The following is a 110,174-nucleotide window of genomic DNA, read 5'->3' on the forward strand; positions in this document are numbered from 1 at the left end:
GCGCCGGCCCTTGGTCAGCTGTTCCTTCGTAACCAACCCCGCCCGGTTGAGCAGGAGCAAGAGCACCGGCAGCAGGAAGCTGATCCCGAACGCCAGGATGAAGTGCATCACCAGACTGAGGAAATCGCCCATCGCCGGCAAGGCTTCGATCGGCATGCCGTTGGCGGTCTCGCCCTGGAAACCGAGGAACCAGGTGAAGGCCGTCGGCATGACCACGAAGTAGGCCAGCGAAGCCCCCATCGCGAACAACACCGGTGTCGCGATCAGGAACGGCAGGAAGGCTTTCTTCTCGCGCGCATAGAGGCCGGGCGCCACGAACTGCCAGAGCTGGTTGGCGATGATCGGGAAGCTGAGGAAGAACCCGGAAAATAGCGCCACCTTGATATCGACGAAGAACGCTTCGTAGAGCTTGGTGTAGATCAGCTTGCCCTCGCCCGGTGGGAAAGCCTGCGACAGCGGCCGGACGAGAATCCCGAAGATTTCCTTGGCGAAATAAAGGCTCACACCGAACCCGACCGCCAGCGCGAGCACGCAGCGGACCAGCCGGTTACGCAGCTCGATCAGGTGATCAAGCAGCGGGGCCTGGCTTTCGTCTATGTCCTTGACCTTGAGCATTGTACGGGAACCTAGGCTAAAGGCGGCGGGGCAGGAGCTTCGGCGGGCTTTTCAGGCGTGGCTTCCGCCACGCGTGCCTCGGCCGATGCCACCTGGACCTGCGGAGAGGGATAAGCACCGGTCGGCTCCGCTTCAGGCGGAGCGTCGGCCGGATGCTCACGCATGATCTTGGCGTTCTGCTCTCGCCACTTCTCTTCCATTTCCTGCATCTCCGCCTCGCGGATCATGGCTTCGAGGCCGGTGCGGAAATGGCCGGAGACCTTGCGCATCTTGCCCATCCAGCGGCCAGCAGTGCGCAGCGCCAAAGGAAGATCCTTGGGGCCGATGACGATCACCGCAACAACGACGATCAGCAGTAATTCGTCTGGACCGATATCAAACATGGGCTGTGTGTAATCTTAAAAAAGTGCGTTGGTATCAGCCCGCGGTCTTGTCCGCAGGCTGGGGTTCGGCGGCGGCTTCGGCAGTAAGCCCTTCTTCGTTCGGTCCTTCGGCGGCCAGTTCAGAGGCCGCCGCAGGGGTCGCGTCATCTTCGCTTACTCCCTGGCGGAAGCTCTTCACGCCCTTGCCGAAGTCACCCATCATCTCGCTGATCCTGCCACGACCAAACAACACGAGTATGACAAGCGCGATTATCAGGATCTGAAACAGACCGATACTCACTGGAATTCTCCGAGCGGCTTCAGCTGCGAGTCTAGGCGCTTTCCTGAGGGTTTTCCAGCGCGGCCGCGTCTTCGGGCTGTTCGTCGCCGCTGGCTTCCGCCTCGCCACGAGCTTTTTCAGTCATTTCGTCGTAGGCTTCGTCGATCGGATCGAGCAGCCCCGCCGCCTTGAGTTCATCGATTCCGGGCAGATCGCGGCGGCTCTTGAGGCCGAAGTGGCTGAGGAATTCCGGGGTCGTCGCGTAGATCACCGGCCGCCCGGGCACCTCGCGCCGACCGGCCACACGCACCCAGCCCGCTTCCATCAGCACATCCAGCGTACCGGCGCTGGTCTGGACCCCGCGGATCGATTCGATCTCCGCGCGGCTGACCGGTTCATGATAGGCGACGATCGCGAGCACTTCAGTCGCCGCGCGGCTGAGCTTGCGGACTTGCTCGCGCTCGCGCCGCAGTAGATGGGCGAGGTCCGGCGCGGTCTGGAAGTGCCAGCGCTTGCCGCGTTCGACCAGTTGGATGCCGCGCGTGCGATAGTGGTTTTGCAACTCGTCCAGCGCGGCGCGCACGTCGGCGCCGCCGAGATGGGCCGATAGTGCCTCCACCGACATCGGCTCCTCAGCCGCGAACAGCGTCGCCTCGACTGCGCGGAGAAGCTCGTCAGCCGGTTCCATCAGACCGCCACCCGCCGCAAGTGGAGCGGACCGAAAGTGTCCTCCTGCCGGATCTCTGCCTTCCCCAGCCGCGCCAGTTCGAGCGCGGCGACGAAGCTGGAAGCCAATGCCGAGCGCTTAAGCCGCGGATCGGCATGGGCCGGCAGGAAGTCCCGCAACTCCATCCAGTCGAGCTTCACGCCCAGCATGGCCGAGACGCGGCTTAGCGCGGAATCGAGCGTCATCACTGGGCGCTCGCGCACCATGTGCACCACTGGCTCGGTCCGCGCCTTGACCTGGGCATAGGCGGAGACGAGCTGGTACCAGTCGCACTGCCAGGCGTTCTTGCGGTCGACCCGCAGCCCCTCGGGTGCGCCGCGTAGGAACACGTCGCGCCCGATCCGATCGCGCGCCAGCAACCGCGCCGCAGCCTCGCGCATGGCTCCGAGGCGCTGAAGGCGCAGCTGCAGTTTGAGCGCCAGTTCCTCGGGGCTTGGGTCCTCCTGCTCTTCCTTCGGCAGCAACAGCGCCGACTTGAGGTACGCAAGCCAGGCCGCCATCACGAGGTAGTCGGCGGCAATCTCAAGCTTCAGCGCCTCGGCCCGGCCGATATAGACGAGATACTGATCGACCAGCGCCAGGATCGAAATCGCCTTGAGATCGACCTTCTGTCGCCGCGCCAGGTCGAGCAGCAGGTCGAGCGGGCCGGCCCAGCCGTCGAGCTCGAGGTACAGCGCCTCCTCTCCACTCGGCGCGCCACCCGGTGCTTCCCAATCGTCTGCCGCATCAGGCGGCGCGTCGAAAAGGAGGCCGTCTTCGGTCATGCCAGGTTTCTCGTTAGGTCGAGCAGGCTGTCGCGCTTGGCGATAAGGTGCCCGCGATCGGGGCCGCTTCTCGAACTCTGCGCACTGCTCAGCGCCGCTGAAAGACGATCGGTTGCTTCACTCGAAAGCGCCGGAAGACGCTCGACGATGCCGGTCATGTCGTCCATCTTCGCCCAGCAGTTCAGCACCACGTCGCACCCGGCGGCGATGGCCCGTTCGGCCCGCTCGGGCACAGTGCCGTCAAGCGCTTCCATGTCGATGTCGTCGGTCAGCAGCAGTCCGGTGAAGCCGATCCGCTTCCTGATGATCTCATTGATCACGAACGGAGAGGTCGTGCCGGGATTGGCAGCGTCCCAGGCCAGGTAGCGGACATGCGCGGTCATGCCGATGGGGGCACTGGCGAGCGTGCGGAACGGTTCGATGTCCGTCTCCAGCTCTGCGTCGCTGGCGTCGACTGTGGGCAGTTCCTTGTGGCTGTCTGCCCCTGCACGACCGTGACCGGGCATGTGCTTCACGCAACCTGTCACGCCGCCTCGCGCGAGCCCGTCGAGCGTGGCCCGGCCAAGCGCAGCGACCTGCATCGGTTCATTGCCCAATGCCCGATCGCCGATCACGTCGTGCGCGCCAGGCTGACGGACGTCGAGCAACGGTAGGTAGTCGACCGTCACGCCTACTTCGGCCAGGTCCAATGCCAGTGCCTCGGCATTGGCCCGCGCCGCTTCGATGGCGCTGGCAGGAGCGACTTGCCACAGGCGTGCAAAAGCCTCTCCCGGCGGGAATGCTTCCCACTCCGGAGGCTTCATGCGCGCCACCCGGCCACCTTCCTGATCGATCGAGATGAGCAGCCTGTCGCGGCCGTGAAGGGCCCGGAGATCGTCAGTCAGGGCACGCAACTGCCCCCGGTCGGCGACATTGCGGCCGAACAGGATGTAGCCAACAGGATCCGCCTCGCGGAAGAAGGCGCGTTCGTCGTCGGTAAGCGTGGTACCTGACAAGCCGAAGATGGCGGGCGTCATGGGGCGAAAGTCGCAGGAAAGCGCTGCACGGGCAAGGTTACTTCAATCCGTCGATGTGGACAGTCAACGTGAAGTGAAGACGCTGATCCAGTCCCGCAAGGCCGCGAGATAGCCGGCGAGATACTCCCGTGTAGCTGCGTCGGTCAGGTTGCCATCGGCATCGAACTTCTCGTGCGCACGGAAGACCAGGATCTCCGGCTGGGGCATGCAATAGGAGTTGGTGAACTCGAACGCCTGCCTCAGCTGGCTCTGTCCTCTGGCCGAGCCGGTCTGCCCTGGCGAGGCGCCGATGATGCCGACGGGCTTGCGGCCAAGTGGCGCGCCCTGCGGTGGACGCGAGGCCCAGTCGATGGCGTTCTTCATGACCCCGGGAACGCCATGGTTGTACTCGGGCGTCGCAATCAGCAAGCCATCGGCCGCTGCAATCGCCTGCTTGAAAGCCGCCACAGCCGGTGGATCACCCGCCGCCTCGACGTCGCTATTGTAGAGCGGCACTTCGCCGATATCGAAGATCTCGATCCGCATTCCTTCCGGCGTGAGTTCCTGCGCCGCGCGCAACAAGGCACGGTTGTACGACCCTGCCCGCAAACTGCCTGCAAATGCCAGAACGCGAACTTCATCACCCATGCGCGGTTCCAATTTGTGAGAGGAAAGTGTGAATGTTGGAAACGACTTGCGCGCCGTCTCCTGCTGCCGCCGCTACGCGCTTGACCGACCCGGAACGCACGTCCCCCACGGCAAAGATACCGTGACGACTGCATTCGAGCGGCAGGCGCGAAGGCGCGGCCTCGAGCCCGGTCACGACAAAACCCCGCGGATCGAGGGCCACGCCCGTTCCGGAAAGCCAATCGGTATTGGGTTCGGCCCCGATGAACAGGAAAAGCTCGCGAACGCCCAGCGGCGTGCTCGCCTCGTCTCCGCGCCGCTTCCACTCGATCGCGTGAAGCGCCCTGCCCTCGCCGTTCAGCGCGGTGACTTCGGCGCCTTCGAGCACCTCGATATTCGGCTGCGCGGCGATGCGATCGATCAGGTAGCGCGACATGGTATCGGCCAGAGGACGGCGGGCAATGATCGTGACATGGCTGGCGTAGCCCGAGAGGAATACTGCCGCCTGCCCCGCCGAATTGCCGCCGCCGACCAGCGCGACGGGTTGCCGCGCGCACAGGCGCGCCTCCAGCGGCGAGGCCCAATAATGGACTGATACGCCCTCGAACCGCTCGAGGCCCTCGACCGGGAGCCTTCGGTATTTCGCACCCGTGGCGATCACCACCGCCCGGGCGCGGGTCCGTTCGTCATTGGCGAGGGTTAGCGTGTGCCAACCGCCGTCACCCTCCACTGGGCACTCAAGTCGCAAGGCCTCATCCGGTATGGCCATTTCGACACCGAACTTCTGCGCTTGGTTGTAGGCCCGAGCCATCAGCGCCATGCCCGAAATGCCCGTCGGGAAGCCGAGGAAATTCTCGATCCGCGCCGAGGCTCCGGCTTGGCCGCCGAATGCGCGGCAATCGAGCGCGAGCACTTCGAGGCCTTCGGAAGCCGCATAGACCGCCGCGGCCAACCCCGCGGGGCCGGCGCCGACAATGGCAACGTCATAGACCCGTTCCGGATCGATGACGCCAACCAGCCCCAGGCACCGAGCGAGCGCACTTTCGGTCGGGTTGCGCAGCAGGGAGCCACTCGGACAGAGCACGATCGGAAGTTCTTCAGGCGTGACTTCGAACTGCCCGATCAAGGTCCGCGCGCAAGTGTCGGTGTCTGAATCGAGATAAGTCATCGGGTGCCCGTTGCGTGACAGGAACCCTTGAAGTCGCAACACGTCGGCGTCCTGTGCGGGGCCGATGATGACGGGTCCGCCGCCGCCTGACTCGATCAGGCCCACGCGGCGCAAGATCAGGGCCCGCATGATCTCTTGCCCCAGATCGGCCTCGGCGATGAGCATGGCGCGCAAGGATTGCGGCGAGATCAGCAGGACCTCGACGTCGCTCAGCGCGACGGCATCGACCAATGAGGGCCTGCCGGAGAGTTGAGCCAGCTCGCCAAGGAAGCCGCCTTTTGCATGCACGACGATGGGTAGGTTGGGGCCGCCGTGTTGCCGCTGGCTGACCTCTACAGCGCCACTGAGGACCACTCGAAGACCGATGCCCGGGTCGCCTACCTGAGCGAGAAACTCACCGGACTGATAGCTGTGCAGTTCGCCGAACCGTCCGAGCCGCTCGACTTCCTGCGGTTCGAGAGTGGGAAACATCTGGTCACCCCGACTGTCCCTGGTCGGGGAAGTCAGTTGGCCGTGGTCCAGTACCTGCGAGTCACCCATGCTCGAACGCTCCTCGACCACCCCGGAAGCGGAGCATCATACGCAGGCGACCACCGATTGAAAGTGCGCCAGATTAATCGTCCGAACGCCCTCTCCCATTGGGAGAGGGTTCGGTGGTGACCTCAGCGCTTGACCTGGCAGTCCCCGCCCTGGGCCTTGAGCGCCCGGCACAGCGTGTCGGCTTCTTCGACACTGCCGGCGAGTGCCTGCAGGCGGAAGATCGTGCCGCTATCGGCAATGCCCTGGACGACCCGGTGGTTGCGGCCCTGGAGCGTGTCAAAGCGACCGGAGAGAGTGTTCCAACCCGCTTCGGCCTGCTCCTTCGTCGAATAGGCGCCAACCTGAATGCCAACGCCCCGGGCGGCGGGCGCAGAGGCTTCCTCGCCCTCGGCGCCTGCCTGCTGATCACGATCGATGCTGGGAGCCACGACTTCGCCGCTGCCGGCAATCCGGCCGTCGATCTCTTTGCCTTCAGCAACTTCGAAGCTGGTGTCGCCAGTCCCTTCGACTTGCAGTCCGCCGGGATTGTCGGGCCGGGTCTTGTAGGGCGCATCCGGCGCTTCGATCACGCTGCCGTCGGCCACCAGTTCCTGACCTGAATCGTCGCGCAGGGCCCACCACAGGACGCCAAGCAGCAGCACGATGACAAGCAGTCCGACCGCGGCGAACACCACGATGCGACCCGTGTCGACGCCGGCCGGCTCAATGTCGTCATCTGATTCGAGCCAGGGCAACCGCTCGTCGCTGTCGGCTAGCGCAAGCTCCGCCTCAACGTCCTCAGTCGAGTCAGCCTGGTTTCCGAACTCTTCCCCGCGCCCCAATCCCGCCATGGGCATGATCACAACTCCTCGACAGCTTGCACTCCGAGAAGAGCCAGGCCGTTGCGGACAACCTGCCCGATTTGTGCGGCGAGGAAAAGCCTTGCTGCCGTCAGCTCGCGGTCCTGCGCCACGATGATACGTTTTGCCGGGTCGTCATTGCCCAGGTTCCAGAAGGCATGGAACTCCGCCGCGAGGTCGTAGAGGTAGAAAGCGATCCGGTGCGGCTCGCGGGCCTTGGCAGCAGCTTCGACCTCACGCGGGAACTGCGAGGCGAACTTGACCAGCGCCAGGTCGTCTTCGCCCAGCCTGGCCAGAGCGTCGGCAGAGGGCACGATCCCTTCGGCCCCGGCCTTGCGCAAGGTCGAGTGAATGCGGGCGTGCGCGTACTGCACGTAGAAGACCGGGTTGTCCTTGCTCGCCTCGACCACCTTGGCGAAGTCGAAGTCCATTTGCGCTTCTGGCTTGCGCGTCAGCATGGTGAAGCGGACCACGTCCTTGCCCACTTCCTCGACCATGTCGGCGATGGTGATGAAAGTGCCCGAACGCTTCGACATCTTCACCGGCTCGCCGCCGCGCAGCAGCTGGACCATCTGCACCAGCTTCACGTCGAACGGGATCGGCTTGCCCTCTCCCTCGGACAAAGCCGCGACCGCCGCCTTGATGCGCTTGACGGTGCCAGAGTGGTCGGCGCCCCAGATGTCGATCAGTTCGTCGGCACCCTGGGCCTTCTGCATGTGGTAGGCGAGGTCGGCACCGAAATAGGTCCAGTTGCCGTCGCTCTTCCGGATCGGGCGATCCTGGTCGTCGCCGAAGCGGGTCGAGCGGAACAGCGGCAGTTCGACCGGCTCCCAATCCTCGAGCGTCTTGCCCTTGGGAGCTTCGAGCTGGCCATCGAACACCAGGTCGTGCTCGCGCAGCCAAGCCTCGGCCTGTTCAGGCTTCTTGGCCGCCTGGAGCTCGGCCTCCGACGAGAACACGTCGTGATGGATGCCAAGCAGCGCCAGATCCGCGCGGATCATCTCCATCATCGCGGCAACGGCGCGCTCGCGGAACATGTCCAGCCATTCGCTTTCCGGCGCGGCAACGTAGGCTGGGCCGAACTCCTGGGCGAGCCGTTCGCCGATCGGCTTGAGGTAGTCGCCGGGATAGTAGCCGGCGGGAATCTCGCCGATGTCCTCGCCCAGCGCCTCGCGGTAACGCAGGTGCGCCGAACGAGCCAGGGTCTGGACCTGCGCACCCGCGTCGTTGACGTAGTATTCGCGCACGACCCTGTGCCCGGCGAACTGGAGCAGTGCCGCCAAGGCATCGCCCACAACCGCGCCACGACAGTGGCCCATGTGCATTGGACCGGTGGGATTGGCCGAGACGTACTCGACATTGACCGTACGTCCGGCGCCCATGGTCGAGCGTCCGTAGTCGGCACCCAACTCGGCGATAGCGTGAATTTCGCTCACCCAGTTGGCGGGAGCCAGGCGCAAGTTGATGAAGCCCGGTCCGGCGATCTCGGCGCTCGTCACCAGCGGGTCGCCAGTGAGCTTTGCCACGATGTGCTCTGCCAAGGCGCGCGGGTTGGTCTTCGCTTCCTTGGCGAGCACCATGGCGGCGTTAGTTGCGAGATCGCCGTGCGACGGATCTCGAGGCGGCTCGACGCTCACCGATCCGCGCGAGACGTGCGGCGGTAGCACCGCCTCCTTCTCAAGCGCGGCGAGGGCTGCATCGATCTTGGCCGCAAAGGCGGCGTACAGGGTATGCGACTGGTCCATGGGCCGCGCCGTTAGCCTGTTTGGCCCGCGCGGGGAAGGAGCGGTCTTACCTTACCTGAACAGACTAGCGCGTGGCGTTGTACGCGAGCTGGTCTTCGGTCAGCTGAAAGCCCACCAGGACCTCGAAGCTCGCCTGCGCCAGAGCAGCGCGAACCGCCGGATCGGTCAGCGGGTCGACCGCAGCCTCTTCCTCGCCCGAACGGCGGCGGCGGACGATGCGCTCGCGAACGTCAGGCGCCAGTGTGGCAGCGGCGCGATTGACCACACCACCGGCAGTGGCGGTGGCCTGGGCGCGCTCTTGCCCATCGGCGAAGTTGAGAGTGACCGAACCGACGCGCTTGGCAACGACTGAGTCACCACCGCGCACGACCGTTGAGAAGTAAGGCAGAGTCACCGTGCGAGCGCCGCTCACGTCGCGGCGTTGGGCCAGCACGTCGAACGTCACATTGGCGTAGACGTCAGCCCCGGTGTCATCGCACTGGCTGCGCACGTTGGTGATCGAAGCGGTCATATCGAGCGCATCGAGCGTGCGGGCGGTTTCGGGCGAGAATAGCGTGATGTTGCCGGTGTAGTCAGGGACGCCAACCGCCGGACACACGGACCGGAGCGCGGTGATACCGACACCTTCTTGTACCACGAGATCACCGGTCTTGGCGCAACCGGCCAGGGCGGCTGACGCGACGGTCATGGTAATCAGAGCTGTCCGGAAGCGCATCCCAAATCCTTGTCCCAAAATCTCGGCGCAGGCCCTAGCCCTTTCGCCACGACGCGACAACAGCTAGAGGGGCCCCGATGAACGCGCCCTTTCAGAATGAGGCCACCGGGCCGACTAAAACCGCTGAGGCCAAAGTGCCGCTAACGGTGCTGATCGCCGCCCCGCGCGGCTTCTGCGCCGGTGTCGACCGTGCGATCGAGATAGTCGAGCGCGCGCTCGGTCGGTTTGGTGCCCCGGTCTATGTTCGGCACGAGATTGTGCACAACCGCTTCGTGGTTGAAAGCCTCAAGGCCAAAGGCGCGGTCTTCGTCGAAGAGCTCGACCAGGTGCCCGAAGGTGTTCCGGTGGTCTTCAGCGCGCATGGCGTTCCCAAGTCGGTCCCGGCCGAAGCCGAACGCCGCGAGATGACCTACCTCGACGCCACCTGTCCGCTGGTGAGCAAGGTCCACCGCCAGGCCGAACGCCATTTGGAGGCCAACCGGCACATCATCTTCATCGGCCATCGCGGCCATCCCGAAGCGGTCGGTACTTATGGACAGGTGCCAGAGGGCTCCATGACCGTGATCGAAACGGTCGAGGAAGTCGAAAGCCTCGATTTCCCCGCCGAGGCGCCTCTCGCCTTCCTGACGCAGACGACGCTTTCGGTCGACGACACCGCCCAAGTCGTGGCCGCATTGCGGGCCAAGTATCCGCATATCGTCGGGCCCAAGGCGGAAGACATCTGCTACGCCACTTCCAATCGCCAGGCCGCGGTCAAGGAGATCGCCGGCAAGTGCGAACTGGTGCTGGTGATCGGCTCCCCCAACTCCTCCAATTCGGTGCGGCTGGTCGAAGTCGCCGAGCGCTGCGGCGCCAAGGCACGGCTGATCCAGCGCGCCAGTGAGATCGACGCCTCCTGGCTCGACGGCGTATCGACCCTGGGCTTAACCGCCGGCGCCTCGGCGCCCGAGCCGCTGGTCCTCGAAGTGATCGAGCGGCTCGGCGAGTTGCGGGAAGTGGCGGTGAACGAAGTCGTCACCGCGCAGGAACAGATCGTCTTCAAGCTTCCGCGCCAGTTGATCGACTGACTTCGTGGCCGTCTACACAACGCTTTCGGCCGCCGAACTGGCCGCGCTCATCGCGCAATACGATGTCGGCGAACTCGTGTCGGCCAAGGGCATCGCCGAGGGTGTGTCCAATTCGAACTGGCTGATCGAGACGACCGGGAATAGCGGCCAGGGCGAACGCTTCATCCTGACGATGTACGAAGCCCGCGTCGACGCGGATGACCTGCCGTTCTTCCTCGGCCTGCTCGATCATCTCGCCGCCAAGGGCAGCCCGGTCCCGCGCACGATCCACGACCGCGATGGCGCGGCCTCGCGCTTGGTCCGTGGCAAGGCCGTCGCCCTGATCGAGTTCCTTCCCGGTGTCTCGGTTGACGACCCAAGCGCAGAGCAGGCTCGCGCCGTGGGCGAAGCCCTCGCCGGCATTCACATCGCTTCAGCGGACTTTTCGGGTCAGCGCGCTAACGGCATGTCTCTCCCGCAGTGGCACAAGCTGTTCGCCGATTGTGGCGAGGAAGGTTTGCGCTCGATCGATCCGGAGCTTCCCAACCTCGTCAGGCGCGAGCTGGATTTCCTTTCGGCGAACTGGCCCAAGGACCTGCCCCACTCGGTCATCCACGCCGATCTCTTTCCCGACAACGTGCTGTTGCTGGGCGAGCAGGTTTGCGGGTTGATCGACTTCTATTTCGCCTGCACCGATATCACTGCTTACGACCTGGCAGTGACCCATTCGGCCTGGTGCTTCTCGAAGGACGGCCGTTTCAGGCCGGACATCGCCGAGGCTCTCGTCGCGGGATACGCGGCCCGGCGCACCCTCTCTGCCGCCGAATGGAACGCCTTACCGCTGCTGGCACGCGGAGCTGCGCTGCGGTTCGTCGCCACGCGAGCCTACGATTGGCTCAACACCCCGGCTGACGCCCTGGTGACGCGCAAGGATCCGATGGATTTCGCCCGCAGGCTGTCATTCTACGCCGCGGAAGGCGAGCGAGCCTTCCCGCGCGTCACCGCCTGAGCGAAGACCAAAAGCATGAAACATGTCGACATTTTCACTGACGGTGCCTGCAAGGGCAATCCGGGTCCGGGCGGCTGGGGCGTATTGCTACGCATGGGCCAGCACGAGAAGGAACTGAGCGGCGGCGAGGCGCACACGACCAACAATCGCATGGAGATGACAGCGGTCGTCCGCGGCCTCAAGGCGCTTATCGAACCCTGCGAAGTCACGCTCCATTCGGACAGCCGCTACGTGATCGATGGCATGACCAAGTGGATTCACGGCTGGCAGAAAAAGGGCTGGATCAACGCCAGCAAGAAGCCCGTCCGCAACGAAGACCTATGGCACGAGTTGATCGCGGCAGCCGCGCCGCACCGGATCACCTGGCAGTGGGTCAAGGGACACGACGGCCACGTCGAGAACGAGCGCGTCGATCGTCTGGCGTGTGAGGCTGCGGAGGCGGCGCGGGCTTAAGCCTCCAGGCGCGAACGCGGGCGGACTTTGGATGAGCTGCCGACGAGCTGGAAGTCCGCAATGGGTGGAAAGCGGACCTAGGCTCAGCGCCTTATGATGCCCTTAGCCAGCGCCGCAGCTTCGCACTGATCTCCCGCAGCACACGGTCCATTGATCTGAAGATAATTCGGCCAATCGGGCCGCATTCGTGCGACCACACTCCCACGCTCGTTATCACGACGAAGCTTGGCTTCAGGATCTAAAGGTAGCGATAGGATAGACTCTGCACCTTCACCCTCATCTGGCGCATTGCCTTCGTAGATCACAAACCTCACGCCGTTCCATTCAACGTCGTAGAGATTGAAGTCATGGACTGGCGTTCGCTTGCTGAGCAGGCGTGCATCAGAAGGAAGGCAGAAGCTTTCGCCACAAGCGCCGCCATCGGTTTCTGGGGAGCAGCTCATTAGCGTCGTCGCGAATAGGAGAGCCAGGAGCCGCATCATCCGACCAGCATGCCTGAGAACCGGAAGCGTCCGCAATGGGTCGTTTGCAGTCGGTCCGCTCCGGAGCGGGTCTCGATCTGCAGTTTTGCCCCTCGGAATGACCGACATGGGTGGAAAGCGGACATTTGTTCCGATTGTTTCGAGCCTTCCTCATCCCCCTTTTGGGAGGCGAAATCGTTCCAAAGCTCGAATGGCATCCTCGCGTATTTCCGGAGCCTCAAATCGGCGGTTCCAATCGAAAAAGAGCTGCCACTCCACATCTCGATGGGTGAAAATCATCCCGCAATGATAACGTCTCTGCCAGCTTTGTGTGTTGCAATAAACGGTGCCTGCCGATGACGGAATTACGGCTAATTCATTGAGTTTTTTGAACTCCGTGTAGAGCTTATGTAGTTCTGGGTTTGCATGATACGGCCCTGATGGCTGGTAGTATCCTTCATATATCAACCAGTATGAGTTCCTCGATGTCGGCACTGATACGCGATTGCGTTCTACGACTTCAGACTCATAGCGTATGTAAGGAGTATCCTTCTGCGGGTTCTCGCGTACGACTCCCTGCTCGAGACGGTTAAGTGTCCGGCCCTCGAAAATGAACCCACTTAGATGGTCGCGCGGGAAGCGATACAACGTCCCACCTAACTGAACGTCTACAAACGTCCGACGCTCAGCGCCGCAGCCAGCTGAGAGGCTGAGGAGTATTAGAACCCATGTCGAATGGCGCAACACTCGGAACTTCTGACAAGATGGAATGCTCTGACTCCCCGCCCGTAGGTGGCTTCTGTGTAATTCTCGGGAGTTAAGATCGCCCTCACATCAAAGTCCGCAATGGGTCGTTTGCAGACGGTCCGCTTTCGAACGAGAGCCGGATCGCGCTTTGGCCGATCGGAATGGCCGAGATGGGTGGTTAGCGGACATTCGCACCCGTAAGAGCGTGCGCGCAACGGTCGCCACATGGGGACGAGGGTAATCCCTGATACCCCTCTACGGGCACCAACCATACGGTGAAGCCCGGTCGGGATAAGGAGAGAAGTCATGGTGCTGCGGTTCGCTCTTGGCGCATCAATTGCGCTCGTTCTCGCAGGCTGCCAGACCCCGCCCCCTGCACCGACTCCCAACCCATCAATCGGCGTCGGCAATCCCTATCCTGTCAGCAATTATCAGTGCGGGAACACCCGTCTCGCCGTGCGCCTGATGGGTGAGCGGGCGTCGGTGTCGGTTGACGGTGCCGACGCGATCGACCTCCCCGCCAGCGGGTCTTCCGGCACGACCTTTTCGAACGGGCGCCAGACCCTGATCATAGAGCAGGGCCGCGTGTCCTGGGGCCTCGGCCGTGCTGTCCCGGTCCCCTGCACGGGCGGCTGAACAGAGGCGAGTTCAGCCGTGGCGCGGACGTCCGCAATGGGTCGTTAGCGGTCTCTTGCGTAACGTGGCACCTACCCGCACTGCACGCGGTGCAGCAGCTTGGGGTTGGCCGGCACCAGCGCCGCCATCGCCGCGACCACCGAGGCCGTTCTACCGACCTTCGAAACCTGCTTGCGGTCGGTGAAGGCCGGCGTCATTCTGCGCGAACTGGGGGAGGGTTCATGACCGCATCCGTCGCCGCTGCGACTTTGACGACTGTTGGTAGCCGCTTCAGGCCGTCGTTCTATTTCTGGATGACGCTGGCGATGTGCCTGTTCGTCTTCGCGGGCTTCGGGCTCCACTCCTTCCTGCCCGCTCTCCAGGGCAATTTTCCGCCGGCGCCGCCGATAGTGCACCTGCACGGCGTGGTGTTCGTCACCTGGATGCTGCTGCTGTTGACGCAGTCGGCACTGGTGTGCTCCGGGAACGTGAAGCTGCACCGCGCGCTCGGTACCTGGGGCATCGCACAAGGCACCGCGACCATCCTCATCGGCCTGATGATGCAGCTAATCGCCTCGGGCCGCGGTTATGCCGCCGGGAGACCGGCCGGGACCGACGGGCTCTACCTCGGGCTGCTCGCCTTCCTGGGCTTTGCCCTGATGTTCGCCTTGGCGATCGGCAACCGGACGAGGCCAGACGTCCATCGCCGGATGATTCTCTTCGCCATGCTGCCCGTCATCCCGCCCGGCGTGAACCGCTTCTGGGCCAATGCGCTGGGGCTGGACGATCCGGTGCCGACGTTCTGGCTCTACCTGACGCTGTGGTCGATGGCAGCGGCGATCCTCCTGCAAGAACGCCGCACGACCGGCCGCATTGGCGCCTTGTCGCTGCTCGGCGCGGGCTGGATAGTCGCCGAAGGCGCGCTGCACGAAGCGGTGGTCGGCTCACCCGGTTTCGAGCGTGTCGCCGCCGCAGTTCTGGGGCTGGTCCACTACCGTTAGCTGCGTGGCCCGCCGGGTGGCACGGGGCGGTAGTTGACCGTCGCGATCGTGCCGTCCGGAGCGAGCAAGATCGTGTAGACCGCCGCGCCGTTGGCGAACTCGGCGCGATAGGAGTCGAAATCCCCAAGCGTGACTTCCGTGAAAGTCAGGGAGCGTAGCGGCCCGAGGTCCTTGTATATCTGCTGTAACGTCGGGAGCATGGCGCGCGTCATATCCGCACCCAGCGGCGACATCGTCGAGTAATCGGGAGTCCCCGCCGCGATGTCCGTGATCATCTTGCGCAACGCGGCCTCGGAGCCCGGCTGTGGCGTGGTCCGCAGCTCAGGCGGCTCGTCGGACGTCAGCGCGGCGATGATCCGCCGTTGGATGATCGGAGTCGGCATCGCCTCGCTGTTGGAGATCAAAGCGACGCGCAAGCCGCTGTCGGGCAGCCAGCTCAGCACGCCGCCGAAGCCGTTTATGCCGCCGCCGTGCGTGATCACGCGTTGACCGTCCAGGCGGTCGATCATCACCCCAAACCCGTAGAGCGCGTCGCCCGGCCCCGTCTTGACCGGCGAGCCGATCATCTGCTCGAATGAGGCGGGGCTGATCGCACGCCCGTTGGTCAAGGCGATCTGCCAACGCACCAGGTCACCGGCGCTCGAGACCAGTGCTCCGCCGGCGCCCGGCGTGTTCATGCTGATCGCCGCGTCGTTGGAGTGCGAGAGTGTGTCCGGGTCGAAGGAATAGCCCTGCGCCCGGTGTGGAATAATCGCGGTCTCCGAGCCGTAGCGCGTGTGCGTCAGGCCGAGCGGCGTAAAGAACTCGTCCTGCATGAACGTGGCGTAGGGCCGGCCGCTCGCCTTGGCGACGACCATCCCCAGCAGGTAGTAGTTGGTGTTCGAATAGCGCCAGTTCGTTCCCGGCTCGAAGTCGAACGGCTTGCCGGACACGAGCTGCATCAGCTCGGCGTCGCTCAGGTTGAGCGGCGACAGCTTCGGGAAGAAGCCGGGTTGCATCGTGTATTCGGGGATGCCCGAGGTGTGGTTGAGCAACTCGCGGATCGTCACCACGCGGCCGCCGGTGTCGAAATCGGGCACGTATCGGCTCATCGGATCATCGAGGGCGAGCTTGCCCTGCTCCGCAAGCTTCAGGATGGCCGCGGCGGTGAACTGCTTGGTCATCGAGCCGATGCGGAAAGACGTGCTCGCATCGACCGGCGCGTTCCATTCGAGGTCTGCGATGCCGTAGCCGCGATCCACGATCAGCTGGTCGCCGCGCGCCACCGCCACCGACAGGCCGACGAACTCTGGGCGGGTCCTGATTTCGTCGATCACTGCGCCGACACGGCGCTCCACCTCGGCATCGCTGAGCCTGGCGAAGACCTGCGCTTCAGGGGAAGGCGCGGCTTGCTGCGCCTGCAACGACACCTGAGCTTGCGCGGGCAGACTCGCGACCAGAGCGCCGGCCGCCAGCGCCATCGAGAAACCGCTCACCCTCATCCCAGTCGTCCCCTTCATCAATCTCGAGCACCACCAGCCGGCCGGGCCAGCGCGATGGCGCGCATTGCGAGCGCCGTGAGCGCCCCTCTGTCGACGTCCGCAGCGGTGTTATTCCAGCTCAGTGTCACCGCATGCCATTGGCCGGCCTGCTCCTGCAGCAGCCAGCTCAAGTTGAGCACACCGGGCTCCGATCCGCCCTTGAAGCCGATATACTGCCAGCCCCCGCTCAGGTTATCCGGGACAGAGGTGCTGACCGCCATGATCTCGCGCGCCGTGGGATCGTCGAGTTCGCGGATGCGGCGCATGAGATTGGCCATGTCCTCGCCCGACACCAGCCATTCGATATCGATGGCTTTGGGTGGGCCGGTGAAGGTCGTCATGAATTCGAACATGTCGATTTTGCTATCGGCGGTGGCCTTGAGCACGGCTAGGCGACCGGCCGCGTCGGCGGCTCGATAGGCTTCGACATCGCCATTGACCTTCAGAGCAATCATCTCGCGCGTCGACATGAAGGGAACCAGCAGGGCGGGATCGGAATGTCCCGACGCGGCGACCTCCGCCTCCACTGCGCCGCGCCCGACGGCCGACAGCAAATTGTCGGTGGCGGTGTTGTCGCTGACCGAGATCATTAGCGTGGCGAGGGTGTGCAGCGTGACCGGCGCCCCCTCCGGCCAGTCCCTCGAAGCGCCGGAAGGATGGGTTATGGTGGTGATCGGGACGACATCGCCCCAGCTTCGCTTTCCTGCAGCAACTTGGCGGGCGAGCGTGGAAAGGACGTAGAGCTTGAAGGCAGATCCGATGCCGAGATGCTGGTCGGCATTGTACGACAGCAAAGGCTCGCCACCGTCGAGCGGGGTGACGAGGATCGATGTTTCGCCCGGCAATGCCTGGATATCGGCCAGCAGCTTCTCGGTGCTGTCATCGGCCGGGGCGACGTTGTTCACGAGAATGCCGGCGACGCGGTAGGGAGGCTTACCGGCAAGGTTGAACACCCCCGAAGCGATCCCGCGCTCGAACCGGATGGCGATATTCGCAGCGGTTGGCGACGTCGGTTCGACCGATTCCAGCCCAACTACCGGGCCGTATTTGCCCTTAGCCTGATCGAAGATCGCGGAAAACTGCTCCTGCGAAACCCGCGAGGTGAAGGCTTCGTCGAACACGTCCGTGTAGATCGCCTCTCCCTGCAACACCTCCACGATTTCCCTGGCGCGCTGCTCGACATCCTGTGCGGCGGCGGCAAGGGGCGTGGCGATAAGAACGAGTGCGGCAATGGCGCGATGAACGACCCCGATCGCGCGCGAGATTCCGACGTCGGTCACTTGGTGACGGGCCCTAAGCCCGCCTCTTGCGCCGATTTCGGCAGGGCATCGGACTCGCGGGGCGGTATTCGAAGTTCAAACACGACCACTTCGGCATCGTCGCCTGACGCGAACTGCGCAGAGGCCGAGGAAGCGGCCGCTCTATCGGTGAACTGCAAGGTCATCAGCGGCGCCGTCAGGGCGGCCGCGCCGATGGCCATGGCCGCGGCCCAGCTAGTTCCGCTGGCCGACCGGCTCAAGCCGCGGTCGAGCACCCGCCGGACACGCTGGGCGAGCGAGTTTCGCGAGGGCGCGACGCCGTGGGCTCCGGACAGCAGGCCGTTGCTGTGCAGTCGGGCGGCGCTGACCAGCAAGCTCGCATAAACCGTGTCCTCGACGTCCGCGGCCAGCACTGCGTCGTCGGCCGCTTCCTCGCGCAACTGGTGCGCCTCTCGCGCCAACAGCCAGGCAAAGGGATTGAACCAGAATAACGCCACGCTCACGCGGGCAAGCACCAGCTTGGCCCAGTCCGCCCGCGCGAGGTGTGCCAGCTCGTGCGCCACGATGGCGTCGGCGTCCGCGGGCGCGTCGACGGCATCGGTGTTGAGTAGGATCTTGGGCCCGTGCACCCCCCAGCTTACCGGAGAGGCGATCTCGTGGCTGGCCAACAATGCGATGCTCTTTGTGAAACCGATCCGCAGCCGGGCCCGGGCGAGCGCCTGAAGCCAGTGATCGTCGGTCACGGCGCGAGCCCGCGCCGTCAGCAGCACCAGCCGCAGCAACGCCAGCAGCGTGCGGGCGATGAGGAACAGAGCGATCACGGCATAGGCCAGCAGCAGCCAGTCCGCCGCTGGCTGCGCCCATCCCGGCTCTGCAACAGGGGTGTGGACCGCAGGCGCGATCGGTGCGGCCCTCGCTGTACCGGAGCTTGCCGTCGCGGCCTCGGCCAGGACAGAGGCGTAGGAGGTCGGCACCTCCAGCGGCGGAAACAGCAACGATCCCAGCGGCAGCGCAGCGAGCGCCGCCAAGCCGAGATGCGCGATCCAGCTCCGATCCGAAGCCGAGCGGCCGCGCATGAACCGTAGTACCAGCAGGGTTCCGCCGGCGATCACGACCGACTTCGCGGTGAAGAGAACGATCATCACTTGCCCTCCTCGCGTTTGGCGGCGCGGGCCTGGGCGATCAGCGCTTCAAGCTCGTCGAGCTCGGTCTCGTCGAGCCGATCGGACATGCCGAGCAGCGCTGTCGCGGCGCCCGCGGGGGAGCCGTGGAAGAACACCCTCACCAGATCCTTGAGCGCGGTCTTGCGCGCCTGGCTATCGGGCACGGCAGGTCGGTAGAGATGGCCTTTCGAGCTCTCGGTGCGGCGAACGAAGCCCTTGTGCTCGAGCCGGCTGAGCATCGTCCGGATGGCCGAGCCGCTGAGTTGCCCAGGTAGTGCTTCTGAAATCTCCGCCACGGTCAGGTCGCCCCGCTCGTAGAGCAGGTCGACGATCTCGCGTTCGCGCGGGGGCAACTTCTTCAACATCGGCCCCTCCACCTTCGCTGCTACATTTGTAGCGTGCCACATTTGTAGCGCGTCTGCAATGGGGATTTGGCGCACGTCCTGGACTGCCCATCGACTGCTCTTGGCTAGCGGGTGCGGCTAGTTGGGTGCCCTAGATGGGCGCAGACTGGACCAGCAGCGTCTGGCCGAACGCAGACCGTCGGCTTTCGGGTCGGACCAGGCCGAATACCGCCGATCCGCTTTTCACCTCTTCAACTCTTTATGAAGTCCGCAATGGGTGGAAAGCGGACGTTAGCTCGCAAGGTTATCGTGGTCGCCTCACACTGCTCCCAAGTCGCCGACGCGCCGCCACCTTAGCCAGACGGCAGTAATGAGCACTGTCACGCCTCCACCGGCGAGCAGACTGAGGAACACCGCGCGGGCGGGAGGCTCTGGCACAACTCCGCCCGCAACCAGAAACAGCCATGAAGTCGCGCCGAATATGGTCACGACGAAGCTGACTGCCCAAGCGTCCACGACGATACGACGAAAGACTTCGTCCAACATTCGCAGGGCGAACCGCATTGTTACTAGCGTCAGCAGTGGGAGCAGAACGGCCCCAGCCACGCCAGCCTCGGGCGTAAAGGGCGGAAATCCGTCGACAGGATCGCGCCTGCCCGACATCAGCCCGACCATTAATGCGGTCGCCGCGAGAGCGTAAATTCCCTGGAATACCAGCAACCGCTTTTTCGATGCCCTATCTGCGCGAACGCCAGGTCCCTCTGCGTCAGTCATGGTCGTCTTTCCCGTCATCGAAAATCTCCTCGATGGGCTGCTTGAACAGCCGAGCAATCTTGAACGCGAGGGGGAGAGAAGGATCGTGCTTGCCCGATTCGATCGCAATGATGGCGTGGCGCGAAACACCCAGACGCCCGCCAAGCTCGGCCTGGCTCCAGTCTCGCTCCGCTCGCAACACCTTCAATCGGTTCTTCACACACTCAACTCATGTTACGATTCCCTACCCAAAAGGTAGGTATACCTAACATAATAATGTGTCAACAGTACTCTACTTTATGGTATGTAAACATCACATAGAGCTATGTCCGCATTGGGTCTTGTGCAGACAGCCCGCTTTGGGTTGAGCGGCGACTTGCCCTCAAGCCGCACGGAGTTACCGCAACGGCGGAAGGCAGACGTTAGCATCCGACCCTTTGAAAACACTGCCACGTTCCGAAACTCGCCGCGGTTTCTCACGGGAATAGAAAAAGGGGCTCAGTGTTACTATTCTTCCGGAACCACTTATCTGGCCCTATTCGCTTCGACGAGGGAATCCCAAGCTGCCCATTCGATAGCGCGTCCAGGATAAGCAACTTTTCCGAATGGCCATTCTGCTTGCACCCATTTGGTCACCCACTGGTATATTTCGGCGTCGAAGCCCGCGTCATATTCGGCTTTGGTTACCCAGATCGTGACCTCGGCATCGTAGCCTTCAACGGTACTTGGATGAACGTAAACACACCCACGCTCGCGACGTCCATCCGGGGTCAGTACGGCATAGGCAAATGATTTGCGGTTCTTAAATCTGCCGTCTTCGGTTTCCATATCTCGCATGGCATCAGCCGCGGATATGTCTTTGTGAGGCCAGTCGGTGCTGCGAGTGAAAGTCTTCTGCAGGTGTTCGATGGATGACATGTAGGCGGCAAAATCAAGATCCACCAATTCGGGCCCTAATGGCACGATTTTGAAGCCGGCCGTTTCAACCAGTATCGGAACACTAAAATCCGCCGGGACGAATGACGATACTGGTCCTGCTTCGGACATCACTACGGGCGCAGTTTCTGTGACCTCCGCCGCGGTTGTGCTTGACGCAGTTTCCTCCGCCAAGGCCGGTGAGTGGGCCATGGTTAGAACCGCCAAAGTTAGACCTGCGCCGGTGATCCTCAGTTTCAATCTGCTTACTCCCTGAGACTGAGCGGCCTCCGCAGCGCACGGGCGCGGGGTCAGGTCGCGGACCGGTTAACGCAATCGATTATTCGGCAGGTACGGCGGTGTGCGTCTGCTGCTGGCGCCGTTGGAAGAAGGCCTTGGCCGGCTTACAACGGATAGTCATCGCCTCGTGGATCGACATCTTCCGTCCACCTTCCATGCCCAGCAGTTCAGGCTCGCCATTGACGCGTGTGCCGAACGTCGGGTCGATGATGGTCCAACATGGCGCACGCTACGATGCCTGGCGGCAGACTATCGATATTAACAAACGCGTCAAGCGTAATAATGCCAGCGCCATCAAGTGTCCGCAGTGGGTCGTTTGCAGACCGCCCGCTCTTACCCACGATATAACTGCCTTCTCAGCATTGATGCCGTCCGTAGAGTTTTCGAGCAGAGCTAGCCCAGCCGCCGCGGTGAATAGAGCTCCGCGTCGAGCGCCTCGGTCATCTCATCACGCGGCAGGCCCAACAGGAGTTGCGCTCCAAGACGCGCGGCCGCGGGGGCGGTCTGGATGCCGAACCCGCCTTGTCCGGCGAACCAGAAGAACCCGTCCCGCGCCCCGTCAAAGCCATAGACCGGCATGCGATCGGGAGCGAAGCTCCGCAGCCCCGCCCACTTGCGTTCCACCGCCGCAACCCGCCAATCGACCACTCCTTCGAACCGATCGATCGCAATGGCCACGTCGAGTTCTTCAGGCGCTACGTCGGACGCCGGATTGGGCGTCTCATCATGCGGGCTGAGCCACAGCCGGCCATGCTCCGGCTTGAAGTAGAACTGCCCGGAGATGTCGAGCACCAGCGGCAAATCCGTTGGCGGCGGCGGATCGGTGCGGAGCTGGATTACCGTGCGGCGGAACGGGGTAATGCCCAAGGCTCGCGCGCCTGCCAGTCCCGCGACCCGATCAGCCCAGGCGCCCGCTGCGTTCACCAGCACCTTCGCATGAGCTTCGCCGCTTCGCCCGAAGGAGAGCCGCCAACCATCGCCTTCGCGCTCGGCACTCTCCAGCGCACAGGATGTTCGCAACTCAGCTCCGGCTTTCCGGGCGAGAGCTAGGTAGTGCTGGTGCAACCCTGCGACATCGATGTCAGCGCATGCAGGCTCGGATACGGCGAACGTCCATTCCGGCCGCAATCCAGCCATCCGTTCTTCCAGCGACGAACGGCCGAGCTTCTCGATGTGGACTCCCGTTCCTCCAAATCGCTCCATGAACGCGTCGATCGCCGGTTCATCTTCAGCGCGTCCAAGATAGAGCGCGCCCCTTGGCGAGAGCATGTCGTGCTGGCGCAAGTACTTGCCGGACGCCAGCGTCAGGGGGACAACCCCGGGGCCGCCATAACACTCTTCCCAGAACGCAGCGGAGCGGCCGGTCGCATGATAGCCCGGCATGGTCTCTGCTTCAGCCACCAGCACTTTGGCATGGGGCGCGAGCTCGGCGGCAATGCTTGCTCCGGCCATTCCCGCACCGATCACGGCAATATCGAAACTGGTATTCACGTCGTTGAAACTTCCTCGAGAAAGGCGTCGATCCCGGCGAGAGCCCGCTGGCGGACGGGGTCGGCCTCGCGAAGGATTTCATGCCTCGCCTCGGGTCCGAACCACAGAGTCTGGGCTCGAGGCAGTCGTGTCGCCGCATGGTGGATCGCGCGCGATCCGACAAGCCGATCCGCGCGCGTCGCGACAATGTAGACGGGCGTGTCCACGGCTTCGAGAGTGCCTGGACGGTTCAACTGCCTGATCGATGCGAGTGAACTGGCGACCCATCCCCAGCTACCGGTACCCATGACCAGCTCGGGCCGCTCTTGCCGCCACCATAGCTCGTCGGCGTAACGTTCATCGTGATGCGTCAGAAGGGCCTGTCGGCCTGCGGGCACTGCCCCCGGAACCTCGCTCCATTTCCAGGCCGGCCGACGCGGGTCCCCGAGCGATGCCATGAAACGAGCGAAGGCGTGCTTGAACGCCGGGGGCAATGCCTCGGGCGAAACGTCGAGCATTGGAGCGACCAGGACCAGGGCATCGGGGGCAGGAGCCAGCGCTCTTTCGGCGACGACCCGCAGCGCGAGATGGCCGCCCATCGAATGGCCAATGAGCACCAACGGGCCTTTCCTGTCCTGCGACCACTCTTTCCAGAAGGCCGACAAGTCGGCGGTCCACTCCGTGAACTCACCTATATGTCCGGTGACCTCGTCTAGTCCAAAGCGGCCCGACCCGGCCTGACCGCGCCAATCAGCGGCGGTCACGCCCCAACCCTGGCCATGCCAGTGATCAAGCACCTCGAGGTACTTTTCATATGCGTCACCGCGACCTGGCATGAACAACAGCGATCCACGCGCCGTTGACGGCTGCGGCCAGTCGATCCGGCGAATCAGATGTCCATCCGGCGCTGACCAACGGCTTTCGATTGTGCCCGATGGAATGGCACGGCGATTGAATACCTTGGCCGTCAAGTTGGTTACTTGGCTAACTCCGGCCTCCCGCCAGTGGTTACTTTTTAGTAAGTCATCTGCGCTAGCACCAGAAAGCCGCATTGGGGATTTCCCCGGCGAGATGGGGTTTCGATGCTAGACGATCCATTCCGGTACGGGCTGCTTGCCGCTTTGGCAATTGCGCTGCTGACCGCCGCATTTACCGATCTGCGCAGCCGCAAGATCGCGAACTGGCTCAACGCCAGCATCGCTCTGGCGGCACCGTTGTTCTGGTGGGCGAGTGGCATGGATCTGTGGCCCGACGTGGCGATGCAGCTTGGCCTGGCTCTGCTCACCTTTGCCGTTCTTTGTGGTCTGTTCGCGCTCGGTCAGATGGGAGGTGGCGACATCAAGCTGCTGACCGCGCTGGCGTTGTGGATCGCTCCGCTCCCGTTCCTGCAGCTCCTGGTTCTGATGGCGCTGATCGGGGGCTTACTGACGATTGTTTTCGGTGCCTGGCATCTGATGCGCCGCCAGCGTGACAAGATGGCGATTCCATACGGATTGGCGATCGCTGCGGCGGGGCTGTGGATCCTCGGCACCACCTACCTGCCGGTGGCCACCGCCACCGCTGGAACCTGATCTTAACCATTCCAAACCTACAACGTCCGCAATCAATTTTCTTGGACCCTTAAGAAGGCAACACGCATCATGGACAGGAAGAAGCTGGTTCTGCTGCTTGGGGCGCTGATCGTCGCGATCGGTACCGCTTTCGCCGCCCGTAGCATGCTGACGGGGGCGGCCGCCCCGCAAGTGGACGCCGCCGCGCTGCCCGCGCAGCCCGAGGGTCCGAAGGTCCTGGTCGCCAAGCGGGCACTTCCCGTCGGCACGATCATCACTGCAGATGCTGTGGGCTTTCAGCTCTGGCCGCAGGAGATGGTTCAGGACGCCTACTTCCTCGACGGCGAAGCCGACATGGCCAAGCTCATCGGCACGGTCGTCCGCAATCCGATCACGGCTGGCGAGCCGGTCACTCAGGGCTCGCTGGTTAGCCCTGGCGATCGTGGCTTCCTAGCCGCTGCTCTTGGACCGGGCATGCGTGCGGTAACTGTTCCGGTTTCGGCTCAGACCGGCGTCGGCGGCTTCATCTTCCCGGGCGACCGGGTCGACCTGATGCTGACCCAGGCCGTCTCAGGGGATGGGCAAGAGCTCAAGGCCACCGAGACCATTCTGCGCAACCTGCGCGTCCTGGCGACTGACAAGTTCACCGAAACCGAGACCACGCCTGACGGCAAGACCGTCGTGCGCAATGTCAGCACGGTGACGCTCGAAGTTACGCCCAAGATCGCCGAGAAGATCTCGGTCGCGCAGACGGTCGGCACGCTCAGCCTGTCGCTTCGCTCGATCGCCGACAACCAGAGCGAGCTCGAACGTGCAGTCGCCTCCGGTGCCGTTGATCTGCCCGAAGGCGCCACGAAGGAGCAGGAAGAAAAGCTCCTGCGCCAGGCCATGGCGCGTCCGCAGGACGGTGCTTCCACCTTTGTAACCGGTGGCGACGTATCGCGCTTCCAGCGCAGTTCGATGCCGGTCCTGTCCCAGGCAGCCCCGGCTCAGTCCGGTGGGCAACCGGTTGCTGCTGGACCTGCGGTTCCGTCGGGCCCGACGGTCCGTGTGACCCGCGGCAAAGACACCACGGTTGAATCGGTCAATCGAGGCGCTGGCGCGCTGCTCGACCGCACCGGCCAAGGCGCACGCGCAGTCGGACGGACAGCGCCCACCGCCCTGACAACCCTAAGGTAATTTCATGACACTCGAAGCGGGCAACCTCAGCCGAAACAAGGCAAGCGAGAAGGTAAGGGGCAAGACAATGAAGAGTCGCGTTCTCAAGACAGTGCTGGTCGCAGCCTGCGCCCTCGCGCCGCTGGCCGCTGCCACCTCTGGCCCGGCGATGGCCCAGGCTATCGTCAGCCCGGCACAGGATATCGCCCTGTCGATCGGGCGAGGCCAGCTGGTGACGGTACCGGGCAACATGGCAGACATCTTCGTTTCGAACGAGAGTGTCGCCGACGTCCAGGTCAAGTCACAGCGCCAGCTCTACGTCTTCGGCAAGGCCGGCGGCGAGACCACGGTCTACGCCAGCAACGGCGCCGGCGACATCATCTGGTCGGCCAACGTCCGCGTGGGCTCGAACATCGATAGCGTCGACCAGATGCTGACCCTGGCCATGCCGGACGCGAACATCAGCGTCGCCACGATGGGCACCAACACCGTGCTGCTGACCGGAACGGTTGCCGCTCCGGAAGACGCCGCCGAGGCCGAACGCTTGGTAACCGCCTTTATGGGCGACACCACGAACGTGGTCTCGCGCCTGCGCATGGCGACGCCGCTGCAGGTCAACCTGCGCGTTCGCTTCGCGGAAGTGAACCGTTCGCTGGTTCGCGCCCTGGGCGTCAATCTCTCTACCTATGATCCTACAAGCGGCATTCGGTTCGGGGTTACACAGGGCCGCGCTGGTGCGATCCCTCAATGGAATCCCTCCTACATCGACCCAATTACCGGAGCTCGCGTCTTTCCGCCGCTTGCTGTTGGCGGAACTTCGGCCCCGGGCGACACAAGTCTTGTGACACGGAACCCAAACGGCGGGAGCACACTGGGCATTTTCGGCCGCTTCCTCGGCCTCGACATCGGCTCCGCGATCGACCTTGCTGAACAAGACGGCCTGTCGACCACGCTCGCCGAACCGAACCTGACGGCGCTTTCGGGCGAAACCGCGGAATTTCTCGCGGGCGGCGAGTTCCCGATCCCCCTCAGCCAGGGCCTGGGCACGACCACCGTCGAATACAAGAATTACGGCGTGAGCCTGGCTTACACGCCGACGGTACTGGCCAATGGTCGTATCTCGATCCGCGTCCGCCCGGAAGTCTCCGAGCTTACCTCTCAGGGTGCCGTAACCCTTGGCGGTGTCCAGGTTCCGGCGCTAACCGTGCGCCGCGCCGAAACGACCGTCGAACTCGGCTCCGGCCAGAGCTTCATGATTGCCGGCCTGCTGAGCAACAGCTCAAGCAACTTGATCGACAAGGCCCCTGGAGTCGGCGACGTCCCGATCCTCGGCGCCCTGTTCCGTTCGACGAATTTCCAGCGCAAGCAGACCGAACTCGTGATCGTGGTGACGCCGTACTTGGTGCGCCCGGTCGACGACAGTGATATCCGCCTGCCGACCGACGGCTTCCAGGTGCCGGATCCGATCCAGCAGTACCTGCTGTTGAAGGACAACAACGGAGTCACCGGCGGAACCCGTCCAATGCCGCGTGCGGCCGAAGGAGGCGCGGCCCCGCAGGTTGGACAGATCGACCAGGCCACTCCGGACCAGACCGCCGACAACCGTCGCCGAATTGGCGAGGAAACAGCCGGTGCCGAACCGGCTTCGCCCGGCTTCAGCCTCTAAGGGAAAGGTGAACCAGATGACCCTTCGCAAGAACAGCCCGGTCGCCGCGGCACTCGCCCTCTCCCTAGGAGTGGCTCTTTCCGGCTGCGCCACCTCCGACAGCCAGGGGAACCTGTCGCTGAACAGCGTGGCCCAGCCAGTTGTCGAGCGCCAGAACTTCACCATCGACCTCGCGTCGAGCGCCAACGGTCTCTCCTATCCCGAACAGCAGCGGCTCGCCGGCTGGTTCGAAACGATGAACCTCAAGTACGGCGATCGCGTGGCCCTAGACGGATCGGTGGTGAACCAATCTGTGAACGACCAGGTTGCCGCGATCGCCGGCCGCTATGGCATCCTACTCAGCGCAGGTGCCCCGGTGACGGACGGGTTCGTCAATCCGGGCACGGTCCGCGTCGTGGTTTCGCGCACTCGCGCCTACGTCCCCGGCTGCCCTGACTGGACCGACACGGCCCAGGGCAACGGCACTTCGAGCGACTATGGCTGTTCGATCAATTCGAACCTCGCCGCCATGGTCGCCGATCCGGAACACCTTCTGCACGGCGCGACAGGCACCGGTGAAACGGTCGTCATGAGCTCGACCAAAGCCATCGACAGCTATCGTGAGCAGAAGCCCACTGGCGGCCAGCCGCTCGGCGGCGTCAGCACCACTCAAGGAGCCCAATGATGAACTCGCCCTGGAAACCAGGCCCACTGGGCAATCGCGATCCCTTCGCGGCGTTCATCTGCGACGAGAGCGCGCTCGACGTCTTGCGTCCAGTAGTCATCGAAATGGGCTGGCAGCCCGAGAAGTGCAACAAGGGCGGCCTGCGCAACGCGGTCCAGTCCCTGTCGATCTCGGCTAGCCCGGCGATCCTCATGGTCGACCTTTCGGAAAGCGGTGACCCGCTAAACGACATCAACGCCCTGGCAGAGGTTTGCGAACCCGGCACGGTGGTGATCGCCGTTGGGCAGGTCAACGATGTGCGCCTCTATCGCGATCTGCTCGCCAGCGGCATTCACGACTACCTGCTCAAGCCGCTCTCGGCGAGTCAGGTGCGTGACTCGCTTACCCAGGCTCAGGCGGTCTTCATGGCGCCGCGCAACGCCGATGGCGATGGGGTTAAATCCCATGTCTCGACGGCCGTGGTCGGCACGCGTGGCGGCGTCGGTGCCTCCACCCTCGCGACCTCGCTCGCCTGGTTGCTGAGCGCCGATCACAAGCGGCCGACCGCGCTGCTCGATCTCGACGTGCACTTCGGAACCGGCGCGCTCGCGCTCGACCTGGAGCCAGGTCGCGGTCTCACCGATGCGATCGAGAATCCGAGCCGTATCGACGGCCTGTTCATCGAACGCGCCATGATCCGTGCCAACGATCACTTGTCGGTCCTGTCGGCAGAAGCACCAATCAATTCGCCTCTGCTAACTGACGGTGCAGCTTTCGTGCAGCTGGAGGAGGAATTCCGCCAGGCGTTCGAGATGACTGTCATCGACATGCCGCGCAACATGCTGATCAACTTCCCGCATCTGCTGGCGGACGTGAACGTGGTGACCTTGGTCACCGAGATGACCTTGGCATCTGCTCGTGACACCATCCGCATCCTCGCCTGGCTCAAGAGCAACGCGCCGAACGCGCAGCCTCTGATCGTGGCCAACAAGGTTCAGGCGGGCGCGAGCGAGATCAGCCGCAACGATTTCGAAGCGTCGATCGAGCGTAAGGTGAACTACCTGATCCCTTACGATCTCAAGGCCGCGACCAACGCTGCCAAGTTGGGCCAGACATTCGCCGATGCCAATCGCACGGCGAAATCGGGCCAGACGATCCGGGAAATCGCCAAGGCGATTCTCGGGGCGAGCGACGACGATGGTGCCAGCTTGGCCGAAACCACCACCAACATTTCGCTGCTGGGCAAGTTGGATCTCAAGTCGCTGCTGGCCAAGAAGGCAAAGGGCAAATCGTCACGGGAAGCTGAGCTCAGCTAAGTAAGTTAGGGTGCGGGACCTCGCCCGTACTCTGAACTAGCGATCGGACACGCAAGGGCGGAACATGAGCATCATCCAGCTATTGCTAGTGAGCGGCGGCCTCTTCACGGTGATCGTCCTCGCCTATCTGGCCTTTGTCGGGAAATCTCCTGGCAAAGAGGGGCAACGACGCCTCCAGTCTGTCCGCTATCGCCATTCCGAGAACACACTCGACCGCGTCGAATCGCAGTTGAAGAAGGCGATCGCCGCGCGGAAGCCGAAATTCCACAAGATAGCGGGATCTGGCTCTCGCCAGGAAGCGCTCGCCATCCGGCTGCAACGCACTGGCAAGGGCTGGACCGTATCGCAATATCTCTATGGATCGATCGGTCTGGCGCTGACCGTCTTGGTCATCATGTACCTGCGTAGCGGTTCGGCGTTGCTGTCATTGGGCCTCGGTGTGCTGGCCGGCGCTGGCCTGCCCCACCTTGTGGTCAGTCATTTGATCAAGAAGCGCACCAATAACTTCAATGCGAAGTTTCCTGATGGGATCGAGCTGCTTGTACGAGGCCTGCGCTCGGGCCTGCCGGTATCCGAAACGCTTTCGGTGGTCGGACAGGAAGTGTCCGGACCCGTCGGCGAGGAATTTCGGTCTGCGGTGGAACGCATGAAGATCGGCCGCACGATGGAGGACTCCCTCCAGGTAACGGCAGACAAGCTGGGCACTGCGGAGTTCCAGTTCTTCGTGATTACCTTGGCCATCCAACGCGAGACGGGTGGCAACCTGGCGGAGACCTTGAGCAATCTTGCCGACGTGCTGCGAAAACGCGCGCAGATGAAGTTGAAGATCCGCGCGATGAGCTCGGAATCCAAAGCGTCTGCCTACATCGTCGGCGCACTGCCGTTCATCGTCTTCGCCGCCATTTGGTTCATCAATCCCACCTACGCCACGCGGTTCTTCACCGAAGACAGGCTCATTGTGACTGGTCTTGGTGGACTCGTCTGGATGTCGCTCGGGGCATTCATCATGGCCAAGATGGTCAGCTTCGAAATCTGAGCGGGAAACGGACAGACCCATGATCAACCCGGCAACAGGTCCTACCCTCCTCGGAGTCGACGTCATCCTCGTCGGTTCGATACTTGCTGGTATCGCCGCGGCGGCGATGCTGTACGTCATCTACGGTGTCCTGACTGTGCGGGACCCGATGGCCAAGCGTATCAAATCGCTCAACGCTCGCCGCGACGAGTTGAAGTCGGGCCTAACATCTTCGAGCGGTCGCAAGCGTCAAAGCCTGTTGCGCCGGACCGAAACTACCGACCGGGTCAAAGACACGCTTGCGGGCATGAAGGTCCTTCAGGACAGTCAGATCAAGGCGATTCAGCAGCTGCTGGCGCAGGCCGGATACCGCAACAAGGAATTCGCGGTCATCGTCATCTTTGCGCGAATGATCCTGCCGATTGTGCTTGGCTTTATTGGGGTTGTTGCACTCTACTGGATGGACATGTTCCCCGACTGGAGCAGCTTCAAACGCTTCATGGCCTTCGCCTTCCTGGTGCTTGCCGGGTACAAGGGGCCCGAGACCTTTCTCAAGAACAAGGCGAAGAAGCGCACCGACGAGATTCGCAAGGGCCTTCCCGACGCGCTCGACCTGATGGTGATTTGCGCGGAAGCCGGCCTTACAGTCGATACGGCCTTCAACCGCGTCGCCAAGGAACTTGGCCGTGCCTATCCCGAACTGGGGGATGAGTTCGCGCTTACCGCAATTGAACTGTCGTTCCTTACCGAGCGGCGCCAGGCGTTCGAGAATTTCGCGTATCGTGTCGACCTCGACGCCATCAAGGGCGTGGTCACGACAATGATCCAGACGGAACGTTATGGTACGCCGTTGGCTTCGGCGCTCCGCGTGCTTTCAGCGGAGTTCCGTAACGAACGCATGATGCGAGCAGAGGAAAAGGCTGCACGGCTGCCGGCGATCATGACGGTGCCGCTGATCCTGTTCATTCTGCCCGTTCTGTTCATCGCGATCCTTGGGCCGGCTGCCTGCGACATTTCGGACGCATTCAGCGACGGGATCGGCTGAAGAATTGCCCGCTGGGCGAGAGGGGAGCCCCGCGGTTTCGGCCGCGGGGCCTTTTCGTTACTGGACGCCGAAGTTGCCGTTATCGATGTCGTCCGCGTCGAGATCTACGACTTCACCGCGCACACGCTCGAGCAGGCTGCGAAACTGGTCGACTTCCTCGGCCGCGAAATTGGCGAACAGGCGCCGTTCCATTTCCAATGCCAACGGCATTATCTCGTCGCGCATCCTGACCCCAGTTGCCGTGAGCTCAAGCAGATGCGACCGCCCGTCCTGGGCGTTCGGACGCCGCTCGGCCAGTTCCCGCTCTTCCAGGACCTTGCACGCCCGGTTGACCGCAACTTTGTCCATCACCGTAAGGCTGGTCAGTTCTCGCTGTGTCAGCGGGCCGGAATCGCCAAGGACCGCCATCACGCGCCACTCAGGGACACTGAGACCGAAGCGTTGGCGATACTCCAAGGCAATGCGGCCACTCACCGCGTTCGAGGTAATCGACAGCTGGTAAGGCAGGAATTCGCTAAGGGGCGTTTTTTGGTTCATCGGTCCGAATGTGTTCCAGTGAGCGGCGCAATGCAAGCGGTGGAGCGGAGGCGCGCGACATCTAGCGGTGAGAGGCCGGGATGACGAAGCGCGCGGCCACCGCATCAAGCCTCGCCGCAGCGCGGCGGTCCCATAGCTCGGGCGGAGTCACAAAGGCATGGTCCAGCGCTCGGTCGATCGGGCTCGGATCCCGTTCAGGGGGAAGCGTGCGTGCAAGTTGAACAAGGGTCTCCCGCGCGCGCTCCACGTTTTGTTGCATCACGGCAAGAATCGCCGCGACTTCAACCGCCGAACCGTCCTCTTTCCAGGAGTCGAAATCCGTGACCATCGCCAACAGGGCGTAAGGCAACTCGGCTTCGCGAGCCAGCCGGGCTTCGGGCATCGCGGTCATCCCGATCACATCGGCACCCCATTGGCGATACATCCGGCTTTCCGCACGGGTAGAGAATTGCGGCCCCTCGATCGCCACGTAGCAGCCGCCTCGATGGACTCGCGCGCCGGTCGTCTGCGCGGCATCGGCGGCATAGCCCGAAAGGCGGGTACATACCGGATCGGCCAACCCGACATGCGCGACGATTCCAGGCCCGAAGAAGGTCCTCGCCCTCCCCTCGGTCCGGTCGATGAACTGGTCGACAACAACGAAATCGCCGGGCGCCATCTCTTCGCGAAGCGAACCGATCGCCGACAAGGCCAGTACATCCGTCACACCGCAGCGCTTCAGCACGTCGATATTCGCGCGATAGTTTATGTCGGACGGCGCCAGCCGATGGCTTTCGCCGTGACGCGGCAGGAACGTGAAGCGCACGCCTTCGATCAAGCCGGTAGTCACTGGCGCCGACGGGTCTCCGAAAGCGCTGGCGACATTGATCTGCTGCGCCTGGTCGAGCGCGTGGGCGGTGTAGAGACCCGACCCGCCAATGACCCCGATATGCCAGTTCGCCATTAGGGTCCGCCCTCGCCGCTACTTCGGTGGCATTCGGATCGCGCCATCGAGGCGCACCGTCTCGCCATTGAAATACCCGGTTTCGAGCATCGTCATGACGAGGTTTGCATACTCTTCCGGCCGGCCGAGCCGCTTGGGAAACGGCACCGCGGCCGCCAGCGATTGCTGCGCCGCCTCAGGCAAGCCGGCAAGCAAGGGGGTATTGAAGATGCCAGGCAGTATCGTGTTGATGCGGATGCCTTCGGACATGAGGTCGCGCGCAACCGGCAGCGTCATTCCCGCTACAGCTGCCTTCGACGCCGCGTAGGCGACCTGGCCAATCTGTCCGTCCACCGCCGCGACCGAGGCGGTGCAGACCATTACGCCCCGCTCCCCGTCTTCAAGGCCTTCGAGCGTCATCATTCCGGCCGCCGACTTGGCAATGCACTGGAATGTGCCGAGCAAGTTCACCTTGATGGTTTTCATGAACAGTTCGACCGGAAAATGGCTGATCGCGCCGGTCTCCCGGTCACGTCTGGTCGTTTTCCCGATCGTGCCGATACCAGCGCAGGTGACCAGGATCCGCTCTTGCCCATGCGCCTCGCGGGCCTTGGCAAAGCCAGCATCGACAGAGGCTTCGTCGGACACGTCGACCATGCAGTGGATTCCGCCGATCTCTTTGGCGACCTGGCGGCCACGTTCCTCGTTGAGGTCGAACAGGGCGACTTTGGCCCCCTTCGCCGCCAGCGCCCTCGCACTCGCTTCACCGAGGCCCGAGGCACCGCCCGTGACGATTGCGGCAATCGAAGAATCAATTCTCATCGTCCCGGTCCTTCAGCCTTAAAACCAGCCTCGCAAACTTCTCGATCGGCGCCTTAGCGCGCGCCCGAAAACGGTCAAGCATCCTGCCCCCCGCAACCATCAAGCGGTCTCAATCGAAACCTGTTGCGCATTTGTCACAGGACGGAATCGAAAGAGCCACATGAATGTGATTTGAATTGAAACGAGTTCGCCAGTCCAGCACGTCGAAGTCCGGCAATGCAATCTCGTCCAAGTTCGCCACTCAAAAAGGCGGCAGGCAGGAGCGCGTTGCGGGTCAACGTCCGGCACGCCGGATACGATTGGGGACTGATCAGTGAACATCCAAACTTATCTGAAGGGCGCTGTTGCGCCCATCGCAATCGTTGCCGCGTTCATCGGGCAACAGGCTGTTGCGCAAGAAGCCACCGAAGCGGCCAGCGATGACGGCGAAGTCATCATCGTTACCGGTTCGCGCATCCAGACGGCCGTTCCGACGACCGTCGCCCCCGTTCAGGTCCTCAGCGAGGATGTGATCGAGAGCACCGGTGCCATCAACATCCAGGAAACGCTGCTGCGTAACCCGGCTTTCGGCACCCCGACCTTCTCCCGCAACAACTCGGCGTTCAACACCAGCGGTGCTGGTCTTGCGACTGTCGACCTGCGCAACCTCGGCATCGACCGCACCCTGGTGCTGATCGACGGCCGTCGCGTCGTTTCGGGCGTTCCCGGCAGCGCCGCGGTCGACCTCAACATGATCCCGACCCAGATGCTCGAGCGTGTGGAAGTGCTGACCAGCGGTAGCGGTTCGGCCATCTACGGTTCGGACGCGGTGGCCGGCGTCGTCAACTTCATCATGAAGGATGACTTCGAAGGCATCGAACTGACGGGCCAGACCGGCATCACCGAAGTCGGTGACAGCTTCACCGTCGACACCGGCGTCCTCATGGGCGGCAACTTCGACAACGGCCGCGGTAACGCGACCGTGTACTTCGGCTACACGTCGGAAGGTGCCGCGTTCAAGCGTGACCACAAGACCGAATGGGGCCGTTCGAACATCGATAACCGTAGCGCGATCTTCACCGGCGGCGATATCTTCGAAGCTCAGCAGCCGTTCTTCTCGGGCTACAACCCGCAGGGCACCTATTTCTCGGACAACATTGCCTGGACCTACGGTCCCAACGGCGGTCCGCTGCAGCCCTGCACCACCACCAACGGCACGACCTGTGGCGGCGGTGCTGGTACGGGCCCGACCGGCTTCAACCGCACGGCCTACCGCTACCTCGCGGTTCCGGTCGAGCGCTACATGATTAACCTCAACGCGCATTACGACATCACGGACTCGATCACCGGCTTCCTGCAGGGTTCGTTCCAGAGCACGAATGCGGCCTCGAACATCGAGCCGTTCCCGTGGGATACGCTCACCAGCGGCACGCAGTATGCGAACGGCCAGATGCCGATCGAAACGCTCTACAACGGCACGCTCTACCGCAACCCGTACATTCCTGACGCGATCTTCAACGATGCGTCGGACACGGACGGTGACGGCCTGCGCGACATCTTCGTGCAGAAGCGTCTGGCCGACTTCGGCCCGCGCGCTTCGAAGTCGACCCAGAACACCTTCCGCATGGTCGGTGGTCTCCGCGGCGACCTCACTGAAAACTGGTCGTGGGAGGCCTTCGCCAACTACGGTCAGTCGGACGTCACGCAGAGCGGCACCGGTCAGATCAACGTGACCAACTTCCGCTTCTCGCAGCAGATCGTTCCCGATGGTCTCGGCGGCTACATGTGCGCCGATCCGAGTGCGCGGGCGGTTGGCTGCGTTCCGGCGAACGTCTTCGGCCTGAACAGCTTCAGCCCCGAAGCGGTTGCCTACCTCGAAGCTCCGTCGTCCTACCAGGCAGTGCAGAAGCAGACCCAGGTCGGTGGCAACGTCACCGGTTCGATCGGCAGCTTCTGGGGTGCTTCGGACATCGGTGTGACCGTGGGTACGGAATATCGTCGTGAATCTCAGGACTCGCGTTGGGATGCTCTGCAGACCGCCGGTCTCAACGGAGGCAACGCCCTCCCGCCGACCACCGGTTCGTTCGACCTCTACGAGTTCTACGGCGAAACCCTGGTTCCGATCATCAGCGACGGCTTCATCCACGACCTGACGGTCCGCGGTGCAGCTCGTTACTCGCACTACAGCACTGTTGGCGGCACGTTCAGCTGGAACGCCGGCGTAGAACTGGCTCCGATCGAGGACATCCGCTTCCGTGGCATGTACGCGGAAACGGTTCGTGCTCCGAACATCGGCGAACTGTACGAAGGCCTCAGCCAGGACTTCCCGACCGTCCTCGATCCTTGCGAAGGCGTAACTGCCACCAGCACTGGTTCGGTTGATGCCAACTGTCGCGCCAACGCTGGCGTGATGGCGAACATCAACGCCAACGGCGCATTCCTCGTCACCCAAGCCGACCAGCAGGGCGTCACCAGCTTCTCTGGCGGCAACCCAGCGCTGGGCGAAGAAAAGGGCAAGACCTGGACTGCCGGTGTGATCGTCAATCCGCGGTCGATCGATGCTCTGCGTAACCTCACGCTGACTGTCGATTACTTCAACATCAACATCCAGGATGCGATCGTTGAAACCCCGCTGCAGTTCATTGTCGATCAGTGCTACAGCCAGGGTATCCAAAGCTTCTGCGACTTCATCGTGCGTCGTCCGGTCCAGCAGGGTCCGAACAGCGCAGGTTCGCTCGACCAGGTTAACACCGCGTCGACCAACAGCGGTGGCCTGAAGACTTCGGGTATCGACGTCACGATCAACTATGCCCATGACTTCGGTATCGGCAGCCAGGACTTCCAGGCGAACTTCAACCTCGCCTACACGCACCTGCTGACCGGTTCGGTGACCCCGCTGCCGGGTTCGGACCCCGATATCTTCGAGGGTGAAGTTGGTTCGGCTCGTGATCGCTTCACGTTCAACACTGCAGTCGGCACTGACGACTACAGGCTGAGCCTGACCGGAACTTACATCGGTGCTTCGTACATCGATGATCAGTTCGACGGCTACCAGGTCTACAAGCTGCATCCGGAGTTCTACCTGGATGCGCAGGTCCGCTTCTTCGTGAACGAAAAGATGGAATTCTTCGTCGGTGCAGACAACCTGCTCGACAACGATCCGATCTACTTCGGCACGATCCCCGGCTCGACCACGGGCCAGGACAGCGACACCGGTACCTACGATCCGCTCGGCCGCCGCTTCTATGCGGGTGCCAAGCTCACCTTCTAATCCGAACGGACCGACAAAAAAGAAAGGGTGGGACGAAAGTCCCACCCTTTTTTTGTGTCCCGCGCCAAAGGCGGCGGGTCAATCACGCAAACTCTAGATCACTGAAGACGGCGCAGGGTTTCCGATCCTGTCACGCCCTCAATTGTCAGGCGATAACCGCTCAGCATTCCGCGTTTGATGGTCGCGACCTGATCGGGCTTCAGCCAGCGCTGGAGATTGCCATTGCTGGTGATCTGCCACTCATGGCCGTTGTCCAGCTCAATGATCTTGCCCGAGCGACCGTCTCTGACGCTGACGATCTTCGCCGTAACTTCTGCCGCTTCGGCGCGCTCCTCTTGCGGTTTCGCGCTTTCGGCGAGGCCGAAGTTCCGTTCCTGCTCGGCCTGCCGATCGGTCGCCGCCTGCGCCGGGTTAACCGGCGTCGCCACCGGAATCTGATCGTAGCAGTCGAGGCGCTTCTCTCGGTCCGGAATGACGCGGCATTCCTCGACTGTCGGCGCGGCCCAGGCCGCTGCTCCTTGTACGGCCAACACAGCCGCTCCCGTTCCCAGAATCCACCGCTTGGTCATCCAGACGCCTCATGTCTTGCCGGCGCGGAAGTGCCGACTTCCTGGGCACAGCCTAGAGGCATCGCCGCCGCGCTCCAAGCGTGAAGGCCCAGGCGGCGGGGGAGTACTTTGCCGTCAGGCGACGGTGATGTTGAGCACCCCGTCGCCCTCGTCGACCTTGACCGTCGTGCCATCGGGCACCTCGCCCGCGAGCAGCATTTCCGCCAAGGGATCCTGCAGGTATCGCTGCACAGCCCGCTTCAGCGGCCGGGCGCCGTAGACCGGATCGTAACCGACCCTCCCCAGCCAGCGCCGCGCCGCATCGGTCAGTTCGAGCGTGATCTTGCGGTCCTTGAGCAAGCGCTGCACGCGCTCGACCTGGATGTCGACGATCGGCGCCATGTGTTCGGGCGCCAGGCGGTGGAACAGGATGATCTCGTCCAGCCGGTTGAGGAACTCCGGACGGAAATGCGCTCGCACAACTTCCATCACTTGCGGCTCGACGTCCTCGACCTTCTGCCCCTCGTCCAGGTTGGAGAGGTACTGGCTGCCGAGGTTGCTGGTGAGGATGATCAGCGTGTTGGAGAAGTTGACCACCCGGCCCTGACCGTCGGTTAACCGCCCATCATCAAGCACTTGCAGCAAGACGTTGAACACGTCCGGGTGCGCCTTTTCGACTTCGTCGAACAGCACGACCTGATAGGGCCGCCGCCGAACAGCCTCGGTCAGCACGCCGCCTTCCTCGTAGCCGACGTAGCCCGGAGGTGCGCCGATCAGACGCGCGACCGCGTGCTTCTCCATGAACTCGCTCATGTCGATGCGGACCATCGCTGTGTCGTCGTCGAACAGGAATGCGGCGAGCGCCTTGGTGAGTTCGGTCTTGCCGACGCCCGTGGGGCCGAGGAACAGGAAGCTGCCGATCGGCCGGTTGGGGTCCTGCAAGCCAGCTCGCGCGCGGCGCACGGCCTTGGATACGGCCTCGACCGCTTGCTCTTGGCCGATCACCCGCTTGCCGATGACCTCTTCCATCTTGAGCAGCTTCTCGCGCTCGCCCTGCATCATCCTGTCGACGGGCACGCCGGTCCAGCGGCTGACGACCGCGGCGATGTCGTCCTCGGTGACTTCTTCGCGCAGCAAGGCGTTTTCCTGGTGCCCTTGCGCTTCAGCAAGCTGCTTTTCGAGTTCGGGTATCCGCCCGTAGGACAGCTCTCCCGCCCGGCCGAGGTCACCCGTGCGCTGCGCCTGTTCGAGCTCGATCCGAGCCTGGTCGAGCTGCTCCTTGATCTTCGCCCCGGCGTGGATCTTGTCACGCTCGTTCTGCCAGCGCGTGGTCAGTTCCGAGGACTGTTGCTCGAGGTTGGCCAGCTCTTCGCGCAGGGCCGTCAGCCGGTCCTTGGACGCCTGGTCCTTCTCCTTGGCGAGCGCGGTCTCTTCGATCTTGAGCTGGATGATCCGCCGGTCGAGCCCTTCGATCTCCTCGGGCTTGCTCTCCACCTCCATGCGGATGCGGCTGGCGGCTTCGTCCATCAGGTCGATGGCCTTGTCGGGCAGGAAGCGGTCGGAGATGTAGCGGTTGGACAGCTGCGCCGCGGCCACGATCGCGCCATCGGTGATGCGCACGCCGTGATGCAGTTCGTACTTCTCCTTGAGCCCGCGGAGGATCGAGATCGAATCCTCGACGCTCGGCTCGTCGACATAGATGGGCTGGAAGCGGCGTTGCAGCGCGGCGTCCTTCTCGACGTACTTCTGGTACTCGTCGAGCGTGGTCGCCCCGATGCAGTGCAACTCGCCGCGGGCCAGGGCCGGCTTGAGCAGGTTGCCCGCGTCCATCGAACCTTCTGATGCGCCCGCACCGATCAGCGTGTGCATCTCGTCGATGAACAGGATGATGTCGCCCTCGGCGCCCTTGACCTCGTCAAGCACGGCCTTGAGCCGTTCCTCGAACTCGCCCCGGTACTTTGCCCCAGCGATCAGCGAGCCCATGTCGAGGCTCATCAGCTTGCGGCCCTTGAGGCTGTCGGGCACGTCGCCGTTGGCAATGCGCAGCGCGAGGCCTTCGACCACCGCGGTCTTGCCGGTGCCGGGCTCGCCGATCAGGACTGGGTTGTTCTTGGTGCGACGAGCGAGAATCTGGATCGTGCGGCGGATTTCCTCGTCGCGGCCGATCACCGGGTCGAGCTTGCCGTCCCGCGCCGCCTGGGTCAGGTCGCGCGCGTACTTCTTCATCGCGTCGTAGCTTTCCTCGGCCGAGGAGCTGTGCGCCTCGCGTCCACCGGTCGCGTCCTGGATCGCCCGTTCGAGCGCCTTAGGATCGACATGCGCCGCCTTCAGCGCCTGCCCCGCCGCTGTGGTCGTGGCGAGCGAAAGAGCCTGCAGGATGCGCTGGACGGGGACGAAGCTGTCGCCCGCCTTGGTGGCCAATTGCTCGGCCTGGTCGAGGATGCGGACCGTGTCGTTGTCGAGGCCCGGCGTGGACTGCGCACCGGCGCCCGAAACCGCGGGAATCTTGGCCAGCGCTGCATCGACCCCGTCGACCGCAACCCTGGCATCGCCGCCTGCCCGCTGGATCAGTTGCGCGGCCATGCCCTCGCTGTCGTCAAGCAGCGCCTTGAGCAGGTGCTCGGGCGTAATGCGCTGATGGCTCAGGCGAATGGCGACAGTCTGTGCGGCCTGGAGAAAGCCCTTGGCGCGATCGGTGAACTTTTCGAGATTCATGGAAGCCCCTCAAATCCTGTCCGGCCTAAGATGGTTTCGCGGTTGGGCAACGCAAGAGTGGCGGGTGTATTAGTGTCCTATTTCAGTGGATCGTACGTCGACCTGACCTTCGGATAACGGGTTCCTCAAAGCCCAAGTTCCGACAGGCAGGGATGGTCGTCCGGCCGGCGGCCCAGGGGCCAGTGGAATTTGCGTTCGCCCTCAGCAATCGGCAGGTCGTTGATGCTGGCGATCCTCAGGCGCATCAGGCCGTGCTCGTCGAACTCCCAGTTCTCGTTCCCGTATGAGCGAAACCAGGAGCCGCTGTCGTCGCGCCATTCGTATGCGAACCGCACGGCGATGCGGTTGTCGGTGAAGGCCCAGAGCTCCTTGATCAGGCGGTACTCAAGCTCACGCGCCCACTTGCGCTGGAGGAACGCGACGATCTGCGCTCGCCCCTCTACGAACTCGGCCCGGTTCCGCCACTTGCTGTCGGGAGTGTAGGCGAGCGAAACCCGCTCGGGATCGCGGCCGTTCCAGGCATCTTCCGCCATGCGCGCCTTCTGGGCTGCCGTGTCGGCAGTGAACGGCGGTAGCGGCGGACGCGGGGTGATTTCAGCCATGACCTCTCCTTCGAGCGTGAGGAGTTAAGGGACATTGGCCCGCCGTGCCAGCCCTCGAAATGACTGATCGTGGCCCTCTGGTTGGGCGAAGAGCGGATACCGCTCGATCAACCGCCGATTCCGCGGCTGGCACCTTCAGTGCGGCGTGCTATCCATCGCGAATGAAGCCATTCTACCGTCTGCTCACCCTTCCCCTCGCCGTCTCGCTTGCGATTACGGGGCCAGCCGGTGCCCAGGCGCCCGCGACACAAGCCGCACCGCTGTCGCAGCTCGTGGCGGAAGTCGACATTCCGTACGAGACTTTCACGCTCCCCAACGGTCTGACGACGATCGTCCACACCGACCGCAAGAGCCCTGTCGTCGGCGTGACGATCTACTACCGCGTCGGCTCCAAGAACGAACCGCGCGGCCGCACCGGCTTTGCCCACTTGTTCGAACACCTGATGTTCGGCGGCAGCGAGAACGTCGAGAACTTCGACATCCCGCTGGAGGCGGCAGGATCGACCAGCACCAACGGTTCGACCTGGTACGACCGCACCAACTACGTCGAGACCGTGCCGACCGGCGCGCTCGACCTGGCGCTGTTCATGGAAAGCGACCGCATGGGCCACCTGCTCGGCGCGGTTACGCAGGACAAGCTCGATAAGCAGCGCGGCGTGGTCCAGAACGAGAAGCGCCAGGGCGACAACCAGCCCTATGGCCTAGTCGACTACAAGATCGGCGACGCGCTGTTCCCTGTCGGCCACCCCTATCGCCACTCGACCATTGGCTCGATGGCCGATCTCGATGCCGCGAGCCTGACCGACGTGCGCCAGTGGTTCACCGACAACTACGCGCCCAACAACGTCGTGCTGGTGCTGGCCGGAGACATCGACGCCGCCACCGCCCGGCCGATGGTCGAACGCTGGTTCGGCGACATCCCGCGCGGCCCCGAAATCAGCCAGGTGGCTGCCGAGCCCGTCACCCTGGCCGCTCCGGTGCGCGAAGAAATGGCCGATCAAATTCCGGTCACGCGCCTTTATCGCACCTGGGCCGGTCCTTCGTGGACCGATCCCGATGCCGTGCCGCTCGCAGTCGGCCTCCACGTCCTCGGCGGACTTGCGAGCTCGCGGCTCGACAACGTGCTGGTGCGAGATGAACAACTGGCGGTGAGCGTAAGCGCCGGTGCCCAGCAGTTCGAGAAGTTGAGCTTCCTCCAGGCAACCATGGACATCAAGCCAGGCGTCGATCCCGCCAAGGCCGAGGCGCGCTTCGACCAGGTCATCGCGGAACTCCTCGCGAAAGGTCCGACGGAGGATGAACTCAAGCGCGCGGCGACGCAGCTGGTCTCGTCGCAGATCGGCCTGCTCGAACAGGTCGGTGGCTTCTCGGGCAAGGGCGCAACGCTGGCGGAGGGCCTGATCTACGCCGGCGATCCGGCGAACTACAAAAAGGAAATGACCGAACTCGCCTCGCTGACGCCGACCCAGGTCCAGGCAGCGCTGCAGCGCTGGCTGTCCCGCCCGGCCTACACGCTCTCGATCGTTCCAGGCGACCGGACCGAAGACGGCGCGACCATGGGCGGCTGGGGTGACGAAGGCACCGTGGCTCCGCCCGCACCCGACGCCAAGGCTCCCGCCCCGGCGCTCGCCGAGGGGCCAAAGCGCGATTATCCGCCGGTAGCTCCGGTCGGTGCGCTGACTTTCCCGCAAGTCGAGCACGCCCGCCTGTCCAACGGCATCGAAGTCACTCTCGCTCGCCGCACGGCCATTCCCAAAGTCTCGCTCGCCATGTCGTTCGATGCCGGTGAGGCTGCAGACGGCGGCGCGCGCGCGGGCACGCAGACGCTGATGATGGAGCTGCTCAAGGAAGGCACCAAGACCCGTACCGCGCTCGACATCGCGGTCGCGCAGGAACGGCTCGGCGCCTCGATCGGCAGCGGTGCTTCGACCGATGACAGCATGGTCTCGCTCACCGCGCTGACGGCCAATCTCCTGCCTTCGCTCGAACTGATGGCCGACATCGTGCGCAACCCGGCCTTCGAACCGGCCGAAGTCGCGCGGGTGAAGGACCAGCGCCTGGCCGAGATCGCCCAGGAGCAGGCCGATCCTTCGAGCCTCGCCCAACGCGCGCTCGGGCCGCTGATCTATGGCGACGCGCATCCCTATGGATCGGTCGGTGGGACCGGAAAGGCCTCGGTCATCGAAGCGCTGACTTCGGCGGACCTGCGTGCCGAACACAACAAGTGGCTGCGCCCCGATACGGCGCGCATCACCGTCGTTGGCGACGTGACGATGGCGGAACTGGTGCCGGCTCTCGAAACGGCGTTCGGCGACTGGAAGGCTCCCGCGTCAGCCAAGCCGGTCAAGAACCTTGCCGCCGCCACGCCGACCGCCCAGCGCAAGCTGGTCGTGATCGACCGGCCAAACTCGCCGCAGTCGGTCCTGCTCCTCGCCCGCGTGCTGCCGCTCGAAGGAACGCAGCAGGGCATGGAAGCGCTCGACCTCGCCAACGAAGTGATCGGTGACGGCTTCCTTTCGCGCCTCAACATGAACCTGCGTGAAGAGAAGAGCTGGACTTACGGCATTCGCAGCGGGATCACCGGCGTGACCGGACCGGTGGCGCTGACGGTGTTCACCCCGGTGCAGTCCGACCGGACCGCGGATTCAATCCGCCTGATCCTCGACGATATGAGCGCCTTCGCCACCAGCAAGGGCGTCGACGCAACCGAGCTGCAGCGCGTGACCGAAGGCAACGTGCGCGGGCTTCCCAACCGCTACCAGACCAACAGCCAGGTCCTGAACGCACTGCTTGGCAACCAGCAGTTCGACCGCCCGGACAACTATCAGGCGCAGTTGCCCGACATCTACCGGGCGATCGACGCTGGGAAGATCGACACGGCGGCGAGGCAGTACCTCTCGCCTGACGACCTCGTCATCATCGTGGTGGGTGACCGCGAGCACATCGACAGCCAGCTGGCCGGCCTGGGGATGCCGATCCAGTACCTGAAGGCTGAGGATCTCTAGAGCTTGCCGCGCAGCGCCTGATAGGCCGCCACTGCCACGGTGTTAGAGAGATTGAGCGAGCGGATGTGCTGCGAGCGCATCGGCAGGCGGAACAGGCGATCCGCCAGCGGCTCAGCGATCGTCTCCGGCAAGCCCTTGGTTTCCCGACCAAACACCAGGTAGGCGTCGTCCGGGTACTCAGGCTCCTGGAATGAACGCGCGCCGAATTCCTCGAACAGGAAAAGCTGGTCGCGGCGGGGGGCGCGTTCCGTGATGAACTCGTCCCAGCTGGCGAACTGGCTCAGGCGCACGTGCTGCCAGTAGTCGAGCCCCGACCGACGCACCTGCTTGTCGGTGATTTCAAAGCCCAGCGGATGGATGAGCACCAGTTCGAGGTCGAGCGCCACGCAAGTCCGCCCGACCGCGCCGGTGTTGTGGGGGATCTCGGGTTGGACGAGGACGATGGAAAGCGACATCCGCTCCCTCTGCTCTGGTGCTGGCGTCGTGGCTAGAGGGATCATACGGGATTGCCCCTCCGTCACGCCCCTCCGGGGCGCGACACCTCCCCGAGACAAGCTCGGGGAGGATTGAGAAATGCCGAGCTTAGATCCTCCCCGAGCTCGCTCGGAGAGGGGGACCATCCGCGCAGCGGATGGGTGGAGGGGCTCCTCACAACAGGGAACGCTAGCCGCAAGCGTCGGTTCATCCGGTATCGCTTAACTGGAGGGCACCGAATGCATCGCAGCTATTCAGCCATGTTGCTGGCCATTGGCCTCGCCGCCTGTTCAACGTCCTCCGGCGGCGGCGGTTCGACAGCTGGCCACGTCACGCTGGAAGGCACCGTTGCCTATCGCGAACGCATCGCCCTGGTCCCGGATGCAGTCATCACTGTGCAGATCCGCGACGTCAGCCTGCAGGATGCGCCCTCGGTCACTATCGCTTCGACGGAGTTCAAATCCGAAGGGCGCCAGGTGCCGATCCCATTCTCGCTGAAATACGATCCGGCGAAGATCGAGCCAAGGCGGACCTACTCGGTCTTCGCGCGTATCGATGACTCCGGCGGCCGGATGCTGTGGATCACCGACACACACAATCCGCTGCCGCCGCCGGGGCAGTCGATTGCACTGAACCTGGTGAGCGCTAACCGGTAAGGCCGAGGCCTACCCCAGCTTAGCCTTCAGCACCTCGTTGACCATCTGCGGGTTACCCTTGCCCTGCATGGCTTTCATCGTCTGGCCGACGAAGAAGCCGAACAGAGCTTCCTTGCCCGCGCGGTACTGCTCGACCTTGTCGCCATTGTCGGCGAGGACCTTGTCGACCGCGGCTTCGATAGCGCCGCTGTCGCTTTCCTGCTTGAGCCCTTCGCGCTCGACGATCGCGGTAGCGCCGTCGCCGGTCTCGAGCATCTTTTCGAGCACCTGCTTGGCGATCGAACCCGAGATCGTGCCCTTGCCGATCAGCGCCAGCAGCTCCGCCGCCTGGGCATAATTGACGGGGCTGTCTTCCAGTTCGTGACCAGCCTTGTTCAGCGCGCCGAAGAACTCCGAGATCAGCCAGTTGGCCGCCTGCTTGGCAACCTCGGCAGGCTGCTTGCCCTGCGCGGTCGCGGTCTCGAGCAATAGCGCCTCGAACCAGCGGGCAGTCTCGACCTCAGCGGTCAGGACGTGCGCGTTGTAGGCGCTCAGCCCCAGCTGCTCGACATAACGCGTCCACTTGGCGTCTGGCAGTTCCGGCAAGCTGTTGCGGCATTCGTCGAGGAACGCGTCGTCCAGCTCCAGCGGCAGCAGGTCGGGATCGGGGAAGTAGCGGTAATCGTGCGCGTCTTCCTTGCTGCGCATCGAACGCGTGGTGCCGGTGCCCGGATCGAACAGGCGGGTTTCCTGGACCACTTTGCCGCCGTCCTCGATCAGGTCGACCTGGCGGCGTGCCTCGTGCTCGATCGTCTGCATGACGAAGCGCACCGAGTTGACGTTCTTGGTCTCGGTCCGCGTGCCGAACTCGTCGCCCGGCTTGCGCACCGAGACGTTGACGTCGGCGCGCATGGAGCCTTCTTCCATGTTGCCATCGCAGCTGCCGACATAGCGCAGGATCGAACGCAGCTTGCGGACGTAGGCCCCCGCCTCTGCCGGCGAGCGCATATCCGGCCGGCTGACGATCTCCATCAGCGCCACGCCCGAGCGGTTGAGGTCGACATAGGACATCGTCGGGTGCTGGTCGTGCATGAGCTTGCCCGCGTCCTGTTCGACGTGGATGCGCTCGATGCCGATGCGCTTGTCAGCGGGGATGCCTGCCTTTTCGTCGGCCTCGACCACCAGCGAGCCTTCGCCAACCAGCGGGTGGTAGAGCTGGCTGATCTGGTAGCCCTGCGGCAAGTCGGCGTAGAAGTAGTTCTTGCGGTCGAACCGGCTCCACTTGTTGATCTGCGCGTCGATCGCCATGCCGGTGCGCACCGCCTGGCGGATGCACTCCCGGTTCGGCACTGGCAGCATTCCCGGCATCGCTGCGTCGACCAGGCTGACTTGCGCGTTGGGCTCGGCCCCGAACTCGGTCGCCGCGCCGGAGAAGAGCTTGGCCTTGCTGGTAACCTGGGCGTGGACCTCGAGGCCGATCACGACCTCCCAGTCACCGGTGGCGCCACGAATGCGATAAGTGGATTCAGTCATGCCCCAGCCGATAATGCGCCATTCCCAAGTAGGAAAGCGTTAGATGCGCCTGATGTGGATGGGCGTGCGATCTTGCGGACCGCGCCGGCTTCGCTAGGCTGTCGGGATACAAGACAAGGGGGGGCCGACGATGGTTGGAATGGCAATCCTGCAGCCGGTGGTGGCGCTGGCCGCCTGGACCATGGTGATGTGGTTGTGGATGTACGCCACGCGTATCCCCGCGCTCATGGCCGCCAAGGTCGATCCTGACGATCTGGTGCGCGATCCGAGCAAGTCGCTCGACGCCGTGCTGCCGGCGCAAGTGCAGTGGAAAGCGCATAACTACAACCACCTGCATGAAGCGCCGACCGTGTTCTACGCGGTGGCGATAGTGCTGGCGATCGTGGGCGCGGGCGACGGGCTGAACGCCCTGCTCGGCTGGGCCTATGTGGCCCTGCGGGTGGTGCACTCGCTAGTGCAGGCGACGGTCAACAAGGTGACGGTGCGCTTCGTGATCTTCGTGCTGTCGAGCCTGGTGTTGATCGCCCTGATCGTGCACGCCGCGATGGCGGTGTTTTAAGCCGGGACGGCGCCTTGTTCAGCCCGAGCGTCGGCCCACCGCTTCGCCTGGCGCCGTGACCACTGGCGAGCCGGCTCTTCGAGATAGCGCCAGCTGTAGTTCGACATCACCAGCACCAGCGCCACGAGGCCGATCGTCACGAATGTCTCCGCCGTGTCGCCCAGTTCCATGGTGAGAAGGCCAAAACTGTTCGACGGGCTGCCGATCAGGTCCTGCCTGCCGAACGCTTCGAGCACCATCGGCATGGCCCGGTTGAGCGGCCGGAGCAGCAGCATGTGGGTCATGTAGATCGAGTAGGATAGCGTCCCGATCCACACCAAGGGGCCGAGCTGCAGCCACCGGCTCACCCAGCCGCGGTCGCGAGCGAAGACCAGCACCGTGGCGGCGAACAGCGGATAGGATGCGATCGTGGTGAAGCGGCCGAAGGGCATCTCGACGAGCAGCCAGGTCACCGCGGCGATCAGGGCCAGTTCCAGGGCCGTGACCGACGCCACGTCGATCCGCCAATTCCACCGGCGGTGAACCGCAAAGCACAGGACGCCGAGCGAGAAGCCCAGCACACCGCGCTGGAGGAGGATGCCAAAGCCGGTGTGGTTCCAGCCCGTCGCCATCGCGAGCAGCGCTGCGGTAGCCCCGGCAACCGCGATCGCCAGGCCGGTTCGGCCGAGGCTGAACAGGACGGCGGCGGCAAGGTAAAGCATGACCTCGACCGAGATCGACCAGCTGACCGGCGCGTAGAAATTTCCAGTATGCTCGGCGAAACCATCGAGCAGCAGGAACCCGCGCCAGAAATAGAACACGTCATGGTTCTGGTGCAGCACCAGGCGCACGAACAGCACCTCGAACGCCAGGAAGGCCAGCACCGTCGCCGCATGGAGCGGCACAACACGCCCGAGCCGCAAGAGCATGAACCGCGTACGTGAGAACCCTCCGGCGAGCCTGTCGCCATAGCTGGCGGCGATCACGAAGCCCGAGAGGACGAAGAAGAAATCGACCATCAGCCAGGCGTGGCGGAACACCTCAAGGCTCGCGATGAGGCCGAAGGCGCCCATGTGGAACACCACGACCATAACGGCCGCGAGTCCGCGCAGGGAGTCGAGCGCGATGAAGCGCTCGCCCTGATGCTGGCCGGGGGTGTGGGTCGGGGTGGTTACCACCACTTCTCCGGTTTAGCGGTGAACCCGGCGCGCTGCTCGATCGCGAGGCCGGCGTTGAGCACGCCCTGCTCGTCGAACGCCTTGCCGATGATCTGCAGCCCGAGCGGCAGGCCGTCGGAGTTGAGTCCGGCAGGCACCGACATTGCCGGCAGGCCGGCCAGGCTGGCGGGGACCGAGAACACGTCGTTCAGATACATCGCCAGCGGATCGTCGACCTTGTCGCCCAGCGGGAAGGCCGCGGTCGGGGTGGTCGGGGCGAGGATCACGTCGCAGTCCGCCCAGGCCCGCTCGAAGTCGCGCGCTATCAAGGTGCGGACCTTCTGCGCCTGGGTGTAGTAGGCGTCGTAGAACCCGGCCGAGAGCACGTAAGTCCCGATCAGGATGCGGCGCTTGACCTCGTCGCCGAAGCCGGCGGCGCGGGTGGCGGCGTACATGTCCTGCAGGTTGGCGCCGTCGGGCAGCTCGCGCAGGCCGTAGCGCACGCCGTCATAGCGGGCGAGGTTGCTCGAAGCTTCGGCGGGGGCGACGATGTAGTACGTCGGAAGCGCGTACTTGGTGTGCGGCAGGCTGACGTCCACGACTTCGGCACCGGCGTCCTTGAGCCAGGCGATGCCCTGGTCCCACGACTTGAGGATTTCCTCGTCGGTGCCATCCATCCGGTATTCGCGCGGAATGCCGACCTTCTTGCCCTTGAGGTTGGCGTCGAGCGAGGCGGCCCATTCGGGCACCGGCATGTCGAGGCTGGTCGAATCCTTGGGATCGAACCCGGCCATCGTCTCGAGCATGATCGCGCAGTCGGTGACATCGCGCGCCATCGGGCCGGCCTGGTCGAGCGAGCTGGCGAAGGCGACGATGCCCCAGCGGCTGCAGCGGCCGTAAGTCGGCTTGATGCCGGAAATGCCGGTGAAGGCGGCGGGCTGGCGGATCGAGCCGCCGGTGTCGGTGCCGGTCGCCGCCGGGCACAGCCGCGCCGCGACCGCCGAGCTGCTGCCGCCCGAGGAACCGCCCGGCGCGAGCGCCGCGTTGCCGCCATCGTTGCGGCGCCAGGGGCTGATGACGTTGCCGAAGTAGCTGGTCTCGTTCGACGAACCCATCGCGAACTGGTCGAGGTTGAGTTTGCCGAGCATGCCCGCGCCCGCATCCCACAGCTTCTGGCTGACGGTGCTTTCGTACTCGGGCTTGAAGCCTTCGAGGATGTGGCTCGCCGCGGTGGTCTGCACGCCGTCGGTGGCGAACAAGTCCTTCATACCGATCGGCACGCCGGCCATCTTGCCGAGCGGCTTGCCCGCGGCGCGGTCGGCATCGACCTTGTCCGCGGCTTCGAGCGCCTTTTCGGGCGTCGTCACGATGAACGCGTTGAGCTGGCTGGCCGCGGCGACATTGGCGTTGAACGCCTCTGCCGCTTCGCGCGCGGTGAATTCGCCCGAGGCGACACCGTCGCGGATCGCCGCGACGCCGAGTTCGGTGATCTCAGTCATTATTCGATCACCTTCGGCACGCCAAAAAATCCATGTTCAGGCGCCGGCGCATTGGCCAGCACCTCTTCCCGCACGCCGCCGCCGGTGAGCGGGTCGGCATCGACCACGTCATCGCGCAAGCGCAGCTTCTGCGGGATCACCGCAGTCATCGGTTCGACGCCGGAACAGTCGACCTCGCCGAGCTGTTCGACCCACTCAAGGATCCCATTCAATTCGGGCACCATCCGGTCGAGCTCCTGCTCGCCCATGCGGATGCGCGCCAGGGAGGCGATTTTCGCCACGGTTTCGCGTGTGACAGACATTGCCGCGCGTTAGCGGGGTGGAGGGCTGCCTTCAAGCGGCGCGGTGGTTATTCTATCGGGTTGCCGAGGCGCTTTCCGTCAATAAACAGATACCGTTCCGTTACGGGGCGGACTTCCATCTGCGAATTGTTGCGTAGGGGGACGGACTGAACGCGACGATCCGGAGCCTTCACCGCAGGTTTGCCGTCTTCGATCAGCAAGGTCAAATATCCGTAAAGCTCAGCCCCCTCGAGGAGCGCGACACGCCTAACTCCGTCAGCGCTGCGTCCGAGGTCGACAGCCACGCAGCCTTCTCGACACCAATATTGGTCGGTCTTCAAATAGTCGAGGACGAGACGGCGCAACTCGGCGTCTTCGGGCTGCATCCTCAGTTCGATTTCGTTGTCGGTCCGGATGGAGTGATCATAACCGGGATAAGTTCGCTCCGCCTGAGCCAAAGCGAGTTGCGCCCGTTCGGCAATGTCGGCGTTGCTGTCCTTTACCAGGCGTTGCAGCGCCCGTTTCCCCGGCTCGCCGAAGTCCCAACGCAGGGCCGCAAAGTCGAACTTCGCAGGCTTCACTCGTCCGTTCTCCAGACGCGCGACCTGGCTCCGCGTCGAAATCGCCCCGAAGTCGAGGATCGGCAGTGCCAGCAACACCGCTAACCCGCATACGAACAGACCGAAGTGGAAAGTTGCCGAGCGCATTTGCGTCGCCCAGCCCGTCCTCCGCCCCCGTATGAGCGCCACCCAGTAGCCAACACCGCAAACACAAGCGACGACGATGGCGACGAGCCCCCACAGGCGCTCGGGAGCGAGGCCGTACTGGTTGAGGCGTTGGCCCATCGAGAACGCGGCGAATACCGCCAGCGGCAGGATCACCGCGGCGAGGACCAGCCCTGCGATACGCATCACCCGCGAGCGGGTCATCGCCTCGTCGTCCTGGCGCGCTATCGCGTTCGCCAGCACGAAGGAACCCGCCGCGCAAGCGAGCAGGAGCGGCGTAGCGCTACGGGTAGCGTCCCACAGCACTTGCGGGCCGGAGACGGCGGTAGCGAGCAGGAACACTACCAGACCCACCGCCAGCGGCACCGCCAGGAGCGAAGCCACCAGCAGCACGACCGTCTGCATCGTCGCCAGCACCTTGAGCTGGTTGCGGATAGTGCCGAGAGCGGCGCCGGCGGCGAGGCCGGAGAAGGTCCAGCCGAACCACGCCTGGTCCATCAGGTTATGCAGAAGATCGATCTTGAGCAGGCGGAATAGCTCCGAGATCAACGCAAGCACGACCCACGACAGCCCAGTGAACGCGAGCGCGCCCGCAGCGCTGATCACGTCGGTCCAGACATGGCCGTAGATCTCGCGGTAAGGCGTCTTCAGTCGCCGGCGGTGGAAGTCTGCCTGGAACAGCGGGAGAGCGAGAGCTGTCGCCACCACACCCGCCGCGAAGCCGTATTGCTCATCCGGGAGGTATTCGCCGTAGCGCACCGCCCGCCACGTCAGCCCTGCCATGACGAGACCGACCCCTACCGAGAAGATCGCCGGCTCCTTCCAGCGCTCTCGCTCAAGCGTAAAGCCGGCGGCGATCGGGCCGAAGAACAAGAACGCCGCCAGCGCCATGCGCCAGGCAACTTGCTCACTATCCTTTGTGGCGAAGTGGATCAGCAGGCCGGCAAGGCCCAGCAGCGCCGCGAGGATCCACGGGCGCAGCGGCCAGTCGTGCGGCGAAGTTTGATCCGTGGTTCCGGAAACGTCGACGTGATCGCCTGACGCAGTCTGTTCGGTCATTCCGCCCCCTCCTCATCGAGAAGCCGTTAATGACCCCAAACCCCGCGAATTGCATGAGCAATTCGTGAGGACCCGGTGAAATCGCCCGGCCCCGTTAGGGGGCCGGGGCGAATCTTCGTCTTATTGCGGCGTCGGGGCCGGAGCCGGTGCCGGGACCGGAGCTTCGACGCCAGGGGCCGGAGCCGCGCCTGGGCCGCCCTGCTGCTGTTGCTGCTGCATCATCATCGCCTGCAGCTGTTGAATGCGACGCTCAGCCTCGGCCATCGGCATGAAATCAACCAGCTCGATATCGAACGTCAGGTCGGCGTTAGCCGGAATCGGCGATCCCGGAGGCGGGTTGGCGCCATAGGCCTTCTCGGCCGGGATGGTCAGGACGTACTTGCCGCCCTTCTGCATCTCCAGCATGCCTTCGCGGAAGCCCGGGAGCATGTTCTGCAGCGGCAGCGGGGTACCCTTGGGCAGGATGCCTTCGACCGGAAGCGGAATGTCCTGCGACTTGTCGAACACCGTGCCGTCTTTCAGCTTGCCGGTGTAATGGACGAAGACCACGTCGCTTTCCTTCGGGTGTTCACCCTTGCCCGCGACGACTTCATCAACGTCGACACCCGCAGGAGCGGTGAACCAGGCGATACCGCCCGCAATCGCGAGGCCGAGCAGGATGCCGAGGAACAGCATCAGCAACGAACCGCGGGAAAGCGGCTTCAGGGGAACGCGAGTAACTTCGGCCATGACTGGATTCCTGAATGCGAAAAGGGCGCGGGTATCAACCCCACGCCCCTTTGGCTTAGCTACGATAGGGTGGCAAGCAACGAGGCTTACTTTACCCCGTCACGCTCCATCCGCTTACGCTCAAGCTTGCGGGCGCGGCGAACGGCGGCAGCCTTTTCGCGGGCGCGCTTCTCGCTCGGCTTTTCGTAGTGGCGGCGCAGCTTCATCTCGCGATAAACGCCTTCGCGCTGCAGCTTCTTCTTGAGCGCGCGCAGGGCCTGCTCGACGTTGTTATCGCGGACCATGATCTGCATAAATTAAAGCTACCTCTTTCAAATTCGGAACGGGAGAGCCCGCGAGATCAAGGCGGGTTGCACCATATGAATTGCAAATAGACTTACGTGCCGAATCCTCACGGTCCGGCTCGAACGTCGGCGCCGATAGGCCAAACCCGCACACAACGCAAGTTTGCCCGTCAGTATTTGCGGATAGGGGGTGGCGCGTCTAAGGCGGCCCGCATGTCACCCCCCTCCCCACTCGTCGCCTCCGCCCATGTCGCCCTCGGCGGGGCAATAGGCTCGGTCCTACGTTACCAGCTTGGCCGAGGCGTGACTCACTGGCTTGGCGTTCAAGTGGTGACGGCCTTTCCCTGGGCAACGCTGATCGTCAATATCGTAGGCAGCTGCGCCATGGGACTGCTGGCCGGCTGGCTCGCCCGCCACGGCGAAAGCGGAGAGCCGATGCGCCTGCTCCTGGGAGTCGGCGTGCTCGGAGGGTTCACCACTTTCTCGGCGTTTAGCCTCGAGATGATGGTGCTCATCGAACGCGGACAGGCCGGAAGCGCCTTTGCTTACGCCACGATTTCAGTGCTCGCGGGACTGACCGCGCTTTACGTGGGCCTCATCGTGATGCGGGTGACAGCATGAGCGATACTCCCACACCCGGCGTCCGCCAGTTCACCGTCGGCGCAGATGATGAAGGCGTACGCCTCGACCGCTGGTTCAAGCGCCACTTGCCGCAAGTGGGATTCGCCACTGTCTCGCGCTGGGCACGAACCGGACAGATTCGCGTCGACGGCAAGCGGGCGAAGCCTGAAGACAGGCTGACGGCCGGCCAGGTCCTGCGGGTCCCGCCGGGCGGCGAATCGACGGACCGGCCAAAGCCCAAGCGCCGGCCGCCCACCGCCGAACAGCTCGAACAAGCCGAGGCGATGCTGATCCAGCGCACCGACGCGGCTCTCGTACTCAACAAGCCTCCGGGCCTCGCCACCCAAGGCGGCACCGGAACGCACATGCACGTCGATGCCTTGCTCGATGCCTTCGCCGACGAGGACGAACCGCGCCCGCGCCTGGTCCACCGACTCGACAAGGACACCAGCGGTGTCCTGCTGATCGCGCGCACTCCGGGCAGCGCCGCGTTCTTCTCGAAGCGCTTCTCCGGGCGTTCGGCGAAGAAGATCTATTGGGCGCTGGTCGTCGGCGTGCCCGATGTCGACGATGGCACGATCGACGCCCCGCTCGCCAAGCAGCCCGGAACCGGCGGCGAAAAGATGCATGTCGACACCGAGAACGGCCAGCCCGCGAGGACGCGCTATCGGGTGATCGATCGCGTCGGCAACCGCGCCGCCTGGGTTGAACTGCAACCCCTGACCGGTCGCACGCACCAGTTGCGCGTCCACCTCGCCGCCATCGGGCATCCGATCGTGGGTGACGGCAAGTACGGCGGGCAGGAGGCGTTCTTGACCGGCTCGATCAGCCGCAAGATGCACCTGCACGCCCGCCGCCTGATCATCGACGCGCCGGGCGGAGGCTCGATCGATGCGACGGCCGAGCTGCCCGAGCACTTCGCAGCGAGCATGGAACAGCTCGGGTTCGATCCCGCCACCAGCAAGGCAGAGCCTGAGAAGGGCCCGCCCCCGCCGGGACGCGAAGCCAAGAAGCAGGCCGCGCGGCAACACGCCAAGCAATACCGCAAGGCCCGCAAGGGCGAACGGCGCGGTCGCGGAGCGCAACCGCGGAAGAGCGGTAAGTGACCGTCCGCCTCGCCGTATTCGACTGCGACGGCACGCTCAGCGATGGGCAGGCCGCGGTCTGCAAGGCGATGCTCACTGCGTTTGCCGAGGCCGGCCTGCCCACGCCCGACTTGCACCACGTCCGCCGCAGTGTCGGGCTAAGCCTGCCGCAAGCCATCGCCCGTCTTGCGCCCGACGCCTCGGCGGAAATCCAGGCCAACGCGGTGGAGGCCTACAAGACCGCCTTTCGCGGTGCCCGCCTCGACGGTTCGCTCCATGAGCCGTTGTTCGACGGCATTCCCGCGCTCCTGGCCCGGCTGCGGGTTGCCGGATGGCTGCTTGGTGTTGCCACCGGCAAGTCCGACCGCGGGCTGCGATCCTGCCTCCAGACCCATGGCGTGTTCGATCTGTTCCTGACCTTGCAGACCGCCGACCGGCATCCGTCGAAGCCCCATCCGGCGATGCTCGAAGCTGCGATGGCCGAAGCTATGGCGGCACCGGCCGATACGATCATGATCGGCGACACCGTCTATGACATCGACATGGCCCGTTCGGCAGGCTGCCGCGCGATCGGCGTGTCCTGGGGTTATCACGCGCCCGAAGAGCTGATCGCGGCCGGCGCCGAAATAGTCGTGCAGACGCCAGAGGAACTAGGAGACTTGCTCGATGTCTGAGCCCGCGAGCGACGACGCTGCGTTTGGCCGCTGGGCGATCATCATCCTTGCCCGGCTTGCCGGTGCGGCGATGACGGTGGTGGCCTTGCTCATAACGGCCGAGAGGTTTCCCGCGCCGCAATGGACCGGATATCCGCTCGTTTTCGTAGGACTGTTCGTGGTGTTCATGGTTCCCCAGCTGCTCGCCCGCAAATGGCGCAGTCCTTCGGAATGAAGCGCTTCTGGAAAGAGGTCGCGGTCGAAGAGGTGGACGGCGGCTTTCGCGTTACCCTCGATGGCCGGCCGATCCGCACCCAAGGCGGCGGCGCGCAAGTCGTACCCACGCGCGAATTAGCCGAGGCTTTGGCTGAGGAATGGCGCGGGCAAGGCGAGGAAGTCGATCCCGTCCGCTTCGTCATGCGCGATGTGGCCGACTTTGCGATCGACCAGGTGCGGCCCGATCGGGCGGCGACGGTGGCCGAACTGCTTCGCTACGCTGAGACCGACACGCTTTGCTATCGCGCGGATCCCGACGACCACTTGTATCGCCGCCAGCTTGAGCTGTGGGAGCCGGTCCTGGCTGCGGCGGAAGCCCGGTGGGACATCCACTTCACCCGCGTAAGCGGGATCGTCCATCGGCCGCAGCCGGACGCGACCTTGGCTCGTCTGCAGGGGGTGCTGGAAGGACTGGACGAGTTCTCGCTCGCCGCACTGCGCACGATGACGCCGATTGCCGCTTCGCTGACGGTGGCTCTGGCCGCGCTGGAAGATGGGGCCGACACCCAAGCGCTGTTCGCCGCCGCCAACTGCGAGCAGGACTGGCAGGCAGAGCTGTGGGGCTGGGATCTCGAAGCCGAGAACGCACGCGCCCGGAGGCTAGGCGCGTTTGAAGCGGCGGTGACCTTCGCGCGGCTAGCAGGGGATTAGCCCTCTCCCCTTGGGAGAGGGGAATTAGTTCACCCGATCCAGGCGGCGATTTCGCTGGCGACCTGGTTGGCGGCCTGGTTCAGCGCCGGACCTACCGAAACCGCCTCGGCCGCTGATGGAATGCGGCTTTCGAAGCGGCGCGACCGGACGGTGCCGTCAGGCATCTGTAGCACCGCATCGAAACGGACCACGGCGCTGCCCGAGGCGACATCGTAACCCATGTCGAGCAACTGGCCGGACAGCCGCGTCTCCGCCGCATGGCCGAGATCGCCTTCGTTGAGCACGAGCCGGTTACCCTTGGCGCGAACCGTCTCGGCGATCAGGTCCCTGAACAGCCGCGAGGGTTTCTCGACCCAGGTCGCGTCCTTCAGATAGGCGACGTTCGAAGCGTCGATCTGCACCGGGACCCGCGTGACGTTGAGCCGCTGATCGGTGCCGGGCTCGAAGATCACGATAGCCGCCTTGGCCTGCCCCGTCGCGTTGGTGCCGGCCGGAGCCGGGCTCTGCGGTGTCAGGGTGAGCAGTTGGTCGGGGACCTCTCCGCCCAGGCTGAGGCATCCGGCAAGCGGAAGTGCCAGCATCGCGGCCAGCAGGCCCCTGTTCAGCGTGTGATGCATTCCCTTGGCCCTCATGGCTTGTAGTCCGGCAGGCGATTGCCCCCGATGATCGCGCTCGCGCCGCCGTTGTCGATCCGCTCGGTCACGGCGCGCAGGGCTTCGCTGGTCCGGCGTAGATCCTGCAGCGTGGCGTTGGCGATCGGCAGCGTCGTGTTCGCGAGTTCGCGGGCTGCGGGACGCGTATCGTTGAGCGTTGCCTCAAGCGCCGTGGCGGCGGCCTGAGCGCGTTGCATGGTGGTGCGCAGTTCGGCGGCCAGGCTCTGCCCGTCGCGGTTGATCAGGCTGTCCGTCGACGCGAGGGTCTTCTCGAAGGCGTTAAGCGTCCTGGTGGACTGCGCCAGCGTTCCCTGCAGTTCGACCAGCGCCGCCTTCAGTTCCGGCGCCATGTCGGCCAGCTGGGCGCTCATGCGGTCGGTGTTGCCGAGGATGCCGGTGATCGACGCCTGGTTCTCGTCCGAAAGCAGCCGGGTGAGCCGGTCGGTCAGCGTCGCCAGGCGCTCAAGCAAGAGCGGGGCGCTGGCGAGGATCTGCCCGAGGCCGCCGCGTTCGGCGGGAATAACCGGCACACCTTCAGGCCCCGGCTCGGTGATCGGCGGCTGGCCTTTTGCGCCGCCGCTGAGCGAGAGCGTGGAAACGCCGGTGAAGCTGGCGGAGATCGTCGCCGTGGTGCCCTGGAGCACCGGAATCTGCGGATCGAGCTGGACCCGAACTCGCACGAACTCCGGATCTTTCTTCCACAATTCGATCTGGCTGATCTGGCCGGCCGGGACGCCCTGGAAGGTCACCCCCGAACCGCGCGCGAGACCCGCCACCGATTGCGGGAAGAAGATGTCGTATTCCTTGCGGCTGTTGGCGCCGAGTCCGGCGATCCAGATGATGGCCGCCAGCACCACGGCCAGCAGGGTCAAGGTGATAGCCCCTACCCAGACATAGTTGGCTCTTGTCTCCATCGGCGTGCCCTATGCCTTTCCGTCAGCGCCCTTGTCCACGGATTTCCCGCGGCCGGCGGCTTCTGAAGTTGCCCGTGCCGCGCGGCTGCGCGGCCCGTTGAAGTACTCCTGAATCCAGGGATGATCGGTCTGGAGCAGTTCCGGGATCGTGCCCACCGCGATCACTTCCTTGTCGGCGATGACCGCCACCCGGTCGCAAATCGCGTAGAGCGTGTCGAGATCGTGGGTGATCAGGAACACGGTCAGCCCAAGCGTATTGGTCAATTCTCGCGTCAGCGAATCGAACATTGCCGCGCCGATCGGGTCGAGGCCCGCGGTGGGCTCGTCAAGGAACAGCAGCTCCGGATCGAGCGCCAACGCCCGGGCGAGACCAGCGCGCTTGCGCATGCCACCCGAAAGCTCGGACGGATATTTGGCCGCTGCCTCTTCCGGCAACCCGCTCATCACCACTTTGTAGCGAGCGATCTCATGCCGCAGTTCGGCGTCGATCTCAGGGAAGAACTGCTTGAGCGGCACCTCCACGTTTTCGGCCACGGTCAGCGTCGAGAACAACGCCCCGCCCTGGAACAGCACGCCCCAACGGCTACGGACCGAGCTTTCTTCGTCGGGCAACACGCCAATGGTGCTCTTGCCGAACACGGTGATCTCGCCCTCGTCGGGAGTCTGTAGCCCGATGATCGAGCGCATGAGCACGGACTTGCCGGTACCCGAACCGCCAACCACGCCGAGGATCTCTCCCCGGCGGACCTTCAGCGAGAGGTTCTCGTGGATCACCTGGGTGCCGAAGCTGTTGCGCAACCCTTCGATCTCGATCGGAAACTCGCCGTCGAAATGCCCGACCACGTCGTCGCGCGCGTCCTCGAGCACGTCCTCGAGCAGTTCCTCGTCTTCGTCGTCGTCGATCATCCCCAGCCGACCTCCGAGAAGAACACAGCGAAGAATGCGTCGAGCACAATTACCATGAAGATGCCCTGCACCACAGCCTTGGTAGTGCGAAGGCCGACGTCCTCCGAGTTACCCTGGACCTGCATCCCCTGGTAACACCCGGCGAGCGCGATGATCAGGCCGAACACCGGCGCCTTGACCAGGCCGACCCACAAGTCGTGCACCGGCACGACTTCCTGGATCCGACTGAGAAAGGTCAGGAAGGGAATGCCAAGCGTCAGATCGGCGATGAAAGCGCCGCCCACGATCGCCAGCAAGGCCGCGTAGAAGCCCAGCAGCGGCATCATCAGCACCGCCGCGAGGATGCGGGGTACGATCAGCGCTTCGAGGGGATCGACGCCGATCGTGCGCATCGCGTCGATTTCCTCGGTCAGCTTCATCGTGCCGATCTGCGCGGCGAAGGCCGAACCCGAGCGGCCGGCCACCATGATCGCGGTCATCAGCACGCCAAGTTCGCGGAAGGACAGACGGCCGGTCAGGTTGATCGTGTAGATCTCCGCCCCGAACTGCCGCAGCTGCGCCGCGCCTTGCTGCGCGATCACGATGCCGATCAAGAAACTCATCAGCCCGACAATGCCGAGCGCGGAAACTCCGACCAAGTCGAACTGCCGCACCAGTGCGCGATAACGGAAACGCCGGGGGTGGCGAATGATCGCCCCCAGTGCGACGATCACCGCACCCAGGAAACTCAGGAACCGAACTACGCCCTGGCCGAACCGAACGGTCTTGCCCCCGGTATCGTCCAGCACGCGCGGGATGAGAGGCAGCCGGGGCGGCTCGATCGGGGCGGTGCTGGCGCTGTCGCGCACCGCCTGCAACAGCACGTCGGCTTGTTCGCTCGCCCCGACGATAATCGCGTTGTTTTCGTTGGCGAACCGGTACACCGTCCAGGCGCCGATAGTGTCGATGTCCCCGGTCTGCGACAGGTCGACCTGCTGCACCGGATCGGTCATCGCCCGCAGCTTGCGGTCGAGCACGGCGATGGTGGAAACCAGCAGTGGGCCTTCCAGCACCACCGTCATGCGGCCGCCCGCTTCTTCTACAGAGAAGTCCGCCCATTCCCGCATAGCAACATGCTATGCTTCGAAAACGCTTTCTGGGCAAGAACAACACGCTACGGCAAAACGCGGAAAATGCTTCCGGACAAACCCGACATTGCCCTGCGCCGGGGAGGCTGGCAAAGGCCCTCCCGACATGACTAACGAGCTCTCCAAGACCTTCGACCCCGCCGCGATTGAGGCGAAATGGTACGCGCATTGGGAAGGCAACGGCCTGTTCCGCCCCGAGCGGCCCGAGGCCCAGCCCTTCACTCTGGTCAACCCGCCGCCCAACGTAACCGGCAGCCTGCACATCGGCCACGCGCTCGACAACACGCTGCAGGACGTGGTCGTCCGTTACGAGCGGCTGCGTGGCAAGGACGCTTTGTGGGTGGTCGGCACCGACCACGCCGGCATCGCCACGCAGATGGTGGTCGAACGTCAGCTCGAACTGCAGCAGGACAAGCGGACCAACTATTCGCGCGAGGATTTCGTGGCGAAAGTCTGGGAGTGGAAGGCCGAGAGCGGCGGCACGATCACCGGCCAGTTGCGCCGCCTCGGTTGCTCGATGGATTGGAGCCGCGAGCAATTCACCATGGACCCGCACTTCACCCGCGCGGTGGTGAAGGTGTTCGTCGACCTCTACAACCAGGGCCTGATCTACCGCGACAAGCGGCTGGTGAACTGGGACCCCAAGCTCAAGACCGCGATCTCCGACCTCGAGGTCGAGACGCAGGATATCAAGAGCGGCTTCTGGCATTTCCGCTATCCGCTGGCCGACGGGGTCACGCTCGATAACGGTGCCGATCACATCGTGGTGGCGACCACCCGGCCGGAGACGATGCTGGCCGACATGGCCGTGGCGGTGAATGCCGAGGATCCGCGCTACAAGAGCGTCATCGGCAAGGAGATCCTCCAGCCGATTACCGGACGCAGGTTCAAGATCGTGGCCGACGAGCATGCCGATCCAGAGCTCGGCTCGGGCGCGGTGAAGATCACCCCAGGGCATGACTTCAACGACTTCGACGTCGGCAAGCGCGCTGGGTTCAAGCCCGGCGAGATGCTCAACATGTTCGATGAGGAAGCGCGCGTACAGCAGACGCAGGACGGGTTGATCCCGGCCGAGTTCCTCGGCAAGGACCGCTTCGACGCGCGCAAGCTGGTGGTCGAGCGGATGAAGGAGCTCGGCTTCCTCGTCCCGCACATCGACAAGGACGGCAACGAGCACGACGCCGAGCCGCGCGTGGTCGCGACCCCGTTCGGCGACCGTGGCGGCGTGGTGATCGAGCCGTGGCTGACTGACCAGTGGTACGTCGATGCCGAAACCCTCGCCCAGCCGCCGCTACAGGCGGTGCGCGACGGCCGGATCGAGATCGTCCCGAAGAGCTGGGAGAAGACCTTCTTCAACTGGATGGAGAACATCCAGCCTTGGTGTGTCAGTCGCCAGCTTTGGTGGGGGCATCGGATTCCGGCTTGGTACGCGGACGACGGCACCGTGTTCGTCGCCGAGACCGAGGAGGAAGCGCAGGCGCTCGCGGGCAACAAGGCGCTCGCGCGGGACGAAGACGTCCTCGACACCTGGTTCTCCTCCGCACTGTGGCCCTTCGCCACGCTCGGCTGGCCGGATGAGGACGCTACGCTCTACCAGCGCCACTACCCCAACGATTTGCTGATCTCCGGCTTCGACATCCTGTTCTTCTGGGATGCGCGCATGGCCATGCAGGGCATGCACTTCAACGAGGGACAAGTGCCGTGGAAGCGGCTCTATCTCCACGGCCTGGTGCGCGCGGCAGACGGGCAGAAGATGTCCAAGTCCAAGGGCAACGTGGTCGACCCGCTCGGCCTGATCGACAAGTTCGGCGCCGACGCGCTGCGCTTCTTCATGGCGGCGATGGAAAGCCAGGGCCGCGACGTGAAGATGGATGAGAGCCGCGTCGAGGGTTATCGCAACTTCGCGACAAAGCTCTGGAATGCGACGCGTTTCTGTCAGGCGAACGGCATCGGGGCGAGCACCTCGGTTGCGGCGCCCGCAGCCACTACCGCGGTCAATCGCTGGATCATCGGCGAGGTGGTCGAAACGCTGGCCGAACTCGACAAGGCCATGGCCGACTTGCGCTTCGACGCCGCCGCCAACGCGATCTACCAGTTCACCTGGGCGACGTTCTGCGACTGGTACCTGGAACTAATCAAGGGCCAGATCGACGACGAAACCAAGGCCGTCGCCGGCTGGGTGCTCGACCAGATCCTGGTCATGCTGCACCCGTTCATGCCGTTCATCACCGAGGAACTGTGGCACGCGCAGGGCGAGCGGGAGCTCGACCTGATCGTGGCGAAGTGGCCGGCGCCTGAGGCTTCGGTCGATGCGGCGGCCAAGGGCGAAGTCGACTGGCTGATCGCCCTGACCGGCAATCTCCGCGCCGCCAAGAACGAACTCGGCATCGCGCCTGGCGCCAAGCTGGAAGCTTTCGTTGCCGAGCCCTCAGCGGTGGGTCGCGCGGCGATCGAGAAGAACCCCGGCGCCATCGAGCGCCTGGCCCGCCTGTCGGGCATTCGCTTCGAAAACGCCCCAGCGGGCGCCGCGCTGCAGGTTTCGGCGGGGTCGGACTCGTTCGTCATCCCACTCGATGGGATCATCGACATCGAGGCGGAGAAGGCTCGCTTGGCCAAAGCTCGCGAGGCCTCGATTAAGGAACGCGACAGCCTCGCCAAGCGGCTCGAGAACCCGGCGTTCGTCGAGAAGGCCAAGCCCGAAGCGGTCGAGAAAGCTCGTGCGGACCACGCCCACCACGCAGCCGAGGCGGAGCGGTCGGAAGCGGCGCTGGCGCGGCTGGGGTAATCACAGGAGGTTCCTGAGCCGTGGGAGCGCCTTCGGCGCAATATCTCACGCAAAGCCGCAAAGCCGCTAAGGGCCTACTCCCCTCCCTTCGTCATCCCCGCGAAAGCGGGGACCCAGTCGGCTCGTCGCGTAGCACCGCCCTGGGTTCCCGCTTTCGCGGGAATGACGAGATATTTGAGCGAAGGAAGACGTCTTCGCGCCTTTGCGTGACTCACATCCTCGCTGCACTTCTCGCAGCGAGGACCTAGAGAACTTTCCTACGCGAACCGTTTCTGACAAGGCCTAGGCCATGACTCGGCCCCTCGCCCACCCATGCCGTTGACCCTCGCCACCACCACTCCGGGCGAGCCGGAAATCTTCGGCTCCCTCCAGGGCGAAGGCCCGAGCATGGGCAAGCCGTGCGCCTTCGTGCGCCTCTCGCGCTGCAACCTCGCCTGCGTCTGGTGCGACACGCCGTACACCTGGCATTTCGAGGGCGACAACCGCCCGCACCGAGGCGAGGAGACTTACGACCGCAAGGCCAACCAGCTCAATCTGAGCGAGGAAGACGTCGCCGCCCGCATCGCCGCGCTCGGCAAGCCCCGCCTGATCGTCACCGGGGGTGAGCCGCTACTGCAGGCCCCCGCCCTCACCCGGATGCTGGCACTTCTGCCGGACATGACGATCGAGATCGAAACCAACGGCTCGGTCGCCCCGCCGCCCGCGCTCGACGCGCTGATCCACCAGTACAATGTCAGCCCCAAGCTCGCTCACTCCGGCAATCCCGCCGATCTGGCACTGGTCCCGGAACGCCTCGGCCATTGGGCGCAAGAGCCGCGGGCGTTCTTCAAATTCGTGGTCGCAGAACCGGCCGACGTTGAGGAAGTCCTGAAACTGGCGGAAACCTACGCCATTCCCGCATCGCGCATCTACCTCATGGCTGAGGGCACTGACACTGGGACGCTCGAAGCGCGGGAGCGCTGGCTTGCCGAACTTTGCCTTTCCCACAATTTGACTCTGTCCAAACGCTTGCACATCCAACTTTACGGCGACACTAGAGGGACATGAACAAGCCCGCTGCCTCGCCGTTCAAGGGTGACCTCACCGAAGGCCCCGTTTTCAGGACTTTGCTGCTGTTCAGCGTACCCATGCTGCTCAGCAATATCCTGCAGTCGCTGAGCGGCACGATCAACTCGATCTGGGTCGGCCGGCTGATTGGTGAAGAGGCGCTGGCGGCGACGGCGAATGCCAACATCATCATGTTCCTGGTCGCCGGTGCGGCGTTCGGGTTCGGCATGGCCGGCACAGTCAAGATCGGCCAGCGCTTCGGCGCCCGCGATATCGACGGCGCGCGCAAGACCTTTGGTACGGTGGTCGGGTTCTCTGCCGTGTTGATGGCGGCGATTGCGCTGCTCGGCTACCTCACCGCGCCCGCGCTTCTCACCGCCCTGCACACGCCGGGCGGGGCCTATCCACTGGCCCTGATCTACATCCGGCTGATGTTCATCTCGATGCCGTTCATGATGGTGTCGGTGATCCTGACCATGGGTCTGCGCGGCACCGGTGACGCGCGCACGCCGCTGATCTTCATGGGTGTGACTGTCGCCATCGACACTATCCTCAACCCGGTGCTGATCGCGGGTATCGGCCCCTTCCCTACAATGGGCATCGCCGGCTCGGCCACCTCGACGATCATCGCCAGCCTGGTCTCGTTCGTGGGCATGCTGATCTACGTCTATGCCAAGGACCTACCGCTTCGACTGCGCGGGTCCGAACTGCGATATCTTAAGCCGCGGCGTGACGAACTGGCCTTCGTTATCAGCAAGGGCATTCCCATGGGCGCACAGATGCTGGTGATGAGCGCGTCGGGCATCATCATCGTTGGCCTGGTCAATCGCGAAGGACTGCTGATGACCGCCGCCTATGGCGCGGCGATGCAACTGTTCACTTACATCCAGATGCCGGCCATGGCCGTCGGCGGCGCGGTGAGCGCGATCGCCGCCCAGTACATCGGCGCCGGGAAGTGGGATCGTCTCGACAGCATCACTCGCGGTGGGGTCATGATCAATTTCGTCATGACCGGCGTGCTCACGGTAGTGCTGCTGGTGTTCGACCGGGCGGCGCTCGTGCTGTTCCTCGGCCCGGAAAGCCCCGCGGTCCCGCTCGCCCGGCATATCCAGCTGCTCGCCGGGTGGAGCTTCATGGTGTTCGGGGTGACCATGGTCTACTCGGCCACGATGCGCGCTGGTGGCGCCGTGTGGATCCCGCTCATGATCATCGCCGTCGCGCTCTATCCGGTGCGGCTGGGGTTCTATTTCCTGGCCTATCCCTGGATCGGTTCGGACGCGATCTGGCTGTCGTTCCCGGTCGGATCGGTGGCAGGCCTGGTGCTCGGCTGGGGGTTCTACCACTACTCCGGCTGGCGCAAGCACGCGATGCCCGAGGCGAGCGAAGAAGCGCAGGAGCAGTCCAACGCCGACGGCGAACCCGCCGGCCGCTACGCGCCAAACCTGTAGCGCTTAGCGTCCCTGCGCACGCCAGCGTTGCACGGTGCGGACGACGCGTTCTTCCTCGCCGCCGTTTTCGCGCCACAGCTCAGTGAAGCTCGGGTCTTCCGAAGCGGGTCGCTTCGATTCCTCGAGGTTGTCGAACGCCACGCGGATCGGAATGGAAACACCCTCGCCGCAGATGATGCACTCGCGGTTGCGCAGCGCCGGGATGGAATCGAGGAAGCCGCGCGCGCCTTCGGGCATGGCGGCCTTCACGAAAGCCTGGTCGCGGTCGTTGTTGAGGCGCATCGAAAGAATCGTGCCACACTGCGACAGCACGCCTTCGGCCAAGTCAGACGGGCGCTGCGTAATCAGGCCGAGGCTGATGCCGTACTTACGGCCTTCCTTGGCGATACGGCTGAGAATGCGGCCGACCGACGAGCCATCCGCATTGCGTTCATTCGGAACGTAGCGGTGCGCCTCTTCGCAGACGAGCAGGATCGGCCGGGTCTTTTCCTCGCGGCCCCAGATGGCGAAGTCGAACACCATGCGGCTGAGCACGGCGACCACGGTCGAAGTGATGTCCGAAGGAACGCCCGACACGTCGATGATCGAGATCGGCTTGCCCTGGCCGGGCATGCGGAAGATGCGGCCGATAAAGTCCGCCATGGTGTCGCCGACAAGCATGCCGGAGAACATGAACTGGTAGCGCGGGTCACCCTTGATCTCTTCGATCTTGGTCTTGATCCGCATGAACGGCGCGCTCGAGGTGGCCTTATCGAGCTTGCCCGCTTCGTCCTGGATGATGTTGGTCAGGTCGCTGAGCAGATAGGGGATCGGCGAATCGACTGTGATCTTGCCGAGCGTTTCGGCGAGGCGGTTCTTGCTGCGTGCCTTGAGCAGCGCCTTGGCCAGGATGTCCGCATCTTCCTGGAATTCGCTACCGCTAGTGGTCAGGAAGACTTCGCAGTGCTCTTCGAAGTTCATCAGCCAGTATGGCATCTGCAGGTTGCCGACGTCGTAGATGACCCCGGTGTTGCGGAAGGCCGCGGCGTATTCGCCGTGCGGGTCGATCATCACCACGTGACCCTGCGGAGCGCTTTCGCAAATCCGGTGCAGGATCAGGGCCGCGGTCGTCGACTTGCCGGTGCCGGTCGAGCCGAGCAGGGCGAAGTGCTTGCCCAGCATCGCGTCGACATAGAGGCCGGCGCGGATGTCGGTGGTTGGGTAGACGGTGCCGATCTGGATCGAGCTGCGGCCGTCAGAGGCGTAGATCTGGCGCAAATCCTCGGTCGTTGCCGGAAAGACCAGCGCACCTGGCGTGGGATAGCGAGTGACACCGCGGCGGAAGCTGTGGATCCGGCCGGTCAGCTTTTCTTCGCTGCCCTCGCCCATGAAATCGATGTTCGCGAGGATGCTGTCGCCATCGCGGCGCCGGTCCTGGCGTTGGTTGCGGACACTGGCGAGCAGCCAGCCGTCCTTGGTCTTGATCTTGACCTGACTACCCACTTGTCCCGCAAGCGCGATCGAGGGGTCGGCATCGTCCATGCATTCGTTCAGGCGCTGCATGTCGATCGCGATCTGCGAGCCTGAACCCGCAATCTCGATGACCACGCCGATCGGCTGAATGGCGTTCTCTGTAGCGGCATCCCGCGGTGCCCTTGGCGCCACGGCAACCGCTCCCGGCTCTTCAGCCGGGTTGAACGTGTTGAACTGCTTCGGCATCTCGCTCATGCGGCACGTCCGTTTAACCCCAAGTAGGGCCGGATTAAGCAACCTGAGTTAATATCGCGTCAAAGCGCTGAAAAATCAGACGAGCGCGAATACGCGGCCGGCGAGCCATCCCATAAGAAGCGACAGGAAGACCGCAAACAGGCCGTAGAGAACCGACGACCCTTCCGCCGAATCCGCCACGAACCTTTCGAAACCATGCTTTGTGACTTGCACCTCGGCAATCGCGGAATCGATCACCCGTCCGTCGGCGATGGCAAAGGTTTCCGCCGTATAGCGGCCAGTGATGACGTTGGAGGGCAAGGCGATTCGGGCCTGGTAGAGCACGCCGTCGCGGACCGTGACGCCCTTGGGGTCTTCCTTGTACAGCCCCTCGCGCTGGCGAAGATCGACCAAGCCTTCCGTGAAGCGCGCCTGCTCTTCGGGTTCAATGGCCCCGGTCGGCGAAAGCTGCAGGAAGTTGAGCCCCAGTTCATAGATCGCAGCCGTCCTCTCATCGACGATCTGGTCGATCGGCCGGGAGCTGGCCACCGCGAAAAACGAAGGTGCCGAACGGAACGCCGTGCTCTGGGCATTCATCCAGATGCCGAACCGCTTGCCTTTCTCGCGGACCAGGATCGGTTGCGTCGGTCCCTTGAGTACCACGACAATGTCATAGGGCTGGCTCGCCCGGCGACCGTCGGCGTCGAGGATTGCGCCGAACAACAACAGGTTGGTGCCAGTGAAACCCTGGCGAACCCGCACTTCGTGCTGCGAAACGTCGGGGACCAGGATCGGCGCCCGTTGACCCGAGAGGGCGAGGAAGGCCAGAGCCGCGAGGAGGACGCGGCCCATCATAGCGGCAGCACCGTAAAGACCTCATCAGGCCTTACGCCCAGGCCGAATGCCATGCGCAAGGCCACGCCCAGCACCAGGACAGCAAGCAGCAAGCGCAACAGTTCAGGCTTGGCCAGCTGCGCAATGCGCGAGCCAAGCTGTGCGCCGGTTACCGAACCGAACAGCAGCAGCCCGGCCAGCACGATGTCGACCGCCTTGGTGGTCAGGGCGTGCATCATGGTCGCGGCCATGGTCACGAACAGGATCTGGAACAGCGAAGTGCCGACCACCACGCTGGCGCTCATCCCCAGGATGTAGAGCATGGCCGGCACGAGAATGAACCCGCCGCCAACGCCCATCAGCATCGTCAGGATGCCCACGACAACGCCCATGAGCAGCGGCGCGAGGGGCGAGATGTAGAGGCCCGAGCGATAGAACCGCCAGCGCATCGGCAGGGCGGCAACGAGCGGGTGGTGCCGGCGCTTCGCCGCGCGCGGACGGGCACCGCGACTTTGCCGCAGCGCTTCCAGGCTCTCCCGCCCCATGAGAGCGCCGATCATGCCAAGCATCAGGACGTAGAGGATGTTGATGACGACATCGATCTGACCAAGCGATTCCAGAAAGCGGAACAACATGGCCCCGATCGTCGCTCCGATCACTCCGCCGGCAACGCCCACGGCTCCGATCTGGTAGTCGACCCCGCCCCGGCGCGTGTGCGCAAAAACACCCGAAACGCTCGCGCCCGTGACCTGGCTGGCGGAAGACGCGGCGGCCACTGTCGGGGGAACGCCGTAGAAGATCAGCAGCGGCGTGGTCAGGAACCCGCCGCCGACGCCGAATATGCCCGAAAGGATGCCCGTTCCGGCCCCAAGCAGGACGATGACCAGTCCGTTGACCGCCAAGTTCGCGATGGGCAGGTACACGTCCATGCAGCCACCTAACCCATGGGGGCGACGGATTGAAGGTTGGCCGCCCTAGAAACCGGCGGATAGCGTCAGGGCCGGTCCACTTTTCGGTTCGGCCTCTCCCGACAAGCGGAAACGATAATCGACAGAGAGCCTTGCGCGCGTTTTCCCGAGGCGGAACGCCTGAGTGGCCGTGGGTCCAAGATCGAGGCGGGCGGCGCCCTTCTGCGTCCCGCCCCAGGCGCCGGCGCCAACGCTGAAGCCCGCCTCGTCCAACCCTCGCAGGGTCCGCTGAACCCGAACCAGGCCGTCGACAAAAGCCGTCGCCCCTTCTCCACCGACGTAACCGCCCTGGAGGTAGATTTCGCCACGGGTGTTCAGCGGTAGTTCGACCGGCGGTATCTCGGTGACGGCATAGGCGGCCGGCCTGAACCGTGCGTCTCGAGACAACTCTCCCACGCGCGCTTCCAGGGCCACCCTCACTGGAACTTGCGGAAGGATGCGTGCTGAGAGGCCGGCGGCAAGCTCTTGCTCATGCGGTGCGGCGAGCGCGGTACTCGCACGAAGATGCGCCTGTAGGTTCCGGCCTCCCAGCGGCGTCAGACGATACCGTAGCACCGCCCCGGCCTGACTGCGGCCATAGCTCGGAAAGCCAGCTTGAACTGGAGTGACGGTATCGTGGCGTAGCAGAAGCCAGCCATCGCCTGACCAACGCGCAGGACCTGCCGGGCGGAGGGCGGCGGGATAAGGCGCTGCGGCGGGTCCGGGCGCGAACTGAGCCGAGGGACCCTCGCCCGATGGCGCAAGCGGCGCGGGAATTGCCCGTTCGATCAAGGGCGGCTGCGAGCTCGGGTGTAGAGCAACTCGGGCAGCTTGAGACGGGAGACCCGAACTCGACACCCGGTTGCCGATCCAGGCCTGTGTCCCGGTAGAGGGAAAGAGGCTCGTAAGATGAGGGGAGCTCGGTTCGACTCGGTTGGTAACCGATCGGGGCGTGATCGCATCGTCAGCGGCAGCCCGGACGTCAGGCGTCAATTGCAGTAACGTCGCCCGGAATCCGAACCACCCGACGAACAAGGCGCCAAGGACCATGAGAGGCCGTCCGCGCTGCCCCATCGCACCCCTCATCCGAGATTGGCCCGAACATTCTGCAACGCGCCGATCGAGCCCGGATGCTCATCGTGATCGGTCTTGTCCCATGCCGAAGCCCGACCCAAGAGCCAGCGAGCGTAAGCGCCAACCGCGCGCCGCGCCGCCATGATCGCAATTAGGTTGGCCAAGGGTATTCGAAGGATGGCTCGGAGTCCTTCCCTCCAGCCGTACTCACGGGCGGTAAAAGCGAAACGCATGCCTACACGCCAGACCAACCCCACAAAGTTGGCGGCGAGCAGGACCGTTACGAGCGGATCTGGTTCGGGATGCCGCTCGAAATCCACGGCACCAAGACTCCATAGAAGTCCGGCCACGACGAGGAGTGCATATCCCGCAAAGAGGGCCAAGGCCGATAGCGGGCCACGACGATCACGGACGCGCATCCACCGCTCGCCCACCCCGCCGCTCCACCCGAGCCGATCCCAGCCCTGCAAGGCGATGCCGTTCAGCCACCTGGCCTTCTGCCGCACGGCCTGGTCGATCCGCGCCGGGAAGTACGCTCTGGTTGCCACGAGCTGGCCATCCTCGCCCCGGACACGCAAGAAGCGCGACCGCCCGCCAGCGGCCTTGATAGTCATCCCCAGTTCGTAGTCCTCGGTCAGCGATTCGACGGGGAAAGGACCTTTTCCGCCGCCGAGGGCGTCGATCTTCGCGAGCATGGGCCGCGCAAAACCGCAGCCGACTCCTGCTCCTGGCAAGGCAGCCCCGACCGCCTGGCGCACGACCATCGCCTTGCCGTGAGCTTCGGCAAATTCATCGCAGTAGTGGTTGCCGATCCAGCGGCCTGGCCGGACTTCCGGCAACACGGGAAGCTGAACGAAATCGGCGTCTTCGACAGCGCGATCGATCAGGACGAGCTCCGCCGGATCGACCATGTCCTCGGCATCGTGCAGCAGGATCTGGCGAAAGCGCTCTCCGCTGCGGCGTTCATCAGCCTCGAGCGCGGCGTAGAGGCGATTGAGGCAGTCTGCCTTTGTCGTCGGACCTGCCTGGTCGTGCACCACCAGGCGAAGTCGAGGATCTCCGCGCGATCCACGCATCACGGCTTCGATGGTCGAAGCGTCGTTGGAATAGCAGCCGACGTAGACCCGCAACGCCGACTGCGGCCACGCAGCCAGCGCGTGAGCGAGAGTTATTCCGATGACCCGCGCTTCCCGCCAGGCCGGGATGAACAGGGCGGCGGACCCAGTGAGCTCCTTATGGCTGAGTTCGCGTCGTTCGATCCTTGGACTCTTCGCCCGTCCAGTGAGGCGCAGCCAAGCCCAGCCGATATCGACGGCCAGTTCGTCGAGGCTGCCGAGCAGCAGGAAGACTCCCGCAAAGAGGAGCAGCTCGCGCTCCACAAGCGTGAACCAATCGAACAACGTCCATTCCGCCAAGGGCCGCCCTTCCCAACGGTCCCAAAACCCTCTCGCACTCCCCCCTCAGAGACCAAGACTTAACTTGCTGAAACATAAAGGCAATCCATTAATTCCTTGTGCCCCCAGCCAGCTTCGTGAAGGAAGGCCGGATGGCAAAACCACCGGCCCTCAGAGCCGCCGTTCGTCCGTTCAAGGCGCTGTTCGATAGCGATGCCTTTGCCGGAATCCTGCTGATCGCGGTGGCCGCCGCGGCAATCGCCCTCGCCAACTCGCCACTGGCCGGCGACTATGAGCACTTCTTCCATCGGCAGTTCGCCTGGTCTCCCATCGCCAAGCTCGACACCCTGCACCTGTGGATCAACGACGGGCTGATGGCGGTATTCTTCTTCGTCGTGGGGCTCGAAGTGAAGCGCGAGATGCTCGCCGGAAACCTGGCCGATGCCCGCACCCGCAGGCTCCCGATATTGGCGGCCGCGACGGGCATGGCCATGCCGGCCCTGGTCTATCTATCGATTGCCGGGGGAGAGCCCGAACTCGTCCGGGGTTGGGCGATCCCTGCGGCCACCGACATTGCCTTCGCCATGGGCGTGGTCGGTCTGCTCGCCAAACGCGTGCCGCCGTCGTTGCGGCTGTGCCTGCTGACGATCGCCATCGTCGACGACATCGGTTCGATCGCCATTATCGCGCTGTTCTACTCGAGCGGAATCAAGATGGCCTGGCTTCTGGCGGCAATGCTGGTGGCCGCAGTCATGATCGCGCTCAACAGGTATGGAAAGCAGCGGGTCTGGCCCTTCGTCGTTTGCTCACTGCTCCTGTGGTTCTGCGTACTGCACTCAGGCATCCACGCGACCATCGCCGGCGTCGTCGCGGCGCTCATCATCCCGATGCGCACACGCGACGGGTACAGCATGCTTGAGAACATGGAGCATGGCCTGGTCGGCTGGAACTCGCACTTCGTGGTGCCGCTGTTCGGCTTTGCCAACGCCGGGGTCCCCCTCACCCAACTGGGTCTCGCTGCCTTTCTGGATCCGCTTCCGCTCGCCGTGGGCGCCGGGCTGGTGATCGGCAAGCAAGTGGGAATTTTCGGCAGCATCCTGACTGCGGAGAAACTTGGCTTCGCCAATCGGCCCAGCGGGACCAGTTGGGCGCAAGTCTGGGGCATGAGCGCGCTGTGCGGAATAGGCTTCACCATGAGCCTGTTCATTGGCGCCCTGGCGTTTCCCAAGTCACCGCTCCTGGTCCAGGAGGCCAAGCTCGGCGTGCTCGTCGGCTCGCTTATCTCAGCCGTACTTGGGTATACCGTGCTGCGCCTCGCACGGACGCAGCAGCAGCAACCAGCGCCTTAGTCTTTCTTCGCCACCGGCGGATTATCACCCAAGTCCTGATACCAGGCCTCGACCGGACCGGTGAGCTTGAGCGTCAGCGGGCGGCCCTTGCGGTCGACAGACTTGCCGGCCTGGACCCGCACCCAACCTTCGGAGATGCAATACTCCTCGATATTGGTGCGCTCGACGCCCTTGAAGCGAATGCCCACGCCACGCACCAGCTTGTCGCTGTCGAAGTGCGGGCTCGAGGGATGAATCGCCAGATGATCGGGCGGCACGTCCGATGCAGCGGATGTCGTTTCGGCCGGAGCCTGCGGTGCGGTCTCTTCAGTCATGCCGCGCGCTTAACGCCGCAGCCGGGAAAATCAATCCGGCGGCGTTTCAGACGGAGCCTTATCGGGCTGCGGTGGGCTTTCGATCGGCGAACTGTCGGGCCGGTCGAAATCTCCCTGGTTGGGCGCGACCTCGTCGGGCGAACCTTCCGGCACTCCGTTGTCGTCATTCCCGGGACCGACTTCGTCCGGCTGCTCGCCGGGATAGGCCCGGTCGCCACCATCCGACCGGCCCCGGTTGAAATGGGCCGGCTTCGAGCCAGGAGCGCTTGCGTCTTCGTTGTCATTGGCGAGTGTCGCCGCGAGGTCGGGGGCGATGTCTGTGTCTTCAGGGCGGTCCATTAGAAGGATCCTTTCGTCGATCGTGGAACGTCCCGCGGGCCGCCGTCGTTCCATCTCTGCGTTCGGGCTGCCGTGCCGCTTGCCCTTTCCAGCGCGCCCTACTAAGGGCGCTGCTTCATTTCGCAGGTGGGAGCCTGCAAAGTTCGTCGGGCCGCGGGCGTGGCGGAACTGGTAGACGCGCTGGATTTAGGTTCCAGTATCGCAAGATGTGGGGGTTCGAGTCCCTTCGCCCGCACCAGTTCCGGCGCTGGGGCACCGGATTGGATGTAGCGCCAAGTGTTTGGAAGGCTTTGGAATGCAGATCGTCGAAACGACCAATGAAGGTCTCAAGCGCGCCTACACGGTGAAGATCCCGGCGAAGGAAATCGCCGCGCGGATCGAAGCCGAAGTGAAGAAGGTTGCGCCGCAAGTCCGCATGCCGGGCTTCCGCCCGGGCAAGGTGCCGGCCAACCTGATCAAGAAGATGCACGGCGCCGCTCTGCATTCGGACGCGTTCAACGCCAGCGTCCGCGAATCGATCGACGCGCTGATGCGCGAAAAGCAGCTGCGCCCGGCGCTGCAGCCCAAGGTCGACCTCGATGAAGGCTACGAAGAAGGCAAGGATGCCGAGCTCAAGGTCGAGCTCGAAGTTCTGCCCGAGATCGAAGCGCCCTCGATCGACGGTCTCTCGCTCGAACGCCTGGTCGTTCCCGTGTCTGACGCTGCGCTCGACGAAGCGCTTGGCCGTCTTGCCGAGAACCAGAAGACCTACAAGGATGCCCCTAAGACCAAGAAGTCGGCCGACGGCGACCAGCTGATCATCGACTTCGTCGGCCGCGTTGACGGTGTCGAGTTCGAAGGCGGCAAGGCCGAAGGCGCCCCGCTGGTGATCGGCGCTGGCCGCTTCATCCCCGGCTTCGAAGAGCAGCTGTCGGGCCTCAAGGGCGGCGACACCAAGACCATCGAAGTGACCTTCCCCGAGGACTATCCGGCTGCCGAGCTCAAGGGCAAGAAGGCCGAGTTCGACGTGACGGTACAGAAGCTTCAGGTCGAAGCCGAATCGAAGATCGACGAGGACTTCGCCAAGTCCCTCGGCCTCGACAGCCTCGACAAGCTCAAGGAGCTGATGAAGGTTCAGCTCGAGCAGGAAACTGCCGGCCTCACCCGCACCCAGATGAAGCGCCAGTTGCTCGACAAGCTCGCGGCTGAGCACGACTTCGAAGTGCCGCCGACGATGGTCGAAGCCGAATTCGGCCAGATCTGGCAGCAGCTTCAGGCCGAAGTCGCCCGCGAAGAGAACCCCGCTGAAGGCCTCAAGGAAATTGAAGCCGACAAGGACGATTACCACCGCATCGCCGAGCGCCGCGTGCGCCTGGGCCTGCTGCTGTCGGAAATCGGCCAGGCCAACAATGTCCAGGTCTCTGCGCAAGAGATGGGCATGCTGATCCAGCAGGCCGCCCAGCAGTATCGCCCGGAAGATCGTGAGCGGTTCGTCGAATACGTCCGCGGTGACGCGATGGCGCAGGCCCAGCTCCGCGCCCCGCTTTACGAAGACAAGGTCGTCGACTTCCTGTTCGACAAGGCCGAAGTGACCGAGCGCCAGGTTACGCGCGAAGAGCTCGAAGCCGCCATCGAAGCGGAAGAGACGGCTCCGGCCGCGGCTCCGAAGAAGGCCACCGGCAAGAAGGCTCCGGCCAAGAAGGCTGAAGCCAAGACCGAAGAGAAGCCCGCCAAGGAAGCAAAGGCGCCTGCCAAGGCTCCGGCGAAGAAGGCCGAGCCCAAGGCTGCTGCCGAGAAGGCGCCTGCCAAGAAGGCTGCTCCGAAGGCTGAGGCCGAAAAGGCGCCTGCCAAGAAGCCTGCCGCCAAGAAGGCGCCGGCTAAGAAGTAAGCGCTGCGATCATACCCGGCCGTTCCGTCCAGACGGAACGGCCGAGAGTATGGTCAGAAGCTGCCCTTCACCTGCAGCCGGAAGATCGGCTGCACGCTCAGATCGCGATGTTCGGTGAAGAGGATCGGCGCCCCGTTGCGGTAGCCATCCCACACAGTGCGGTGAAACAGTCCGCGGCCATCCGTCAGGTTGAAAACCTGCAGGTTCACGGTCAGGCCGAACACATCCTTGTTCTCGACGAACGCGAACGTGTAAATCGGCCCTTCGTAGTCCTTCCCGGTCTCGAACAGGCGGATGTACGGCTGCACGTGCGTCCAGTTGAACCCGCCGCCGAATGCCCAGTCGCTCGCGGGCATGTCGTAGCGCAGGCTTACCTCACCCCGGAAATCGTTATTGCCACTGAAGGGGCGCCGCTCCAGCGTAAGCGGGTCTTCCAGGCTCGAGGTCTCGTAGGTCGTGTTGAAGTCGATCTTGGCGCCTTTCCACCCGATCGGATCGAGGTTGAAGGTGGCCGTCGCCGCGACACCGAAAAGCCGGGCGTCGTCGATATTTCCGCGGGCCTCGAACCCGTTTCCATCGGGAATGATCTCGATCAGATCTTCATACCAGCGGCCGTAGAAACGGACGTTGGCAGAGCCCCAGGCCTTGAGGTTCTTCTTGACCTCCAGATCGACCTCCCAGCTCTGGGGAGGCACCAGCTCGGCGTTGCTGGCATTGGCGTTGTTCTGGTCGAGGAAGACCCGGGCCAGGAAATCGCTGAATGAAAGCTGCCCGACGACGCGCGCCAGCTTGAGCGAAAGATCCACCCCGTCGGTCGGCGTCCAGGCCAAGTTGGCCGATCCCTTCGGGCGCCAAAACGTCCGGACGAGCCCCCCAGGGCCGGTCTGAGCGAGCTTTGAATACTCGCCGCCTGCCCCGATCTGCAGGGTGAGGCCTTTGCCCAGCGTGCGGTTGTGGGTGAGGATCGATTCATAGCGATCCTCGGTCACCCCGCCCGAACCTGCCGGGAACGGCAGTTCGATGAAGTCTCCATCGACGTTGAGTGAATAGAGCTGCGCGGTCTGATCCAGGCGATTGAAGGCCGCCTCTCCGTCGAGCTGCCAGGATCCCCCGAGCATGTCCCAACGATATTCCGCGCGACCGATGATCTCTCCGGTCTCGCTTTGCAGAGCGAAGCGATTGCCGGTCGGCGGACTGCCGTCCTCTAGCGTGAGGACGGAATCCTGCTCCAGCTCGTTCTCGTTATATCGGTCGAGGCCAATCAGTTTCAGCCTGCCCGGCCCGAGCGCGAAATCGACATCGCCGCCTAGCTCGTATCCCCAACCCCGATTGCTGTTGTCGAAGTCACGAAATGAATCGATGCCGACCACGGGATGGCGCTGCTCGTCGTTCGAAAAGTCCGTGTAGTTGCGGGTATAGTTGGCGTTCAAGTTGGCGACCATGCTGCCCGGGCCATCCCATTTCACGCTGCCCGAAAGCCGCGGAAATTCGCCGATGAACCTGATGCGGACGTCGCGGTTTTCGGTGACGTTCATGTCGGCGTCGGTGATGTAGCCCGGCCCCACCGCCGCACCGCGCCCGTTGTTGTGCGTGGCCGCAACGTTCCATTCGAGCCGCGGTGTCGATCCGCTCAGCGAGACCTCGCCCGCAACGAAGCCGGGCTCGGCGTATTTCGGCCGTGCGGTGGCGCGATATTCGAAACGCCCGCTCAGGCCCCCGCCCTGCGTGAAGATGTTGGCCACCTGGCCGGATAGGCCCGGGATACCGAGGGACGCCCCGTCAACGATCTCGATCCGCTGGACGCGGTTTGCCGGAATGCGTTGGAGCTGGTCGAACAGGTTTTCCGACTTGCTCGCCAACCGCTCGCCGTTGACCAGCACGTTGTCGCGAGTCTGCCCCAAGCCGCGTCCCTGTTGCTCGGACACGATCGAAAAGCCCGGCACCTGGTTGAGCATGTCGAGCGCGCTGCGGGGAGCGAAGCGGGCGAAATCAGCCGCCTGGAATACCTGCGCCCGCGCAGCATCCCCAGCGGGGACTTCCGCGCTGACGACCGGATCCTCGGTCGCCGGTTCCTCTGTTGGAACCGGCGGCGGATTGTCGCCACTGTCCTGCGCCCAAACAGGCACAGCCACCGCCATCAGCGCGACGACGGCCGTCGAAGTCCCCAACCCTCTCATCCAACCCCTCGATTACAGTTGTAGTTATTGGAGGTGCCTTAGGCCCTCAATACGGCAACTGCGTCCTGTATCGACGGAGTGTCAATCCCATCCGACGAACGGCTCCACGGGTGCGGAACCGGGGATCATCGACGAACGGCCTTGAACATGTGCCGGTGAGACGCGACATAGGCGCTGTTTCAAGACGAGAGGACTTTCATGATCGACGTGTTCGGCGGCAGCGGCGGGACCTACGGGGCCCAGGGCAAGTTCAATATGGACCCGACGACCGGGGCGCTCGTGCCCGTGGTCGTGGAAAGCACCAGCCGCGGTGAGCGCAGCTTCGACATCTTCAGCCGCCTGTTGCGCGAGCGAATCGTGTTCGTGACCGGCGAGGTCGAAGACAACATGGCCTCACTGATCGTGGCGCAGCTGCTGTTCCTCGAGAGCGAGAATTCGCAAGACATCTCGATGTACATCAACTCGCCGGGCGGCGTGGTGACGGCCGGCATGGCGATCCACGACACCATGCAATACATCAAGCCCAAGGTCCGCACCGTGTGCATCGGCCAGGCGGCTTCGATGGGCAGCTTCCTGCTTGCAGCGGGTGAACCGGGCATGCGCGTGGCTCTGCCTAACGCTCGCATCATGGTCCACCAGCCCAGCGGCGGCGCACGCGGCATGGCTTCGGATATCGAGATCCAGGCCCGCGAAATCCTGCGTATTCGCCAGCGGATGAACGACCTCTACGTCAAGTATACCGGCAAGTCGCTGACCGACATCGAGAAGGCGCTCGACCGCGACACCTTCCTCGAAGCGGAGGAAGCGCTGAAGTTCGGCATCGTCGACAAGGTCTTCGCGCATCGCCCAAAGGATGAAGAAACCGGCGTCGAAAGTGGCTCGGGGGGTGCTCCGGAATAGCCCGGGGCCTATCCGGGAGCGCGCACCAAAGCGCTCCCGACCCGTAGTAATTTGGCAACCTTTCCCCTTCAGGCTAGAGCAAGTCGGGGCAATTAAGGTTGACGCAATTGATATTGCGTCCTTCGGAGCTACATTCCGAAGACGATTCCCTGACGCGTCCATATGCGGGCGGCGTCCGGACCAATGGACGAGAGCATGACGAAACTTAGCGGATCCGACAGCAAGAGCACCCTCTACTGCAGCTTCTGCGGCAAATCCCAGCACGAGGTTCGCAAGCTGATTGCAGGGCCGACGGTGTTCATCTGCGATGAATGCGTCGAGCTGTGCAACGACATCATCCGCGAAGAGACCAAGGGTGGGATTGCCGGCAAGAAGGACGGCGGCGTTCCGACGCCGCAGGACATCTGCAACACGCTCAATGATTATGTGATCGGGCAGGACCGCGCCAAGCGCGTGCTCTCGGTGGCGGTGCACAACCACTACAAGCGCCTGAAGCACAGCGGCAAGTCGGGCGAAGTCGAGCTGGCCAAGTCCAACATCCTGCTCGTCGGCCCGACCGGTAGCGGCAAGACGCTGCTGGCGCAGACGTTGGCGCGCACGTTCGACGTGCCGTTCACGATGGCCGACGCCACTACGCTGACCGAAGCCGGCTACGTGGGCGAGGATGTCGAAAACATCATCCTCAAGTTGCTGCAGGCCAGCGACTACAACGTCGAGAAGGCCCAGCACGGGATCGTCTACATTGACGAGATCGACAAGATCACGCGCAAGGCGGAAAACCCCTCCATCACCCGCGACGTGTCGGGTGAAGGCGTGCAGCAGGCGCTGCTCAAGCTGATGGAAGGCACCACTGCCTCGGTCCCGCCGCAGGGCGGCCGCAAGCACCCGCAGCAGGAATTCCTGCAGGTGGACACGACGAACATCCTGTTCATCTGCGGCGGCGCTTTCGCGGGCCTGGAAAAGATCATCGGTGACCGCTTGCAGAAGCGTTCGATCGGCTTCGGCGCCAACATCGCCGATCCGCAGCAGGCCCGCGTGGGCGAGATGCTGCAGAAGTGCGAGCCGGAAGATCTGCTCAAGTTCGGCCTGATCCCCGAATTCGTCGGCCGCCTGCCGGTCATCGCCACGCTGCACGACCTCGATGTCCCGGCGCTGGTGGAGATCCTCAAGGAGCCGAAGAACGCCCTGGTCAAACAGTACCACAAGCTGTTCGAGCTCGAAGACGTGGACCTGACCTTCACCGAAGACGCGCTCGAAGCGATCGCCAAGAAGGCCATCAAGCGCAAAACCGGCGCCCGTGGCCTGCGTTCGATCGTCGAGGCGATCCTGCTCGACACCATGTTCGACCTGCCGAGCATGGAAGATGTAGTCGAAGTCGTCGTCGACAAGGACGTCGTCGATGGCCGCAAGGAGCCCGTTCGCGTGGTCTCTAGCGAAGGCAAGAAGAAGGAAGCGGCGGCCTAACGGCTGCCGTTCCCCCTACTTCCCTCTTGGGCATACCGCTCCTTCTCGGCTGATCGGCAAGACAAGAGCGCCCACCCAGACCAACAGAGCGCTGGCGCTGAAGGCCGCACCAAGCATCGCGACGCCGGCCCATCCCGCTCGGTAATAAGCCATCGTTGAGGTTATGCCGCCGACGGCGCTACCAATCGAATAGAACACCATATAGCCTCCGACGAGCCGGCTACGGGCCGCGGGGTGCCGGGCAAAGATGATGCTCTGATTGGTGACATGAACAGCTTGCACCGCCAGATCGAGCAACACGACGCCGATCAGCACGAGCGGAAGCGACACCGGCAGCATCGCGATCAGTCCCCATGACGCCAGCAACAGTGCCAGAGACAACCCCGTGGTTCGTTGCCCAAGGCCGCGGTCTGCGAGCCGGCCAGCGCTTGTTGCCGCGATAGCCCCAGCCATGCCCACGAGGCCGAACAGTCCGATCTGGGTATGCGAGAACGAAAAGGGCGGCGCGCTCAGCGGGAGGACCAAAGCCGTCCAAAAGGTGCTGAAGGTCGCAAAGATCAGGAGTGCAAGAAGGCCGCGCTCCAACAAGACCCGATCGCACAGGAACAGGATCGGGATCGAACGTAACGTCGCGGCGTAGCTATCGGCACTGTCTGGCGACGGTCGGTGCGGCATGACGCGCAGCAGCACACAGACCATCGCTGCCGTAAGGATGGCCGAGGTCAGATAGACCGCGCGCCATCCACCCAAATCGGCCACCAGACCGGCGCGGAAACGCGCGCCAAGGATGCCAATGACAATGCCGCTGGTGACCATGCCGACGACCTTCCCTCGTTGTGCAGGAGTTGCCAGCGTCGCGGCAAAGGCGACCAACACTTGCACCATGACGGCAAGCAAACCCATTGCGGCCAGGCCCGCAAACAGGATCGCCTCGGTTCTCGCCGTCGCGACAACGGCCAGCGCGGCGACTGACAGGATGCCTTGCCAGACAACCAGCCGACGGCGATCGACCAGATCTCCGAGCGGCACTAGGAATATCAACCCGAGCGCGTAGCCAACTTGCGTCAAAGTTACGACCAGCCCGATTCTGGAAGGCGAGATCCCGAAGTCCCGCGCCATCGAATCGAGCAATGGCTGGGCATAGTAGATGTTTGCGACGCTGAGGCCCGCCGCACTTGCGAAGGTCAGGGTTGTGACCTTCGCAAGTCCTTGGCGCGCTGAACGCTCTGTCGCTGTGTCGTCTCTGTATTGCATCGCGGCCCTGTTTCGAAACTCACTCTAGTTTCATTTTGAGACCACTTGCTTCGACGGAAATCCAGTTCTATTTTAGAACCAGATGAGCGGGGTTTGACGAGTACATGGCCAAGCGTGTTAGCCTTTGGGATGCAGGATGCCCGGTCGCGCGTGCGCTGGACGTTATCGGCGATTGGTGGTCGCTGCTCATTATCCGGGACGCCTTCGACGGCGTCCGGCGCTACAATGAGTTTCAGACCGGGCTCGGTATCGCCAAGGGAATGCTCGCGATAAGGCTGCGTGATCTGTCCGAGCGCGGCATCCTGGAAACCGCGCCGGCTTCCGACGGCTCCGCTTACAAGGAGTACGTCCTGACTGAGAAGGGGCGTGGCCTGTTCCTCGTCATCGTCGCATTGCGTCAATGGGGCGAGGATCATCTCTATCGCTCTGACGATGTGCGATCCTCGCTGCTCGAAAGGGAGACCGATACCCCGGTCGCGCGCCTTGAATTGCGGTCGCAGAACGGGCGACGGCTGACGTGGAGTGAAACTCGCGTGAAGAAAGTCGATGGTCCGAACGACGGTCCGGGCGCGAGGTAAGGCTGCTCGCGGCGGAAAGACTGGGTCGAAGCGAGGCTACCCCTCGCCCGCCTGCCGGCGCTCGATCAACTTCTCGAGCCTCGCGACCCGCTCGGGCGGGAGCAGCTCAAACGGGTTGTAGACCGTCTCGAAAGCCGGGATGCCCTCCGGCAGCGCAACCCAGGGCATCTTGCTTTCGGTGAAGATCACCGCGTCGGGCCGGAAAGCGCCAGGATCGTCCAAAGTGCCAACCCGCACCCCCGCGCCCAATTTTCCGAGACGCGGATAGATGCTCCACAGCGCCGATCCGCACTTGGCGCAGCGCTGGATCACATGCGGGCCACCGCTCCCGGCGGTCACTGTGTGATCCCTGAGTTCACCCCGCAGCAGCGTTACCCGCTCCGCCTCGAAGAAAGCGTTGACCACCGAGGTTGAGCCCGTCTGGTGCTGGCACAGCCGGCAATGGCAGTTGTTGACGAAGATCGGCTCGCCCTCGACCTGGTAGCGCACCTCGCCGCAGCCGCAGCCGCCCTCTCGCAGCGTCTCAGCCATGATTGTGCCCGCCGGCGCCGTGCGCTCCGTGAAGGCTGCAATTGTGTTCGTGCCCCGTCTCCACCTGCACGGTGGCGTGGCCGATGTGGAAGCGGTGATCGAGCTCGTGCGCGACGTCATGCAGGAAGCGGTCGCCCGGTTGGCCGGCGGGCACGACGATATGCGCAGTAAGCGCCGTCTCCGTCGTGCTCATCGGCCAGATATGCAGATCGTGGACCGCGGCCACGCCGGGCAAACCTTCAAGGTAGGCTCGCACCTCGGCTTCGTCGATCGAGTCAGGCACGGCCAGCAGGCCCATCTTCACGCTGTCCTTGAGCAGGCCCCAGGTGCCGCCGGCGATCACCGCGACGATGATCAAGCTGGTTACCGGGTCGACCCAATAAGCGCCCGTCAGCAGGATCACGACGCCCGCAATCACCACGCCGACTGACACCAGTGCGTCGGCCGCCATGTGCAGGTAGGCCCCGCGAATGTTGATGTCGTGTTTGCGTCCGCGGGCGAACATCAGCGCGGTGGCGCCATTGACCAGGATACCGACACCCGCGACCGCGATCATCGTCCAGCCCTGTACGGGCGCTGGATCGAACAGCCGGTTCACGGTCTCGAACAGGATCGCCCCGACAGCCACCAACAGCAGGCCCGCATTGGCGAGCGCGGCCAGGATCGAGCTGGACTTGTAGCCATAGGTAAAGCGGCCGTTCGCCGGCAGACCACTCATGTAGGCAGCGCCCCAGGCGATCAGCAGGCTGAGCACGTCCGACAGGTTGTGCCCTGCATCTGCCACCAGCGCCATCGATCCCGACCACAGGCCGAACCCGGCCTCGATCAGCACGAAGGCCGAATTGAGCAGGATGCCGATGGCAAACGCCCGGCCAAAGCCGGCCGGTGCATGGTCATGCCCATGCGCATGTCCGTGGCTATGCGAGTGTCCGACGCCCATCGCGCTCAATCGTAGACGCAGGCGTCGAGGCCGTCACGCCGGACCGAACCGATGCGAGCCTGGATGGTGTTGCCATAGCGGCGCGTGAAGCCGCCGGGGCTGTTCACCTCACGCTCCTTGGGCAACGGCAGCGCGGCCGCCATGCGCGCCGCCTCCGCCTTGCTCAACCGCGCGGCCGAGTGATCGTAATAGCGCTGCGCTCCCGCCTCGACCCCGTAGGTGCCGATGCCGGTCTCCGCGACATTGAGATAGACTTCCATGATCCGCCGCTTGCCCCAGATCTGTTCGATCAGCAGCGTGAACCACGCCTCCAGCCCCTTGCGGAAGTAGCCGCCGCCTTGCCACAGGAACACGTTCTTGGCGGTCTGCTGGCTGATGGTGGAGCCGCCACGGATGCGCCCGCCCTTGGCGTTGCGTTCGATTGCCTTCTCGATCGCCTCGCGGTCGAAGCCGTCGTGCTGGCAGAACTTGCCGTCCTCGCCCGCGATCACGGCGGCGACCATGTTGCGGTCGATGCGGCTGAGCGGGGTCCAATCCTTGGTGATCCCGTTCTCATCCATCAGCATGGTGGCGGTGACCGGCACCGGCACGAACCGGAACAGGATGACGAGCAAGAAGCTGAGGCCGACAAACCAGATGAGGGCCCAGACGAGGAAGCGCAGGATACGGACCATGGCGCTCACCTAACCGGGCAGCGCGTCGCGCGCAATTCGGCAACTGTGGAAGCCCCCAATCCTCACAGCGTCAGCGAACCCACCTGACAAACCGAACCACCGCTTCTTCGGCGATGACCATGACGGTCACCACGACCATCAGCGGGAGCAACCCGTCCATCGCCCCTTCGAAGCGGACTTTGTCCCCGAAAACCATGTCGATGGCCTCCAGGATCACGAACTTGGACAGGAACAGCACCAGCCAAGCGGTGAAAACCCGCAGGACCTTCATCAAGGCGCCCTGCCTCGCGCTGAAGAAGACCGCCAGATGATGAACGATCGCATTCGTCCCCTTCAGGAAGGCCTGCATCAGCACAGCGGCAAGCAGCGACCAGCTGAACGAGGCGACGTGGACGCTGTCCCAGAACTCGTCGAACAGGTTGAGGACGACGAGGTCGATCAGGACTCCACAGAGATAGTGGACGATCAACCGCTGGCGGTCGGTCGGCATTTCCTCTGTGGCCGGCAGGAAACCATGGATCTTGTCCTGCATCTGGTCCCTTCTCCGGCTGCCGGTCGAGCCTGCCCTTCGGCTTGGCCAGCGTCAACGCGCTTGCCGGGCGGCGTTCCGGCCAAAGCCGTCCGCAACCTTGCTCATTGAGAGGGCCGTCCTTGCGGCCTAGAAGCCGACGTTATGACCGTTCGCGAGGCAACCTGCCGGTGTGGGCAATTGCGTGCCAAGTGCACGGGCGATCCGATCCGTGTGTCGGTCTGCCATTGCCTTGAGTGTCAAAAGCGCTCTGGCAGCGTGTTCGCTACCCAAGCTCGCTGGCCAAACGAGCGCCTCGAACTGACTGGCGAGTTTAGCGAGTGGTCACAGGTGTCCGACAGCGGGATGCGCGCGACTTTTCGCTTCTGTGCGGTTTGCGGCGCGACTGTCGCCTACGAGAGTGAGGGCATGCCCGGCATGACCGCGATAGCAGTCGGAGCCTTCGCCGACCCCAGCTTTCCGCCGCCCAAGTTCTCGGTCTACGAGGAGCGGAAGCATCCTTGGACCGCCGTACTTGGTGACGATGTCGAGCATCTGGATTAGCCAGGCCTAGGCCTACCAGCGACGGGACGCCCCCTAAGACTACCTACAGCCCCAGATCCTTCAGCGTTGCTTCGATCACCTCACGGCCAGCCGACGGGACAAAGGGGAACGAGCTTAGAAACGCCGACTTGTTCAAGCCCGCGTCACGCTCTCTTGCCCGGGCGACCCATTCGGAGGCCTTGTCCCGCTGCCCCGCCAGATGTGTGCCGAGCGCGGCGATCACGGCGATGTGCTTGTGTGCCCCCGGAGAGCGGGCGGCGCGTTCGCCCCATTCAGAGGCGTGGTCGTAATCGCCCCGCAACAGCGCGTTCACCGACCTAACCGCGAGCATGGCGTAGCGTAGCGGGTCGAGCGGACTGAGCCGCAAAGCGTGGATGGCGCCTTCGTCGCTCGCGGCGGGGTTGACCTGGGTCATGTCGGCCCAGGCCTTCGAATAGATCGCCTGCGCATAGTTCGGGCTAAGCGAGATCGAATGATCAAGCAGGTCGAGGCTGGCCGGTATATCGTCGGTCAGCCAAAGCGAGCGCGCCAGATTGAGATAGGCGAAGGGATCGAGCGGATCGCATCGCAAGGCGTCTTCAGCAAGCGACCTCGCCTCTCGCGCCTGAGCTTGCGGTGTGGAGGAGTATTGCAGGAACGCATCCTGGAAACGCGTGAAGGACAGTCCCCCCAGCGCCCGGCCGAATTCCGGATCCTTCGCCAGCGCCTGCTCGAAGAGTTGGGCAGCCAGCGCGTTGTCGGATCGATTGAAGCGAAACATCCGGTCGATGCCGATATGATAGGCCGACCAGCAATCGAGCTCGGCCGGCGGCCTGGCGCGCGCGACCTGGGCCTCGTGCTGCGAAATGCGGATCTCCAGGTTGGCCGCAATCGACGAGACTATGGCCTGACGGACATCGTAGAGCTCGTCCGCGCCAATCGCATATCGTTCGGCCCAAACCACCCCGCGATCGCTGGTGTCGACCAGTTCGACGGAGATCGAGGCGCTTCCTCGGTTCGCCTCCACGGCGCCGGAGAGGCAGTACCTGACCCCAAGCGCTTGGCCGATCTCCCGGCAATCGACGTCTCGGCCGCGAAAACGAAAGCTTGAACCTCTCGCGATCACCATCAACCAGCGCAGGCGCGACAGATCGGTGATGAGTTCATCGGCGATGGCGTCCGACAGGAACGACAGCGGCCCGGGCTCGCTCAGGAATCGAAAGGGAAGCACTGCGATCGAGGGCGGGCCGTCCAGCTTTCGTTCTGAGGGCATCTCGATGGGACGAACTGCCCCCTGCTGAATGAACGAGACCGGAGCGACGAAGCGGAAACCCTTCCCGTGGATGGTTCGGATGAAGCGTTGCTGCTTGCCGTCGTCGCCCAGGGCCTGCCTGCCGGACTTTATCCTTGCGGCGATGGCCGCATCGGAAATGAAACGTCCGCCCCAAACCTTCTCGACCAGTTCGTCCTTGCTGACCAGGCGTTCCGAATTGCCAACCAGGAGCAGGAGTACCGCCAGCACCTGAGGCTCGAGATGCACGCTCGTTCCCCGATCACGGAGCTCGAAGCGACCGGGATCCAGTTCGAACTGGTCAAATCGGTAAATGAAGCCGGCCTCCGAGGGCGAACCAGAAATCTCCATGATTTCTCCATGCCGACTTCAAGCATGCGACGTCGAAGCCGCTAATATCGCGGCATCGGGTCGTCGACTTGGCGACCTTTAGCACAGGAGAGTTGAGATGCCGCTAGTTACGATCGACGTCATCAAGGACGTCTTCACCACCGATGAAAAGCGCGCGATGATCAAAGGCGTGACCGAGGCCATGATCGCCGTCGAAGGCGAACGACTGCGCGACAAGACCTGGGTGCGCATCACCGAAGTTCAGCAGGGTGACTGGGGTATCGGTGGCACGCTGCTTGGGGCCGCCGACGTCCAGGCACTGAAGTCGGCCGCCTAGCCAGCAAGAGCGACGGGACTTTCCGCTTTGAGCTCACTCTGGCTCAATGCGGAAAGTCCGTTGCCGGCCGTGAATATCAGCGCCTGAAACTACCACGGCGAGGGCCAGCAGGACCTTGCCCGGGTGTGCGTTCGCGGAAGATGATCCGGCCCTTGGACAAATCGTAGGGGGTCATCTCAACATGGACGCGGTCGCCGACGACCGAGCGGATGCGAAACTTGCGCATCTTGCCGGCGGTATAGGCGATAATCCGGTGGTTATTATCCAACATCACGCCGAACCGGCCATCGGGCATGACCTCGTCGATATTGCCCTCGAGGGTCATCAGTTCTTCTTTGGCCATTCGGGATTCCTTGATTGCATGTGACGGGGACAGCGCCGGGCGCCGAGGTTTGTCCCGCGTTGGAAGAGGTATCAGCGGTCGGAAGCGGGGCGCGGTGAGGCGGCTTCCTGTAGGCTCTGGCGGTAGCTCTCTTTGAGTTTAGCTCGATCGCGAGCAACTCGCCGGTGATATGTGTTGTGCCGAACCCACAGAAACACCGCGACACCGGCCAGTAGCAACAGACCGATCAATCCATACGCGACCAGCAGCCGGGCCGGAACGTCGAACATCATGCCCTCGAGCCGTGGATAATCTGAGCCCAACTCACTGGGAATCTCCGGGCTGCGCAAAAGCCAGTCGGCCAAGCTCAGCCTCAACGCTATTGCGGCCTTCATCGCTCAGGGTGGCCAAGTCGAGCGGGCGCCCGCCTAGCGCTGCGTGTTCGGTGTTGAGAAAGGCAATCGCCCTATCCTTGCCAAGCAACTGGAAGGCCAGCCGGGCGATGTGGCCCTGGCGCACGGCAGATTCGCGCTCAAGGCGTGGTGTGGCCGCTGACTTGCGAAAGTTCATCACGATGCGCCAATCCCGTTGGCGATCTTGTTCAACTGAGGGTCGAACGCCTTCGCGGTCAGCGACGAACACAGGGCTGCGCCTGGAAGGGCAGCCAGGCTTTCCCAACCGATCGCGGCAACAGCGCCGCTATGACGCTGGATCGAACCTATGCGATTGGCAATTCGCCGGGCACCGGTTTCATGGCTCAGGCGCGCATCGCCCGGACCGGCGCCACACGCTTGCATCAGCAAGACCTGGTGATCGTAGTAGAGCTGGTTGAGATCCATGCGGGCGCTCCTCTGGGTAAGCGGGAGCACGAACGGTCTCTCAGCCACAGGCGCCTACAAGGACGATAGCCTATGATGGGCCCTATATGGGGCCGCATGGGCCCGATTGTAAGGAGGTATCATCAGCGAAAGCGGCGCCTCAGGGATTATCGTCCGCCGTATTCCGCCTCGACGGTTGCCCGGGCATGATGCACATTGGTGCCATCCGCCGAGAAGGGGGAACGACCATGCCGCAATTCGTCATCGAACGGGAAATGCCAGGGGTGGGAGTTGCTTCGCCCAACGACCTGAAGGCCGCCTCGCAAACCAGCTGCAATGTGCTGAGAGAGCTCGGGCCCGAGATTCAGTGGGTCCACAGCTACGTCACCGACGACAAGATTTATTGCATCTACCGCGCGCCCAATGCCGAGATCATCCGGGAGCATGCCGCGAAAGGCGGTTTTCCGGCGAACTCGATCAGCGAGGTGCGCACGATGATTGACCCGACTACGGCGGAGTGACCCCCAGCCGCCCGCGTGCAACTCCGCCTGCCGACCCGGCGTCTCCCCAGGGTACTCGATAGAGGGGAGGAACGCGCGGTATGCGGCGGCGGGTGTAATGTTCGGGTGGTGTCATCGGGAAGGATGACCCCGGTTTAGGGGCGTGCAGGCAAGGCTTTTCGTTTGGGAACGCTCACCGTTTGCGCAACGGCAGTGCAAGAGGCCTGATCGGAGACCCGGTCGCGCCCTTGAGTTTCAGTGGCGTCCCGATGAATGCAAACTCGAAGATCCCGTCCCGAGCGACACCTTCCAAGTCGAGGTTTTCGATGATCGGTATCCCCTGTTCTCCGAGAAGGAAGGTGTGGACAGGCAGGAAGTTGTCCTCAAAGCCTGAAGGCATTGGTTCCGGATTGATAAGGTCGACGCCGACGATCATCGCACCGCCATCCGCCAGGAACTTTGCTGCCTCAACGGTAAGTGCGGGCGCGTCCCGCTTGTAGACGTCGGCGTCGCGGAAATGCGCGCCCTTGCCCGTACGGATCAAAACGACGTCACCGTTCCTGATCGTCAGGTTCTGCCGGTTAAGGAATTCACGCAAATCCGTCGCAGTGATCCGATAATTCGCCGGAAGTTCCGACATTCCCTTCATGGCCGCCACATCGATAAGCAGGCCGCGAGCGATGATGGGCGGTATCGTGTCTGCACCGTTGACGTCCCAGCCCATATTGCCAAGGTGCTCACTGGCCTCAAAGCCGTTCCAGATCCTCCCATGCAGGCCGAAGTGGGCAAGCGTGTCGATGTGGGTGCCGACGTGGGTGTACATCGAGATTGCATCGCCGGAGTAGGCGACCGTCCTGTTCGCGATCTCGCCGGCCCCGAAAGGATCATCGTGCACGGTTCCGTCCGGTGTGTGCGTCATCCACATGGAGAACGGGGGATCGCCGGCCTCGGTAAAACTCGGCATTCCGTGGAAGAAATCCTGCGCGAGATCGTAAGGTGCCCCGCCGTCGGCCTGCGCCAGTATCGCTGAGCGGCTCGCCGCCGACATCGCCGACATTCGACCCAACTGGTCCTCCGGTCCGATCGTGCTTCTGCCAACCTCGGCATCTATGCCTCGATCAGAGGCGCTTACAGGAAGACTGAGCATTCCTGCCGTCGCGAATAGGAGCGAAGCGAAGATTTGGCGGCGCATTAGGTGGTTTCCTGTTGTGACTGAAACCAGCGATATCGTCGCTCACCCGTGCCGCCACAATTCTCCGATTATTTGAAGCTGTTTCTGATAATGCTGAATAATGGACAAGCTGCGTCAGTTAGAGGTGTTCGTCGCCGCTGCCGACCGCATGAACTTTTCGGGAGCGGCGCGCGCGCTTGGCGTCTCGCCCGCCGCCGTGAGCGCGGCGATCGCGGCTCTCGAAGCTAGCTGGGGCGCCCGGCTTTTCGATCGCACAACCCGCTCGGTCAGGCTGACCGACACCGGGCGGGCCCTCGCCGATCGCAGCCGCCGCATCCTGCGAGAACTGGAAAAGGCGGATACTATTGCCTCTACGGCTTCGGGCCAGGTGCACGGGAATATCAAGGTGAGCGCGCCAGTCAGCTATGGTGTGCGAGTCCTCGCATCCTTGTTCGCCGACTTCCTGCGCCATAATCCCGAGGTCGAGTTGGACATCGATCTGTCGGACAGGCGGGTAGATTTAGTCGGAGAAGGCTACGATCTGGCGATCCGCATCGGTCATCAAATTGCGCCGGGCCTTGTTGCCCGCCGGCTCGCGCAGCAACGACTAATCCTGTGCGCATCCCCCAATTACTTAGCACGCCACGGCGAACCGGCGGTCCCGGACGACCTGACCCGTCACAGCTGCTTGGTCTTCACGCCGCGCCTGCCATCCGGCAAATGGACCTTCACCGGCCCGGGCGGCGCTCGCAGGTCCGTGGCCGTCCATGGTCCGATGCAAAGCGACAATGGCGAGGTTTTGCAGCAGGCCGCGCGACTGGGGGCGGGACTGACCCTGACGCCTCACTTTCTCGTGGACGACGCGCTGGCTAGTGGGGAGCTGATCGAGGTGATGCCGCAGTGGCGGTCACTGTCGCTTGGCGTCTACACCGTCCGCATTGCTGGTCCGCGCCCATCACTGCGGATCGGCCGACTCATCGAGTTCTTGAAAGCTTCTCTTGCCCATCCTTCGACGCCCCTGCCCCGACATCGCGGTGAGGCGAACGGATAGCAACGGTGTGCCGAACAAAAAAATCCTCCCCAAGACGCTGAGGTCAAGGGGAGGATCAACCGTCGCTCGGGGCGACGGCGGGGGGTTCAGGCGGCTACCAGCAGTCTTTCACCGGCGATGCGCTGCATCGCCTTCTGCAGCTTTTCGAACGCCCGCACCTCGATCTGGCGGATACGCTCGCGGCTGACGTCGTAGACCTGGCTCAGTTCTTCCAGGGTCTGCGGATTGTCCGTCAGGCGCCGTTCGGTGAGGATGTGGCGCTCACGCTCGTTGAGGCTTTCCATCGCCTCGGTCAGCATCTCGTGACGCACCATCGCCTCTTCGGCGTCGGCAACGGTTTCGTCCTGCAGCGGACGGTCGTCGGTCAGCCAATCCTGCCACTGGCCGGCACCTTCCTCGTCCCCGCGCAGGCTGACGTTGAGCGACGCGTCGCCGCCCATCATCATCCGCCGGTTCATGTTGATCACTTCCTGTTCGGCCACGCCGAGGTCGGTCGCGATCTTGGCGACATCGTCAGGATGAAGGTCGCTGTCCTCGTAAGCTTCGAGGTTCTTCTTCATCCGGCGAAGGTTGAAGAACAGCTTCTTCTGCGCCGCGGTGGTGCCCATCTTCACCAGGCTCCAGGTGCGCAGGATGTATTCCTGGATCGAGGCCTTGATCCACCACATGGCGTAAGTCGCCAGGCGGAAGCCGCGATCGGGCTCGAACTTCTTGACGCCCTGCATCAGGCCGACGTTACCTTCGGAGATGAGGTCGCTGACCGGCAGGCCGTAACCGCGATAGCCCATGGCGATCTTGGCCACGAGCCGCAGGTGGCTCGTCACCAGCTGCGCCGCGGCTTCAGGATCCTGATGTTCCGAATAGCGCTTGGCGAGCATGTATTCCTGCTCGGCCGTAAGCACCGGGAATTTCTTGATTTCGGACAGGTAGCGGTTGAGGCTCTGCTCACCGCCAAGCGCCGGGACGCTCGCTGACCGGGTGGTTTTTCTCTCGCTCACGTATTCCCTAGACCTTTCTCGTCGGCCGACATTTCGCGGACCCCTGATGGGCGTCCGCCGGGGCGCAGCCACGCACTTATCCCCCTTATAAACGAAAAAGACGGCACGATGGCGCGCTTTTCGTCGATTTCAATGACCGGTTTCGTCGATAAGTTCCTTCATGTCGGGCGGCAGATCGCTGGTGAAGCGCAGCTTGTCCGATGTTACCGGGTGGACGAAGCCGAGGACTGCGGCGTGCAATGCCTGCCGCTTGAAGCCGAGTTGCTGAAGCACCGGCCGGACCTTTGAATTGGCTCGCCCATAAAGAGGATCCCCCAATAACGCATGGCCGATTGACGCAAGGTGAACCCGAACCTGGTGGGTCCGTCCGGTTTCGAGCCGGCATTCGATGAGGGCGCAACCGTCCATCTTCTGGAGGGTCTTATAATGCGTAACCGCGTGTTTGCCTCGCGAGGAATCCTTGGGCAGCACAGCCATTTTCTTGCGGTTCGCGTCCGATCGGCCGACGCGTTCGTTGACCGTGCCTGACGGCGGCATCGGATGCCCGTTGCACAACGCGAGATAGGCGCGTTCGAGCGAATGGTCGGCGAACTGCTTGGCCAGCCCTTCGTGCGCGACGTCGGACTTGGCCACGACCAGCAAGCCCGAGGTGTCCTTGTCGATCCGATGCACGATACCGGGGCGCGCGACGCCGCCGATACCTGAAAGCTGTCCCGCACAATGGTGCAGTAGGGCGTTTACCAGCGTTCCGTCCGCATTCCCCGCCGCCGGGTGGACGACCATCCCAGCCGGTTTGTCGACCACGATCAGGTGCTCATCCTCGTAAACGACGACGAGCGGGATCTCCTGGGCCGCAGCGGCGGCTTCGACTGGTGGTGGAAGTTCGATAGAGAACGCCGACGCCGCGGCGGCCTTGGCGGAAGGCTGAGCGGCAAGCGAACCGGCCACTGTGACCTTGCCGTCGGCAATCAATGCCTTGACCCGCTCACGCGACAGGCCACTCGCTTCGGCCAGCGCCTTGTCCAGCCGCTGCCCGCCCTCGAGGACGCCAGTGATGACTCTACCCTCCCCCATGTTATGAAGATGGGAATGGCAGACTGGAGCGCAAGGGACACCGCATTGGCCGAACTGCGAATTCGCAAATCGGCCCTAGAGGCCATGCGAGCGCAGGCTTCATCGGCGGCCCCGGAAGAATGCTGCGGGCTTCTGCTGGGGGATGACACCCTGATTGAAACGGCCTTGCCGGCTGCCAACGTCGCGACCGACCGTCATCGCTTTTTCGAGATCGACCCGCAGGCCCTGGTCGATGCCCACCGTTCGGCGCGATCCGGCGGGCCGCAATTGTGTGGCTATTTCCACTCCCACCCCAACGGCGAAGCCGCGCCGTCCGCGACCGATCGCGCCCTCGCCAGCGGAGACGGGCGGGTCTGGGCGATCGTCGCCGGGCAGGAGGTCAGTTTTTGGCGTGACCTGGAGTCCGGATTCATGCGGCTTTCCTATACGGTTAATGATCGCTAAGTCGCTTCGCGATGACTTCCTCAACCGATCTTGCGGCCCTGCTCTGCTCTCGCCTGTGTCACGACCTGCTTAGTCCGGTCGGCGCCCTCAGCAACGGGCTTGAACTTCTCTCTGACGAGAAAGACCCCGAAATGCGCAAGCGCTGCTTCGAGCTGCTCGAACAAAGCGCGAAGATTAGCGCCGACAAGCTCAAGTTCTTTCGCCTGGCCTATGGCGCGGCCGGTGGCTTCGGCGAGGCCGTGCCTACGGAAGAGCCGCGCAGCCTGATCAGCGGTCTGGTGTCGGGTAACGAGCGGCTCCAGCTGGACTGGGCCGTGACCGACCTAACCCTGCCCAAGCCGGCGGTGAAGATTCTGCTCAACCTCTCGGCCATCGCGATCGATGCGTTGGTACGCGGCGGCACGCTGTCCATTGGCGCGGAGCAGCGCGAAGGCACGACCGAGATCGCGGTTCGCGCGACCGGTCCGCGCGTCGCGTTCGACGCCAGCATCGGCAAGGCACTCGACGGATCGCTGCCTGAAAACGAGCTGTCCGGACGTACCGCGCCGGCCCATATGATCCGCCTGCTCGCGGAAGAACGGGGCGGCGGCGTGCAATATGCCCTGAGTGGCGAGGCCCTGGTGATGGGAGCCGTGCTCCCCGGCACCCTGGCCTGAAGCCGACAGGCAGATAGGCCGGATCCGCTGATGGACGAGCTTGTTCACCGGGACCAGCTGTCCCCCAATTGGGAAGAGCGGGCGCTGCCGATTTCGATGGTGGTGATCCACTATACCGAGATGGAGTCCGCCGAGGCCTCCATCGCCCGGTTGACCGATCCCGATGCCAAAGTCAGCGCGCATTACCTGATCGGAGAAGACGGCGAGGTTGTCCGGCTGGTACCGGAGAGCAAGCGCGCCTGGCACGCGGGCGCGAGCTATTGGCGTGGCATCCGCGACGTGAACTCGGCGAGCATCGGCATCGAGCTCCAGCATCCGGGACACGAGTTGGGATATCGCGAGTTCGCCGAGGAGCAGATCGAAGCGCTTGTGCCGCTGGTTCATCGCATCGTGCAGCAATACAAGATTCCGCGGGCCAACGTGGTCGCCCACTCCGACGTTGCGCCGGCTCGTAAAACCGACCCCGGCGAACTGTTCCCATGGGACAGGCTGGCCGAATACCACTTGTGCCTGCCACGCCCGGAAAAGCTCGAACTGGGCGATCCCTTCCCCAACGACGGTTCGTTCTACCTCGCGCTTGAACGCTTCGGCTACGACATCACCGAGGGCCGCAAGACCGTGGAAGCGTTCCAGCGGCGCTGGCGGCCGGAGCGGATTGACGGGGAGATCGACGGAGAGGTTCGGGCGATACTGTTCCAACTTCTCTTGGATCGCGACCGCGGATTGTCTAGGTAGGCCCCGCCAGGAGGCTGGGCAGCCGCGTCGGAGCGTAAGTTTCGCCGAGGAAAGTCCGGGCTCCACGAAACAAGGGTGGCGGGTAACGCCCGCCGGGTGAGGAGGTTCGCTTCCGAGCTCAGGGAAAGTGCCACAGAGAGTATACCGCCGATGGCCCGCGCTCCTGCTTGCAGGTTTGGGGGCACAGGCAAGGGTGAAAGGGTGCGGCAAGAGCGCACCGGGCGACCGGCAACGGAAGCCGCATGGCAAACCCCACCCGGAGCAAGACCGCATAGGGGTCTCGAGCCTTTTAGGCAGGGGAGTTTCGCCCCGAGAGACCCGGGTTGGTTGCTAGAGTGGCGGAGCAATCCGTCGCCAAGATGAATGGCTGCCCCCACGTGGCCGGTCCCCTAGGGGATACCGCGCGCGGGACAGAACCCGGCTTACAGGCCTCCTGGCACTTAACTTAGGCCTCTCCCCGTGGGAGAGGGGAATGGTGCTCAGTTTAGGCGGCGAGCGCGGCGGTGGAAATTGATCCCGCCTCGGATTCGACCGCCTCGATATATCGGCGCGACGTCCCTTCGAGCACCAGCGCGGTCAGGCGCCCGCTCATGAAGGCGCCAGTGTCGATTCCGATGCGGTTGCCGCAGTCCTCGGGCATCTCCGAAATCGTGTGGCCGTGAACGACCACCGGCCCATGCGAGTCGGCATGCGACAGGAAGGGCTCCCGGATCCAGCGCAGGTCTTTCGTCCGCTGTTGACCAATCGGCACGCGCGGGTCGATTCCGGCGTGGACGAACAAGTAATCGCCGATCGCGATCATGTCCTCGAAGCTTTGGAGATAAGCGATATCTTCCGCCGGAACGGCCTCGGACATCAGCGCCTGGGCTTCTTCCAGGCTTGCGGGCAGGAACCGCTCCTTGTCGACGCCGAAGCTGAGCACTGTTTCACGTCCACCATGGCGCAGGAAGTGCCGAAAGGTCTCGATATCGCTGAAGCTGCGCAGAAACATCTCTTCGTGATTGCCCAGAAGGATGCGCACCTTGCGCTGCACCTGCCATGAGCGCGCCAGGGCGATCACGCCGGCACTGTCGGCGCCACGGTCGACCAGGTCGCCTAGAAGGATGACCGTCGTGTTCGCAGGACCGGCCGCCGCATCGTCAGCCTCGATCGCCTCGACCAGCGCTTCAAACAGATCGAGCCGGCCATGAATATCGCCCACAGCATAGACGCGCTCGCCGGGCGGTATTGCCGCTTCGTGACGGTCTTCACCGCCGCGTTCGAACATTCGTCGGAGTGCTTGCAACATCTAAGTTCGCTCAAAACCTACTTGGCGTCGGAAACAAGCCTGTTGCGCAAATCCAACCTGTCAGCAGGCTGAATGTGACGGAAAAACCACACAGCGTTGCGGATAGCTATGACCTATGCGCAATTCCCTTGTGCGCTGCAACACGTCGAGGCAGGATTATTGCGCATTCGCGGAATCGCTTCGCAACAAAAGAAAGCGGCGCGGATGTGCAGGTGGGACGAGGCAACAGTTTTTCACCCAAGCAATAAGGGAACTGCCCATGCTTACGTCCGTCCGCAGCCTCACGGCTGCTACTCTCCTCGTTGGTACCGCGCTCGCCGCCACCCCGGCCTTTGCGCAGGATGCACCGGCGGAGAAAACGCCCCTCGTCACTGTCACCGGCAGCACCACTCTGGTGACCGATTACCGCTTCCGCGGCGTCGGCCTGTCGGGCGGCGACATCGCAATCCAGGGTGGTCTCACCCTGAACACCACGCCCGGCTTCTACGTCGGCACCTGGGCTTCCTCGCTTGAGGACAGCCCGGTTTACGGCGAAGTCGAACTCGACGTTTTCGGCGGCTGGACCGGTGAAGTCACCGACGGCCTCGCGGCTGACGTTGGCGTCACCTACTACGCCTATCCCTCCAAGGACGCGGGCGCTGGTCCGTCGGACGTGTGGGAATTCTACGGCAAGCTCAAGCCGACTCTCGGCCCGGTCGGGCTGACTTTCGGCCTGTACTACTCGCCGGACCAGGATTCGCTCGGTGGCGGCGACAACCTCTACCTGTCGGCTGACGCCGGTGTCGGAATCCCGGAAACGCCGATCTCGTTCTCGGCGCACGTCGGCTACACCGACGGTTTCCTGACCTTGACCGACAACGGCAAGGCCTGGGACTGGTCGGTCGGCGCTTCGGCAACCGTTCTCGGCGGCCTCAGCCTCGGCCTGAGCTACGTCGGTGTTGAAGGTTCGCAGATCAACGGCTCCATCGACGGCGTTACCGACGACACGGTCGTCGCCTCGCTGGGCTACGCCTTCTAAGCAACTCGACGATATCGTCACGTGAAGGCCCGCGCCGGCAACGGCGCGGGCCTTTTCATTGGTTTACCGCAGATAGAAGTCGACCGTGGTGACCACGCGCACCCGTTTGTAGGGTGTGTCAGCCACACCCCAGCCGCCGCCATCACCATCGCGGCCGGTGATCTCAAAGTAACCCTGCGTAGCCTGCTTGATCCCACCCACACCGGTTGCGCTGTCCTTGGCGAACTGTTCGGCGGACGAACGCGCATCCTTAGTCGCCGCGGCCACCATTTCCGGCTTGATGTCGTTGAGCTTGGTGAAGGTGTAGGCCATGCCCGATCCCTCCTCCAGCAGCACGCCGCGGCGCACGAGATCGAACTGGCGCCGCACAGCCCGCTGGGCCCGAGCGATGTCTGTCGTGCGCAAAGTCATCCGCTGGCGGACGGTGAAGCTGGTCAGGCCGTCCTGGGTGAAGCTCGAGACGTTGACGCCGGTCGGCTGCAACGCGTCGTCGGGAAAGCCGAGTTCCTTGAAGAACGCCTGGATCGCCGCCGTGTCGCGGTCGACGCTCGCCTGGGCAGTAGCCATGTCTCCGGCAGAGGATGAGTAGGCGATCGTCCAGGTCGCCAGGTCGGCCATGACGTCGCGTTCCGCCAAGCCGCGCACGGTGACCGAACGGTCTGCCTCTCGCGCCCGCGTCAGCCCATCACCGAGCAGGTATCCGCCGACGATAAGCCCAACGGCGAGTATGCCTGAGGCAGCGAGTGCGGTTTTCGTGAGCGGGTTGTGCCAGAAACCGGTGGCGGAGGGGGGTTCCACTTGGCTATCGTCGGACATGAACGGTGCTCCCTGAACGGACACGCAACCCGAGTTGCTTGTGTTCTATCGGCGATGAACCGTGCTTTAACGTAGACGAATGGAGTTTGTTCCCCGATGACCAAGTATCTTCACAGCATGATCCGCGTCAGCGATCCCGATGCGACTGTCGACTTCTTCAAGCTGCTCGGCCTCGAGGAAACCCGCCGTATGGAGAGCGAGAAGGGTCGCTTCACGCTGATCTTCCTCGCCGGCCCCGGCCAGAAGGATGTCGCCGAAGTCGAACTCACCTATAATTGGCCGCCCGAGGACGGCAGCCCGGCTGAGGACTACACCGGCGGCCGCAACTTCGGCCACCTCGCCTATCGGGTCGACGACATCTACGCGACTTGCCAGCGCCTTATGGACGCCGGCGTCACGATCAACCGTCCTCCGCGGGACGGGCACATGGCGTTCGTCCGGACGCCTGACGGGATCTCGATCGAACTGCTGCAGGACGGCCATCTGGAGCCGCAGGAGCCGTGGGCGAGCATGGAGAACACCGGAAGCTGGTAAACACCAATATCCTCCCCGAGCTTGTCTCGGGGAGGTTCTGTTTTCGCTTTCGCTTGCCAAGCGGCGCGACAGCAGCCACCTGCACCCTATGGCCAAAGCCCCCCTCCCCCAGGTTGTCATCATTGGTCGGCCCAACGTCGGCAAGTCGACGCTGTTCAACCGGCTTGTCGGCAAGAAGCTGGCGCTGGTCGACGACCAACCGGGCGTCACCCGAGATCGCCGCTTCGGCGAGGCAGGATTGCTCGGGCTCGAGTTTCAGGCGGTCGACACCGCCGGCTGGGAGGATGAAGAGCCCGATACCCTGCCCGGCCGCATGCGCGCGCAGACCGAAGTCTCGCTCAAGGGCGCCGACGCCGCGCTGTTCGTGATCGACTCCCGCGCCGGGCTGACCCCGCTCGATGAGGAAATCGCCCGCTGGCTGCGCGAGCAGGAAGTGCCGGTCGTGCTGATCGCCAACAAGGCGGAAGGCAATTCCGGGCAATCGGGTATCCTGGAAAGCTATTCGCTCGGCCTGGGCGAACCCGTGCCGGTCTCCGCTGAACATGGCGAAGGCATCGCCGACCTCTATCAAGCCCTGCTGCCGTTGATCGTCGACAAGCAACCGGTCGAAGATGAGTTCGAGGACGAGAGCTTGGATGAAGAGGGCGAGCCCGACCCGGACGCTCCGCTCCACCTAGCCATCGTCGGCCGCCCTAACGCGGGCAAGTCCACCCTGATCAACCGCCTGCTGGGCGAGGACCGGTTGCTGACCGGCCCCGAAGCCGGGATCACTCGCGACTCGATCGCGGTCGACTGGCACTGGACCGATCCGCGCGACGGCAAAGTTCGCCCGATCAAGCTGGTCGACACCGCGGGGATGCGCAAGAAGGCCAAAGTCGACGACAAGCTCGAAAAGCTCGCCGTTGCCGACGCTCGCCGCGCGGTCGACTATGCCGAAATCGTCGTACTGCTGCTCGATGCCACGCGCGGCCTCGAAGTGCAGGACCTCAAGATCGCCAACCTCGTGCTCGAGGAAGGCCGCGGGCTGATGCTGGCGATCAACAAGTGGGACGTGGCCGAGAACGCCAGCGGCTTGTTCAACGGCATCCGCGCCGCACTCGATGAGGGCTTGGCCCAGCTCAAGGGCGTGCCGCTGCTGGCCGTCTCGGCGATGACCGGCAAGGGGCTCGACCAGATGCTCGCCGCCGCATTCGACTTGCGCGCACAGTGGAGCCGCCGCGTGCCGACTGCCGCACTCAATCGCTGGTTCGACCATGCGATGGACACCAATCCGCCGCCCGCCCCCGGTGGTCGCCGGATCAAGCTGCGCTACATCACCCAGATCAAGACTCGTCCGCCAAGCTTCGTGGTGTTCGGCACCCGGCTGGACGACCTCCCGGCGAGCTACGAACGCTACCTGGTCAACTCCATCCGCAAGGAACTGGGCTTCGGCGCCGTACCAGTGCGGCTTACCATGCGCAGTCCGAAGAACCCGTTCGCGAAAGAGTGAGCAAGCCCCACCCGCGTCAAAGTATCGTGTCGGCAAAGCCATTTGCGGAAATGGAGTTGCAAAGCTCATTCCATTCGCAGCCACCGCAGGCTGATCGAACCTGATTATCGGCGAAGGAGGCCCGTAATCGGATCAGGTGGTGTGGCTCCAGCTTGAACCGCGATCCTGGACGTACTGGCCGTTGCAGTATCCGTCCCACGTCTTCTGAAGCCCTGACGTCCCTGCCGGTGACCCCGGGCCGGTGGCAGTGCGCCTCCCCGTCGCCCAGAAGTGGGGCGCAGATGTCGTCCGGCCCCTCAACCACCTCGATCTCTTCTCCGCCGGAGATTTGCCCCGCAATCGCGGTCATGTTGACCGTGAAAGCAGGGCTGTATCCCCGTCCCACATAAGTGAGAATGCAGAGCAGGTGATGAGCGCGTAACCGCACCGTCATTGCGCGATGCGCTTCGCTCCTTGCACCATGACGTTGAGTGTCGCTGCGCCGAGAGCCGACTTGAGGACGGTCCCGAGAAGGAACGGGACCACGCCGGCCATGACCGCCTGTTCGGCGCCGATCAGAACCGCGAGCCACGCCGCGCCCAGAACGAGGCAAAGCGCATTACCCGCCAGCATAGCGAGGAACGCCAGCTTGACGCGATGACCATTCCAGCCCCGGCCGACAAGCCAGCCTACGAGCATGCCGGCGAGCGGAAAGGCGAACAGATAGCCGGCCGTCGGACCCACGAACTTGAGGACCCCTGCGGCGCCGCCCGCCAGGACCGGCAAGCCAAGCGCGCCCTGCAGAAGCCACGCCGTGATCGTGATACCCCCCAGGCGCCAGCCATAGACCGCGCCGACGAGCGTGACCGCGAACGTCTGCATCGTCACTGGAACCGGCCACAGCGGCACCGCGATATAGGATGAGAGTGCGAGAAACAGCGTGCCGATGAGCACCGCCACAACCTTCCAGGCCAAAGGATAGCTCTGCAGATCGAGCGGATCGATGGGCCGGTTGATGTTTGCTGCAGTCGTTGTCGGCATTTTATCACCTTGAATTATATGTTCAATTATAGGCTTCTATCGCGATCGAGCCGTGACCGGCAAGGTGCGCGAAGTCGTCAGCCAGGATCTTTCCAACCCGCACCGCAACGGCACCGCGGAGCGATTCTCCCCAGATGTGCGGGATCTTGGCGAACGGACTTTCCAGGCTGTGTCATCCAGCAGGATAAACCCTAAATGAGGGTCTGTAGGAAAGTACTTTTTTCAGGCCCCTGTTTGACCTCGGGGCGCCACCCTCAGGCAGCCGCGAGCAATCGCTTGAGCTCGCTCATGTCGATCGGTTTGTGAATCACCGGGATCTGCGGATCGCAGGATACGAGCTTGCCCTTGGGATTGCCGGTCATGATCGCACCGCGCATCTGCGGCCAGCGGCCGCGGACCGCCATGATCAGGCTCAGTCCATCCATTCCCGGCATGGAGAAATCCGTCAGCAGGAACTCGGCAGACTCGCCGTTCTGGAGCAGGGCCAGCGCACGTTCGGCATTCTCGGCTTCGGACACGTCCAGGCCGAGATCGCGCAGTTGCTCGGACACGACCATGCGCACCCCGTCATCGTCATCCACCACCAGCACCGAGCCGACGAGGCTGGTCCGCTCGTCGACAGCGACCGCCGTGGCCTGGTTGCGCGTATTCGCCTTCGTCGCGGGGAAAGTCATTTGCACCTGCGTGCCGCGCCCGGGCTCGCTGACGATGCGGAAAAACCCTCCCGATTGTTCGACGAACCCAGCGACCATCGATAGGCCGAGGCCGGTACCCTGCCCCGGCCCCTTGGTCGTGAAGAACGGCTCGGTCACCCGCTCGATCAGTTCGGGCGCAATGCCTGAGCCTTGATCGCAAACGCTGATCCTGAGCCAATGGGGTGCGCCGTCTCGCGCCCGCAGATCGTCCGGCCGAGCGACTTCCTCGATCTCGACACTGATCTTGCCCCCGTTGGTCATGGCGTCGCGGGCGTTGATCAGCAGGTTGACCAGGGCGAGCTCGAGCTGGGCTTCGTCCGCGAAAAGGCGGAGATCATCGGGTTTCACGTCCCATTCGACTGACAGCGCCTCGCCGAGCGCATGGTCGACCAGACCCGACACGGTATCGCACAGCTTCGCGGGCTCGATCGCGACCGGAGAGAGTTCCTGCTTGCGCGCGAAGGCCATCAGTCGGCGAACGAGCTCGACGCCGTTCTCCGCTGCGTGGCGCATGTGTTCAAATATTCGCTGTTCGCGAACGCCCAGTTCGACGCGGCCCTCGATCAGGCGCAGGCCACCTAGCACCGCGGCCAGCAAGTTGTTGAAGTCGTGCGCGACCCCGCCCGTCAGCTGGCCCAGTGCTTCGGTCTTGCGCGACTGGACGAGTTGTTGCTCCAGCTCTCGCTGGGCGCTCACGTCGATCAGCGTTCCGACCCAGCCGCCATCGCCTCCGCCCGCCCGAACACGCTGGTCGATGACATGGATCACCGAACCATCGCTGCGGGACCAGCGATACTGCGAGGCGGACAAACCCTCGTCCGGCTCGGCCTTGTCGTCATCCGTTATATGATCGTCCCAGCGCAGGTCGCCGGCAAGCAGGGCGTCGGCATCCACGCCGGCAAACTTGGCAATGTCGCCGCCGACGAAACGGCGAACGGGCTCGCCGTCATCGCCGATGCTGGCCTCATAGACCGCCAGCGGCAACGCCTCGAGTATGGCGGCCTGCTGCAGCCGGGTCTGCTGGAGCTCGCGCTCGTAGACCAGCCTCTCAGCCTCCGCCCGCAAGGTGGCGTCACGCAGTTCCTGCTCGGCCTGAGCACGCGTCGCGACTTGTTGCCGCAGTTGGAACAGGTCGACGAACACTGTCACTTTCGCCTTCAACACGATCGGATCGACCGGTTTGAAGACGTAGTCGACCGCCCCCATCGCGTAACCGCGCATCAGGTGCTCGGTCTCCTTGTTGACCGCCGACAGGAAGATGATCGGAATGCGGGAAGTCTGCGGCCGGTTGCGGATCAGCGACGCGGTCTCGTAACCGTCCATTTCTGGCATGAAGACGTCGAGCAGGATGACAGCGAAGTCGTCCCTCAACAGCTCCCGCAAGGCAAGCCGTCCCGAAGGCGCGGTGACCACGTCTGCGATCGGTTCGAGAACCTCGGACAGCGCCAGCAGATTGCGCTCATCGTCATCCACCAGCAGGATGCGCGCACGCGGCATCAGATCCGGCGAGGCCTGGCCGGTGTGCTTAGGCTTCGAGACCGCTTTCCTCACGCAGCGTCCTCGATGACGAGTGGCGTATGCGTGGCGGTGCCGGCCTCCGCGCGCCCGATCCACACGCGCAGCAGGGCAAGCAGGAGGTCGATATCGACCGGCTTGGAAATGTAGTCCGAGGCGCCGGCATCAAGGCACTTCTGCCGGTCGCCCTTCATCGCCTTGGCGGTCACCGAGATCAGCGGAATACCCGCCAGGACCGGATTGGACCGGATGCGCCGCATGGTCTCGTAGCCGTCCATCTCCGGCATCATGATGTCGATCAACGCGACGTCGATGTCGGGGTTGGCTTCGAGCAGCGCGATGCCTTCCTGGCCGCGCTCCGCGTAGAGAACTTCGGCCCCTTGAGCTTCGAGCACGCTTGCCAGCGAGTAGATGTTGCGGATGTCGTCATCGACGATCAGCAGGCGCTTCCCAGACAGCGCGGCGCCCTCTTGCTGCTTTGATGCTTCCTCTTGCTGGCGCTTGGTACGGCGACGCTTCGGGCCGCCTTCGAACGACTGGGCGATTGAGCCGAACAGACCGAGAAGTTCAGCGCGCTCGGCCGGCTTCTGGATCACTGTCGCGGCGCCCAGATTGAGCGCATGCGTCGCCTGGTCGGCGCCCGAAATGACATGGACCGGGATGTCGCTGGAGTCCGGATCGTGCCGCAGCAGATCGAGCAGGACGAAGCCGTCGATGTCGCTCAAGCCGAGATCGAGCGTGATCGCGCTCGGCCGCATTTTGCGCACCATCGCGAGCGTACCCGACCCTGCTGTGGAGACCACCGCCTTGAGTTGACCTTCGTGGGCAATGTCGAGCAGCACGCGGGCGAATGTCGGATCGTCCTCGACGATCAAGACGAACGGCTGGCCCTGGAGCTCGTCTCGATCGTCGGCAATCGCTTCACGCCCCACGATCGAGCCATCGTCTTCGACCGACCCGAGGGTTGGCAAGGCCAGCGCCGGTGCGATGCCCGGCGATCTCAGCGGGACATAGAGCGTGAACGTCGATCCCTTCCCGACAGTCGAGCGAACCTGGATCTCGCCGCCGAGAAGGCTGGCGATCTCGCGGCTGATCGAGAGCCCCAGACCAGTGCCGCCGTACTTGCGGCTGGTAGTACCGTCGGCCTGCTGGAAAGCCTCGAAGATCAGCTTCTGCTTGTCTTCGGGAATGCCGATGCCGGTGTCGCTGACGGCGATCTCGATCGCCTCCTCGACATCGCCCAGGATCGGATGCGTCCGGTTCCACCCCTCACGGGCCCGGCGCACCGACAGGGTGACCCGGCCGGCTGAGGTGAACTTGAACGCGTTTGAGAGCATGTTGAGCGCGATCTGCTGCAAGCGCTGCTCGTCGGTCCGGATGGTCGCGGGCAGATCCTCGGCGAACTCGACCTCGAATTCGAGCTGCTTCTCCGACGCAAGCTGCCGGAACGTGCGTTCGAGGTGCTGGCGCAGGCGAGCCAGCGACAGGTCGCCGATCTCGATCGCGACGGTGCCGGACTCCACCTTCGACAAGTCGAGGATGTCGTTGATCAGGGTTAGCAGGTCGGTGCCGGCCGAGTGAATCGTGCGGGCGAACTCGGTCTGCTTTTCGTTCAGGTTGCCCTGCTGGTTGTCGGCCAGCATCTTCGAAAGGATCAGCAGCGAGTTGAGCGGCGTGCGCAGTTCGTGGCTCATGTTGGCCAGGAATTCCGACTTGTACTTCGAGGTCAGCGCCAGCTGCTCGGCCTTCTCCTCGACCGCGCGGCGAGCCATTTCGATTTCGAAGTTCTTGGCTTCGACCTGACGCTTCTCGTTTTCGAGCAGCTGGGCCTTTTCCTGAAGCTCCTCGTTGGTGGCGTGCAGTTCCTCCTGCTTGCGCGTGAGTTCGGTCTGCCGCGACTGCAGCTCCTGCGTCAGAAGCTGCGATTCCTTGAGCAGCTCCTCCGTGCGCATGGTCGCCGCGATCGTGTTGAGCACGATGCCGACGGTTTCCATCAGCTGGTTGAGGAAGGTGTGGTGGGTCTCGTTGAACTCCTCGAACGAGGCGAGTTCGATCACCGCCTTCACCTCGTCCTCGAACAGCGCGGGGAGGATGTTGATGTTGGCCGGAGCAGAAGCGCCAAGACCCGAGCCGATCTTGATGAAGTCTCCGGGGACCTTGTTGAGCCGCATCGGCCGTTTATCTGCCGCCGCCTGTCCGATCAGGCCTTCGCGCAGTTCGAACGACTTCTTGAGCTCGTCGCGGCGGTCGGCGCCATAAGTCGCGACGAGGTCGAGTGTCGGCCCGCCTTCGTTCTCGTTGGCGACGTAGAACACGCCGTACTGGGCATTCACCAACGGGGCTAGCTCGCTCATGATCAGGCTGGAGATGGTCGTCAGGTCGCGTTCGCCCTGCAGCATGCGGCTGAAGCGCGCGAGGTTGGTCTTGAGCCAGTCCTGCTCGGCGTTCTTCAAGGTCTGGTCCTTGAGGTTGCCGATCATCTCGTTGATGTTGTCCTTGAGCGCAGCCATTTCGCCCGAGGCCTCGACCGAAATCGATCGGGTAAGGTCGCCCTTTGTCACCGCGGTCGCCACTTCGGCGATCGAGCGCACCTGGTTGGTCAAGTTAGCTGCCAGCTGGTTCACGTTGTCGGTCAGGTCGCGCCACAGGCCGGCCGCACCAGGCACGCGGGCCTGGCCGCCGAGCCGGCCTTCCACGCCGACTTCACGGGCCATGTTGGTGACCTGGTCGCCGAAGGTGGAGAGCGTCTCGATCATGCCGTTGATGGTTTCGGCGAGCGCGGCGATTTCGCCCTTCGCGTCAAAGGTCAGCTTGCGCTTGAGGTTGCCCTGGGCAACCGCGGTCACGACGTCGGCGATGCCGCGGACCTGGTTGGTCAGGTTGGTCGCCATGAAGTTCACGTTATCCGTGAGGTCCTTCCAGGTGCCGCCGACGCCGGGCACCTGAGCCTGGCCGCCGAGCTTGCCTTCCGAACCCACTTCGCGCGCCACGCGGGTCACTTCCGAAGCGAAGGAGTTGAGCTGGTCGACCATCGTGTTGATGGTGTTCTTCAGCTCGAGAATCTCGCCCTTCACGTCGACCGTGATCTTCTTGGAGAGGTCGCCCTTGGCCACGGCGGTGGTCACCTCGGCGATGTTGCGGACCTGGCCGGTCAGGTTGTCGGCCATGAGGTTCACATTGTCGGTAAGGTCGGCCCAGGTACCGGCCACGCCTCGCACGTGCGCCTGGCCACCAAGCTTGCCCTCTGTACCCACTTCGCGCGCCACGCGGGTCACCTCGGAGGCGAACGAGTTGAGCTGGTCCACCATGGTGTTGATCGTGTTCTTGAGCTCGAGAATTTCACCCTTCACGTCGACGGTGATCTTCTTCGACAAGTCGCCCAGCGCCACCGCCGTCGTAACCTCGGCGATGTTACGCACCTGGCCGGTGAGGTTCGCCGCCATGGCGTTGACGTTGTCGGTCAGATCCTTCCAGGTGCCACCGACGCCGGGCACTTGCGCCTGGCCGCCGAGCTTACCCTCGGTGCCGACTTCACGCGCGACACGCGTCACTTCCGATGCGAATGAGTTCAGCTGATCGACCATCGTGTTGATGGTGTTCTTCAGCTCGAGAATCTCGCCCTTCACGTCGACGGTGATCTTCTTGGAAAGGTCGCCCAGCGCCACGGCGGTCGTCACCTCGGCGATGTTACGCACCTGTCCGGTCAAGTTGCCGGCCATGGCGTTCACGTTGTCCGTGAGGTCCTTCCAGGTACCGCCAACGCCTTCCACTTGCGCCTGGCCACCCAGCCGGCCTTCGGTGCCCACTTCGCGCGCAACGCGGGTCACTTCAGATGCGAACGAGTTCAGCTGGTCCACCATGGTGTTGATGGTGTTCTTGAGCTCGAGAATTTCGCCCTTCACGTCGACGGTGATCTTCTTCGACAAGTCGCCCCGCGCCACGGCCGTGGTCACTTCGGCGATGTTACGCACCTGGCCCGTCAGGTTGCCGGCCATGGCGTTCACATTGTCGGTCAGGTCCTTCCAGGTACCGCCCACGCCCTCCACTTGCGCCTGGCCGCCCAGCTTGCCTTCCGAGCCGACCTCGCGCGCCACGCGCGTCACTTCCGACGCAAACGAGTTGAGCTGGTCGACCATCGTGTTGATGGTGTCCTTGAGCTCGAGGATTTCGCCCCGCACTTCGACGGTAATCTTCTTCGACAAGTCCCCGCGCGCAACTGCCGTCGTGACCTCGGCGATGTTGCGCACCTGGCCGGTGAGGTTGTCGGCCATCAGGTTCACGTTGTCCGTGAGGTCCTTCCAGGTACCCGCGACACCCGGCACCTTGGCCTGGCCGCCCAGGTTGCCCTCGGTGCCGACTTCGCGCGCCACGCGCGTCACTTCCGAGGCGAAGGAGTTGAGCTGGTCCACCATGGTGTTGATGGTGTTCTTCAGTTCGAGAATTTCGCCCTTCACGTCGACGGTAATCTTCTTGGACAAGTCGCCGCTCGCCACGGCGGTCGTCACCTCAGCGATATTGCGCACCTGTCCCGTCAGGTTCGCCGCCATCGAGTTGACGTTCTCGGTCAGGTCGGCCCAGGTTCCGGCCACTCCGGGCACCTTCGCCTGCCCGCCCAGCTTGCCCTCGGTACCCACCTCGCGCGCCACGCGCGTCACTTCCGAGGCGAAGCCGTTGAGCTGGTCGACCATCGTATTGATGGTGTTCTTCAGTTCGAGGATCTCGCCCTTCACGTCGACAGTGATCTTCTTGGACAAGTCGCCGCTCGCCACGGCGGTCGTGACCTCGGCGATGTTACGCACCTGCCCGGTCAGGTTCGCCGCCATCAGGTTGACGTTGTCGGTCAGGTCCTTCCAGGTGCCGGCGACGCCGCGCACCTTGGCCTGGCCGCCCAGCTTGCCCTCAGTTCCGACCTCGCGCGCCACGCGCGTCACTTCGGAGGTGAAGTTCGCCAGCTGGTCGACCATGGTGTTGACGACTTTGCCGATCCGCAGGAACTCGCCCTTGAGCGGGCGCCCGTCGACTTCGGTCGCCATCGTCTGCGAGAGGTCGCCTTTTGCCACGCCGCCGATCACGCGGGCCACTTCGATCGTCGGCTGGGCCATGTCGTCGATCAGCTCGTTGATCGCGCGCAGCTTGGTCTCCCAGCCGCCGGTCGCGCCGTGCACCTTGGCGCGCTGGCCGATCTTACCCTCTTTGCCGACGATCCGCGAAACCCGCTCGAATTCACCGGTCATCTGCTGGGTGAGCGAGACGACCTCGTTGAACAGCGTCGCGATCTCGATGTCGGGATCGCCTTCGTCCTCAGGGAGCCGGACGGAAAAATCGCCGCGTCGGAAGCGGCGAAGAGCGACAATGAGTTCACGCCGGTTGCGCGAGAATTCCATAGGTTGAGTTTGCTTATTCACGTGCCCCCCGCCGAGAATGCTGGAAGCGCGAAACACGCCCCACAGGCGACAAAACGGGAATGGGCCTCCGGGTTCCCGAACGCTCTGCGAAAGTTCGTCGAGTTTGATTTAGGTTAGGCCGCAATCGACCAGTGGCGCACCTGAGCCGAGCGAGAGTTGCGCGGATGTTACGGACTAACGACCAATTCTGATCTCGTCGTCAAATTCGCCAGTCTCTTAACATGCATCATGGCGGAGCCTGCCAACTCAATATTATCTGGCGGAACAAGGGGTTCTGGCAGTGCCTTTTCAACCGCGTGATGGGTCTGGCGTGGCATGATCGAAGGGGCGCTGTGCTGCCATTTTCTGGCTGAAACACAGTCCGGGTTCCGCGGTGCGGAATTCGGGGCCGGACCTTCTTGCCGTTGGATCGAGAGGAGGCCTCGTGAACGTCCTCTGGGGGGACAAGCAATGGCAGACAGACTCTCGGGCAAACGCATCCTGGTGGTCGAGGACGAGCACTTCATCGCCGCCGACTTGCGCCAGGTCCTCGAAGACGAGGGAGCGGAGGTGATTGGCCCGACCGGCAGTGTCCTACACGGACTGGACCTGGCGGCACGGACGCTCGACGCGGCACTCCTGGACGTGAACCTGCAGGGAGCGAATTCCTATCCGATCGCGGACCTTTTGACCCAGCGAGCCGTTCCTTACCTATTCCTGACCGGCTACGACGGCTGGTCGCTGCCCGAGGGTTACCAGGCCGTGCCCCATCTGGCGAAACCGTTCCGGATGGACGCCGTTATCCTCGCGTTGGGCATGTTGCTCGACGGAACCGAGAGTTGACAGTCCTGCTACGCACTACAGGAAATGGATCGCTTGCGCCTCTGCGGAGGCTGGACGCGCTTTGGCGGCTCGATGATCGGGCCTCCGCTGCGCTTGAGAGCAGTATTGCCGCTACAATTCTGGAACCTGCAGGACGGGAACTGGTCAAGGAAGGCCAAAAGATCGCCAAGGCGATGCTCGTCGTCAGCGGCCTTGGCGCTCGCTATCGCCTCCTCGCGGACGGCAGGCGCCAGTTGATCAGCTTCGTCTTGCCCGGCGATCTGTTCGGGATCTGCCATCATCCAGAGCCTCTCGCCGTGTCGGGGCTGATGTCGCTCACTTCGCTTGGCGTCTGCCCCGCCCCCTCGGCGTCGATTTCGGAGACTCTCGACCACGCCTACCGCGTCAGCAACGCCCTGGAAGAGGCCTACCTCCTCGCGCAGATCACCCGGCTTGGGCGCATGAGCGCGAGAGAGCGGCTGCTGGACCTGGTACTGGAGATCGAAGAACGCCTGGCCCTTGCCGGCCTTGCCCAGAACGGTCGCTTCCAGCTGCCGGTGACCCAGGAAACGCTGTCGGACGCCCTTGGCCTTACTCCGGTCCATCTCAACCGGACGATCCAGGTGATCCGCCGCGAAGACGACCTGCAATGGCGCGCGGGTTGGATCACGATCAGGGACCCCGCCTTGCTCGCGCGAAAGGTTGGCCGGACGCCGACCAAGGTAACCTCGGCCCGCTAGCGGGGCCCCGCCAAAGCACCATCAGTGCGAAGGATATGACGAACCCTTCGTTCGGCGAGCGGCAATGACCGATTAGTCGTGTGCCTTCCCGGGCCGAAAGGCTCGCTCATGGTGGCGTGTTTCGATGTCTCTACACCTGTCCGAAGCCATGGCGTACCTGCAGTACCAGCTAGGCGCCGAGGTGGATTCGGCGGGACGCACCGTGGCTGACACGTCGTGGAGCACCCAGCTGCAGAGCTCGGAGCATCTGTGGATGCTGCTCGAAGGCGCTCACGTCCTCACGCTTATGTTGTTTGCTGGCACGATCCTGTTCGTCGACTTACGCCTGCTTGGCCTGGTCCTGCGCAAGGTTCCGGTGTCGGCCGTTGCGGATACAGTGTTGCCCTACACCGTCGCTGGCTTCGCGATCATGGTGCTGACCGGCTCCGCGTTGTTTTTCGCCAACCCTCTGGAATATTACCATAATCCAGTCTTTCGCGTGAAAGCGGTGTTCCTAGTCGCCGCCGCGCTCAACATCTTCATCTTCCATTGGCGCGTGCAGGCAGGGCGGGAGAAATGGGATGCCAGCGAACGCCCGCCCACCACGGCAAGGGTGTCGGCCGGCGTTTCGATAGTGCTGTGGATCGCCGTGATCATCACGGGTCGCTACGCTGCCTATGACTGGTTCAAGTGCGGTCAGACGACAGGCGTTATCGCCGAGCTTGCCCAGTGCACCGAGTTCGAGACGACGCAGGTCCATGCTGAGCAGGATCTGGCGGTATGAGCTTCAGCTTCCACCACCTGACCCCCGGATTTTCGGAGGCCGTCCTTGCCCTGTCGCGGACCCCGTTGATCAAGCAGGTCAACGAGACGATCTGGATCTTCGCGGCGGTCGAGACGCTGCACCTGCTTTCGCTCGCCGTTCTCGGCGGGGCGGTCTTCGCGCTTAACCTGCGGCTTCTCGGGGTCGCGCTGCAGAACGCTTCCCCGCGCGAGGTGGAGCGCGCCACTCGGCCTTGGCTGTGGGGTGGCATTGTCGGCACGATCCTTACCGGGATCGCCATGGCCCTTGCCACTGCGGGCGGCCTGCTCGGTAGTGCCGCGTTCTTCGTGAAGATGGTCGCGCTCGTCGCGGCGATCCTGTTCAGCCTCGCGGTTTCCCGGCTGGTCCGCCAGGAGCCGACCGATCGCCGCGGCGTAGCCACAGCGCTTGCAGTCGCGGCCTTGGCATTGTGGGCCGGATCGATCCTGCTGTTAGCCTCGACCAGCGGCATCCGCGCGGGCGCCTTGCTCGTGGCGTTGGCCGGGTTCGGTTTGTTTGCGGCATTCGCCCAGCACTATCGCCGGCTCTACGTAATCGCCGTCGCCGTGATTGTCGGCGGCGGGCTTTTATTCGCAGAGCTTTGGCCGGCTGCACGCCAGGATGTGGCGGTTGCCCAGACGATCTACTTTGCCGCAGTCGGCGGG

At 63.7% G+C, this 110,174-nt stretch carries 111 protein-coding genes, 1 tRNA gene and 1 other RNA gene (2 of these 113 only partly in view); 46 read left to right on the forward strand and 67 right to left on the reverse strand.

The genetic code is table 11. The features are described 5' to 3' along the window. From tatC to ASD76_RS10105, 11 genes are all read right to left on the reverse strand, one after another. Nucleotides 1–615, reverse strand: the 5' portion of a protein-coding gene (tatC, locus tag ASD76_RS10055) for a twin-arginine translocase subunit TatC (RefSeq protein WP_055921975.1). The gene continues 264 nt to the left of window position 1, outside the view; only the first 615 of its 879 coding nucleotides appear in the window; it begins with the start codon at nt 613–615; the stop codon falls past the left edge of the window. Between the two features lie 11 nt (nt 616–626). Continuing rightward, nucleotides 627–998, reverse strand: coding sequence for a Sec-independent protein translocase protein TatB (tatB, locus tag ASD76_RS10060; RefSeq protein ID WP_055921979.1), 372 nt, complete (start codon nt 996–998; stop codon nt 627–629). A 34-nt stretch (nt 999–1,032) separates the two neighbouring features. Then, a complete protein-coding gene (tatA, locus tag ASD76_RS10065; protein WP_055921981.1) occupies nt 1,033–1,278 on the reverse strand; it encodes a twin-arginine translocase TatA/TatE family subunit in 246 nt (81 codons plus the stop codon). Between the two features lie 31 nt (nt 1,279–1,309). Beyond that, nucleotides 1,310–1,945 carry an SMC-Scp complex subunit ScpB gene (gene scpB, locus ASD76_RS10070; protein WP_200943064.1) on the reverse strand — a complete coding sequence of 212 codons (636 nt, stop codon included), beginning with the start codon at nt 1,943–1,945 and terminating at the stop codon, nt 1,310–1,312. Beyond that, nucleotides 1,945–2,748, reverse strand: a complete 804-nt coding sequence (locus tag ASD76_RS10075; RefSeq protein ID WP_055921987.1) for a segregation and condensation protein A — start codon at nt 2,746–2,748, stop codon at nt 1,945–1,947. Before ASD76_RS10075 ends, scpB begins: the two co-directional genes overlap by 1 nt. Then, entirely contained in the window at nt 2,745–3,764 is a 1,020-nt protein-coding gene (nagZ, locus tag ASD76_RS10080; RefSeq protein WP_055921990.1) for a beta-N-acetylhexosaminidase, read from the reverse strand. The genes ASD76_RS10075 and nagZ overlap by 4 nt, the downstream gene beginning before the upstream one ends. Before the next feature lie 63 nt (nt 3,765–3,827). After that, a complete protein-coding gene (locus ASD76_RS10085; RefSeq protein WP_055921993.1) occupies nt 3,828–4,391 on the reverse strand; it encodes an NADPH-dependent FMN reductase in 564 nt (187 codons plus the stop codon). Further along, nucleotides 4,384–6,078, reverse strand: coding sequence for an FAD-dependent oxidoreductase (locus ASD76_RS10090; protein WP_055921996.1), 1,695 nt, complete (start codon nt 6,076–6,078; stop codon nt 4,384–4,386). The genes ASD76_RS10085 and ASD76_RS10090 overlap by 8 nt, the downstream gene beginning before the upstream one ends. 122 nt (nt 6,079–6,200) lie before the next feature. Further along, entirely contained in the window at nt 6,201–6,914 is a 714-nt protein-coding gene (locus ASD76_RS10095) for an SPOR domain-containing protein (protein WP_055922000.1), read from the reverse strand. Between the two features lie 2 nt (nt 6,915–6,916). Further along, complete coding sequence (gene argS / locus ASD76_RS10100; protein ID WP_055922005.1) at nt 6,917–8,662, reverse strand: arginine--tRNA ligase; 1,746 nt, start codon at nt 8,660–8,662, stop codon at nt 6,917–6,919. A gap of 64 nt (nt 8,663–8,726) precedes the next feature. Next, entirely contained in the window at nt 8,727–9,377 is a 651-nt protein-coding gene (locus ASD76_RS10105) for a hypothetical protein (protein WP_055922008.1), read from the reverse strand. A 77-nt stretch (nt 9,378–9,454) separates the two neighbouring features. Between ASD76_RS10105 and ispH the strand changes: the two genes are divergently transcribed. From ispH to rnhA, 3 genes are read left to right on the forward strand one after another with little or no spacing between them, the layout of a single operon-like run. Further along, nucleotides 9,455–10,444, forward strand: a complete 990-nt coding sequence (gene ispH, locus ASD76_RS10110; RefSeq protein WP_055922011.1) for a 4-hydroxy-3-methylbut-2-enyl diphosphate reductase — start codon at nt 9,455–9,457, stop codon at nt 10,442–10,444. A gap of 4 nt (nt 10,445–10,448) precedes the next feature. Further along, nucleotides 10,449–11,432, forward strand: coding sequence for a homoserine kinase (thrB, locus tag ASD76_RS10115; RefSeq protein ID WP_055922015.1), 984 nt, complete (start codon nt 10,449–10,451; stop codon nt 11,430–11,432). Between the two features lie 15 nt (nt 11,433–11,447). Further along, nucleotides 11,448–11,885 carry a ribonuclease HI gene (rnhA, locus tag ASD76_RS10120; protein WP_055922017.1) on the forward strand — a complete coding sequence of 146 codons (438 nt, stop codon included), beginning with the start codon at nt 11,448–11,450 and terminating at the stop codon, nt 11,883–11,885. 83 nt (nt 11,886–11,968) lie between these two features. Here the strand turns inward: rnhA and ASD76_RS18260 are convergent, their stop codons facing one another. After that, nucleotides 11,969–12,367, reverse strand: a complete 399-nt coding sequence (locus tag ASD76_RS18260; RefSeq protein WP_156457635.1) for a hypothetical protein — start codon at nt 12,365–12,367, stop codon at nt 11,969–11,971. Nucleotides 12,368–13,399: 1,032 nt separating this feature from the next. On the opposite strand from ASD76_RS18260, the gene ASD76_RS10125 reads away from it, so the two are divergent. Then, nucleotides 13,400–13,729: a hypothetical protein gene (locus ASD76_RS10125; RefSeq protein WP_055922020.1), complete on the forward strand. Its 330-nt coding sequence runs from the start codon at nt 13,400–13,402 to the stop codon at nt 13,727–13,729. 71 nt (nt 13,730–13,800) lie between these two features. Here ASD76_RS10125 and ASD76_RS18760 read toward each other — a convergent pair whose 3' ends face one another. Further along, a complete protein-coding gene (locus ASD76_RS18760) occupies nt 13,801–13,926 on the reverse strand; it encodes a hypothetical protein (protein ID WP_268760322.1) in 126 nt (41 codons plus the stop codon). 24 nt (nt 13,927–13,950) lie between these two features. Between ASD76_RS18760 and ASD76_RS10130 the strand changes: the two genes are divergently transcribed. Next, entirely contained in the window at nt 13,951–14,709 is a 759-nt protein-coding gene (locus ASD76_RS10130; RefSeq protein ID WP_055922023.1) for a hypothetical protein, read from the forward strand. On the opposite strand, the gene ASD76_RS10135 is transcribed toward ASD76_RS10130, so the two are convergent. The 9 genes from ASD76_RS10135 to ASD76_RS10175 all read right to left on the reverse strand — a co-directional run bounded on the left by ASD76_RS10135 (nt 14,706) and on the right by ASD76_RS10175 (nt 23,485). Continuing rightward, nucleotides 14,706–16,208, reverse strand: coding sequence for a serine hydrolase domain-containing protein (locus ASD76_RS10135; protein ID WP_055922026.1), 1,503 nt, complete (start codon nt 16,206–16,208; stop codon nt 14,706–14,708). The two genes, ASD76_RS10130 and ASD76_RS10135, sit on opposite strands and share 4 nt — an antisense overlap. Next, nucleotides 16,208–17,509, reverse strand: a complete 1,302-nt coding sequence (locus ASD76_RS10140; RefSeq protein WP_055922030.1) for a serine hydrolase — start codon at nt 17,507–17,509, stop codon at nt 16,208–16,210. Before ASD76_RS10140 ends, ASD76_RS10135 begins: the two co-directional genes overlap by 1 nt. Beyond that, nucleotides 17,506–18,630 (reverse strand): M56 family metallopeptidase, encoded by a 1,125-nt coding sequence (locus ASD76_RS10145; RefSeq protein WP_156457636.1) that lies wholly within the window; start codon nt 18,628–18,630, stop codon nt 17,506–17,508. Before ASD76_RS10145 ends, ASD76_RS10140 begins: the two co-directional genes overlap by 4 nt. Further along, nucleotides 18,630–19,016 (reverse strand): BlaI/MecI/CopY family transcriptional regulator, encoded by a 387-nt coding sequence (locus ASD76_RS10150; RefSeq protein ID WP_055923154.1) that lies wholly within the window; start codon nt 19,014–19,016, stop codon nt 18,630–18,632. Before ASD76_RS10150 ends, ASD76_RS10145 begins: the two co-directional genes overlap by 1 nt. 297 nt (nt 19,017–19,313) lie before the next feature. Beyond that, the gene (locus ASD76_RS10155; protein WP_055922037.1) at nt 19,314–19,769 is read right to left on the reverse strand and encodes a hypothetical protein; all 456 of its coding nucleotides are present in this window, start codon (nt 19,767–19,769) and stop codon (nt 19,314–19,316) included. Beyond that, the gene (locus tag ASD76_RS10160; protein WP_055922040.1) at nt 19,762–19,968 is read right to left on the reverse strand and encodes a helix-turn-helix transcriptional regulator; all 207 of its coding nucleotides are present in this window, start codon (nt 19,966–19,968) and stop codon (nt 19,762–19,764) included. The genes ASD76_RS10155 and ASD76_RS10160 overlap by 8 nt, the downstream gene beginning before the upstream one ends. Before the next feature lie 305 nt (nt 19,969–20,273). Beyond that, on the reverse strand, nt 20,274–20,924 hold the full coding sequence (locus tag ASD76_RS10165) for a hypothetical protein (protein ID WP_055922044.1): 651 nt from the start codon (nt 20,922–20,924) through the stop codon (nt 20,274–20,276). A gap of 432 nt (nt 20,925–21,356) precedes the next feature. Continuing rightward, complete coding sequence (locus ASD76_RS10170) at nt 21,357–22,454, reverse strand: NAD(P)/FAD-dependent oxidoreductase (protein WP_055922048.1); 1,098 nt, start codon at nt 22,452–22,454, stop codon at nt 21,357–21,359. Further along, nucleotides 22,451–23,485, reverse strand: coding sequence for an alpha/beta hydrolase (locus ASD76_RS10175; RefSeq protein ID WP_082553718.1), 1,035 nt, complete (start codon nt 23,483–23,485; stop codon nt 22,451–22,453). Before ASD76_RS10175 ends, ASD76_RS10170 begins: the two co-directional genes overlap by 4 nt. Nucleotides 23,486–23,515: 30 nt before the next feature. Here ASD76_RS10175 and ASD76_RS10180 point away from each other — a divergent pair, with 30 nt between their 5' ends. The 7 genes from ASD76_RS10180 (at nt 23,516) to ASD76_RS10210 (ending at nt 30,826) form a co-directional block, all read left to right on the forward strand. Next, nucleotides 23,516–24,004: a prepilin peptidase gene (locus ASD76_RS10180; protein WP_055922054.1), complete on the forward strand. Its 489-nt coding sequence runs from the start codon at nt 23,516–23,518 to the stop codon at nt 24,002–24,004. Between the two features lie 69 nt (nt 24,005–24,073). Next, a complete protein-coding gene (gene cpaB, locus ASD76_RS10185; protein ID WP_055922057.1) occupies nt 24,074–25,162 on the forward strand; it encodes a Flp pilus assembly protein CpaB in 1,089 nt (362 codons plus the stop codon). Between the two features lie 67 nt (nt 25,163–25,229). Continuing rightward, complete coding sequence (locus ASD76_RS10190) at nt 25,230–26,807, forward strand: type II and III secretion system protein family protein (protein WP_082553793.1); 1,578 nt, start codon at nt 25,230–25,232, stop codon at nt 26,805–26,807. Nucleotides 26,808–26,823: 16 nt separating this feature from the next. Next, nucleotides 26,824–27,471 carry a CpaD family pilus assembly protein gene (locus ASD76_RS10195; protein WP_055922062.1) on the forward strand — a complete coding sequence of 216 codons (648 nt, stop codon included), beginning with the start codon at nt 26,824–26,826 and terminating at the stop codon, nt 27,469–27,471. Beyond that, on the forward strand, nt 27,471–28,766 hold the full coding sequence (locus ASD76_RS10200; protein ID WP_055922065.1) for a pilus assembly protein CpaE: 1,296 nt from the start codon (nt 27,471–27,473) through the stop codon (nt 28,764–28,766). Before ASD76_RS10195 ends, ASD76_RS10200 begins: the two co-directional genes overlap by 1 nt. A 64-nt stretch (nt 28,767–28,830) precedes the next feature. Then, nucleotides 28,831–29,802 (forward strand): type II secretion system F family protein, encoded by a 972-nt coding sequence (locus ASD76_RS10205; RefSeq protein ID WP_055922069.1) that lies wholly within the window; start codon nt 28,831–28,833, stop codon nt 29,800–29,802. 19 nt (nt 29,803–29,821) lie between these two features. Beyond that, a complete protein-coding gene (locus ASD76_RS10210) occupies nt 29,822–30,826 on the forward strand; it encodes a type II secretion system F family protein (protein WP_055922073.1) in 1,005 nt (334 codons plus the stop codon). A 57-nt stretch (nt 30,827–30,883) separates the two neighbouring features. Here the strand turns inward: ASD76_RS10210 and ASD76_RS10215 are convergent, their stop codons facing one another. From ASD76_RS10215 to ASD76_RS10225, 3 genes are all read right to left on the reverse strand, one after another. Then, entirely contained in the window at nt 30,884–31,363 is a 480-nt protein-coding gene (locus ASD76_RS10215) for a MarR family winged helix-turn-helix transcriptional regulator (protein WP_055922076.1), read from the reverse strand. 61 nt (nt 31,364–31,424) lie between these two features. Further along, nucleotides 31,425–32,306, reverse strand: a complete 882-nt coding sequence (gene mtnP / locus ASD76_RS10220; RefSeq protein WP_055922079.1) for an S-methyl-5'-thioadenosine phosphorylase — start codon at nt 32,304–32,306, stop codon at nt 31,425–31,427. A gap of 18 nt (nt 32,307–32,324) precedes the next feature. Next, on the reverse strand, nt 32,325–33,107 hold the full coding sequence (locus tag ASD76_RS10225; RefSeq protein ID WP_055922083.1) for an SDR family NAD(P)-dependent oxidoreductase: 783 nt from the start codon (nt 33,105–33,107) through the stop codon (nt 32,325–32,327). Nucleotides 33,108–33,420: 313 nt separating this feature from the next. On the opposite strand from ASD76_RS10225, the gene ASD76_RS10230 reads away from it, so the two are divergent. Then, entirely contained in the window at nt 33,421–36,357 is a 2,937-nt protein-coding gene (locus ASD76_RS10230; RefSeq protein WP_055922086.1) for a TonB-dependent receptor domain-containing protein, read from the forward strand. 98 nt (nt 36,358–36,455) lie between these two features. Here the strand turns inward: ASD76_RS10230 and ASD76_RS10235 are convergent, their stop codons facing one another. From ASD76_RS10235 to ASD76_RS10245, 3 genes are all read right to left on the reverse strand, one after another. After that, nucleotides 36,456–36,887 carry a hypothetical protein gene (locus ASD76_RS10235; RefSeq protein ID WP_156457637.1) on the reverse strand — a complete coding sequence of 144 codons (432 nt, stop codon included), beginning with the start codon at nt 36,885–36,887 and terminating at the stop codon, nt 36,456–36,458. A gap of 153 nt (nt 36,888–37,040) precedes the next feature. Then, a complete protein-coding gene (gene clpB / locus ASD76_RS10240; RefSeq protein ID WP_055922092.1) occupies nt 37,041–39,620 on the reverse strand; it encodes an ATP-dependent chaperone ClpB in 2,580 nt (859 codons plus the stop codon). Nucleotides 39,621–39,745: 125 nt separating this feature from the next. Further along, nucleotides 39,746–40,222, reverse strand: coding sequence for a DUF1348 family protein (locus tag ASD76_RS10245; RefSeq protein ID WP_055922095.1), 477 nt, complete (start codon nt 40,220–40,222; stop codon nt 39,746–39,748). A gap of 161 nt (nt 40,223–40,383) precedes the next feature. On the opposite strand from ASD76_RS10245, the gene ASD76_RS10250 reads away from it, so the two are divergent. Continuing rightward, entirely contained in the window at nt 40,384–43,227 is a 2,844-nt protein-coding gene (locus ASD76_RS10250; protein WP_055922099.1) for a M16 family metallopeptidase, read from the forward strand. Here ASD76_RS10250 and ASD76_RS10255 read toward each other — a convergent pair. Then, nucleotides 43,224–43,682, reverse strand: coding sequence for a tRNA (cytidine(34)-2'-O)-methyltransferase (locus ASD76_RS10255; protein ID WP_055922103.1), 459 nt, complete (start codon nt 43,680–43,682; stop codon nt 43,224–43,226). The two genes, ASD76_RS10250 and ASD76_RS10255, sit on opposite strands and share 4 nt — an antisense overlap. Before the next feature lie 258 nt (nt 43,683–43,940). Between ASD76_RS10255 and ASD76_RS10260 the strand changes: the two genes are divergently transcribed. Further along, a complete protein-coding gene (locus ASD76_RS10260) occupies nt 43,941–44,357 on the forward strand; it encodes a YbaY family lipoprotein (protein ID WP_055922106.1) in 417 nt (138 codons plus the stop codon). Nucleotides 44,358–44,366: 9 nt separating this feature from the next. Here the strand turns inward: ASD76_RS10260 and gatB are convergent, their stop codons facing one another. Then, complete coding sequence (gene gatB / locus ASD76_RS10265; RefSeq protein ID WP_055922109.1) at nt 44,367–45,869, reverse strand: Asp-tRNA(Asn)/Glu-tRNA(Gln) amidotransferase subunit GatB; 1,503 nt, start codon at nt 45,867–45,869, stop codon at nt 44,367–44,369. Nucleotides 45,870–45,999: 130 nt separating this feature from the next. Between gatB and ASD76_RS10270 the strand changes: the two genes are divergently transcribed. Further along, the gene (locus ASD76_RS10270) at nt 46,000–46,428 is read left to right on the forward strand and encodes an MAPEG family protein (RefSeq protein WP_055922112.1); all 429 of its coding nucleotides are present in this window, start codon (nt 46,000–46,002) and stop codon (nt 46,426–46,428) included. Here ASD76_RS10270 and ASD76_RS10275 read toward each other — a convergent pair. From ASD76_RS10275 to rpsU, 6 genes are all read right to left on the reverse strand, one after another. Beyond that, nucleotides 46,425–47,585, reverse strand: coding sequence for an acyltransferase family protein (locus ASD76_RS10275; RefSeq protein ID WP_156457638.1), 1,161 nt, complete (start codon nt 47,583–47,585; stop codon nt 46,425–46,427). The two genes, ASD76_RS10270 and ASD76_RS10275, sit on opposite strands and share 4 nt — an antisense overlap. Next, entirely contained in the window at nt 47,579–49,063 is a 1,485-nt protein-coding gene (gatA, locus tag ASD76_RS10280; protein WP_055922118.1) for an Asp-tRNA(Asn)/Glu-tRNA(Gln) amidotransferase subunit GatA, read from the reverse strand. Before gatA ends, ASD76_RS10275 begins: the two co-directional genes overlap by 7 nt. Next, on the reverse strand, nt 49,063–49,365 hold the full coding sequence (gene gatC / locus ASD76_RS10285; protein WP_055922120.1) for an Asp-tRNA(Asn)/Glu-tRNA(Gln) amidotransferase subunit GatC: 303 nt from the start codon (nt 49,363–49,365) through the stop codon (nt 49,063–49,065). The genes gatA and gatC overlap by 1 nt, the downstream gene beginning before the upstream one ends. A gap of 47 nt (nt 49,366–49,412) precedes the next feature. Next, nucleotides 49,413–51,128, reverse strand: coding sequence for a DUF4153 domain-containing protein (locus ASD76_RS10290; RefSeq protein ID WP_055922123.1), 1,716 nt, complete (start codon nt 51,126–51,128; stop codon nt 49,413–49,415). A gap of 120 nt (nt 51,129–51,248) precedes the next feature. Further along, a complete protein-coding gene (locus tag ASD76_RS10295; RefSeq protein ID WP_055922126.1) occupies nt 51,249–51,857 on the reverse strand; it encodes an FKBP-type peptidyl-prolyl cis-trans isomerase in 609 nt (202 codons plus the stop codon). Between the two features lie 86 nt (nt 51,858–51,943). Next, nucleotides 51,944–52,150 carry a 30S ribosomal protein S21 gene (rpsU, locus tag ASD76_RS10300; RefSeq protein WP_055922130.1) on the reverse strand — a complete coding sequence of 69 codons (207 nt, stop codon included), beginning with the start codon at nt 52,148–52,150 and terminating at the stop codon, nt 51,944–51,946. Nucleotides 52,151–52,354: 204 nt separating this feature from the next. Between rpsU and crcB the strand changes: the two genes are divergently transcribed. The 5 genes from crcB to ASD76_RS10325 are packed head-to-tail and all read left to right on the forward strand — an operon-like array spanning nt 52,355 to nt 55,427. Beyond that, nucleotides 52,355–52,762: a fluoride efflux transporter CrcB gene (gene crcB, locus ASD76_RS10305; protein ID WP_055922132.1), complete on the forward strand. Its 408-nt coding sequence runs from the start codon at nt 52,355–52,357 to the stop codon at nt 52,760–52,762. Further along, entirely contained in the window at nt 52,759–53,868 is a 1,110-nt protein-coding gene (locus tag ASD76_RS10310; protein WP_055922134.1) for an RluA family pseudouridine synthase, read from the forward strand. Before crcB ends, ASD76_RS10310 begins: the two co-directional genes overlap by 4 nt. Beyond that, the gene (locus ASD76_RS10315; protein ID WP_055922137.1) at nt 53,865–54,521 is read left to right on the forward strand and encodes an HAD-IA family hydrolase; all 657 of its coding nucleotides are present in this window, start codon (nt 53,865–53,867) and stop codon (nt 54,519–54,521) included. Before ASD76_RS10310 ends, ASD76_RS10315 begins: the two co-directional genes overlap by 4 nt. After that, nucleotides 54,514–54,735: a hypothetical protein gene (locus ASD76_RS10320; RefSeq protein ID WP_055922140.1), complete on the forward strand. Its 222-nt coding sequence runs from the start codon at nt 54,514–54,516 to the stop codon at nt 54,733–54,735. The genes ASD76_RS10315 and ASD76_RS10320 overlap by 8 nt, the downstream gene beginning before the upstream one ends. Continuing rightward, nucleotides 54,732–55,427, forward strand: coding sequence for an ATP12 family chaperone protein (locus ASD76_RS10325; RefSeq protein ID WP_055922143.1), 696 nt, complete (start codon nt 54,732–54,734; stop codon nt 55,425–55,427). Before ASD76_RS10320 ends, ASD76_RS10325 begins: the two co-directional genes overlap by 4 nt. A gap of 29 nt (nt 55,428–55,456) precedes the next feature. On the opposite strand, the gene ASD76_RS10330 is transcribed toward ASD76_RS10325, so the two are convergent. Genes ASD76_RS10330 through ASD76_RS10345 form a run of 4 tightly spaced genes read right to left on the reverse strand, consistent with a single transcriptional unit; the run spans nt 55,457 to nt 59,006 of the window. Next, the gene (locus ASD76_RS10330) at nt 55,457–56,044 is read right to left on the reverse strand and encodes an ABC-type transport auxiliary lipoprotein family protein (RefSeq protein ID WP_055922146.1); all 588 of its coding nucleotides are present in this window, start codon (nt 56,042–56,044) and stop codon (nt 55,457–55,459) included. 11 nt (nt 56,045–56,055) lie between these two features. Further along, nucleotides 56,056–56,994 (reverse strand): MlaD family protein, encoded by a 939-nt coding sequence (locus tag ASD76_RS10335; RefSeq protein WP_055922150.1) that lies wholly within the window; start codon nt 56,992–56,994, stop codon nt 56,056–56,058. Nucleotides 56,995–57,003: 9 nt separating this feature from the next. Further along, nucleotides 57,004–57,900, reverse strand: coding sequence for an ABC transporter ATP-binding protein (locus tag ASD76_RS10340; RefSeq protein ID WP_055922153.1), 897 nt, complete (start codon nt 57,898–57,900; stop codon nt 57,004–57,006). Then, on the reverse strand, nt 57,897–59,006 hold the full coding sequence (locus tag ASD76_RS10345; RefSeq protein WP_055922156.1) for an MlaE family ABC transporter permease: 1,110 nt from the start codon (nt 59,004–59,006) through the stop codon (nt 57,897–57,899). The genes ASD76_RS10340 and ASD76_RS10345 overlap by 4 nt, the downstream gene beginning before the upstream one ends. Before the next feature lie 127 nt (nt 59,007–59,133). Here ASD76_RS10345 and ASD76_RS10350 point away from each other — a divergent pair, with 127 nt between their 5' ends. The 3 genes from ASD76_RS10350 to ASD76_RS10360 all read left to right on the forward strand — a co-directional run bounded on the left by ASD76_RS10350 (nt 59,134) and on the right by ASD76_RS10360 (nt 64,307). Then, nucleotides 59,134–61,812, forward strand: coding sequence for a valine--tRNA ligase (locus ASD76_RS10350; protein ID WP_055922159.1), 2,679 nt, complete (start codon nt 59,134–59,136; stop codon nt 61,810–61,812). Between the two features lie 312 nt (nt 61,813–62,124). After that, entirely contained in the window at nt 62,125–62,859 is a 735-nt protein-coding gene (locus tag ASD76_RS10355; RefSeq protein WP_055922162.1) for a 7-carboxy-7-deazaguanine synthase QueE, read from the forward strand. Continuing rightward, nucleotides 62,856–64,307, forward strand: a complete 1,452-nt coding sequence (locus ASD76_RS10360; RefSeq protein ID WP_055922165.1) for an MATE family efflux transporter — start codon at nt 62,856–62,858, stop codon at nt 64,305–64,307. The genes ASD76_RS10355 and ASD76_RS10360 overlap by 4 nt, the downstream gene beginning before the upstream one ends. Nucleotides 64,308–64,310: 3 nt before the next feature. Here ASD76_RS10360 and ASD76_RS10365 read toward each other — a convergent pair whose 3' ends face one another. The 5 genes from ASD76_RS10365 to ASD76_RS10385 all read right to left on the reverse strand — a co-directional run bounded on the left by ASD76_RS10365 (nt 64,311) and on the right by ASD76_RS10385 (nt 70,248). After that, nucleotides 64,311–66,014 (reverse strand): ATP-binding protein, encoded by a 1,704-nt coding sequence (locus ASD76_RS10365; protein ID WP_082553719.1) that lies wholly within the window; start codon nt 66,012–66,014, stop codon nt 64,311–64,313. A gap of 75 nt (nt 66,015–66,089) precedes the next feature. Beyond that, nucleotides 66,090–66,845 carry a TIGR02186 family protein gene (locus ASD76_RS10370; protein WP_055922168.1) on the reverse strand — a complete coding sequence of 252 codons (756 nt, stop codon included), beginning with the start codon at nt 66,843–66,845 and terminating at the stop codon, nt 66,090–66,092. Continuing rightward, on the reverse strand, nt 66,845–67,756 hold the full coding sequence (locus ASD76_RS10375; protein ID WP_055922171.1) for a sulfite exporter TauE/SafE family protein: 912 nt from the start codon (nt 67,754–67,756) through the stop codon (nt 66,845–66,847). Before ASD76_RS10375 ends, ASD76_RS10370 begins: the two co-directional genes overlap by 1 nt. A gap of 45 nt (nt 67,757–67,801) precedes the next feature. Next, a complete protein-coding gene (locus tag ASD76_RS18265; protein WP_156457639.1) occupies nt 67,802–68,566 on the reverse strand; it encodes a hypothetical protein in 765 nt (254 codons plus the stop codon). Nucleotides 68,567–68,856: 290 nt separating this feature from the next. Then, nucleotides 68,857–70,248: a glycosyl transferase family protein gene (locus tag ASD76_RS10385; protein WP_235506610.1), complete on the reverse strand. Its 1,392-nt coding sequence runs from the start codon at nt 70,246–70,248 to the stop codon at nt 68,857–68,859. A gap of 146 nt (nt 70,249–70,394) precedes the next feature. Between ASD76_RS10385 and nhaA the strand changes: the two genes are divergently transcribed. Then, a complete protein-coding gene (gene nhaA / locus ASD76_RS10390; protein ID WP_055922180.1) occupies nt 70,395–71,591 on the forward strand; it encodes a Na+/H+ antiporter NhaA in 1,197 nt (398 codons plus the stop codon). Here nhaA and ASD76_RS10395 read toward each other — a convergent pair. Then, nucleotides 71,588–71,905 carry a DUF3297 family protein gene (locus ASD76_RS10395; RefSeq protein ID WP_055922183.1) on the reverse strand — a complete coding sequence of 106 codons (318 nt, stop codon included), beginning with the start codon at nt 71,903–71,905 and terminating at the stop codon, nt 71,588–71,590. The two genes, nhaA and ASD76_RS10395, sit on opposite strands and share 4 nt — an antisense overlap. A 30-nt stretch (nt 71,906–71,935) precedes the next feature. Then, nucleotides 71,936–72,244 carry a hypothetical protein gene (locus ASD76_RS10400; protein WP_055922186.1) on the reverse strand — a complete coding sequence of 103 codons (309 nt, stop codon included), beginning with the start codon at nt 72,242–72,244 and terminating at the stop codon, nt 71,936–71,938. Nucleotides 72,245–72,397: 153 nt separating this feature from the next. On the opposite strand from ASD76_RS10400, the gene ASD76_RS10405 reads away from it, so the two are divergent. Both ASD76_RS10405 and tig read left to right on the forward strand, forming a co-directional pair. Next, nucleotides 72,398–72,482, forward strand: a tRNA-Leu gene (locus ASD76_RS10405). A 57-nt stretch (nt 72,483–72,539) separates the two neighbouring features. Further along, nucleotides 72,540–74,111 (forward strand): trigger factor, encoded by a 1,572-nt coding sequence (gene tig, locus ASD76_RS10410; RefSeq protein ID WP_055922189.1) that lies wholly within the window; start codon nt 72,540–72,542, stop codon nt 74,109–74,111. A 53-nt stretch (nt 74,112–74,164) separates the two neighbouring features. Here tig and ASD76_RS10415 read toward each other — a convergent pair whose 3' ends face one another. Then, nucleotides 74,165–76,243, reverse strand: coding sequence for a TonB-dependent receptor domain-containing protein (locus tag ASD76_RS10415; RefSeq protein ID WP_235506612.1), 2,079 nt, complete (start codon nt 76,241–76,243; stop codon nt 74,165–74,167). A 243-nt stretch (nt 76,244–76,486) separates the two neighbouring features. Between ASD76_RS10415 and ASD76_RS10420 the strand changes: the two genes are divergently transcribed. Both ASD76_RS10420 and clpX read left to right on the forward strand, forming a co-directional pair. Beyond that, a complete protein-coding gene (locus ASD76_RS10420; RefSeq protein WP_055922194.1) occupies nt 76,487–77,188 on the forward strand; it encodes an ATP-dependent Clp protease proteolytic subunit in 702 nt (233 codons plus the stop codon). A gap of 195 nt (nt 77,189–77,383) precedes the next feature. Continuing rightward, nucleotides 77,384–78,652 (forward strand): ATP-dependent Clp protease ATP-binding subunit ClpX, encoded by a 1,269-nt coding sequence (clpX, locus tag ASD76_RS10425; protein ID WP_055923158.1) that lies wholly within the window; start codon nt 77,384–77,386, stop codon nt 78,650–78,652. Between the two features lie 15 nt (nt 78,653–78,667). On the opposite strand, the gene ASD76_RS10430 is transcribed toward clpX, so the two are convergent. Then, nucleotides 78,668–79,906, reverse strand: a complete 1,239-nt coding sequence (locus ASD76_RS10430; RefSeq protein WP_055922198.1) for an MFS transporter — start codon at nt 79,904–79,906, stop codon at nt 78,668–78,670. A gap of 104 nt (nt 79,907–80,010) precedes the next feature. On the opposite strand from ASD76_RS10430, the gene ASD76_RS10435 reads away from it, so the two are divergent. Continuing rightward, a complete protein-coding gene (locus tag ASD76_RS10435) occupies nt 80,011–80,484 on the forward strand; it encodes a winged helix-turn-helix transcriptional regulator (protein ID WP_055922201.1) in 474 nt (157 codons plus the stop codon). Between the two features lie 36 nt (nt 80,485–80,520). Here the strand turns inward: ASD76_RS10435 and ASD76_RS10440 are convergent, their stop codons facing one another. The 4 genes from ASD76_RS10440 to ASD76_RS10455 all read right to left on the reverse strand — a co-directional run bounded on the left by ASD76_RS10440 (nt 80,521) and on the right by ASD76_RS10455 (nt 83,161). Beyond that, nucleotides 80,521–81,015: a GFA family protein gene (locus ASD76_RS10440; protein ID WP_055922204.1), complete on the reverse strand. Its 495-nt coding sequence runs from the start codon at nt 81,013–81,015 to the stop codon at nt 80,521–80,523. After that, nucleotides 81,008–81,955 (reverse strand): cation diffusion facilitator family transporter, encoded by a 948-nt coding sequence (locus tag ASD76_RS10445; RefSeq protein ID WP_055922207.1) that lies wholly within the window; start codon nt 81,953–81,955, stop codon nt 81,008–81,010. Before ASD76_RS10445 ends, ASD76_RS10440 begins: the two co-directional genes overlap by 8 nt. Nucleotides 81,956–81,960: 5 nt before the next feature. After that, nucleotides 81,961–82,629, reverse strand: a complete 669-nt coding sequence (gene mtgA / locus ASD76_RS10450; protein WP_055922210.1) for a monofunctional biosynthetic peptidoglycan transglycosylase — start codon at nt 82,627–82,629, stop codon at nt 81,961–81,963. A 70-nt stretch (nt 82,630–82,699) separates the two neighbouring features. Next, nucleotides 82,700–83,161, reverse strand: coding sequence for a hypothetical protein (locus ASD76_RS10455; protein WP_055922213.1), 462 nt, complete (start codon nt 83,159–83,161; stop codon nt 82,700–82,702). Nucleotides 83,162–83,302: 141 nt separating this feature from the next. Between ASD76_RS10455 and ASD76_RS10460 the strand changes: the two genes are divergently transcribed. Beyond that, entirely contained in the window at nt 83,303–83,701 is a 399-nt protein-coding gene (locus tag ASD76_RS10460; RefSeq protein WP_055922215.1) for a GFA family protein, read from the forward strand. A 43-nt stretch (nt 83,702–83,744) separates the two neighbouring features. Here the strand turns inward: ASD76_RS10460 and ASD76_RS10465 are convergent, their stop codons facing one another. Beyond that, nucleotides 83,745–85,322 (reverse strand): winged helix-turn-helix domain-containing protein, encoded by a 1,578-nt coding sequence (locus tag ASD76_RS10465; RefSeq protein ID WP_055922218.1) that lies wholly within the window; start codon nt 85,320–85,322, stop codon nt 83,745–83,747. Between the two features lie 97 nt (nt 85,323–85,419). Between ASD76_RS10465 and ASD76_RS10470 the strand changes: the two genes are divergently transcribed. Continuing rightward, nucleotides 85,420–85,638 carry a tautomerase family protein gene (locus ASD76_RS10470; protein ID WP_055922221.1) on the forward strand — a complete coding sequence of 73 codons (219 nt, stop codon included), beginning with the start codon at nt 85,420–85,422 and terminating at the stop codon, nt 85,636–85,638. A 76-nt stretch (nt 85,639–85,714) separates the two neighbouring features. Here the strand turns inward: ASD76_RS10470 and infA are convergent, their stop codons facing one another. The 4 genes from infA to ASD76_RS10490 all read right to left on the reverse strand — a co-directional run bounded on the left by infA (nt 85,715) and on the right by ASD76_RS10490 (nt 86,799). Further along, complete coding sequence (gene infA, locus ASD76_RS10475) at nt 85,715–85,981, reverse strand: translation initiation factor IF-1 (RefSeq protein ID WP_055922224.1); 267 nt, start codon at nt 85,979–85,981, stop codon at nt 85,715–85,717. 71 nt (nt 85,982–86,052) lie between these two features. Further along, entirely contained in the window at nt 86,053–86,325 is a 273-nt protein-coding gene (locus tag ASD76_RS10480) for a hypothetical protein (RefSeq protein WP_156457640.1), read from the reverse strand. Further along, nucleotides 86,285–86,530, reverse strand: coding sequence for an antitoxin Xre/MbcA/ParS toxin-binding domain-containing protein (locus ASD76_RS10485; protein ID WP_055922230.1), 246 nt, complete (start codon nt 86,528–86,530; stop codon nt 86,285–86,287). The genes ASD76_RS10480 and ASD76_RS10485 overlap by 41 nt, the downstream gene beginning before the upstream one ends. Next, nucleotides 86,530–86,799, reverse strand: coding sequence for a hypothetical protein (locus tag ASD76_RS10490; protein ID WP_055922235.1), 270 nt, complete (start codon nt 86,797–86,799; stop codon nt 86,530–86,532). Before ASD76_RS10490 ends, ASD76_RS10485 begins: the two co-directional genes overlap by 1 nt. A gap of 227 nt (nt 86,800–87,026) precedes the next feature. On the opposite strand from ASD76_RS10490, the gene ASD76_RS10495 reads away from it, so the two are divergent. After that, nucleotides 87,027–87,299: a DUF4242 domain-containing protein gene (locus ASD76_RS10495; protein ID WP_055923160.1), complete on the forward strand. Its 273-nt coding sequence runs from the start codon at nt 87,027–87,029 to the stop codon at nt 87,297–87,299. A 172-nt stretch (nt 87,300–87,471) separates the two neighbouring features. Here ASD76_RS10495 and ASD76_RS10500 read toward each other — a convergent pair whose 3' ends face one another. After that, entirely contained in the window at nt 87,472–88,470 is a 999-nt protein-coding gene (locus ASD76_RS10500) for a cyclase family protein (protein ID WP_055922237.1), read from the reverse strand. A 100-nt stretch (nt 88,471–88,570) separates the two neighbouring features. Here ASD76_RS10500 and ASD76_RS10505 point away from each other — a divergent pair, with 100 nt between their 5' ends. Continuing rightward, nucleotides 88,571–89,500: a LysR family transcriptional regulator gene (locus ASD76_RS10505; protein WP_055922240.1), complete on the forward strand. Its 930-nt coding sequence runs from the start codon at nt 88,571–88,573 to the stop codon at nt 89,498–89,500. Between the two features lie 86 nt (nt 89,501–89,586). Here ASD76_RS10505 and rpoH read toward each other — a convergent pair whose 3' ends face one another. After that, nucleotides 89,587–90,498, reverse strand: a complete 912-nt coding sequence (gene rpoH / locus ASD76_RS10510; RefSeq protein ID WP_082553721.1) for an RNA polymerase sigma factor RpoH — start codon at nt 90,496–90,498, stop codon at nt 89,587–89,589. A gap of 129 nt (nt 90,499–90,627) precedes the next feature. After that, on the reverse strand, nt 90,628–91,572 hold the full coding sequence (locus ASD76_RS10515; protein WP_055922243.1) for an RluA family pseudouridine synthase: 945 nt from the start codon (nt 91,570–91,572) through the stop codon (nt 90,628–90,630). A 45-nt stretch (nt 91,573–91,617) separates the two neighbouring features. Between ASD76_RS10515 and ASD76_RS10520 the strand changes: the two genes are divergently transcribed. The 4 genes from ASD76_RS10520 (at nt 91,618) to rnpB (ending at nt 93,848) form a co-directional block, all read left to right on the forward strand. After that, nucleotides 91,618–92,016 (forward strand): M67 family metallopeptidase, encoded by a 399-nt coding sequence (locus ASD76_RS10520; protein WP_321164428.1) that lies wholly within the window; start codon nt 91,618–91,620, stop codon nt 92,014–92,016. An 11-nt stretch (nt 92,017–92,027) separates the two neighbouring features. Beyond that, nucleotides 92,028–92,672, forward strand: a complete 645-nt coding sequence (locus ASD76_RS10525; RefSeq protein ID WP_055922249.1) for a histidine phosphotransferase family protein — start codon at nt 92,028–92,030, stop codon at nt 92,670–92,672. Nucleotides 92,673–92,702: 30 nt separating this feature from the next. After that, a complete protein-coding gene (locus ASD76_RS10530) occupies nt 92,703–93,407 on the forward strand; it encodes an N-acetylmuramoyl-L-alanine amidase (RefSeq protein ID WP_055922252.1) in 705 nt (234 codons plus the stop codon). Between the two features lie 6 nt (nt 93,408–93,413). Beyond that, an RNA gene (gene rnpB / locus ASD76_RS11275) (RNase P RNA component class A) lies at nt 93,414–93,848 on the forward strand. A 43-nt stretch (nt 93,849–93,891) separates the two neighbouring features. Here rnpB and ASD76_RS10535 read toward each other — a convergent pair. Beyond that, the gene (locus ASD76_RS10535; protein WP_235506616.1) at nt 93,892–94,674 is read right to left on the reverse strand and encodes a metallophosphoesterase family protein; all 783 of its coding nucleotides are present in this window, start codon (nt 94,672–94,674) and stop codon (nt 93,892–93,894) included. 280 nt (nt 94,675–94,954) lie between these two features. Between ASD76_RS10535 and ASD76_RS10540 the strand changes: the two genes are divergently transcribed. Continuing rightward, the gene (locus ASD76_RS10540) at nt 94,955–95,713 is read left to right on the forward strand and encodes a TorF family putative porin (protein WP_055922258.1); all 759 of its coding nucleotides are present in this window, start codon (nt 94,955–94,957) and stop codon (nt 95,711–95,713) included. Nucleotides 95,714–95,776: 63 nt separating this feature from the next. On the opposite strand, the gene ASD76_RS10545 is transcribed toward ASD76_RS10540, so the two are convergent. Continuing rightward, nucleotides 95,777–96,529, reverse strand: coding sequence for an SIMPL domain-containing protein (locus ASD76_RS10545; RefSeq protein ID WP_082553722.1), 753 nt, complete (start codon nt 96,527–96,529; stop codon nt 95,777–95,779). A gap of 96 nt (nt 96,530–96,625) precedes the next feature. On the opposite strand from ASD76_RS10545, the gene ASD76_RS10550 reads away from it, so the two are divergent. Both ASD76_RS10550 and der read left to right on the forward strand, forming a co-directional pair. Further along, on the forward strand, nt 96,626–97,063 hold the full coding sequence (locus ASD76_RS10550) for a VOC family protein (protein ID WP_055922260.1): 438 nt from the start codon (nt 96,626–96,628) through the stop codon (nt 97,061–97,063). An 88-nt stretch (nt 97,064–97,151) separates the two neighbouring features. Next, on the forward strand, nt 97,152–98,552 hold the full coding sequence (gene der / locus ASD76_RS10555) for a ribosome biogenesis GTPase Der (RefSeq protein ID WP_055922263.1): 1,401 nt from the start codon (nt 97,152–97,154) through the stop codon (nt 98,550–98,552). A 16-nt stretch (nt 98,553–98,568) separates the two neighbouring features. Here the strand turns inward: der and ASD76_RS17950 are convergent, their stop codons facing one another. Together ASD76_RS17950 and ASD76_RS10560 are read right to left on the reverse strand one after the other, a co-directional pair. Continuing rightward, complete coding sequence (locus ASD76_RS17950) at nt 98,569–98,985, reverse strand: DUF1284 domain-containing protein (RefSeq protein ID WP_082553723.1); 417 nt, start codon at nt 98,983–98,985, stop codon at nt 98,569–98,571. After that, nucleotides 98,982–99,572 (reverse strand): biotin transporter BioY, encoded by a 591-nt coding sequence (locus ASD76_RS10560; RefSeq protein ID WP_055922266.1) that lies wholly within the window; start codon nt 99,570–99,572, stop codon nt 98,982–98,984. The genes ASD76_RS17950 and ASD76_RS10560 overlap by 4 nt, the downstream gene beginning before the upstream one ends. 52 nt (nt 99,573–99,624) lie before the next feature. Here ASD76_RS10560 and ASD76_RS18630 point away from each other — a divergent pair, with 52 nt between their 5' ends. Then, nucleotides 99,625–99,771 carry a hypothetical protein gene (locus tag ASD76_RS18630; RefSeq protein ID WP_235506618.1) on the forward strand — a complete coding sequence of 49 codons (147 nt, stop codon included), beginning with the start codon at nt 99,625–99,627 and terminating at the stop codon, nt 99,769–99,771. 55 nt (nt 99,772–99,826) lie between these two features. Here ASD76_RS18630 and ASD76_RS10565 read toward each other — a convergent pair whose 3' ends face one another. Together ASD76_RS10565 and ASD76_RS10570 are read right to left on the reverse strand one after the other, a co-directional pair. Continuing rightward, nucleotides 99,827–101,818 (reverse strand): response regulator, encoded by a 1,992-nt coding sequence (locus tag ASD76_RS10565; RefSeq protein WP_055922269.1) that lies wholly within the window; start codon nt 101,816–101,818, stop codon nt 99,827–99,829. Further along, nucleotides 101,815–107,166, reverse strand: a complete 5,352-nt coding sequence (locus tag ASD76_RS10570) for a HAMP domain-containing protein (RefSeq protein ID WP_055922272.1) — start codon at nt 107,164–107,166, stop codon at nt 101,815–101,817. Before ASD76_RS10570 ends, ASD76_RS10565 begins: the two co-directional genes overlap by 4 nt. A 471-nt stretch (nt 107,167–107,637) precedes the next feature. Here ASD76_RS10570 and ASD76_RS10575 point away from each other — a divergent pair, with 471 nt between their 5' ends. The 4 genes from ASD76_RS10575 to ASD76_RS10590 form a co-directional block, all read left to right on the forward strand. Beyond that, complete coding sequence (locus ASD76_RS10575) at nt 107,638–108,009, forward strand: response regulator (RefSeq protein WP_082553724.1); 372 nt, start codon at nt 107,638–107,640, stop codon at nt 108,007–108,009. Beyond that, entirely contained in the window at nt 108,006–108,728 is a 723-nt protein-coding gene (locus ASD76_RS10580; protein ID WP_055922277.1) for a Crp/Fnr family transcriptional regulator, read from the forward strand. Before ASD76_RS10575 ends, ASD76_RS10580 begins: the two co-directional genes overlap by 4 nt. A 124-nt stretch (nt 108,729–108,852) precedes the next feature. Further along, the gene (locus ASD76_RS10585) at nt 108,853–109,491 is read left to right on the forward strand and encodes a DUF6644 family protein (protein ID WP_156457642.1); all 639 of its coding nucleotides are present in this window, start codon (nt 108,853–108,855) and stop codon (nt 109,489–109,491) included. Next, nucleotides 109,488–110,174 carry the 5' portion of a DUF6644 family protein gene (locus tag ASD76_RS10590; protein ID WP_055922283.1) on the forward strand. It continues 147 nt past the right edge of the window, so only the first 687 of its 834 coding nucleotides appear in the window; its start codon is at nt 109,488–109,490; its stop codon lies off the right edge, out of view. Before ASD76_RS10585 ends, ASD76_RS10590 begins: the two co-directional genes overlap by 4 nt.

Origin of the sequence: Altererythrobacter sp. Root672, assembly GCF_001427865.1 — a bacterium.
Lineage (GTDB): Bacteria > Pseudomonadota > Alphaproteobacteria > Sphingomonadales > Sphingomonadaceae > Croceibacterium_A.

What these genes read in the sequence shown, in the direction of transcription:
- ASD76_RS10575 (WP_082553724.1), top strand. Translation starts at nt 107,638, where the DNA reads ATGGCAGACAGACTCTCGGGCAAACGCATCCTGGTGGTCGAGGACGAG.
- nhaA (WP_055922180.1), top strand. Translation starts at nt 70,395, where the DNA reads ATGGCAAAACCACCGGCCCTCAGAGCCGCCGTTCGTCCGTTCAAGGCG.
- der (WP_055922263.1), top strand. Translation starts at nt 97,152, where the DNA reads ATGGCCAAAGCCCCCCTCCCCCAGGTTGTCATCATTGGTCGGCCCAAC.
- ASD76_RS10250 (WP_055922099.1), top strand. Translation starts at nt 40,384, where the DNA reads ATGAAGCCATTCTACCGTCTGCTCACCCTTCCCCTCGCCGTCTCGCTT.
- rpsU (WP_055922130.1), bottom strand. Translation starts at nt 52,150, where the DNA reads ATGCAGATCATGGTCCGCGATAACAACGTCGAGCAGGCCCTGCGCGCG.
- ASD76_RS10370 (WP_055922168.1), bottom strand. Translation starts at nt 66,845, where the DNA reads ATGGGCCGCGTCCTCCTCGCGGCTCTGGCCTTCCTCGCCCTCTCGGGT.
- ASD76_RS10570 (WP_055922272.1), bottom strand. Translation starts at nt 107,166, where the DNA reads ATGGAATTCTCGCGCAACCGGCGTGAACTCATTGTCGCTCTTCGCCGC.
- ASD76_RS10320 (WP_055922140.1), top strand. Translation starts at nt 54,514, where the DNA reads ATGTCTGAGCCCGCGAGCGACGACGCTGCGTTTGGCCGCTGGGCGATC.
- ASD76_RS10545 (WP_082553722.1), bottom strand. Translation starts at nt 96,529, where the DNA reads ATGTCCGACGATAGCCAAGTGGAACCCCCCTCCGCCACCGGTTTCTGG.
- ASD76_RS10335 (WP_055922150.1), bottom strand. Translation starts at nt 56,994, where the DNA reads ATGGAGACAAGAGCCAACTATGTCTGGGTAGGGGCTATCACCTTGACC.
- ASD76_RS10310 (WP_055922134.1), top strand. Translation starts at nt 52,759, where the DNA reads ATGAGCGATACTCCCACACCCGGCGTCCGCCAGTTCACCGTCGGCGCA.
- gatC (WP_055922120.1), bottom strand. Translation starts at nt 49,365, where the DNA reads ATGTCTGTCACACGCGAAACCGTGGCGAAAATCGCCTCCCTGGCGCGC.
- ASD76_RS10200 (WP_055922065.1), top strand. Translation starts at nt 27,471, where the DNA reads ATGAACTCGCCCTGGAAACCAGGCCCACTGGGCAATCGCGATCCCTTC.
- ASD76_RS10535 (WP_235506616.1), bottom strand. Translation starts at nt 94,674, where the DNA reads ATGTTCGAACGCGGCGGTGAAGACCGTCACGAAGCGGCAATACCGCCC.
- scpB (WP_200943064.1), bottom strand. Translation starts at nt 1,945, where the DNA reads ATGGAACCGGCTGACGAGCTTCTCCGCGCAGTCGAGGCGACGCTGTTC.
- ASD76_RS10225 (WP_055922083.1), bottom strand. Translation starts at nt 33,107, where the DNA reads ATGAGAATTGATTCTTCGATTGCCGCAATCGTCACGGGCGGTGCCTCG.
- ASD76_RS10430 (WP_055922198.1), bottom strand. Translation starts at nt 79,906, where the DNA reads ATGCAATACAGAGACGACACAGCGACAGAGCGTTCAGCGCGCCAAGGA.
- ASD76_RS10470 (WP_055922221.1), top strand. Translation starts at nt 85,420, where the DNA reads ATGCCGCTAGTTACGATCGACGTCATCAAGGACGTCTTCACCACCGAT.
- ASD76_RS10490 (WP_055922235.1), bottom strand. Translation starts at nt 86,799, where the DNA reads ATGGATCTCAACCAGCTCTACTACGATCACCAGGTCTTGCTGATGCAA.
- ASD76_RS10455 (WP_055922213.1), bottom strand. Translation starts at nt 83,161, where the DNA reads ATGCAGGACAAGATCCATGGTTTCCTGCCGGCCACAGAGGAAATGCCG.
- ASD76_RS10485 (WP_055922230.1), bottom strand. Translation starts at nt 86,530, where the DNA reads ATGAACTTTCGCAAGTCAGCGGCCACACCACGCCTTGAGCGCGAATCT.
- ASD76_RS10360 (WP_055922165.1), top strand. Translation starts at nt 62,856, where the DNA reads ATGAACAAGCCCGCTGCCTCGCCGTTCAAGGGTGACCTCACCGAAGGC.
- ASD76_RS10215 (WP_055922076.1), bottom strand. Translation starts at nt 31,363, where the DNA reads ATGAACCAAAAAACGCCCCTTAGCGAATTCCTGCCTTACCAGCTGTCG.
- clpX (WP_055923158.1), top strand. Translation starts at nt 77,384, where the DNA reads ATGACGAAACTTAGCGGATCCGACAGCAAGAGCACCCTCTACTGCAGC.
- argS (WP_055922005.1), bottom strand. Translation starts at nt 8,662, where the DNA reads ATGGACCAGTCGCATACCCTGTACGCCGCCTTTGCGGCCAAGATCGAT.
- ASD76_RS10345 (WP_055922156.1), bottom strand. Translation starts at nt 59,006, where the DNA reads ATGCGGGAATGGGCGGACTTCTCTGTAGAAGAAGCGGGCGGCCGCATG.
- ASD76_RS10505 (WP_055922240.1), top strand. Translation starts at nt 88,571, where the DNA reads ATGGACAAGCTGCGTCAGTTAGAGGTGTTCGTCGCCGCTGCCGACCGC.
- ASD76_RS10460 (WP_055922215.1), top strand. Translation starts at nt 83,303, where the DNA reads ATGACCGTTCGCGAGGCAACCTGCCGGTGTGGGCAATTGCGTGCCAAG.
- tig (WP_055922189.1), top strand. Translation starts at nt 72,540, where the DNA reads ATGCAGATCGTCGAAACGACCAATGAAGGTCTCAAGCGCGCCTACACG.
- ASD76_RS10325 (WP_055922143.1), top strand. Translation starts at nt 54,732, where the DNA reads ATGAAGCGCTTCTGGAAAGAGGTCGCGGTCGAAGAGGTGGACGGCGGC.
- ASD76_RS10190 (WP_082553793.1), top strand. Translation starts at nt 25,230, where the DNA reads ATGAAGAGTCGCGTTCTCAAGACAGTGCTGGTCGCAGCCTGCGCCCTC.
- ASD76_RS10330 (WP_055922146.1), bottom strand. Translation starts at nt 56,044, where the DNA reads ATGCATCACACGCTGAACAGGGGCCTGCTGGCCGCGATGCTGGCACTT.
- ASD76_RS10155 (WP_055922037.1), bottom strand. Translation starts at nt 19,769, where the DNA reads ATGACTGACGCAGAGGGACCTGGCGTTCGCGCAGATAGGGCATCGAAA.
- ASD76_RS10180 (WP_055922054.1), top strand. Translation starts at nt 23,516, where the DNA reads ATGCTAGACGATCCATTCCGGTACGGGCTGCTTGCCGCTTTGGCAATT.
- ASD76_RS10245 (WP_055922095.1), bottom strand. Translation starts at nt 40,222, where the DNA reads ATGGCTGAAATCACCCCGCGTCCGCCGCTACCGCCGTTCACTGCCGAC.
- ASD76_RS10365 (WP_082553719.1), bottom strand. Translation starts at nt 66,014, where the DNA reads ATGAGCGAGATGCCGAAGCAGTTCAACACGTTCAACCCGGCTGAAGAG.
- ASD76_RS10495 (WP_055923160.1), top strand. Translation starts at nt 87,027, where the DNA reads ATGCCGCAATTCGTCATCGAACGGGAAATGCCAGGGGTGGGAGTTGCT.
- tatB (WP_055921979.1), bottom strand. Translation starts at nt 998, where the DNA reads ATGTTTGATATCGGTCCAGACGAATTACTGCTGATCGTCGTTGTTGCG.
- ASD76_RS10125 (WP_055922020.1), top strand. Translation starts at nt 13,400, where the DNA reads ATGGTGCTGCGGTTCGCTCTTGGCGCATCAATTGCGCTCGTTCTCGCA.
- mtnP (WP_055922079.1), bottom strand. Translation starts at nt 32,306, where the DNA reads ATGGCGAACTGGCATATCGGGGTCATTGGCGGGTCGGGTCTCTACACC.
- ispH (WP_055922011.1), top strand. Translation starts at nt 9,455, where the DNA reads ATGAACGCGCCCTTTCAGAATGAGGCCACCGGGCCGACTAAAACCGCT.
- clpB (WP_055922092.1), bottom strand. Translation starts at nt 39,620, where the DNA reads ATGAATCTCGAAAAGTTCACCGATCGCGCCAAGGGCTTTCTCCAGGCC.
- ASD76_RS17950 (WP_082553723.1), bottom strand. Translation starts at nt 98,985, where the DNA reads ATGACGGTGCGGTTACGCGCTCATCACCTGCTCTGCATTCTCACTTAT.
- ASD76_RS10400 (WP_055922186.1), bottom strand. Translation starts at nt 72,244, where the DNA reads ATGGACCGCCCTGAAGACACAGACATCGCCCCCGACCTCGCGGCGACA.
- ASD76_RS10395 (WP_055922183.1), bottom strand. Translation starts at nt 71,905, where the DNA reads ATGACTGAAGAGACCGCACCGCAGGCTCCGGCCGAAACGACATCCGCT.
- ASD76_RS10540 (WP_055922258.1), top strand. Translation starts at nt 94,955, where the DNA reads ATGCTTACGTCCGTCCGCAGCCTCACGGCTGCTACTCTCCTCGTTGGT.
- ASD76_RS10525 (WP_055922249.1), top strand. Translation starts at nt 92,028, where the DNA reads ATGACTTCCTCAACCGATCTTGCGGCCCTGCTCTGCTCTCGCCTGTGT.
- rnhA (WP_055922017.1), top strand. Translation starts at nt 11,448, where the DNA reads ATGAAACATGTCGACATTTTCACTGACGGTGCCTGCAAGGGCAATCCG.
- ASD76_RS18760 (WP_268760322.1), bottom strand. Translation starts at nt 13,926, where the DNA reads ATGACGCCGGCCTTCACCGACCGCAAGCAGGTTTCGAAGGTCGGTAGA.
- ASD76_RS10085 (WP_055921993.1), bottom strand. Translation starts at nt 4,391, where the DNA reads ATGGGTGATGAAGTTCGCGTTCTGGCATTTGCAGGCAGTTTGCGGGCA.
- ASD76_RS10260 (WP_055922106.1), top strand. Translation starts at nt 43,941, where the DNA reads ATGCATCGCAGCTATTCAGCCATGTTGCTGGCCATTGGCCTCGCCGCC.
- ASD76_RS10090 (WP_055921996.1), bottom strand. Translation starts at nt 6,078, where the DNA reads ATGGGTGACTCGCAGGTACTGGACCACGGCCAACTGACTTCCCCGACC.
- nagZ (WP_055921990.1), bottom strand. Translation starts at nt 3,764, where the DNA reads ATGACGCCCGCCATCTTCGGCTTGTCAGGTACCACGCTTACCGACGAC.
- ASD76_RS10145 (WP_156457636.1), bottom strand. Translation starts at nt 18,630, where the DNA reads ATGATCGTTCTCTTCACCGCGAAGTCGGTCGTGATCGCCGGCGGAACC.
- ASD76_RS10075 (WP_055921987.1), bottom strand. Translation starts at nt 2,748, where the DNA reads ATGACCGAAGACGGCCTCCTTTTCGACGCGCCGCCTGATGCGGCAGAC.
- ASD76_RS18260 (WP_156457635.1), bottom strand. Translation starts at nt 12,367, where the DNA reads ATGATGCGGCTCCTGGCTCTCCTATTCGCGACGACGCTAATGAGCTGC.
- ASD76_RS10295 (WP_055922126.1), bottom strand. Translation starts at nt 51,857, where the DNA reads ATGGCCGAAGTTACTCGCGTTCCCCTGAAGCCGCTTTCCCGCGGTTCG.
- ASD76_RS10435 (WP_055922201.1), top strand. Translation starts at nt 80,011, where the DNA reads ATGGCCAAGCGTGTTAGCCTTTGGGATGCAGGATGCCCGGTCGCGCGT.
- ASD76_RS10130 (WP_055922023.1), top strand. Translation starts at nt 13,951, where the DNA reads ATGACCGCATCCGTCGCCGCTGCGACTTTGACGACTGTTGGTAGCCGC.
- mtgA (WP_055922210.1), bottom strand. Translation starts at nt 82,629, where the DNA reads ATGGTCCGTATCCTGCGCTTCCTCGTCTGGGCCCTCATCTGGTTTGTC.
- ASD76_RS10095 (WP_055922000.1), bottom strand. Translation starts at nt 6,914, where the DNA reads ATGCCCATGGCGGGATTGGGGCGCGGGGAAGAGTTCGGAAACCAGGCT.
- ASD76_RS10150 (WP_055923154.1), bottom strand. Translation starts at nt 19,016, where the DNA reads ATGTTGAAGAAGTTGCCCCCGCGCGAACGCGAGATCGTCGACCTGCTC.
- ASD76_RS10270 (WP_055922112.1), top strand. Translation starts at nt 46,000, where the DNA reads ATGGTTGGAATGGCAATCCTGCAGCCGGTGGTGGCGCTGGCCGCCTGG.
- ASD76_RS10255 (WP_055922103.1), bottom strand. Translation starts at nt 43,682, where the DNA reads ATGTCGCTTTCCATCGTCCTCGTCCAACCCGAGATCCCCCACAACACC.
- ASD76_RS10375 (WP_055922171.1), bottom strand. Translation starts at nt 67,756, where the DNA reads ATGGACGTGTACCTGCCCATCGCGAACTTGGCGGTCAACGGACTGGTC.
- cpaB (WP_055922057.1), top strand. Translation starts at nt 24,074, where the DNA reads ATGGACAGGAAGAAGCTGGTTCTGCTGCTTGGGGCGCTGATCGTCGCG.
- ASD76_RS10550 (WP_055922260.1), top strand. Translation starts at nt 96,626, where the DNA reads ATGACCAAGTATCTTCACAGCATGATCCGCGTCAGCGATCCCGATGCG.
- ASD76_RS10420 (WP_055922194.1), top strand. Translation starts at nt 76,487, where the DNA reads ATGATCGACGTGTTCGGCGGCAGCGGCGGGACCTACGGGGCCCAGGGC.
- ASD76_RS10355 (WP_055922162.1), top strand. Translation starts at nt 62,125, where the DNA reads ATGCCGTTGACCCTCGCCACCACCACTCCGGGCGAGCCGGAAATCTTC.
- infA (WP_055922224.1), bottom strand. Translation starts at nt 85,981, where the DNA reads ATGGCCAAAGAAGAACTGATGACCCTCGAGGGCAATATCGACGAGGTC.
- gatA (WP_055922118.1), bottom strand. Translation starts at nt 49,063, where the DNA reads ATGACTGAGATCACCGAACTCGGCGTCGCGGCGATCCGCGACGGTGTC.
- ASD76_RS10465 (WP_055922218.1), bottom strand. Translation starts at nt 85,322, where the DNA reads ATGGAGATTTCTGGTTCGCCCTCGGAGGCCGGCTTCATTTACCGATTT.
- ASD76_RS10340 (WP_055922153.1), bottom strand. Translation starts at nt 57,900, where the DNA reads ATGATCGACGACGACGAAGACGAGGAACTGCTCGAGGACGTGCTCGAG.
- ASD76_RS10175 (WP_082553718.1), bottom strand. Translation starts at nt 23,485, where the DNA reads ATGCGGCTTTCTGGTGCTAGCGCAGATGACTTACTAAAAAGTAACCAC.
- ASD76_RS10135 (WP_055922026.1), bottom strand. Translation starts at nt 16,208, where the DNA reads ATGAAGGGGACGACTGGGATGAGGGTGAGCGGTTTCTCGATGGCGCTG.
- ASD76_RS10290 (WP_055922123.1), bottom strand. Translation starts at nt 51,128, where the DNA reads ATGACCGAACAGACTGCGTCAGGCGATCACGTCGACGTTTCCGGAACC.
- crcB (WP_055922132.1), top strand. Translation starts at nt 52,355, where the DNA reads ATGTCACCCCCCTCCCCACTCGTCGCCTCCGCCCATGTCGCCCTCGGC.
- ASD76_RS10210 (WP_055922073.1), top strand. Translation starts at nt 29,822, where the DNA reads ATGATCAACCCGGCAACAGGTCCTACCCTCCTCGGAGTCGACGTCATC.
- ASD76_RS10515 (WP_055922243.1), bottom strand. Translation starts at nt 91,572, where the DNA reads ATGGGGGAGGGTAGAGTCATCACTGGCGTCCTCGAGGGCGGGCAGCGG.
- ASD76_RS10195 (WP_055922062.1), top strand. Translation starts at nt 26,824, where the DNA reads ATGACCCTTCGCAAGAACAGCCCGGTCGCCGCGGCACTCGCCCTCTCC.
- ASD76_RS10500 (WP_055922237.1), bottom strand. Translation starts at nt 88,470, where the DNA reads ATGCGCCGCCAAATCTTCGCTTCGCTCCTATTCGCGACGGCAGGAATG.
- ASD76_RS10585 (WP_156457642.1), top strand. Translation starts at nt 108,853, where the DNA reads ATGTCTCTACACCTGTCCGAAGCCATGGCGTACCTGCAGTACCAGCTA.
- ASD76_RS10205 (WP_055922069.1), top strand. Translation starts at nt 28,831, where the DNA reads ATGAGCATCATCCAGCTATTGCTAGTGAGCGGCGGCCTCTTCACGGTG.
- ASD76_RS10445 (WP_055922207.1), bottom strand. Translation starts at nt 81,955, where the DNA reads ATGGGCGTCGGACACTCGCATAGCCACGGACATGCGCATGGGCATGAC.
- ASD76_RS10560 (WP_055922266.1), bottom strand. Translation starts at nt 99,572, where the DNA reads ATGCCGACAACGACTGCAGCAAACATCAACCGGCCCATCGATCCGCTC.
- ASD76_RS10350 (WP_055922159.1), top strand. Translation starts at nt 59,134, where the DNA reads ATGACTAACGAGCTCTCCAAGACCTTCGACCCCGCCGCGATTGAGGCG.
- ASD76_RS10530 (WP_055922252.1), top strand. Translation starts at nt 92,703, where the DNA reads ATGGACGAGCTTGTTCACCGGGACCAGCTGTCCCCCAATTGGGAAGAG.
- gatB (WP_055922109.1), bottom strand. Translation starts at nt 45,869, where the DNA reads ATGACTGAATCCACTTATCGCATTCGTGGCGCCACCGGTGACTGGGAG.
- ASD76_RS10440 (WP_055922204.1), bottom strand. Translation starts at nt 81,015, where the DNA reads ATGGCTGAGACGCTGCGAGAGGGCGGCTGCGGCTGCGGCGAGGTGCGC.
- ASD76_RS10105 (WP_055922008.1), bottom strand. Translation starts at nt 9,377, where the DNA reads ATGCGCTTCCGGACAGCTCTGATTACCATGACCGTCGCGTCAGCCGCC.